Annotated in this window: 103 protein-coding genes and 3 riboswitches (1 of these 106 only partly in view); of the genes, 46 read left to right on the forward strand and 57 right to left on the reverse strand. The window is 70.3% G+C overall.

Annotation, left to right across the window (positions count from 1 at the left end; genetic code table 11):
- Positions 1-1,033, reverse strand: the 5' portion of a protein-coding gene (locus tag OG219_RS45415) for an ROK family protein (RefSeq protein ID WP_266837218.1). The gene continues 101 nt to the left of window position 1, outside the view; the window shows 1,033 of its 1,134 coding nt (coding positions 1-1,033); its start codon is at positions 1,031-1,033; its stop codon lies beyond the left edge, outside the window.
- Positions 1,034-1,337: 304 nt separating this feature from the next.
- On the opposite strand from OG219_RS45415, the gene OG219_RS45420 reads away from it, so the two are divergent.
- The 6 genes from OG219_RS45420 to OG219_RS45445 all read left to right on the forward strand — a co-directional run bounded on the left by OG219_RS45420 (position 1,338) and on the right by OG219_RS45445 (position 7,968).
- On the forward strand, positions 1,338-2,237 hold the full coding sequence (locus tag OG219_RS45420) for an N-acetylglucosamine kinase (protein ID WP_266837220.1): 900 nt from the start codon (positions 1,338-1,340) through the stop codon (positions 2,235-2,237).
- Between the two features lie 171 nt (positions 2,238-2,408).
- The gene (locus tag OG219_RS45425) at positions 2,409-4,343 is read left to right on the forward strand and encodes a phosphatase PAP2 family protein (RefSeq protein WP_266837222.1); all 1,935 of its coding nucleotides are present in this window, start codon (positions 2,409-2,411) and stop codon (positions 4,341-4,343) included.
- A gap of 107 nt (positions 4,344-4,450) precedes the next feature.
- A complete protein-coding gene (locus tag OG219_RS45430) occupies positions 4,451-5,938 on the forward strand; it encodes an AlkA N-terminal domain-containing protein (protein ID WP_266837224.1) in 1,488 nt (495 codons plus the stop codon).
- 94 nt (positions 5,939-6,032) lie between these two features.
- Complete coding sequence (locus OG219_RS45435; protein WP_266837226.1) at positions 6,033-6,551, forward strand: methylated-DNA--[protein]-cysteine S-methyltransferase; 519 nt, start codon at positions 6,033-6,035, stop codon at positions 6,549-6,551.
- Positions 6,548-7,294 carry a 2OG-Fe(II) oxygenase gene (locus OG219_RS45440; protein WP_266837228.1) on the forward strand — a complete coding sequence of 249 codons (747 nt, stop codon included), beginning with the start codon at positions 6,548-6,550 and terminating at the stop codon, positions 7,292-7,294. The genes OG219_RS45435 and OG219_RS45440 overlap by 4 nt, the downstream gene beginning before the upstream one ends.
- Positions 7,295-7,413: 119 nt before the next feature.
- Positions 7,414-7,968 (forward strand): GNAT family N-acetyltransferase, encoded by a 555-nt coding sequence (locus tag OG219_RS45445; protein WP_266837230.1) that lies wholly within the window; start codon positions 7,414-7,416, stop codon positions 7,966-7,968.
- A 45-nt stretch (positions 7,969-8,013) separates the two neighbouring features.
- Here the strand turns inward: OG219_RS45445 and OG219_RS45450 are convergent, their stop codons facing one another.
- The 5 genes from OG219_RS45450 to OG219_RS48325 form a co-directional block, all read right to left on the reverse strand.
- On the reverse strand, positions 8,014-9,141 hold the full coding sequence (locus OG219_RS45450) for an LLM class flavin-dependent oxidoreductase (protein WP_266837232.1): 1,128 nt from the start codon (positions 9,139-9,141) through the stop codon (positions 8,014-8,016).
- Between the two features lie 15 nt (positions 9,142-9,156).
- On the reverse strand, positions 9,157-10,407 hold the full coding sequence (locus OG219_RS45455) for an LLM class flavin-dependent oxidoreductase (protein WP_266837234.1): 1,251 nt from the start codon (positions 10,405-10,407) through the stop codon (positions 9,157-9,159).
- A complete protein-coding gene (locus OG219_RS45460; protein ID WP_266837236.1) occupies positions 10,404-11,792 on the reverse strand; it encodes an NtaA/DmoA family FMN-dependent monooxygenase in 1,389 nt (462 codons plus the stop codon). Before OG219_RS45460 ends, OG219_RS45455 begins: the two co-directional genes overlap by 4 nt.
- A gap of 18 nt (positions 11,793-11,810) precedes the next feature.
- On the reverse strand, positions 11,811-13,067 hold the full coding sequence (locus OG219_RS45465) for an LLM class flavin-dependent oxidoreductase (protein ID WP_266837238.1): 1,257 nt from the start codon (positions 13,065-13,067) through the stop codon (positions 11,811-11,813).
- Between the two features lie 79 nt (positions 13,068-13,146).
- Positions 13,147-13,236, reverse strand: a complete 90-nt coding sequence (locus OG219_RS48325; protein ID WP_353962417.1) for a putative leader peptide — start codon at positions 13,234-13,236, stop codon at positions 13,147-13,149.
- 72 nt (positions 13,237-13,308) lie between these two features.
- Positions 13,309-13,422: riboswitch (SAM riboswitch) on the reverse strand.
- Positions 13,423-13,638: 216 nt separating this feature from the next.
- A riboswitch (SAM riboswitch) is annotated at positions 13,639-13,784 on the forward strand.
- Between the two features lie 36 nt (positions 13,785-13,820).
- Between OG219_RS48325 and OG219_RS48330 the strand changes: the two genes are divergently transcribed.
- On the forward strand, positions 13,821-13,886 hold the full coding sequence (locus OG219_RS48330; protein WP_353962418.1) for a putative leader peptide: 66 nt from the start codon (positions 13,821-13,823) through the stop codon (positions 13,884-13,886).
- Positions 13,887-13,978: 92 nt separating this feature from the next.
- Positions 13,979-14,761 (forward strand): glutathione S-transferase family protein, encoded by a 783-nt coding sequence (locus tag OG219_RS45470; RefSeq protein ID WP_266837240.1) that lies wholly within the window; start codon positions 13,979-13,981, stop codon positions 14,759-14,761.
- 22 nt (positions 14,762-14,783) lie between these two features.
- Here the strand turns inward: OG219_RS45470 and OG219_RS45475 are convergent, their stop codons facing one another.
- Positions 14,784-15,476, reverse strand: coding sequence for a peptidoglycan-binding protein (locus tag OG219_RS45475; protein WP_266837242.1), 693 nt, complete (start codon positions 15,474-15,476; stop codon positions 14,784-14,786).
- Positions 15,477-15,641: 165 nt separating this feature from the next.
- Here OG219_RS45475 and OG219_RS45480 point away from each other — a divergent pair, with 165 nt between their 5' ends.
- Positions 15,642-18,104, forward strand: a complete 2,463-nt coding sequence (locus OG219_RS45480; protein WP_266837244.1) for a polysaccharide lyase 8 family protein — start codon at positions 15,642-15,644, stop codon at positions 18,102-18,104.
- On the opposite strand, the gene OG219_RS45485 is transcribed toward OG219_RS45480, so the two are convergent.
- The 6 genes from OG219_RS45485 to OG219_RS45510 all read right to left on the reverse strand — a co-directional run bounded on the left by OG219_RS45485 (position 18,091) and on the right by OG219_RS45510 (position 24,563).
- Positions 18,091-18,933 (reverse strand): alkaline phosphatase family protein, encoded by an 843-nt coding sequence (locus tag OG219_RS45485; protein ID WP_266837246.1) that lies wholly within the window; start codon positions 18,931-18,933, stop codon positions 18,091-18,093. The genes OG219_RS45480 and OG219_RS45485 overlap by 14 nt on opposite strands.
- Positions 18,934-18,995: 62 nt before the next feature.
- Positions 18,996-19,973: a hydroxyacid dehydrogenase gene (locus OG219_RS45490; protein WP_323183376.1), complete on the reverse strand. Its 978-nt coding sequence runs from the start codon at positions 19,971-19,973 to the stop codon at positions 18,996-18,998.
- A 71-nt stretch (positions 19,974-20,044) separates the two neighbouring features.
- A complete protein-coding gene (locus tag OG219_RS45495) occupies positions 20,045-20,962 on the reverse strand; it encodes a carbohydrate ABC transporter permease (protein WP_266837250.1) in 918 nt (305 codons plus the stop codon).
- Positions 20,959-21,888 carry a carbohydrate ABC transporter permease gene (locus OG219_RS45500; RefSeq protein ID WP_266837972.1) on the reverse strand — a complete coding sequence of 310 codons (930 nt, stop codon included), beginning with the start codon at positions 21,886-21,888 and terminating at the stop codon, positions 20,959-20,961. Before OG219_RS45500 ends, OG219_RS45495 begins: the two co-directional genes overlap by 4 nt.
- A gap of 160 nt (positions 21,889-22,048) precedes the next feature.
- Positions 22,049-23,356, reverse strand: coding sequence for an ABC transporter substrate-binding protein (locus tag OG219_RS45505; protein WP_266837252.1), 1,308 nt, complete (start codon positions 23,354-23,356; stop codon positions 22,049-22,051).
- 115 nt (positions 23,357-23,471) lie between these two features.
- On the reverse strand, positions 23,472-24,563 hold the full coding sequence (locus OG219_RS45510; protein WP_266837254.1) for a substrate-binding domain-containing protein: 1,092 nt from the start codon (positions 24,561-24,563) through the stop codon (positions 23,472-23,474).
- Positions 24,564-24,872: 309 nt separating this feature from the next.
- On the opposite strand from OG219_RS45510, the gene OG219_RS45515 reads away from it, so the two are divergent.
- Positions 24,873-27,335, forward strand: coding sequence for a SpoIIE family protein phosphatase (locus OG219_RS45515; RefSeq protein ID WP_266837256.1), 2,463 nt, complete (start codon positions 24,873-24,875; stop codon positions 27,333-27,335).
- Between the two features lie 52 nt (positions 27,336-27,387).
- On the opposite strand, the gene OG219_RS45520 is transcribed toward OG219_RS45515, so the two are convergent.
- The 3 genes from OG219_RS45520 to rpmF form a co-directional block, all read right to left on the reverse strand.
- The gene (locus tag OG219_RS45520) at positions 27,388-27,780 is read right to left on the reverse strand and encodes an SCO5389 family protein (protein WP_266837258.1); all 393 of its coding nucleotides are present in this window, start codon (positions 27,778-27,780) and stop codon (positions 27,388-27,390) included.
- Between the two features lie 112 nt (positions 27,781-27,892).
- Positions 27,893-28,855, reverse strand: a complete 963-nt coding sequence (locus OG219_RS45525) for an ATP-binding protein (protein WP_266837260.1) — start codon at positions 28,853-28,855, stop codon at positions 27,893-27,895.
- Between the two features lies 1 nt (position 28,856).
- Positions 28,857-29,027 (reverse strand): 50S ribosomal protein L32, encoded by a 171-nt coding sequence (gene rpmF, locus OG219_RS45530; protein ID WP_266837262.1) that lies wholly within the window; start codon positions 29,025-29,027, stop codon positions 28,857-28,859.
- A gap of 191 nt (positions 29,028-29,218) precedes the next feature.
- On the opposite strand from rpmF, the gene OG219_RS45535 reads away from it, so the two are divergent.
- Positions 29,219-29,899: a DUF6445 family protein gene (locus OG219_RS45535; protein ID WP_266837264.1), complete on the forward strand. Its 681-nt coding sequence runs from the start codon at positions 29,219-29,221 to the stop codon at positions 29,897-29,899.
- Positions 29,900-29,988: 89 nt separating this feature from the next.
- Positions 29,989-30,372 carry a luciferase family protein gene (locus OG219_RS45540; protein ID WP_266837265.1) on the forward strand — a complete coding sequence of 128 codons (384 nt, stop codon included), beginning with the start codon at positions 29,989-29,991 and terminating at the stop codon, positions 30,370-30,372.
- 9 nt (positions 30,373-30,381) lie between these two features.
- On the opposite strand, the gene OG219_RS45545 is transcribed toward OG219_RS45540, so the two are convergent.
- Entirely contained in the window at positions 30,382-31,104 is a 723-nt protein-coding gene (locus tag OG219_RS45545; protein ID WP_266837267.1) for a transporter substrate-binding domain-containing protein, read from the reverse strand.
- Between the two features lie 150 nt (positions 31,105-31,254).
- A complete protein-coding gene (locus tag OG219_RS45550) occupies positions 31,255-32,211 on the reverse strand; it encodes an LAETG motif-containing sortase-dependent surface protein (protein WP_266837269.1) in 957 nt (318 codons plus the stop codon).
- A gap of 492 nt (positions 32,212-32,703) precedes the next feature.
- On the opposite strand from OG219_RS45550, the gene OG219_RS45555 reads away from it, so the two are divergent.
- Together OG219_RS45555 and OG219_RS45560 are read left to right on the forward strand one after the other, a co-directional pair.
- On the forward strand, positions 32,704-33,372 hold the full coding sequence (locus OG219_RS45555) for a TetR family transcriptional regulator (RefSeq protein ID WP_266837973.1): 669 nt from the start codon (positions 32,704-32,706) through the stop codon (positions 33,370-33,372).
- A 169-nt stretch (positions 33,373-33,541) separates the two neighbouring features.
- Entirely contained in the window at positions 33,542-33,925 is a 384-nt protein-coding gene (locus tag OG219_RS45560) for a Zn-ribbon domain-containing OB-fold protein (protein WP_266837974.1), read from the forward strand.
- Between the two features lie 87 nt (positions 33,926-34,012).
- Here the strand turns inward: OG219_RS45560 and OG219_RS45565 are convergent, their stop codons facing one another.
- The 3 genes from OG219_RS45565 to OG219_RS45575 form a co-directional block, all read right to left on the reverse strand.
- Entirely contained in the window at positions 34,013-34,819 is an 807-nt protein-coding gene (locus OG219_RS45565) for a pectate lyase (RefSeq protein WP_266837271.1), read from the reverse strand.
- Positions 34,820-34,852: 33 nt separating this feature from the next.
- The gene (locus OG219_RS45570; protein WP_266837273.1) at positions 34,853-35,833 is read right to left on the reverse strand and encodes a polysaccharide lyase family 1 protein; all 981 of its coding nucleotides are present in this window, start codon (positions 35,831-35,833) and stop codon (positions 34,853-34,855) included.
- 272 nt (positions 35,834-36,105) lie between these two features.
- Positions 36,106-37,656 carry a sigma-70 family RNA polymerase sigma factor gene (locus OG219_RS45575; RefSeq protein WP_266837275.1) on the reverse strand — a complete coding sequence of 517 codons (1,551 nt, stop codon included), beginning with the start codon at positions 37,654-37,656 and terminating at the stop codon, positions 36,106-36,108.
- 248 nt (positions 37,657-37,904) lie between these two features.
- On the opposite strand from OG219_RS45575, the gene OG219_RS45580 reads away from it, so the two are divergent.
- The gene (locus OG219_RS45580; RefSeq protein WP_266837277.1) at positions 37,905-38,594 is read left to right on the forward strand and encodes a hypothetical protein; all 690 of its coding nucleotides are present in this window, start codon (positions 37,905-37,907) and stop codon (positions 38,592-38,594) included.
- A 54-nt stretch (positions 38,595-38,648) separates the two neighbouring features.
- Here OG219_RS45580 and OG219_RS45585 read toward each other — a convergent pair whose 3' ends face one another.
- Positions 38,649-39,035: a PPOX class F420-dependent oxidoreductase gene (locus OG219_RS45585; RefSeq protein WP_266837279.1), complete on the reverse strand. Its 387-nt coding sequence runs from the start codon at positions 39,033-39,035 to the stop codon at positions 38,649-38,651.
- Between the two features lie 23 nt (positions 39,036-39,058).
- The gene (locus OG219_RS45590; RefSeq protein WP_266837281.1) at positions 39,059-39,697 is read right to left on the reverse strand and encodes an HAD family acid phosphatase; all 639 of its coding nucleotides are present in this window, start codon (positions 39,695-39,697) and stop codon (positions 39,059-39,061) included.
- A gap of 231 nt (positions 39,698-39,928) precedes the next feature.
- On the opposite strand from OG219_RS45590, the gene OG219_RS45595 reads away from it, so the two are divergent.
- Together OG219_RS45595 and OG219_RS45600 are read left to right on the forward strand one after the other, a co-directional pair.
- On the forward strand, positions 39,929-41,275 hold the full coding sequence (locus tag OG219_RS45595) for an NAD(P)/FAD-dependent oxidoreductase (RefSeq protein WP_266837283.1): 1,347 nt from the start codon (positions 39,929-39,931) through the stop codon (positions 41,273-41,275).
- Between the two features lie 128 nt (positions 41,276-41,403).
- On the forward strand, positions 41,404-42,780 hold the full coding sequence (locus tag OG219_RS45600) for a S1 family peptidase (protein ID WP_266837284.1): 1,377 nt from the start codon (positions 41,404-41,406) through the stop codon (positions 42,778-42,780).
- Positions 42,781-42,829: 49 nt separating this feature from the next.
- On the opposite strand, the gene OG219_RS45605 is transcribed toward OG219_RS45600, so the two are convergent.
- The 4 genes from OG219_RS45605 to OG219_RS45620 form a co-directional block, all read right to left on the reverse strand.
- On the reverse strand, positions 42,830-43,018 hold the full coding sequence (locus OG219_RS45605; RefSeq protein WP_266837286.1) for a hypothetical protein: 189 nt from the start codon (positions 43,016-43,018) through the stop codon (positions 42,830-42,832).
- A gap of 184 nt (positions 43,019-43,202) precedes the next feature.
- A complete protein-coding gene (locus tag OG219_RS45610; RefSeq protein ID WP_266837288.1) occupies positions 43,203-43,898 on the reverse strand; it encodes a L,D-transpeptidase family protein in 696 nt (231 codons plus the stop codon).
- Between the two features lie 188 nt (positions 43,899-44,086).
- A complete protein-coding gene (locus OG219_RS45615; RefSeq protein WP_266837290.1) occupies positions 44,087-44,884 on the reverse strand; it encodes an SDR family NAD(P)-dependent oxidoreductase in 798 nt (265 codons plus the stop codon).
- A 102-nt stretch (positions 44,885-44,986) separates the two neighbouring features.
- Entirely contained in the window at positions 44,987-46,081 is a 1,095-nt protein-coding gene (locus tag OG219_RS45620; RefSeq protein WP_266837976.1) for a serine hydrolase, read from the reverse strand.
- 197 nt (positions 46,082-46,278) lie between these two features.
- Between OG219_RS45620 and OG219_RS45625 the strand changes: the two genes are divergently transcribed.
- Positions 46,279-47,718: an alpha/beta hydrolase-fold protein gene (locus OG219_RS45625; RefSeq protein WP_266837292.1), complete on the forward strand. Its 1,440-nt coding sequence runs from the start codon at positions 46,279-46,281 to the stop codon at positions 47,716-47,718.
- Positions 47,719-47,767: 49 nt separating this feature from the next.
- Here the strand turns inward: OG219_RS45625 and OG219_RS45630 are convergent, their stop codons facing one another.
- From OG219_RS45630 to OG219_RS45680, 11 genes are all read right to left on the reverse strand, one after another.
- Positions 47,768-48,682 carry an SDR family oxidoreductase gene (locus tag OG219_RS45630; RefSeq protein ID WP_266837978.1) on the reverse strand — a complete coding sequence of 305 codons (915 nt, stop codon included), beginning with the start codon at positions 48,680-48,682 and terminating at the stop codon, positions 47,768-47,770.
- Positions 48,683-48,832: 150 nt separating this feature from the next.
- A complete protein-coding gene (locus tag OG219_RS45635; protein ID WP_266837294.1) occupies positions 48,833-49,462 on the reverse strand; it encodes an MBL fold metallo-hydrolase in 630 nt (209 codons plus the stop codon).
- A complete protein-coding gene (locus tag OG219_RS45640; RefSeq protein ID WP_266837296.1) occupies positions 49,462-50,547 on the reverse strand; it encodes an S-(hydroxymethyl)mycothiol dehydrogenase in 1,086 nt (361 codons plus the stop codon). Before OG219_RS45640 ends, OG219_RS45635 begins: the two co-directional genes overlap by 1 nt.
- A gap of 42 nt (positions 50,548-50,589) precedes the next feature.
- Positions 50,590-51,669 carry an MSMEG_0565 family glycosyltransferase gene (locus tag OG219_RS45645; protein WP_266837298.1) on the reverse strand — a complete coding sequence of 360 codons (1,080 nt, stop codon included), beginning with the start codon at positions 51,667-51,669 and terminating at the stop codon, positions 50,590-50,592.
- Positions 51,666-52,502: a carbon-nitrogen hydrolase family protein gene (locus OG219_RS45650; protein ID WP_266837300.1), complete on the reverse strand. Its 837-nt coding sequence runs from the start codon at positions 52,500-52,502 to the stop codon at positions 51,666-51,668. Before OG219_RS45650 ends, OG219_RS45645 begins: the two co-directional genes overlap by 4 nt.
- Positions 52,499-53,359: a carbon-nitrogen hydrolase family protein gene (locus tag OG219_RS45655; protein WP_266837302.1), complete on the reverse strand. Its 861-nt coding sequence runs from the start codon at positions 53,357-53,359 to the stop codon at positions 52,499-52,501. Before OG219_RS45655 ends, OG219_RS45650 begins: the two co-directional genes overlap by 4 nt.
- The gene (locus OG219_RS45660; protein ID WP_266837304.1) at positions 53,356-54,795 is read right to left on the reverse strand and encodes an MSMEG_0567/sll0787 family protein; all 1,440 of its coding nucleotides are present in this window, start codon (positions 54,793-54,795) and stop codon (positions 53,356-53,358) included. The genes OG219_RS45655 and OG219_RS45660 overlap by 4 nt, the downstream gene beginning before the upstream one ends.
- A gap of 3 nt (positions 54,796-54,798) precedes the next feature.
- On the reverse strand, positions 54,799-55,914 hold the full coding sequence (locus tag OG219_RS45665; protein WP_266837306.1) for an MSMEG_0568 family radical SAM protein: 1,116 nt from the start codon (positions 55,912-55,914) through the stop codon (positions 54,799-54,801).
- A 10-nt stretch (positions 55,915-55,924) separates the two neighbouring features.
- Complete coding sequence (locus OG219_RS45670) at positions 55,925-56,446, reverse strand: MSMEG_0572/Sll0783 family nitrogen starvation response protein (RefSeq protein ID WP_266837308.1); 522 nt, start codon at positions 56,444-56,446, stop codon at positions 55,925-55,927.
- A gap of 38 nt (positions 56,447-56,484) precedes the next feature.
- Complete coding sequence (locus OG219_RS45675) at positions 56,485-57,300, reverse strand: amidohydrolase family protein (RefSeq protein ID WP_266837310.1); 816 nt, start codon at positions 57,298-57,300, stop codon at positions 56,485-56,487.
- Between the two features lie 10 nt (positions 57,301-57,310).
- The gene (locus tag OG219_RS45680) at positions 57,311-58,618 is read right to left on the reverse strand and encodes an MSMEG_0569 family flavin-dependent oxidoreductase (protein WP_266837312.1); all 1,308 of its coding nucleotides are present in this window, start codon (positions 58,616-58,618) and stop codon (positions 57,311-57,313) included.
- A gap of 256 nt (positions 58,619-58,874) precedes the next feature.
- Here OG219_RS45680 and OG219_RS45685 point away from each other — a divergent pair, with 256 nt between their 5' ends.
- Positions 58,875-60,629, forward strand: a complete 1,755-nt coding sequence (locus OG219_RS45685) for an ABC transporter ATP-binding protein (protein WP_266837314.1) — start codon at positions 58,875-58,877, stop codon at positions 60,627-60,629.
- Between the two features lie 47 nt (positions 60,630-60,676).
- Here OG219_RS45685 and OG219_RS45690 read toward each other — a convergent pair whose 3' ends face one another.
- Both OG219_RS45690 and OG219_RS45695 read right to left on the reverse strand, forming a co-directional pair.
- Positions 60,677-62,137, reverse strand: coding sequence for an aldehyde dehydrogenase family protein (locus OG219_RS45690; RefSeq protein ID WP_266837316.1), 1,461 nt, complete (start codon positions 62,135-62,137; stop codon positions 60,677-60,679).
- Between the two features lie 206 nt (positions 62,138-62,343).
- On the reverse strand, positions 62,344-62,637 hold the full coding sequence (locus OG219_RS45695; protein ID WP_266837318.1) for a hypothetical protein: 294 nt from the start codon (positions 62,635-62,637) through the stop codon (positions 62,344-62,346).
- A gap of 171 nt (positions 62,638-62,808) precedes the next feature.
- On the opposite strand from OG219_RS45695, the gene OG219_RS45700 reads away from it, so the two are divergent.
- A complete protein-coding gene (locus OG219_RS45700; protein ID WP_266837320.1) occupies positions 62,809-63,174 on the forward strand; it encodes a nuclear transport factor 2 family protein in 366 nt (121 codons plus the stop codon).
- Between the two features lie 202 nt (positions 63,175-63,376).
- Here OG219_RS45700 and OG219_RS45705 read toward each other — a convergent pair whose 3' ends face one another.
- Positions 63,377-64,771 carry a hypothetical protein gene (locus OG219_RS45705; protein ID WP_266837322.1) on the reverse strand — a complete coding sequence of 465 codons (1,395 nt, stop codon included), beginning with the start codon at positions 64,769-64,771 and terminating at the stop codon, positions 63,377-63,379.
- Between the two features lie 51 nt (positions 64,772-64,822).
- Positions 64,823-64,909: riboswitch (ZMP/ZTP riboswitch) on the forward strand.
- 23 nt (positions 64,910-64,932) lie between these two features.
- Here OG219_RS45705 and OG219_RS45710 point away from each other — a divergent pair.
- Positions 64,933-65,781, forward strand: coding sequence for a bifunctional 5,10-methylenetetrahydrofolate dehydrogenase/5,10-methenyltetrahydrofolate cyclohydrolase (locus tag OG219_RS45710; protein WP_266837324.1), 849 nt, complete (start codon positions 64,933-64,935; stop codon positions 65,779-65,781).
- Positions 65,782-65,904: 123 nt separating this feature from the next.
- Here the strand turns inward: OG219_RS45710 and OG219_RS45715 are convergent, their stop codons facing one another.
- Positions 65,905-66,756, reverse strand: a complete 852-nt coding sequence (locus OG219_RS45715) for a helix-turn-helix transcriptional regulator (RefSeq protein WP_266837326.1) — start codon at positions 66,754-66,756, stop codon at positions 65,905-65,907.
- Between the two features lie 225 nt (positions 66,757-66,981).
- Here OG219_RS45715 and OG219_RS45720 point away from each other — a divergent pair, with 225 nt between their 5' ends.
- A complete protein-coding gene (locus OG219_RS45720) occupies positions 66,982-67,995 on the forward strand; it encodes a PHB depolymerase family esterase (protein WP_266837328.1) in 1,014 nt (337 codons plus the stop codon).
- Between the two features lie 13 nt (positions 67,996-68,008).
- Here the strand turns inward: OG219_RS45720 and OG219_RS45725 are convergent, their stop codons facing one another.
- A complete protein-coding gene (locus tag OG219_RS45725) occupies positions 68,009-68,935 on the reverse strand; it encodes a LysR family transcriptional regulator (protein WP_266837330.1) in 927 nt (308 codons plus the stop codon).
- A 106-nt stretch (positions 68,936-69,041) separates the two neighbouring features.
- On the opposite strand from OG219_RS45725, the gene OG219_RS45730 reads away from it, so the two are divergent.
- Complete coding sequence (locus tag OG219_RS45730) at positions 69,042-69,737, forward strand: type 1 glutamine amidotransferase domain-containing protein (protein ID WP_266837332.1); 696 nt, start codon at positions 69,042-69,044, stop codon at positions 69,735-69,737.
- A 27-nt stretch (positions 69,738-69,764) separates the two neighbouring features.
- Here the strand turns inward: OG219_RS45730 and OG219_RS45735 are convergent, their stop codons facing one another.
- Positions 69,765-70,226 carry a GNAT family N-acetyltransferase gene (locus tag OG219_RS45735; protein WP_266837334.1) on the reverse strand — a complete coding sequence of 154 codons (462 nt, stop codon included), beginning with the start codon at positions 70,224-70,226 and terminating at the stop codon, positions 69,765-69,767.
- Between the two features lie 81 nt (positions 70,227-70,307).
- Positions 70,308-71,204 carry an aminoglycoside phosphotransferase family protein gene (locus OG219_RS45740; protein ID WP_266837336.1) on the reverse strand — a complete coding sequence of 299 codons (897 nt, stop codon included), beginning with the start codon at positions 71,202-71,204 and terminating at the stop codon, positions 70,308-70,310.
- 249 nt (positions 71,205-71,453) lie between these two features.
- On the opposite strand from OG219_RS45740, the gene OG219_RS45745 reads away from it, so the two are divergent.
- Both OG219_RS45745 and OG219_RS45750 read left to right on the forward strand, forming a co-directional pair.
- Entirely contained in the window at positions 71,454-72,143 is a 690-nt protein-coding gene (locus OG219_RS45745; RefSeq protein ID WP_266837338.1) for a DJ-1/PfpI family protein, read from the forward strand.
- Positions 72,144-72,199: 56 nt separating this feature from the next.
- A complete protein-coding gene (locus OG219_RS45750; RefSeq protein WP_266837340.1) occupies positions 72,200-72,523 on the forward strand; it encodes a hypothetical protein in 324 nt (107 codons plus the stop codon).
- 48 nt (positions 72,524-72,571) lie between these two features.
- On the opposite strand, the gene OG219_RS45755 is transcribed toward OG219_RS45750, so the two are convergent.
- Complete coding sequence (locus OG219_RS45755) at positions 72,572-73,558, reverse strand: polyprenyl synthetase family protein (protein ID WP_266837342.1); 987 nt, start codon at positions 73,556-73,558, stop codon at positions 72,572-72,574.
- A 239-nt stretch (positions 73,559-73,797) separates the two neighbouring features.
- Between OG219_RS45755 and OG219_RS45760 the strand changes: the two genes are divergently transcribed.
- Together OG219_RS45760 and OG219_RS45765 are read left to right on the forward strand one after the other, a co-directional pair.
- A complete protein-coding gene (locus tag OG219_RS45760; protein ID WP_266837980.1) occupies positions 73,798-75,033 on the forward strand; it encodes a glycosyltransferase in 1,236 nt (411 codons plus the stop codon).
- Between the two features lie 121 nt (positions 75,034-75,154).
- Positions 75,155-75,286 carry a hypothetical protein gene (locus OG219_RS45765; protein WP_266837344.1) on the forward strand — a complete coding sequence of 44 codons (132 nt, stop codon included), beginning with the start codon at positions 75,155-75,157 and terminating at the stop codon, positions 75,284-75,286.
- 52 nt (positions 75,287-75,338) lie between these two features.
- Here OG219_RS45765 and OG219_RS45770 read toward each other — a convergent pair whose 3' ends face one another.
- Positions 75,339-76,022 (reverse strand): TetR/AcrR family transcriptional regulator, encoded by a 684-nt coding sequence (locus OG219_RS45770; protein ID WP_266837346.1) that lies wholly within the window; start codon positions 76,020-76,022, stop codon positions 75,339-75,341.
- Positions 76,023-76,222: 200 nt separating this feature from the next.
- Here OG219_RS45770 and OG219_RS45775 point away from each other — a divergent pair, with 200 nt between their 5' ends.
- A complete protein-coding gene (locus OG219_RS45775; protein ID WP_266837348.1) occupies positions 76,223-77,476 on the forward strand; it encodes a YncE family protein in 1,254 nt (417 codons plus the stop codon).
- On the opposite strand, the gene OG219_RS45780 is transcribed toward OG219_RS45775, so the two are convergent.
- Both OG219_RS45780 and OG219_RS45785 read right to left on the reverse strand, forming a co-directional pair.
- Positions 77,469-79,337: a cellulase family glycosylhydrolase gene (locus OG219_RS45780; RefSeq protein WP_266837350.1), complete on the reverse strand. Its 1,869-nt coding sequence runs from the start codon at positions 79,335-79,337 to the stop codon at positions 77,469-77,471. The two genes, OG219_RS45775 and OG219_RS45780, sit on opposite strands and share 8 nt — an antisense overlap.
- Positions 79,338-79,474: 137 nt before the next feature.
- Positions 79,475-81,454 carry a translation factor GTPase family protein gene (locus OG219_RS45785; protein WP_266837352.1) on the reverse strand — a complete coding sequence of 660 codons (1,980 nt, stop codon included), beginning with the start codon at positions 81,452-81,454 and terminating at the stop codon, positions 79,475-79,477.
- 255 nt (positions 81,455-81,709) lie between these two features.
- On the opposite strand from OG219_RS45785, the gene OG219_RS45790 reads away from it, so the two are divergent.
- From OG219_RS45790 to OG219_RS45815, 6 genes are read left to right on the forward strand one after another with little or no spacing between them, the layout of a single operon-like run.
- Positions 81,710-82,180 (forward strand): (2Fe-2S)-binding protein, encoded by a 471-nt coding sequence (locus OG219_RS45790; RefSeq protein ID WP_266837354.1) that lies wholly within the window; start codon positions 81,710-81,712, stop codon positions 82,178-82,180.
- Positions 82,177-84,537, forward strand: a complete 2,361-nt coding sequence (locus tag OG219_RS45795) for a xanthine dehydrogenase family protein molybdopterin-binding subunit (RefSeq protein WP_266837356.1) — start codon at positions 82,177-82,179, stop codon at positions 84,535-84,537. The genes OG219_RS45790 and OG219_RS45795 overlap by 4 nt, the downstream gene beginning before the upstream one ends.
- Entirely contained in the window at positions 84,534-85,382 is an 849-nt protein-coding gene (locus tag OG219_RS45800) for a xanthine dehydrogenase family protein subunit M (protein ID WP_266837358.1), read from the forward strand. The genes OG219_RS45795 and OG219_RS45800 overlap by 4 nt, the downstream gene beginning before the upstream one ends.
- A 5-nt stretch (positions 85,383-85,387) precedes the next feature.
- Entirely contained in the window at positions 85,388-86,272 is an 885-nt protein-coding gene (locus tag OG219_RS45805) for a MoxR family ATPase (RefSeq protein WP_266837360.1), read from the forward strand.
- A gap of 4 nt (positions 86,273-86,276) precedes the next feature.
- Entirely contained in the window at positions 86,277-87,398 is a 1,122-nt protein-coding gene (locus tag OG219_RS45810) for a VWA domain-containing protein (RefSeq protein WP_266837362.1), read from the forward strand.
- Between the two features lie 40 nt (positions 87,399-87,438).
- Positions 87,439-88,551, forward strand: coding sequence for an XdhC/CoxI family protein (locus OG219_RS45815; RefSeq protein ID WP_266837364.1), 1,113 nt, complete (start codon positions 87,439-87,441; stop codon positions 88,549-88,551).
- Between the two features lies 1 nt (position 88,552).
- Here the strand turns inward: OG219_RS45815 and OG219_RS45820 are convergent, their stop codons facing one another.
- Positions 88,553-89,056 (reverse strand): metallophosphoesterase, encoded by a 504-nt coding sequence (locus OG219_RS45820; RefSeq protein ID WP_266837366.1) that lies wholly within the window; start codon positions 89,054-89,056, stop codon positions 88,553-88,555.
- Between the two features lie 59 nt (positions 89,057-89,115).
- Complete coding sequence (locus OG219_RS45825; protein ID WP_266837368.1) at positions 89,116-91,548, reverse strand: SpoIIE family protein phosphatase; 2,433 nt, start codon at positions 91,546-91,548, stop codon at positions 89,116-89,118.
- Positions 91,549-91,829: 281 nt separating this feature from the next.
- Between OG219_RS45825 and OG219_RS45830 the strand changes: the two genes are divergently transcribed.
- Positions 91,830-93,887 carry a SpoIIE family protein phosphatase gene (locus OG219_RS45830; RefSeq protein WP_266837982.1) on the forward strand — a complete coding sequence of 686 codons (2,058 nt, stop codon included), beginning with the start codon at positions 91,830-91,832 and terminating at the stop codon, positions 93,885-93,887.
- 141 nt (positions 93,888-94,028) lie between these two features.
- Here the strand turns inward: OG219_RS45830 and OG219_RS45835 are convergent, their stop codons facing one another.
- Positions 94,029-95,351 carry a S1 family peptidase gene (locus OG219_RS45835; RefSeq protein WP_266837370.1) on the reverse strand — a complete coding sequence of 441 codons (1,323 nt, stop codon included), beginning with the start codon at positions 95,349-95,351 and terminating at the stop codon, positions 94,029-94,031.
- Between the two features lie 677 nt (positions 95,352-96,028).
- On the opposite strand from OG219_RS45835, the gene OG219_RS45840 reads away from it, so the two are divergent.
- From OG219_RS45840 to OG219_RS45855, 4 genes are all read left to right on the forward strand, one after another.
- Positions 96,029-96,244: a type A2 lantipeptide gene (locus tag OG219_RS45840; RefSeq protein WP_266837372.1), complete on the forward strand. Its 216-nt coding sequence runs from the start codon at positions 96,029-96,031 to the stop codon at positions 96,242-96,244.
- Positions 96,245-96,334: 90 nt separating this feature from the next.
- Positions 96,335-97,144: an HlyD family efflux transporter periplasmic adaptor subunit gene (locus OG219_RS45845; RefSeq protein WP_266837374.1), complete on the forward strand. Its 810-nt coding sequence runs from the start codon at positions 96,335-96,337 to the stop codon at positions 97,142-97,144.
- Entirely contained in the window at positions 97,141-99,363 is a 2,223-nt protein-coding gene (locus tag OG219_RS45850; protein ID WP_266837376.1) for an NHLP family bacteriocin export ABC transporter peptidase/permease/ATPase subunit, read from the forward strand. The genes OG219_RS45845 and OG219_RS45850 overlap by 4 nt, the downstream gene beginning before the upstream one ends.
- Position 99,364: 1 nt before the next feature.
- Positions 99,365-102,181 carry an NHLP bacteriocin export ABC transporter permease/ATPase subunit gene (locus tag OG219_RS45855; protein ID WP_266837377.1) on the forward strand — a complete coding sequence of 939 codons (2,817 nt, stop codon included), beginning with the start codon at positions 99,365-99,367 and terminating at the stop codon, positions 102,179-102,181.
- A 4-nt stretch (positions 102,182-102,185) separates the two neighbouring features.
- Here the strand turns inward: OG219_RS45855 and OG219_RS45860 are convergent, their stop codons facing one another.
- Entirely contained in the window at positions 102,186-102,722 is a 537-nt protein-coding gene (locus tag OG219_RS45860) for an SRPBCC family protein (RefSeq protein WP_266837379.1), read from the reverse strand.
- A gap of 6 nt (positions 102,723-102,728) precedes the next feature.
- The gene (locus OG219_RS45865; RefSeq protein WP_266837381.1) at positions 102,729-103,082 is read right to left on the reverse strand and encodes a helix-turn-helix transcriptional regulator; all 354 of its coding nucleotides are present in this window, start codon (positions 103,080-103,082) and stop codon (positions 102,729-102,731) included.
- A 180-nt stretch (positions 103,083-103,262) separates the two neighbouring features.
- Between OG219_RS45865 and OG219_RS45870 the strand changes: the two genes are divergently transcribed.
- The gene (locus OG219_RS45870) at positions 103,263-104,765 is read left to right on the forward strand and encodes an MFS transporter (protein WP_266837383.1); all 1,503 of its coding nucleotides are present in this window, start codon (positions 103,263-103,265) and stop codon (positions 104,763-104,765) included.
- A gap of 53 nt (positions 104,766-104,818) precedes the next feature.
- Here OG219_RS45870 and OG219_RS45875 read toward each other — a convergent pair whose 3' ends face one another.
- On the reverse strand, positions 104,819-106,384 hold the full coding sequence (locus OG219_RS45875) for a bifunctional phosphatase PAP2/diacylglycerol kinase family protein (protein ID WP_266837385.1): 1,566 nt from the start codon (positions 106,382-106,384) through the stop codon (positions 104,819-104,821).
- A 107-nt stretch (positions 106,385-106,491) separates the two neighbouring features.
- Here OG219_RS45875 and OG219_RS45880 point away from each other — a divergent pair, with 107 nt between their 5' ends.
- Positions 106,492-106,989, forward strand: coding sequence for an isoprenylcysteine carboxylmethyltransferase family protein (locus OG219_RS45880; RefSeq protein ID WP_266837387.1), 498 nt, complete (start codon positions 106,492-106,494; stop codon positions 106,987-106,989).
- Here OG219_RS45880 and OG219_RS45885 read toward each other — a convergent pair.
- Together OG219_RS45885 and OG219_RS45890 are read right to left on the reverse strand one after the other, a co-directional pair.
- On the reverse strand, positions 106,929-108,158 hold the full coding sequence (locus OG219_RS45885) for an MFS transporter (RefSeq protein ID WP_266837984.1): 1,230 nt from the start codon (positions 108,156-108,158) through the stop codon (positions 106,929-106,931). The two genes, OG219_RS45880 and OG219_RS45885, sit on opposite strands and share 61 nt — an antisense overlap.
- Before the next feature lie 232 nt (positions 108,159-108,390).
- Positions 108,391-108,825, reverse strand: coding sequence for a protease inhibitor (locus OG219_RS45890; protein WP_266837388.1), 435 nt, complete (start codon positions 108,823-108,825; stop codon positions 108,391-108,393).
- Positions 108,826-109,134: 309 nt separating this feature from the next.
- Here OG219_RS45890 and OG219_RS45895 point away from each other — a divergent pair, with 309 nt between their 5' ends.
- From OG219_RS45895 to OG219_RS45915, 5 genes are all read left to right on the forward strand, one after another.
- On the forward strand, positions 109,135-109,692 hold the full coding sequence (locus OG219_RS45895; protein ID WP_266837389.1) for a hypothetical protein: 558 nt from the start codon (positions 109,135-109,137) through the stop codon (positions 109,690-109,692).
- Between the two features lie 229 nt (positions 109,693-109,921).
- Complete coding sequence (locus OG219_RS45900; protein WP_266837391.1) at positions 109,922-111,505, forward strand: cytosine permease; 1,584 nt, start codon at positions 109,922-109,924, stop codon at positions 111,503-111,505.
- A 21-nt stretch (positions 111,506-111,526) separates the two neighbouring features.
- Entirely contained in the window at positions 111,527-112,195 is a 669-nt protein-coding gene (locus OG219_RS45905) for a cyclase family protein (protein WP_266837393.1), read from the forward strand.
- A 136-nt stretch (positions 112,196-112,331) separates the two neighbouring features.
- Entirely contained in the window at positions 112,332-113,501 is a 1,170-nt protein-coding gene (locus tag OG219_RS45910; protein ID WP_266837395.1) for a lactate 2-monooxygenase, read from the forward strand.
- Entirely contained in the window at positions 113,498-114,475 is a 978-nt protein-coding gene (locus OG219_RS45915) for a 2-hydroxyacid dehydrogenase (RefSeq protein ID WP_266837397.1), read from the forward strand. Before OG219_RS45910 ends, OG219_RS45915 begins: the two co-directional genes overlap by 4 nt.
- Positions 114,476-114,514 lie beyond the last annotated feature (39 nt).

Consider the following 114,514-nt stretch of genomic DNA (forward strand, 5'->3'; position numbering starts at 1 on the left):
TGATCACCTCGGTGGGCCAGCTGAGCCGGGCCAGCTCGGCGCGTACACCGGGCAGGAGCTGCGGATCCGCGCCCGTGCTGCCGCCGAGTACGAGCAGCCCCGGGTCCAGGACGGCGGTCACGGCGGCGGCGAGCCGGCCGACGTCGACGGCATGGCGGTCGACGACCGTGCGGGCCGCGGGTCTGCCCTCACCGGCGAGGGCGAAGAGCCGCTCGGCGGTTCGCGGGCACGGCCCGTCGGTGTCCTGCCAGGCCTCGGCTGCCCGGCGCAGCAGGGAGCGGGCGCCGATGTACTCCTCCAGGGCCTCGTGGCGCGGATCCAGGTCGTCGTCCCAGGGGTAGGGCAGCCGGGCGAGTTCGCCGGCGGCTCCGTTCGCGCCGCGCAGCACATGGCCCCCGATCACGACACCGAGACCGATACCGACGCCGACCCGCAGATAGCCGAAGGTGTCGCGGCCCCGGGCGGCGCCTTCGTGGAGTTCGGCGAGCGCGGCGCAGTTGACGTTGTTCTCCAGGTGCACGGGAACGCCGGGCGGCAGCGCCACGGCCACGGCGTCGAAGACGGGCCCGGCCTTGTCGGTCGCGGGCCGTGTCCCGTCGCCCTCCCGCTCCAGCGGGGTGACGTCGCCGACCGCGACGACGATGGTGCGCAGCGGCGCGCCCGCCTCGAGCACCGTGAGGGCCTCACAGACGACGTCCACGGCGTCCGCGCGTGAGCCGGTCGCCTCCGCTAGCAGGGTGCCATCCAGACCGCAGCCGCGGACCCGGGTGAGGGCGGGGCCGAGATCGACGGCGAGCACCGTGCCGGCGGCCGGCCCGATCCGGTACACAGCGGCGTTGCGACCGGTGCCGCTGGAGGACGTACCGGAATGCGCGGCGAGCCGGACGCCCTCCAGTTCCGCGACGGCGGAGGACACCGTCGGCTTGGACAGGCCCGCCAGGCTCGCGAGCTGCGGCCGGGTCGCGGTGCCCGCCTGGGCCAGCACGGCGAATACGGCGCTCGCGCTCTCGGTCAGACGGGGGGTCTTCGCCACATCGAGTTCCACAGTTCCCCCACAGATAACGGGCCGCGATACCGGGTCGATCGGCTCAGCCGGATGCGGCGATGGAAGGCGCCGGCATCACGCACCTTCCGCGCCGGGCGGTCGAGTGGGCGACACCTCTTGACGCACTGTACTTCGTTAGTTAACTTCCTAACGAACGTCACGGTACTCGCCTGCCGTGTTCCACCAGAGGCCCGTCCCGGGGCTTCCCTAGTTCCTCCCCTTTCCTTGGTTCCCTTCCTCCCGGCACGGTTCGCCCGCCGTCGCAGCACCATGCAACGACGAAAGAGGATCCGTGCAGGAATCCGCACCCCTGGTCGTCGGGATCGACGTGGGCGGCACCAAGACGCATCTCCGCGCGCTCTCTGGCGACACCCTCGTGGCCGACCGCGTCCGCGCGAGCGGCGGCTGGCGACCGCACGACCCCGTCGCAGCCGCCGGGTGGCTGGCCGCACTGCTCGCCGACACCCTTCCGGCGGGGGCGCGCCCCTCCGCGCTCGCCGTCGGCGGACACGACTGCGAGACCCCGCGCCAGTGCGCGCAGATACGCACCGCTCTCCAACTCCACTTCGACGCGCCCGCACTGGTCGTCGGCGATGCCCAACTCCTGATCCCCGCAGCGGGCCTGGACAAGGGTGTGGGGCTGGTCGCGGGCACCGGTTCGGTGGCGGTGGGCCTGCTTGCCGACGGCAGCCCGGTACAGGTCGGCGGCTGGGGCGCGGTGCTGGGTGACGAGGGCGGCGCGGCCGGCCTCGTCCGCGAGTCGGTCCGGGCCGTATGGGCGGCGCACGACCGCGGCGAGGAGCCCGACGCGCTCGCGCTCGGCCTGCTGTCCGCGTTCGACGTCCCCGAAGTCCCTTTGCTGTGCGGGGCCCTTGAGCGCGCCACGGACATCTCCGCCGAGTGGGGCCGCCACGCGCCGGTCGTGTTCGAGGCCGCCGAGGCCGGATCGTTCCTCGCCCGCACGGTGATCGCCGAGGGCGGGCGGGCACTTGCCGCGCTCGTCGCGCGGCTCGCCGCACGCGGCGTGACCGTCGACGACGTCGTGGTCGCGGGCAGCACCGTCCTCGCCCAACCGTCGCTGTACGAGGCGTTCGTGTCCTCCCTCGCGACCGCCGCCCCCACGGCCAGGCCGAGGCCCCTGCGGGCACCGCCGGTCGAGGGAGCCGTCGCGATGGCCCGTTCACTCGTCTGACATGGCCTGGTCGTCGGGTCTCCCCCGTTCCGACATTACTCAGCAGTAGTTCTTCGCTGGTGCGCCCCGGTAAGCGCATTCAGCACCATGTGTATCCCGGCGCCCCACGAGCCGGCACCGATCGCACCGACTCGCCGGCCGCACGGCCGAAGAACTCAAGAGAGGCAGCCCATGCCGTCCTCCGCCGGGAAGCAGTCCCCCGCATCGCTCGCCGAACGCTCCGTGAACCGACGCGGATTCCTCAAGACGTCCCTGGGCGCCACGGCCGGCGTAGTGGCCGCGCCCACCCTGGCCACCTGGCTCGCCGCCGCGGACGCGAAGGCCGCCACGGGCTCCGCGTTCGTCGACAGTTACACCACCAACGTCGTGGCCAACACGACGCCGGAGACCAACGCGGTCATCCGGATTCTCGGCGGCATGGGCAAGGTGTGGAAGACGGGCGACGCCTGGAACACGGGCACACCGCTGAAGCCCGAGGTACTGCGCGCGAACGTCCGCTACTGCGCCGAGGTCACCGCCGCCCGCACCGACGCGCAGGCGAAGGAGGCGTTCATCTACGACCGGCAGCACCAGAGTTACGCGATGATCGTCGGCCTCGGCCCGCTCGCCGAGCTCTACAAGTCGGGCGCCAAAGCGGTCACTTCGATCACCAGCGCACCCGACGGCACCCCGTCCGGCAAGATCAGCGATGCCGTGCCGGCCGACGCGCCCGCCGGGTCAGCCCAGGGCGCGGGCTCCTACGACTCCGCGCTCGGCACGGTCGCCAAGCTGGTCGACACGGTGCGCGGCCCGTTCGCCTCCGGCAACCCGGCCAAGTACTCCTACCAGTACCCGCGTCCGTGGCGCATGACGGAGGACAGCGAGGTCGTCGACACGGGCAAGGTCGACGCACTCGGCTACCCCGTGTACGACTCCGACGTGATCGTCGCCCCGCAGCTGCTGTGGCAGCGCAGCGCGACCACGGCCGACGACGGCGGCTTCCCCAGCGGGCACACCAACGCCTTCTACCTGGCGGCCCTGGCGTTCGCGTACGCCGTGCCCGAGCGGTTCCAGGAACTGGTGGCACGTGCCTCCGAGCTCAGCCACACCCGGATCATGTCGGGCATGCACTCCCCCGTCGACGTCATCGGCGGCCGGACCATGGCCACGGCGCTGGCCGCCGCCACGCTGGCCGATCCGCAGTACGCGGGCCTCAAGGCCGCGGCGCGCGCCCAGGCCGCCGCGTACTTCCAGCAGCAGACCGGCACGACGGCGGACACCCTGTACGCCTACGCCCACTCGGCGGGCGTCGAGACCGACAAGTACGCCGACCGGGACGCCAACTCCCGCGCGCTCACCCCGCGTCTGACGTACATCCTGACCCGGCACGGCCGCTCCGAGGACATCACCGTGCCCAAGGGCGCCGAGGTCCTCCTGGAGACACGGCTCCCCTACCTCGACGCGGCCCAGCGCCGCGAGGTGCTCCGTACGACCGCGCTGCCGTCCGGGTATGTCCTGCTCGACGGCGACGAGCAGTGGGGGCGCCTCAACCTCTTCGCCGCCGCCGACGGGTACGGGGCCTTCGACTCCGACGTGACCGTCACCCTGAACGCGGCCGAGGGGGGCTTCGGCGCCGCCGACTCCTGGCGCAACGACATCTCCGGCTGCGGGGGTCTCGTCAAGCGCGGCAGCGGCTCACTGACCCTGACGGGAGCCAACCGTCACACGGGCGGCACGGTGCTGGAGGAGGGCACGCTGACCGCCGGTTCCGCGGGAGCGCTGGGACACGGTGACGTCCGGGTGCAGGGCGGCACGCTGCGGGCGGCCACGGCCGCCCGCGTGCGCGGCTCCTACACGCAGGCATCCGGCGCGACCCTCGACGTGACGCTCCGCGCCGGGCGCGTGCCCGCGCTCACGGTGGACCGGCGGGTCCTGCTCGCCGGGGACAGTGTCCTGTCGCTCCGGCTGGACGCTTCCCGTCCGCCGGCCACGAGGACCACGGTTCCGGTGATCGCGGCACCCTCCCTGCGGGGCCAGTTCGGGCGTATCGAAGTGCAGGCGGACGGGTACCGGGCGGTGCCCGTGTACACGGCCGCGGGCCTGTCCGTACGGCTGACCAGGCGCTGACCTTCTGCCCGGGGAGGTGAGCGGCGCCCACCTCCCCGGGCGGTCGCGGCAAACGTGATGTCCGATTTCCGCCAGCGCGGTGCCGGGTCCTGGCACACAGTGGAAGGGTGACGAGCGACGACAGCAGGTACGAGGCGGTGTGCAGCCGCGATGGCCGGTTCGACGGCGAGTTCTTCTTCGCCGTGTCGACGACCGGGATCTACTGCCGCCCCAGTTGCCCGGCGACCACACCCAGGCGGCAGAACGTGCGCTTCTTCCCGACCGCGGCCGCCGCGCAGGGGTCCGGGTTCCGGGCCTGCCGCCGCTGCCGCCCCGACGCGGTGCCCGGCTCGGCCGAGTGGAACGCCCGCGCCGATGTGGTCGGCCGCGCGATGCGGCTGATCGGTGACGGTGTCGTGGACCGCGAGGGCGTGGCCGGGCTCGCCCAACACCTGGGCTACAGCGCCCGGCAGGTACAGCGGCAGCTGAACGCCGAAGTGGGTGCGGGACCGATCGCGCTTGCGCGGGCGCAGCGGGCCCACACCGCGCGGATCCTGCTCCAGACCACCACTTTGCAGGCCGCCGAGATCGCCTTCGCGGCCGGCTTCGCCAGCGTCCGGCAGTTCAACGACACCGTCCGGGAGATCTACGCCGTCACCCCCAGCGGGCTCCGCGCGGCGAAACCGGGGCGGTCCGCACGCTATGGATCGGTCGGCACGGCGAACGGAGCGGGCGGGGTGCCACTGCGGCTCGCCCACCGCGGCCCGTACGCGGCCACCGAGCTGTTCGACTACCTGGGCGAGCGGGCCCTCACGGGCGTCGAGGAAATCACCGGCGAGCGCGGCGCGCGGACGTACCGGCGGGCCCTGCAGCTGCCCCATGGCACGGGTGTCGTGGAGGTCGGCGAGGTGCTCGGCTCCGGCTGGCTCAGCTGCCATCTGCACCTCGGCGATCTGCGCGACCTGACGACGGCGACCCAGCGGGTCCGGCGGCTGTTCGACCTGGACGCCGACCCGTACGCGGTCGGCGAGCGCCTTGGCGCCGATGCCGCGCTCGCACCGCTGGTCGCGCTGCGGCCGGGGCTGCGGGCCCCGGGCTCCGCCGATCCGCACGAGCTCGCCGTCCGCGCGGTGCTGGGCCAGCAGGTCTCGGTCGCCGCCGGGCGCAAGCTCGGCAGCGCCTTGGTCGCCGCCTACGGGCAGCCCCTCCCCGTGCCCAGCGGCGGGCTCACGCATGTCTTCCCCGCCGCCGACGCCCTGGCCGAGGCCTCGCTCGACGAGCTCGGCATGCCCGACGCGCGCCGCGACACCTTGCGTACGGTCGCCGGTGCGCTCGCCGACGGCACCGTGAGCCTCGACGCGGGCGCCGACCGCGACGAGGCCGAGAAGGCTCTGCTCGGCCTGCACGGTGTGGGCCCCTGGACCGCCGGCTACATCCGGATGCGCGCCCTGGGCGACCCGGACGTACTGCTCACCGGAGACGTGGCGATCCAGGCCGGCATGCGCCAGGCGGGTGCCGAGGCGGTCGACGCAGAAGCCTGGCGGCCCTGGCGGACGTACGCCATGCACTACTTCTGGCGCGCCGCCGCCGACCGGCGCCGATCCGCCGGGGCGTGACGTGACGCGACGTCCGAATCCCGCCAGCATCGGTGCTCGCGACACCTCATTGTTGGAGGTGGAAGAGATGGAAATGCAAGAGAGGACATGCCTGATGACGGTCTACACGACGATCGACAGCCCGCTGGGTGAACTCCTGCTCGTGGGCGAGGAGTCGGCCACGGCGAAGGGCGGCACGGCGCTCGCCTCGCTGTCGATGCCCGGCCAGAAATCCGGTGCGGTCGTCCAGGAGGGCTGGGTCGAGGACGCGGACGCGTTCGTGGAGATCGTCTCCCAACTGCGCTCCTACTTCGAGGGGGGCCTGACTCACTTCGACATCGAATACGTCGGCGGTGGCAGCGAGTTCCAGCAGCGGGTGTGGAAGGCCCTCGAAGTCATCCCGTACGGGACCACCCTCAGCTACGGCGAGATCGCCGCGCAGATCGGCGCTTCGAGGGCCGCGGTGCGTGCCGTGGGTACAGCGATCGGCGCGAATCCGCTCCTTGTCGTGCGCCCCTGCCACCGCGTGATCGGCGCGAACGGGGCACTCACCGGCTACGCGGGCGGGCTGGAGCGCAAGCAGCGGCTCCTGGAGCTGGAGAACGTGCTTCCGGCCGGGGCCCCGTCGTCATGACCGGCACACGGCGGGCGGCAGTCATGCACCCGGTCGGCCCCGTCGCAGACCGCGTCGGGGCCGGTGACTGGGACGCTCTGGCCGCCGAGCTCGACGAACACGGCAGCGCGCTCACCGGTCCGTTGCTATCGCCCGACGAGTGCCACGAGATCGCCGCCCTGTACGACGACACCGACCGCTTCCGTACGACGGTGGACATGGCCCGTCACCGCTTCGGCTCCGGCCAGTACCGCTACTTCACCCACGAACTGCCCGCTGTCGTGCGGGAGTTGCGCGCGGCGTTCTACCCGCGCCTGCTGCCGATCGCCCGCGACTGGGCCGGCAGACTTGGGCAACCGGCGCCCTGGCCCGACAGCCTGGAGGAGTGGGTGGCGATGTGCCATGCGGCCGGGCAGGCCAAGTCCGCGCAGATCCTGCTGCGTTACGGGCCCGGCGACTGGAACGCCCTGCACCGCGACGTGTTCGGCGAGATGCTCTTCCCGCTCCAGGTCGTCATCGGCCTCGACGCCCCCGGAGTGGACTTCACCGGCGGCGAGTTCATCATGACCGAGCAACGTCCGCGTGCGCAGTCGCGCGGCTCCTCCTCGACCCTGCCGCAGGGTCACGGCCTGGTCTTCACGACCCGCGACCGTCCGGTGGCCTCCAAGCGCGGCTGGTCGACCGGCCCGATGCGGCACGGCGTGAGCACCGTCCGCTCCGGGCGCCGTCACACGCTGGGCCTCGTCTTCCACGACGCCGCCTGACCTCACCTTTCGGCTCGTCCGCGACTCCCGCTCGCGGCTTGCGAACGCGGTGTTTCCGTTCTGCGAACAGCCGGCCGCAGCCGAAGACATGGGCCGACCGCCGGTGTGAGCATGTGCGCATGCTCCAGGGAAAAGATCACGCGGCCGGGCTCTCGCCCCACACCCATTCGCAAGGAACCGTCACACCCCTGCCGCCCACCACCACCGTCCGCTGGGTGACCGAGGACTGGGACGCCCCGGCTCCGGCCCTGCTCCGCGAACAGATGTCCGCCGAGCTGGCACCGCGCTACGCACCGGTCGCCCACCGCCGCGTACGCCCGCCCCAGCCGACGGCCGAGGAGATCGTCGTCACCTGGGTCGCGTACGCGGACGAGGTCCCCGTGGCCACCGCCTCGCTGCGCAGGCTGCCCGACCGGTACGAGGTGAAGCGGGTGTTCGTCCATCCCGGTCACCGCGGCCGGGGTCTCGCCCAAGCGTCGCTCCAGGCGGTGGAGTCGTCCGCGCTCGGACTCGGTGTCGAGCGGTTGTGGCTGCAGACAGGCGAGTTCCAGCCGGAGGCGCAGGCGCTGTACGCGCGGGAGGGCTGGCAGCGGGTGCGGCCGTACGCTCCGTACGACCGCAATCCGTTCAGCGTCTGCTTCACCAAGGCGCTTCGGCTCGACCGGCCGGAGTGACGTCGGCCCGCCCGGCGGACGGGCCGCCGCCCAGTGCAAGCCACGTCACCTGCGTTGCCACTCCTTGGCCAACAGCTCGTAGGAGCGCACCCGGTCGGCATGGCCGTGGGTGATGGTGGTGATCAGCAACTCGTCGGCGCCGGTGGCTTCCTGGAGTTGTTCCAGCTGGTCGGCGACCCGGCCCGGGGAGCCGACGAACTGGGTGTCGAGGCGGTCCTGGACCAGCGCCCGGTCCGATTCGGTCCAGACGTGGGCGCGGGCCTCTGCGGGCGTGGGGAACTCGATCGCGCCCTCCGCCGTGCGGATGCTGCGGACCCAGGGGCCGTAGCCGGCGGCGAGTTCGCGGGCGGTGTCGTCGTCCTCGGCGACGACAACATCCGCGGAGACGCTGACGCAGGGCTTGTCGAGTACGTCGGAGGGCTGGAACGCGGCGCGGTAGCCCTCCGCCGCTTCCAGGACCGTCGCCGGGCTGACGTGGTAGTTCGCCGCGAACCGTAGGCCGTTCCGGCCCGCCACCTCGGCGCTCTGGCCGCCGCTGCTGCCCAGGATCCACACCTGTACGTCGGCGCCCTCGCCCGGGACGACATGCGCCTCGATGCCCTCCGCGGAGCGGTAGGTGCCCGCCAGCAGGGCGAGGATGTCGTCGATCTGCTCGGCGTACTCCTGCGACTCGGCGTTCGGCTGCTGGAGCAGCTTGCGCTGGAGCGCGACGCGGGGTGAGCCGAGCAGGTACTCGAAGGAGAACCGCGGTGGGATCCGCAGCCCGTTCGGGGTACGGCCGTCGACGACCGGTGTGGCGGTCGGCAGCGGCGTGGCCGGCCCGCCCGGCGGGCGACCGCCGGAGCGGCCGAGCCCCAGATCCAGGCGCCCGGGGTGCAGCGCGTCGATCAGCCCGAACTCCTCGACCGTGGAGAGGGCGGTGCGGTGACCGAGCTGCACGGCCCCGGAGCCGAGCCGGATCGTCGAGGTCGCGGAGGCGGTCAGGGCGAGGACGACCGCCGGTGAGGTGCCGGCCACGCCCGGGTTGAGATGGTGCTCGGCGAACCAGTAGCGGGCGTACCCGAATTGCTCGGTCCGCCGGGCCAGGTCGATGGAGTTGCGCAGCGCGTCGGCGGCGGTGGAGCCGGATGGGATCGGGATGAGGTCGAGTACGCCGAGGGGGATGTCGGACATGGGTATCGGTCCTCCTCAGCGGTCGACGGGCTCGGGGGCGGAAGCGGGCTCGGGCTCGGAAGCGGGCTCGGGCTCGGGCTCGGAAGCGGGCTCGGGCTCGGGCTCGGAAGCGGGCTCGGTTGCGGACGCCGTTGCGGACGCACGCTCGGACGTGGACGCACGCTCCGGTGCGTTCGTGACCGGCGGGCCGGCCGTGGCCGCCGACGGGTCCCCGAACACCGGCCCCCACGTGAACGGCGGGTCCGGGATCTCCCGCCGCAGCACGGGCGCGATGTCGGACTGGAAGAGTTCGAGGGAGGCCCGGTGCTGGACTCCGGTCAGCCCGCTCGCGTCCGCGTGCAGGTGCAGCACGGTGTGCCCGAACTGCTCGTGGTAGCGGTGCACCTTCTCTATCACCTGCTGGGGGCTGCCGATCAGCGCCGAACTGCGTTCCACGAAGTCCTCCAGGGTCGGGAACACCGGCTCGAGGCCCAGCCTCTTCTGGAATGCCAACTGCCCCTCGAAGACCGGCCGGTATGCGGCGATCGCCTCCTGCGACGTACGGGCTGCGTAGTAGCCCGCCGTCCCGGCGCCGACCGCGATCCTCGCCGGATCGTGGCCGTGGAACTCCCAGCGCTCACGGTAGTAGCGGATCAACTCGGCATACGGCTCGATGGGGTTGGTGACGTTCGCCGAGAACAGCGGGTCGCCGTAGCGGGCGGCGAGGTCCACCGACTCCTTGCTGGTCGCGCTGCCGTGCCAGACCCGGACGGGCTGCTGGAACGGCCGGGGCCACACCTCCGCCTCGCTGAGTTCGGGGCGGAAGCGGGTCGCGGCGGTCACCTTGTCCTGCCGCCAGAGCTGCCGGAACACCTCGTAGCTCTCGGCGTTGCGGTCCCACTGGTCCTCGGGCGTGACGTGGAACAGCTCCCGCTGGGCGGTGCCGTTTCCCTTGCCGATGATCAACTCCAGCCGTCCGCCGGACAGATGGTCCAGGGTCGCGTAGTCCTCGTACGCGCGCACCGGGTCGAGGAGGCTGAGCGTCGTGACCGCCGTGAACAGGCGGATCCGGGAGGTGAGCGCGGCGATGTGGCTGAGCACGACGGGCGGCGAGGAGGAGATGAACGGCCGCTCGTGCCGCTCCCCCACGCCGAAGCCGTCGAAGCCCAACTCCTCGGCCAGCAGGGCGTTGTCGACGACCTCACGGAAACGCTCGTTGGTCGGCTTCTTCAGGCCGGTCACCGGGTCCGGCGCGTGCACGATCAGGGTGATGGCGAGGAACTTCATGACGCGGCTCGTTCGGCCGGCGCCTCGGAGTCGGGGTGCGCCAGGCCGAGGTGGTCGCGCAGGGTGGTGCCCTCGTACTCCGTGCGGTAGACACCGCGCTCCTGGAGCAGCGGGACAACGGTGTCGGCGAAGCCGTCGAGGCCGCCCGGAGTGATGTGCGGGACGAGGATGAAGCCGTCGCTCGCGTCCGCCTGGACGAAGTCGTTGATGGTCTCGGCCACGGTGGCCGGGGAGCCGATGAACGCCTGCCGGTTGCCCGTCTCGATGACGAGATCGCGGATGGACCACTTGTTGGCGGCAGCGCGCTCCCGCCACTCGCGGGCGGTGGCCAGCGGGTCGCGGTACATCCGCACCTGGGCGCGCCCCCGGGCGATGGTGTGCTCGCCGAGGTCCGGATCGATGTCGGGAAGCGGGCCGTCCGGATCGTACGCGGACAGGTCACGGTTCCAGACGAACTCGAGGTGCTTGATGGCGGTGGCGCCGCTCACCTGAAGGCGCCGCACCTCGCGGGAGATCTCCTCCGCCTCGGCGTCCGTGTCACCGAGGACGAAGGTAGCGGCGGGCAGGATCAGCAGCTGGTCGTGGGTGCGTCCGTGCCGGGCCAGGCGCCCCTTGACGTCCGTGTAGAACGCCTGTCCTTCCTTGAGGGTGCTGTACCGGCTGAAGATCGCGTCCGCGCCCGCGGCGGCGAACTCGCGTCCCTCCTCGGAGTCTCCGGCCTGGAAGACGACCGGGCGGCCCTGCGGGCTGCGCGGCACGTTGAACTGCCCTTCGATGTCGAAGTGCTGTCCCTTGTGCACGAACGCTCCGGCCTGCGCGTCCCGCAGGAAGGTGCCGCTCTCCTGGTCGGCGACGATCTCGTCCCCGTGCCAGGAGTCGAACAGTTCGTTGGTGGTGGCCAGGAACTCCTTGGCCCTGGAGTACCGCTCCTCCTGCGGGAGGAAGCCGCCACGGCGGAAGTTCTCGCCGGTGAAAGCGTCCCAGGAGGTGACGACATTCCAGGCGGCGCGCCCGCCGGAGAGGTGGTCGAGGCTCGCGAACTGGCGGGCCACCTCGTAGGGCTCGTTGAACGTGGAGTTGATGGTGCCGGTCAGGCCGAGGTGTTCGGTGACGGCGGCGAGCGCGGTGAGGACGGTGAAGGTGTCGGGCCGTCCGACGACGTCCAAGTCGTAGATCTTGCCGCCCTGTTCGCGCAGTCGGAGGCCTTCGGCGAGGAACAGGAAGTCGAACTTGGCGCGTTCGGCGGTCCGCGCGAAGTGTGCGAAGGAGCTGAACTCGATGTGGCTGCCGGCCTCGGGGTCGCTCCACACGGTGGTGTTGTTGACGCCGGGGAAGTGCGCCGCGAGGTGGATCCGCTTGAGCGGCTTGTCCGTTGACTTGCTCATGAGTTGGGTCCCTCCGGCTCAGGCGTGGGCGGCGGCGTAGCGGTTGGCGGGGCGGGCGAGGCCCAGCAGACCGCGCAGGGTGTCGGCCTCGTAGGAGTGCCGGAAGGCGTCGCGGCGCTGGAGTTCGGGGACCAGGCCCCGGGTGATCGCCGGGAGGTCATGGCCGACGACGGCGGGACGCAGTCGGAAGCCGGTCAGTCCGGCCTGCTGCAACTCCTGGAGCAGGTCGGCCAGTTGCACAGGGGTACCCGTGAACACCTTCGCGTCACTGGTGTACGGGTAGCCCGCGAGGGCGTCGAGACGCTCCCTGCGGGCGACGGCCGCGGCGGGGTTGTTGTCCAGGAACACCACCAGGTCACCGAAGAGGTGCAATGGCTCCTCGGCGCGTCCGGCCGCCTCCTGTTCGGTGCGAACCGCGGCGACGATGGCACGTGCCTGCCCGGCGTCGTGCGGAGTGACGTATCCGATGTCGGCGCTGCGGCCCAGCAGCCGGAAGGGTGCGCCCGTTCCGGATTCATGGGCCAGTGCGGTGACCAGGGGCTGGCCCTGTGGCGGACGGGGCGTGATCGAGGGGCCCTTGACGCTGAAGTGCTTGCCCTCGAAGTCGATGTAGTGCAGTTTGTCGCGGTCGACGAAGCGGCCGGTGGCAACGTCCCGGATCTCCGCGTCGTCCTCCCAGCTGTCCCACAGCCGGCGCACCGCCTCGACGTAGTCGGCGGTCTCGTCGAAGAGATCGACGATCAACTCCTGCAGGGCCGGGGTCTCCAGGTCTTCGATGCGGAGCTTCGGGAACGAACGGCGTCCGAAGTGCGCGGCCTCGTTCCGCCGCGCGGACGCCTGCACCCGCAGGCCCGCGCGGCCGGAGCTCACATAGTCGAGGGTGGCGATGGCCTTGGAGATGTGGAACGGCTCCGTGTGTGTGGCCACCACGGTCGGCACGAGTCCTATATGGCTGGTCAACGGCGCGACGCGGGCGGCGATGAGGACGGCGTCGAGTCGGCCGCGTACCTGGTCGGTGCGTCCGTCCGGTTCGCTTAGGCGCGCGGACTGGGGACCGAGCCCGTCCTCGATGGTCACGAAGTCCAGCAGGCCGCGTTCGGCCTCGGTGACCAGATCGGTCCAGTACGCGGCGGTGAACAGCTCACCGGGACGGGCCACCGGCTCGCGCCAGGCGGCAGGGTGCCAGCCCGCGCCGTCGAGGGCCACAGCGAGGTGCACCGCAGAGGCGGTAGGAGAGGAGGGAGGGGAAGAGGGCAGCGAGGATGACAAGGACACGACTGGGGTGCCTTCCTGATCGACCGTACGAGATCACCGGGCCCTCGGTTCGGAGAGGGTGCGGCGGCGAGGTGACAGGTCAGGGACGACAGAGCGCGCCGGCCACGCGCTGAAGGTCGATGTGCGGCCGGGAGTACAGGTGCACGCGGCGGCGCGGGGCGAGAACCATGACACGGAGGCGGGGCAGGGCCTGCACGTCCGTCACCTCCGCCCTTCCGGCTCGGCGGGCTGGAGGCCGCCGGCGTCGCGCTTGCGGAACCCGGGACGGGCACCGCCTGGTCGTCACCTGGAGCACCCCGCCGCGAAGGAGGGTTGCCGGTCAGCAAGCCAGGGCTTGACGCTGACGCTCATAACCTGCTGGGGACGTTACGGGAGGCCACAGCGGTGCGCAATGCCCGGAGATCATGGTCGTTCTCACAGCGCCGTGCCTCCCCGGAAGGGACAACCACCCTGCCGCGCAATCTGTTCCACCCCGCGCATCCGGCTTGAGCCGCGCCGGATGACCACCTGGTGAGACTCCGCCGGAGGCCTTCTTGACGGCCTCACGGAGCGCACCGACACTGACGAGGACGGTCACGATTGTCAGCGCCCCTCGGGCAGGTTTCCTCTGCTCGTACGGTTATCGGCCCCGGCCCGCTGGCAGGCAACCCTTCCACCGCGACGGGGTGCCCCGGGTGACGACCGGGTTCCGCCGGTGCGGCGGGACAAGCGTGGTCTCGCGTCTGGCGAGCCCCGAGTGTGGGACCGGTGGGAATGACCAAGAGCGGTTTGACGAGGCGCCTGCACATCGATTTGTTGCGGGTCTCCAGCGCCTACTAGTCCGAGCGGTCCGGACCGGTACGAAGCGCAGTCACTCCGTTCCGCCGCGGTACCCACAAGGCGACCGTGGCCTCCTCGTCCCAGGGAGAGTCATGTCCGAGACCCTGTCCTCGCACGTCCCGAACACCGGAACCTCCCGCGCGTGTACCCCAACCACGTGCGCCCCCAGCTCACTTGACGCGATCCCTCGCCCCCGGATCACCGCTACACCCGCCACGCGCCCGCACCGTTTCCGCAGCCGCATCGGCGTCGGTCTGGCCGGCGGCTTCTACCCGGCACCGCACCGCTACGAGCTGTATCTGTCGGCGCGCTGTCCCCTCTCGCTGCGCGTCTCCATCACGCTCGACCTGCTGGGCCTCAAGGACTCCGTCGCCACCACGCTCCTGGCACGCCCCGCCGACACTCCCTGCGCTTTCGCCTCACTGCGCAGCGCGTACGAGGCGACCTGGCACCACTACGACGGTCCGCTGACCGCGCCCGCGCTGTGCGACCGGTGGAGCGGACGCGTCGTCAGCAATCACACGCCCGACATCCTGCGCGACCTCGCCGACCTCCTCACCGACCGCGCCGGATCCTGCCACTCCCCGCTCCGCCCGTCGGCCCTCGCCGCGGACATCGACGCCCTTCGCGACCTCCTCGACCGGGATGTCACCCCCGGCGCGCAGCCGGAAAGGCGGTCGGCGGCTCTCGACCTGCTGAACCGTCGACTCGCCTCCGGGCTTTACGCGTTGGGCGAGGAACTGACCGCCGCGGATGTGGACCTCTGGGTCGCCCTCGCTCCTCTCGAAGCGGCCGGCGACCTGTCCTCGTACGCACTCCTCCAGGACTATGTGCGACGCCTCGACGCCCAACCGGCTTTCCGACGGCACCTGTGACCGACCCCTGGCCAGGGGACCTTCACGTGCGGGATTCCAGGGCCGCCCGGGTGTCGTTGCCGTAGACGCCCGTCTCATCGCCCCGGATCCCGTACCAGAGCTGGAAGCGGGCCACGGCCTCGGTGAGCGTGGGGTCGTAGGTGCCGCTCGTGGCGCCGTCGGCGTACACGTCCGGGATGTCGAGGAGCCGTTCCTGGAGCTCCGTCACCTCCGCGCCGCTGTCTCCCTCCCGGAGGGTGCCCGCGCCGTCCGGGTCGGCGGCCCCGGAAGGAGCCTGGGCGACGGGTGCCGTAGCGGACGGGACAGCGCCGGCCTGTGCGCCGGCGTCCCCGTCGCCGCCGGGCAGCAGGAGTGCCAGGGCGAATCCGGTCAGGGCGGCTGCCGCCACCCCGACGACGACCGCGGCTCGGCGCAGGCCCGGGTCGTGCCCTTGGCCATGCCTCAACTCACGCCCAAGCGGTGCGGCGCGCTTCGCCTCCCCACCGCCGGCGTAGTCCTCCCCGACCAGGACGGGCGGCAGCTCCTCCGTCTCACTTTCCTGCACCCGGGGTAAGACGATCGACTCGTATCTCTCCTCCGCGTCCGCGCTCTGCTGGTCCTCGCGGAACTCCCTCAGCAGTTCGGCGAGGGCCTCCGTCCGGCGGCGGCGCTGGACATACGTGGGTTCGAGCGCCGGGCGGCGCACAGGCTGCCCGTGTTCGGGCGGTGTCGACACACTGCTCTCCTTCCGTGCGCGCGGTCTCCCGCCATCCCCGTGGAGAGATACGGAGTTACCGGCTCGGGAGTTCAGCCGAACGCCATACCACCGCAAGCGATCGATACGCTCAATTCATCAACATGTATTGAGCGTTTGAGCGATGTCGTGCTAGAAACCGCCGTCATGACGACTCGTTGGTCACGACGTGGTTTCCTCGCCGCCGGCAGCGGTACCGCCCTCGCGCTGGGGGTGCACGCCACCGCCGGCGCCGCTCCCCTCACCTCCACCGAGATCACCTCCGCCGAGATCTCCGCCGCCGCGGACGAGTTCGCGACCCTGCGCGCGAAATGGCGCACCCTGATCCTCGGCGAGCGCTTCAGCCCCACAGCCGAACCCTTCAAGACCCGGCTCAGCGAACTGGGCGCCACCGCAGGCCAGTTGCAGGCCACGATGGCGCCCACGTCCGGCTCACTGTGGCCGGACCTCGGCTACGCCGATCCCGAGCCGGACACCGATCAGGAGTCGTACGGCTACTCCGGCAACCTCAACTCCAGTTACAACCGGCTCAACACGCTCGCCCAGGCGTACACGCAGCAGGGCACCGGGCTCACCGGCGACACCGGTCTCAGGGACGACATCCTCACCGGGCTCGACCACCTCCACTCCGAGGTCTACAACGAGAACCAGGTCCGCTACGGCAACTGGTACAGCTGGCAGATCGGCGCGCCGCAGGCACTGCTCGACGTGTGCGTCCTGATGTACGACCAGTTGTCGGCCGCGCAGCTCAGCAACTACCTCAACGCGGTGGACCACTTCGTACCGGACTCGGCGGTCTCCTCCTACACCGGCACGAGCACCGGCGCCAACAGAGTGGACCTGTGCCGGGTCCTTGCGCTTCGGGGCGTCGTCGGCGCGAGTTCCGCGAAGGTCGCGCTGGCCCGGGACGCGCTCTCCCCCGTCTTCCCGTACGTGAGCGGCGGAGACGGGCTCTACACCGACGGCTCGTTCATCCAGCACACCACCGTGCCGTACACCGGCTCCTACGGTTCGGTGATGCTGGGCGGGCTCGGCATGCTTTTCGCGCTGCTCACCGGATCCACCTGGGAAGTCACCGACTCCAACCGGCAGATCGTCTTCGACGCGGTGGAGAACGCCTGGGCGCCCTTCCTCTACAACGGGCTCGTCATGGACGGCGTCTCCGGGCGGGCGGTCAGCCGCGGCCTGTCCGCGTCCGACGCCAAGCAGATCCAGCAGGACGACCATCTGCGCGGCCATCCGATCCTCGCCGCGATCGTGCTGCTCGGACAGGGCGCGAGCAGCACGGAGAACGCCCGCTGGCGCGGCCTGGTGAAGGGCTGGATGCAGCGCGACTACTACAGCCCGCCCATGAGCAACCCCTCCATCGGGCTCACAAGTCTCGCCCGCCTCAAGGGAGTTCAGGACGACACCACGGTCTCCGCCGTCGCCGAGCCCACCGGGCACCGGCTGTTCACCAACATGTCCCGGGCCACCCACCGCCGCCCCGGCTGGGCCGCGTCGATCAGCATGGCCGACCGCCGGATCACGTACTACGAGACCGGCAACGGCGAGAACCTGCACGGCTGGCACACCGGTTCCGGAATGCTCTACTGGTGGGGCGACACGTTCGGCAACGGCCAGTACAGCGATGCCTTCTGGCCCACCGTCGACGCCTATCGGCTGCCCGGCACCACCGCCTCGCGCAAGGTGCTCGCGGATGCGGCGGGCGGCGACTGGGGCGCCTCCCTGCCGGACGTCAACTGGGTCGGCGGCGCCACGGACGGTCAGCGGGCCGCGATCGGCCAGTACCTCAAGGGCCTGCAGAGCACGCTGTTGGCGAAGAAGTCGTGGTTCTGTCTGGACGACTCGATCGTCTGCCTCGGCGCCGGCATCAAATGCACGGACGGCACGGCGGTGGAGTCGACGATCGAGAACCGCAACCTCGGGCCCACCGGCAGCACCCCCTTCCAGGTCGACGGCGTCACCAAGCCGGCCGGCTACCCGTGGTCGGAGACGCTCACCGGCGCGAAGTGGGCACACATCGGCGGGCACGGAGGGTACGTCTTCCCCGGCGGAGCAACCTTCACGGCGCTGCGCGACGCCCGCGACGGTCAGTGGAGCGCCATCAACAAGGGCGGCGCCACCACCGTCCTGAACCGCAAGTACCTGACGATGTACGTCGACCACGGCACCAACCCGACCGGCGGCTCGTACGCCTATCTGCTCATGCCGGGCGCGACCGCCGCCCAGACGCAGACGCGTGCCGCCGCCACGGGCTGGCTGACCGTCCTCGCCAACACGGACAGCCAGCAGGGCGTCAGCGTCCCCTCACTCGGCTTCACCGGGGTCAACTTCTGGTTCGGCGGTACGGTCGGCGCTCTCACCGCGAGCAATCCGTGCGCCGTGACGATCAGCGAGAAGAGTGACGGCACGGCGGTCATCTGCGTCAGCGACCCGATGCGCATGCAGACCGGCCTCACCCTCACCTGGAACAGGGCCGTCGCCTCGGTGACCGCCAAGCCGTCGACCGTCACCTCGGCGACCACGGGCTCAGCCCTGACGCTCACCTTCGGCAACCTCAGCACCACCGCGGGCGTCACCCAGAAGATCACCGTCAAACTCGGCTGAAAGGCCGCCCGTCGAGAGTCCAGTGCCGGTCGGCCGAGCAGCCCAGGGACGCGAACACCTGGGCTGCGACGTCGACATGGCGCACCTGTGGGGGCGCGGAGGTGATGCCGGGGCCGTTGGCGACGAGCCAGGCCGTGCGTTCCTCCAGGGAGCGGCCGCCGTGCCCGCCCGCGTCGACATGGCCGTGATCGGTCACGACGAGCACCGTCCACCTTTCGCCGTCGTACGCGGGCCGGGAGCGAACGGCGTCCAGCAGGCGCCCCACGCGTTCGTCGGCGCGCAGCACCGCCTCCTCGTACGCGGCGCCGCAGCCGAGGACGTGCGCGGTCTCGTCGGGAGCGCCGAGGTAGACGAAAGACGCGTCGATGTCCTCGCCCGCGAGGACTCCTGCCGCCTCCTCCGTGATCCGTTCGTCGCAGGTCTCCCACGCCTCCGGGGCGTCCTCGGCCGGGGCGATGTACGCGGACCTGGACGGGGCCCGGAACAGCGGCCCTCCGTCGCGGACCTGCATGAGCGGCTGCCAGCCGGCGGCGACGAAGGTGCGGCGGCCGTCCTGCCGGGCGAGGCGGGTGGCGAAGTCGGGGAAGACGTCGAGACGGTGGCCGGTGAAGTCGTTGCTCCACACGCCGTGCTTGTCGACGCCCACTCCGGTGACGACGGTCGCCCAGCAGGGGCCGGACATCGTGGGCGTGCGCGCGTCGACCTCGACCGGAGTGCGGAAGCCGTCGGCCGCGAGGGCGTCCAGGTGCGGGGTGGGCAGGCGGCGCAGCACGTCGAGACGTACGCCGTCGATGCCGACGACGAGGACGCGGTCAGCCGGGGTCGGCATGGGTGGTTCCTTCCGGGGTGGTGCGCGGGACGGTGTCCAAGTCGGCCATGTGGTGCTGTTGTTCAGGCCGAGCGGGTCAGCTCGTCCGGGCCGACTCCATAGGTGAACGGGAGGCCTTGGGCGTAGCGCCGCACCTCGTCGACGGCCCAGTGGGTCATACGGCCGAGTTCGTTGCCGAGGGAGCCCGCGATGTGCGGGGTGAGCAGCACGTTGGGGAGCGTGTAGAGCGGGGATTCGGCGGGGGGTACGTCCGGTTCGGTGACGTCCAGAACGGCGTGAACGCGCCCGGAGACGAGGCGCTCGATGAGCGCGTCGGTGTCGACCAGGGAGCCGCGTGCCGTGTTGATGAGCGTCGCGCCGTCCTGGAGGAGGGCGAGTCGGCGCGCGTCGAACATGTGCCGTGTTTCGGGGAGTTGGGGTGCGTGGATGGTCACCACGTGGCTGCGCCGGACGAGTTCGTCGAGGCCGACGAGGTCGGCGCCGAGGGCTCGGGCCTCGTTCCGGTCCAGGTAGGGGTCGTAGAGGAGGACGTCGAGGTCGAGCGGGCGGAGCAGTTCGGCGACGCGGCGTCCGATGCGGGAGGCGCCGACGATGCCGACGGTGCGGTGGTAGTTGCCGTATCCGGTGAAGTACGGGAGGAGCGCGGGCTGTTCGCGTGCCCGGGTGTAGGCGCGGGCGGCGTCCAGGACCCGTTTGTTCGCGAAGAGGATGGCGGCGAGGGTGAACTCCGCGACGGGGAGGGCGTTGGCGGCGGCTGCGGAGGAGACGGCGATTCCGCGCTCCCAGACGGATTCGGTGACGTGGTGCTTGATGGAACCTGCCGCGTGGATGACGGCCCGCAGCCGGGGCATACGGCGCAGCGCTTCCTCGGTGAGCAGCGGGGCGCCCCAGTGGGTGAAGAGGACCTCCGTGTCGGCCAGGACGGCGGGGTCCGCGCGGGTGAAGTCCGTGATGTGCAGCGAGGTGTCCACCGAGGCGACATGTCGCAGCCGGTCGAAGGCGGCGTCGGCGAGCAGGGAACCGTGGATCTCGCTGCCCATGGCAAGGAGGGTTCGCGGAGACGGTACGACGTGCGGGCCGTTCAAGAGGGTGCCTTCCGGTACGGGCATGGTCACTTCACCGCGCCGGCGGTCAGGCCCGAGCGCCAGAAGCGCTGGAGGCAGACGAAGGCGACGATCAGCGGGACGACGGCGACGAGTGAGCCGGTGATGACGAGCGAGTAGTACTCGGGCTGCTGCTGCGTGACGCTGTTCCACATGAACAGGCCGAGGTTGACCGGGTAGAGCTTCTCGTCGTTGAGCATCACGAGGGCGCCGAAGAAGTTGTTCCAGCTGGCGGTGAACGAGAACAGGAAGATGGTCATGAAGCCGGGCGCGAGCATGGGCAGGGCGATCCCGGCGAAGGTGCGCAGTTCGCCCGCGCCGTCGACGCGGGCGGCCTCCAGGACCTCGTTCGGGACGTATCCCTCGGAGAAGACCCGGGCGAGGTAGACGCCGAACGGGTTGACCAGGGCGGGCAGCAGCAGCGCCCAGTAGGTGTTGACGACGCCGGCCTTGGTGGCGAGGAGGTACATCGGGAGCTGGATCACCGTGGTGGGGACGAGCACTCCGCCGAGGACCAGGCCGAACAGCTTCTCCTTGCCCCGGAAGTCGTACTTGTCGAAGGCGTAGCCGGTGGCGACGCACAGGAACGTCGAGGCGGCTGAGCCGACGACCGAGTACAGGATGCTGTTGCCGAACCAGCGCAGGTAGATGCCCTCGTTGAAGGTGAACACGTGGTGCAGGTTGACGAAGAGGTTGAAGTCCCCGAAGGAGAAGCCCGCTGTGGCGAAGAGGTCGCCGTGGTTCTTGGTGGCGGCGAAGAGCAGCCAGGTGACCGGCATCAGGGTGTACAGGGCCGCGACGATCAGCAGGCCGTTGACGATGCCCCTGGAGAGCAGGGCGTTGGACGAGCGGCGGCGGGCGGCCGGGACCGGCTTGCGCTCGGTGGGTGCCGCGGCCGGGTCGACTGTCTGGGTGAGGGTGCTCATGACGCCGCCTTCCACCGGTTGCCGAGCTGGGTGACGACGTAGGAGAGGACGACGCCGAGGAGCGCGAGGATCAGGGACGCGGCGGCGGCGAGACCGTAGTCGTGCTGCACGAAGCCCGCCTTCCAGATGAACAAGGTGGGCGACCACTCGGTGTCGATGGTGGGCGCACCCCGCTGATTGAGGAGCTTGGGCTCGGTGAAGATCTGGATCGCGCCGACACAGGTGAACAGAACGGTCATGACGACCGCCGAGGCGATCATCGGGACCTTGATCCGCAGGGCGGTGCGGATGGCGCCCGCTCCGTCGACGACGGCCGCCTCGATCACTTCGCGCGGTACGGCCTGCAGGGCGGCGTAGAAGATGACCGTGTTGTAGCCGATCCACTGCCAGGCGCAGAGGTTGACCATCGACGAGAGCACATGGTCGTTGCTGTAGAAGTTCCAGGAGCCGCCGAGGGCGCCGATCCAGTCGAGCACGGGGCTCAGGCCCGGGGTGTACAGGTAGATCCAGATGATCGAGGCGATCAGCCCGGGGATCGCGTGCGGCACGAAGAGCGCGAGCTGGAAGAACCGCTTGGCGCGGGCCAGTGCGGAGTCGACCAGCAGCGCGAGAAGGAGCGATCCGCCGATCATCACCGGGATGTAGAGCGCGCAGTACTGCGCGATGTGTAGGAAGGAGTCCCGGAAGCCCGCGTCCGACAGGGCCTTGGTGTAGTTGCCGAATCCGGAGAACACCCGCTCCGTACCGCCGAAGCCAAGGCCCGAGGAGTGCTCCTGGAAGAGGCTCATCCACACGGCGTAGCCGATGGGCGCGGCCATGACCACGGCGAAGAGGACGAAGAACGGGGTGATGAGGAGGGCGACGGCGCGGCGCTGACTGCGGCGGAGATTCGAGCTGTCCCGGGGTTTCCCCCGGGGTCTGTTCACGGCCTTCGCGGTTCGGGCGAGGGGTACTGCCACGGTGGGCTCCTTGGCGGCTGGACGCTTCAGGGAGGCTTGGGCGGGAGAGAGCCGTTGGCGGGGGCCGGCGACGGCACGTGTCCGAGCCCCGTGCGGACACGGGCCGTCGACGACCGGACCCGCCACGTCACTCGGCGAGCTTCAGCCCGCGCTCCTTGATGCCCGACTCGGCCTTCTCCTGACCGGCGTCGACGCCGCCGGTGAAGCCGGACTTGGCCGCCGCGTCCTGGACCGCGGTGTAGACGTCCACCTGGTTGGGGCCCCACGTCCAGCCGGGGACGATGGTGTCGACCTGCTCGGAGGCGAGCGTGTAGAGGTCCTGCCCGTTCAGGTACGAGGTGTCGAACTTGGCGGCGGCGACCGCACGCATCTCCGGGTTGGCCGGCAGGGCGCTGCTCGGCGACTCCAGGTCCGCGAGGCGGGCCTCGACGCCCGCCTTGTTCGTGGTGAGCCACTCGATGAACTCGGCGGCGGCCTCGGCGTGTTCGCTGCCCTTCAGGACTCCGTAGGAGCTGCCGCCGTAGCTGCCGCTGGCCGCTGTGCCCCAGTTCGGCATGGGAGCGACAGCCCACTTGCCCGAGAGGTCCGGCATCGCGGTCTTCATACCTCCCGCGGACCAGGAGGCGCCGAGGAAGGAGAGCGTGTCGCCGGAGGTGCGGGCCTTGGTCTCCTCGGGGCTGTAGCCGGTGAACGACTGGACGAGGTCGTCCTCGATGAGGCCGTCCCAGTAGGCGGCGACCTTCTTGGTGGCGGCGTCGTTCACGGCGGGCTTCCAGGCGTTGCCCTCGGTGGCGAACCACTTGCCGCCCGCCTGCCAGGACAGGGCGGCGAGCAGCGCCGGGTCGGACTTCGGCATGGAGGCGAGGCGGGCGTTCTTGTCCTGCTTCTTGACCTTCGCGGCGGCCGTCCTGAACTCGTCCCAGGTCTTGGGGACTTCGATGCCGTACTTCTTGAACAGGTCGGTGCGGTAGTAGTAGAGCTGCGGTGCGACGTCGTAGGGGACGGTCCAGGTCTTGCCGCCGAAGGTCACCAGGCTCTGGACGGACTCGGGGAACTTCGACTTGACCGTTTCACCGGCGTACTCGGTCAGATCGACCAGGTTTCCCTGGCTCGCGAACTCCGGGACCATCTGGTACTCGATGGTCGCCACGTCGGGTGCGTTGCCCGCCTTCACCGCGTTGGCCAGCTTGCTGTAGCCCTCGGTCCCGCTGGGGATCTCGCTGAACTCGACCTGGATGTCCTTGTGCGTCCTGTTGAACGCCTCGGCCGTCGACTCTGCCCCGAGAGTCCAGGTCCAGTACTCGATGGTCACCGGTTTGCCGTCCGACTCGGTGTCGGTCGAGCCGCCGTCGCCACCGCATGCGGTGGCGAACAGGCCCAGGGCGGCGACGGTGGCGGTGGCGGCTATGCGGAACGAGCGTGAAGTGCGCGGCATGACACGTCTCCTACAAGACCTCGTACGGGAAGAGGCGGATGCAGGACATCTTTTGTGCGCGCACGATCAGAGTCAAGAGCGTTCGACCAAGACAATCAGAACGATCGAAAAACGCTCATGAATCGAGCGCTTCACCACCGCAGGACGCACGGATCCTCAACTCGGGAAGAAGTTCGAGGTGTTGACGGGGCGCCGGGTGCTGTCCGCTCCGGCGTTCCGCGAGGCGCTGGAGCAGCAGTTTCGCGGCAAGCTCCCCCACCGAGCGCTTGGGCGGGGCGATGGCCGTCAGGGGCACGTCCGAGAGGCCGGCGACCTCGTCGTCGTACGCGATCAGCGCGAGGTCCCCGGGCACGCTGATGCCGCGCGCCTGGAGCTTCGGCACCAGCACGATGGCGTCCTCGTCGCTGTGTACGAGGGCCGCCGTCACTCCCCGTTTCTCCACGGCCCCGGCCAGATAGTCGAGGGAGGCTTCGTAGTCGCCGTGCTCGCGGACGGTCGGCGCGCCCTCGTCGACATCCAGGCCCAGCGACCGCACCGCCGCGAGATAGCCCGCCGAGATCTGCGCGGCGTGCGGCCCCTCCTGCAGCACGGCGGTGATGCGGCGGTGCCCCAGGGACGCGAAGTGACCGACGGCGACCGCCGCCCCGTGCGCCCGGTCCGTCCGCACCCGGTCCAGAGCCGCCGCGGGGTTCCCGGCCGGCGCGGAGCGCTCGACCAGGACGGTCGGCACCTCGCACTCCAGGAGCCATTTCTCCTGGCCGCCGGCGGGGACGCCGCCGAACCAGCTGGGCGCGACGAGCAGTCCCTGCGCGCCCCCCGCGATCAGGTGCTCCGCCTGCATCGGGTCCTCGGTGTCGACATAGCCGGACATGCCGAGCACGAGGCGGCCCCCCTGCGCCCCGACGGCCTCGCGGGCGCCTCGCACGATGTCCGCGAAGATGTAGTTCGTGGTCGGCACGATCATTCCGATCACGGCACCGTCGGCGCTCTGCTGCCGGGGTTCCGCCGCGGCGGTGGTGTCGCCCGGCCAGACCACCGCGCCGTGCAGCCGCTGCACCCGGCCCTGCGCGGCGAGTGTCTCCACGTCACGCCTCAAGGTCACCGCCGAGACACCGAGTTCGGCCGCGAGGTCGGCGACCCGGAGGCTGCCGCGCTCCCGGACGAGTTCGAGTACGCGCTCGTGACGCTGGTCGACGTGCAGTCGCATGGGCTCCCCCTGAGGCAAGGCCGGACGGACGAACTACGGGCGAACGCGGAGCGTGATCCCGTGTGGTCACTGTACGCCCACAAGCGTATCGATCACTTTCGTTCAATACGATCGCTCGGGCTCGGGTCGCCTGCGACCCGGCACACCGGGGGCTCTTCGAGTACACCGAGCCGAGGGGCGCCTCGGAATCCGCATCCGGCTCCGGCCCGGCCCGCCGTGCGGCTCGCCAAAGCCCGCGGGACAGTCGTACAACGTGAAGAATGGGCAACGAGGGGGTAAGACCACCTTCGGGGAGCGGAGAGGGTCGCGGTGGGTTCGAGCAAGGAACGGGACGTGCCGGCCCGGCAGCGCTTCGACATGGCTGACGCCGTGCCACTGCTCCTCGATGCCCGTATGGCGGTGACCAGCTGGACCGCGGACGCCGAACGGCTGCTGGGGTATCCGGCGGGCGAGGTGCTCGGACGGCGCGCGGCCGACCTGCTGATTCCCGAGGACGCCGCGCGCATCCCCGATCTGGCCGATCGGTGCCACGGAGACGGCGGCTGGGCCGGACTGCTGTCCGCGCGACACCGGGACGGGCACCCGCTCAAGCTGATGGTGCGGGTGGTCCCCCTGCGGGCTGCCGGCGGCCCCGTCCGCTGGGTGGTACTGCTCGCGGAGCTGGCCGACAGCCCCGGGTGGCACATGAGCCGGTCGGTGCTCGAGCGGATCACCTCGCGCTCCCCGGTGGGCATCGCGATCGTGGACCCGGACTTGCGGTACGTGTGGTCGAACGCCGCGCTGGAGCAGTTCGGCGGGGGCCCGCCCGAGCAGCGGCTGGGACGCAGGCTCGCCGATATCCAGCCCGGCCTCGACGCCGAGCGGATCGAGGCGCAGATGCTCCGGGTGCTGGAGACCGGCGACCCGGTGGTCGCGTACGAGCACGTGGGCCGCGTACGCTCCGCGCCGCACCGCGAGACGTCCCACGCCATGTCGTTCATCCGTCTGGAGGACGACCACGGCGATCCGATCGGCGTGTACTACACGGTCGTCGACATCGGCGAGAGCTACCGCGCACGGCGGCGGCTCGCCCTGCTCGACCGGGCCGGCGAGCACATCGGCCGCAGCCTGGACGTCATGCAGACCGCACAGGAACTGGCCGATGTCGCCGTGCCGGGGCTGGCCGACTTCGTCACCGTGGACCTGCTGGAATCCGTGCTCAAGGGAGGCGAGCCGGCGCCCGGTCCACGGAGCGACGCGGACGCGGTGCCGCTGCGTCGCGCCGGGCACCAGTCGGTACAGGGCGGGGTCCCCGAAACCGCCGTCGGCATCGGCGACGTGGCGTCCTACGTGGCCGGATCTCCCCCGATCAGATCCCTTACCGACGGCGAGTCCTGGCGCGAGGAACGGCTGGACCCGCTGGCCAAGGAGTGGACCACGGGTACCCCCGGGAGCCGGGCCGCCTCCTTCCTCGATCTCGGGCTGCACAGCGTGATGATCGTGCCCGTCCGGGCCCGCGGCGTCACCATGGGCATCACCACGTTCTTCCGGCGCAGCCGCCAGGACCCCTTCGACGAGGACGATCTGGCCCTGGCCGAGGAGTTCGTCGGCCGGGCCGCCCTCTGCGTCGACAACGCCCGCCGGTACACCCGCGAACGCGATGCGGCCCTGATCCTCCAGCGCAACCTCCTCCCCCACCGCTTCCCCGACCAGGACGCGGTGGAGGTCGCCGCCGTCTACCGGCCCGCCGACGAACTCACCGGTCTCGCCGGGGACTGGTACGACGTGATTCCCCTGTCCGGAGCCCGGGTGGCCCTGGTGGTGGGCGAGGTCGCCGGTCACGGCATCGACGGCGCCGCGGCCATGGGGCGGCTGCGGTCCGCCGTGCAGACCCTCGCCGACCTGGACCTGACTCCGGAGGAGGTGCTCGCCCACCTCGACGACGTGGTCAGCCGCGCCGCCCGGGAGGAGGGCACCGGAGCGGACGACCGGACGAGCGGAATGCAGGCGGTCGGCGCCAGTTGTCTGTACGTGGTGTACGACCCGGTGAGCGGGCAGTGTTCCATGGCGGGCGCGGGCCATCCCGCACCCGCGGTCGTCGCCCCCGACGGCACCGTCACGTTCGCCGACCTCCCGCACGGTCCCGCGCTGGGGGTGGGCGGCCTGCCCTTCGAGTCGCTCGAGTTGAACCTCGCGGAGGGCAGTGTGCTGGCGCTGCACACCGACGGTCTCATCGCCACACCCCGTACGGGACGGGACCCGGAGGCGGGCAGGGAGCGCCTGCGCCGCGCGCTGGAGGCACACGGGCAGCCGCTGGACGGACTGTGCCGCCGCATCGTGGACGATCTCGTGCCGACGCGGCCCTACGACGACGTGGCACTGCTGCTGGCCCGTACCCGTCGGCTGGGTGCCCAGCAGGTCGCGACCTGGGACCTGCCCATCGACCCGGCCGTCGTCGCCGAGGCGCGCAAGTCGACCTCGCAGCAGTTGCACACCTGGGGCCTGGACGAGCTGGCCTTCACCACCGAGCTGGTCGTCAGCGAACTCGTCACCAACGCCATCCGGCACGCCTCCGGTCCCATCCGGTTGCGGCTGATCACCGATCAGGCCCTGATCTGCGAGGTCTTCGACGGCGGCGCGACCGCCCCGCACCTGCGCCATCCCAAGACGACCGACGAGGGGGGCCGCGGGCTGTTCCTGATCTCCCAGTTCACCCAGCGCTGGGGCACCCGCTACACCGCCGAGGGGAAGATCATCTGGGCCGAGCAGTCCCTCACGGATCCGGCGGTCTGACGTAAGCGGGGTGGGGCCGTTCCGCCGTACGGCCCCACCGCCATCTGTCGGCTCAGCAGTCGCGGAACTCGGGTGACTGGTTGAGGATCTGCGAGCGCAGCGAGGTGAACCGGGTGTGGGTCTCGCCGCCCTGTGCCTCGGGGCGGAAGACGGCGACACGGTGGCAGTTCATGAAGGCGAGGGTGACGCCGAAGTGCCTCTCCAGGCTGGAGCGGATCGCGTCGCTGGCCAGCGCCCGCAGCAGCTGGCCACGCTCCTTCTCCGAGGGCGGCGGGGTGTGGTTGTCGGCGAACTCCCTTGCGCCGTCCCGTAGTTCGCCGACCAGGCCGGCGATGAGGTCGTAGGCGTACGGCAGGGAGGTTCGGACGGTTTCCACGAAGTCCTGTTCGCGGACCTGACCGCGTTCGGCTTCGGCGAGCAGCTTCGGGGAGACGTCGAGTGACATGAAAGGGCAGTCCTGTCGCTAGCTGGTTCGGGTGGTGCGCGGTGGTGCGTCGGCCGTGTACGGCCGCGTCGACGGCAGGCCACGCCGTCCTGTCGGCCGTGGTCGTAGCCGCTCAGGCCGGCTTCGACGCGAGTGCGGCCGGGCCGTGCCGGAATCCGGGGTCGATCTGCGCGGAGAGGTCACTGCCGGTGGCCCGGTCGGCCCAGGCGGCAGCGTTGCGGAGGTGGAAGTCGACGGCGTATGCCTGGAAGGCCGTCCAGTCCTTGGTACGGGCGTCCAGTGCGGTCCGCAGCTGGCTCAGTGCGTGGCGGTTGTGCGGTTCCAAGTCGCCCTGCGGGCGGCCCTGTTCACGTGCCCGTACCCAGGAGGAGTGCTGAAAGTACGTCAGAAGGTCGTCGCCGACGTGTTCTTTGAGGAAGAGAACGTCGTCCTCGCAGGTGACCTTGTTGCCGATCACCGCTATCGGGACACCGAACTCCTCGGCGTGGTCACGGTATTGGCGGTACACCGAGACGCCCTTGCGGGTGGGCTCGGCGACCAGGAAGGTCATGTCGAACCGGGTGAACAGGCCGGAGGCGAAGGCGTCCGCACCGGCGGTCATGTCGACGACGACGTACTCACCGGGCCCGTCGACGAGGTGGTTGAGGTACAGCTCGACGGCCCCGAGCTTGGAGTGGTAGCAGGCGACTCCGAGATCGCTCTCGTCGAACTCGCCGGTGACCATGAGGGGTACGCCGTCCACGTCCTGGATGTGGTGGGAGTGCACGGCGTCGTCGCCGAGGAGCCTCAGCAGCCGTGAACCCCGTCCCGGCGGAGTGGTCTTGATCATGGCCTCGCGTGAGGTGATGCGCGGGTTGTCACCGCGCAAGAAGTCCTTGATCTCGCCCAGTCGTGCGCTGAGGGGCGCGGCGGTGAGGGGTTCGTCGTCGCCGAGACCGAGGGCCTGGGCCAGATGCTGGTTGATGTCGCCGTCGATGGCGACGAGGGGCGCTCCGGAGTGCGCGAGGTGGCGGGAGAAGAGGGCCGACAACGTGGTCTTGCCGCTGCCGCCCTTCCCGACGAAGGCGGCGCGCACGTCAGCCCTCCGGGCGCAGCAGCCCGCGCTCGTACGCCTTGGCGAGTCGCTGCGGTACGAGGTGGGACGAGCCGTCCACGGTGACGGGGACGAGTTGAGCCGGGGTCGCTTTCCACTGTGCGCGGCGGTGGCGGGCGTTGCTGCGGGACATCTTCCGCTTGGGGACGGCCATGTCGGTCTCCTGTGGTGGGTGGGCTGGCGAAGCTCACGCTATATGAAAATGGATCCCATTACCAAGCTGGCGTCGCACGGCATGTCACCGCCGGCCACCGAGGGCCGACTCCCCTACAGGTAGGCCGAGTTGGCAGAAGATTGACCAAATCCCGGGAGATCACTGAAGCATGCATCTATATGTTCTGCCGCATGCCCCCACAGCCTCAGAGATCGTCGGCCCTCCCGGTTCTCCCCTACCGCAAACCCACCCGCGACCGGGACTACTGGGTGTTCGACGACGTACTGCCCGACGTGGACGCCGTCCGGGCCCGGTGCCTCACCAAGGACGACTGGGTCAAGGGCCATCCCTACACCTCGGAGAGCTGGCCCGGCCTTCGCACGATGCCCGGGCTCGAACCGGCGGAACTGTCCCGTGTGGAACGGCTGGTGAAGAAGGCCACCGGGGCGCGGGAGCTGTGGCTGCAGAGCACGCCCTCCGGGGGCACCCTCAATCACAACTGCATCCAGGTGGTGGGCCAGGGCGAGGGACAGCCGCGCCCGCACACCGATTCCCGCTCGCTGTGCCGTTATGCCGCAGTGCTCTATCTCAATCCTGCGGCTCCCAAGGACTGCGGCACCAGTTTCTACCGGCAGAATCTGCCCGGCGGCAGGCTGGGCGGCAACATGGTGGCCGCCCCGCACAACAACCTCGTCGACGCGCTGGGGACACGCTTCGTCCCGCCGGACTCCTTCATCGAGGACATACGCGTACCCCACCGGTACAACCGTCTGCTCCTCTACAACGCCAACCTGATGCACAGCGCCACCGGTTACTGCGGCACCACCATCGACGACAAACGGATGACCGCGGTCTTCTTCTGGATGGCGTGAGTCCCTACTGGATGGCGTGAGTCCCTACCTGCCAGTGACGAGTTGCCCAAATCCTGGTGGCCGGACGGTAAGCGGGTCATGATGTCGTCATGACGTTGGCCCTGCGCGCCATGACGCGACTGGCGAATTGGCCGGACCTGGCCGAGGCCCTGCCGAGCTGCGGCACGGGGCGGGCACTGTGCTCGGAGCAGGGTGAGATCGTCCACTTCCATTCGGAACAGGACGTCGACCTGCATCTCACGGTCCCTGCCATCCTGCGTTTCGAGGACCATTTGAAGAACGCGACCGCGGTCCGTATGGTGCCCGGTTCGCGCTGGGTGACGATGCGTCTTGAGTTCGACTCGGACATCGATCTTCTTCTGACCTTGGTGAGTGTCGCTCTCCACGCCCACCAGTCGTGGCCGGTGCCGGACGATTCGCCATCGCCGGAGTGCAATGATCGCCGCGGCATGGCACTTCCGCGTCGACCGTAGGCTCTCCACCTATCCGGGCGGGGCGACCAGAGCGTCCGACTGGTGCGCGCGACGCAGGGCGTCGGCGATGAATCCGTCGGCCTTCAGCTCCTCGACGAGGTCCCGCAGGAACTGGACGCTCTCGGGCCGTCGGGTCACCGTCGTGCCCACCGCTTGGCGGATCTGCATGAACCGGCCCTCGATCAGCCTGAGTTCGGGATGTGCCGCGACGTACTGGGTCAGCGGCTGACGGATACCGGCCGCGACCTCCAGGTCCTCGGCGCGGAACGCGTCGACCCCCTCCTCACCGCGCACGACACTCGCGTGCTCCAGCGTGCGGGAGAGGAAGAGGTCGTAGGCGGACCCGCGTTTCACGCCGATGCGTACGCCCGCCCGGTCGACGTCGGCGACCGTGGTGAGGTCCGAGCGAAGGGGCACGGCGTACACGCCCTCGATCACGACGTACGGCGCGGTGAAGGCGACTTCGGCCTCCCGTGCGGGCTCGATGGCCAGGAAGCACAGGTCGGCCCGGCCCGTCGTCAGCGCCTCGTACGACTTCCGTGCCGCGTCGAAGCAGACGAGCTCCACCGGAACGTCCAGCCGGGCACCGACCTCGCGCGCGATGTCGACGGTCACGCCGGCCGGCGCGGTAGGGGTGCCCTGGGCCAGTACCGGATTGCCCAGGTTGATCGACGCCCGCAGCACGCCCTGGGGCACCAGGTCTTCGATGAGGGCGGCTGTCGGGATCGTCATGGGCGGAGTTTAGGACACGCCTCCTGGCGGATCGGGAACGCGAGCGGCCCCGGCACTCACGTACTGAATGAGTGCCGGGGCCTTTCACACTCACGTACTGAATGAGTGCCAGGGCCTTCCAGAGCCGTCGAGGCCCGTGGACGCCGTGTGTCAGGCGCGGGTGCCCGTGACGCGTCGGCGGCGGGTGACGACGGTGATCGCGGCGCCCGCCGCGAGGAGGGCCGCGGCGCCGGCGGCGATCGGCAGGGTGTTGCCGCCGCCCGTCTCCGCGAGGTCGCCGGGCGCGGTGGACCCGCCGCCGTTGGGCGACGGGGCGGCAGGCGTGGTCGACTCGGACTCCGACGGAGTCGCAGGCGTGGTCGACCCGGCGGGCTCCGACGGAGTCGGGGTGGCGGGCGTCGACGCGGGCGGAGTCGAGGCGGGCGGAGTCGAGGCGGGCGGAGTCGACGCCGGGGGCGAGGAGGCCGGGGGCGTCTCGGGAGTGGTCGGCGGCTGCGCCGTGCAGTCCTTGGTGCCGCCGTTCCACGCCGCGATCAGCTTGTCCTTGATGACCGGGCGGTCCGGGCCCTTGGGCAGGTCACCGTGCTCGAAGCCGTCGTTGGCGTCGAAACGGCCGTCGAACTTGACGGCGCCACGGTAGAGGTCGATCTGCGCGAAGCAGCCGACGTCGGGCACCGAGATGTCCAGGGAGTCCGTGCCGCCCGGCTTGACCGTGACCGTGTCGAAGTCGTGGAAGACCTGCTCGCCGGAGGTGTTGAAGGTGGCACCGTGCGCGCGGTACGAGGCGAGCGAGGCGGTGCAGGTGCTGGCGTCACCGGCGGTACGGACCTTGATGTGGATCTTGCCGTCGTCGGTGGGCTTGAGGTTCTGGTCGTCGACACGGACCGAGTCGTAGAAGTTCGTCCCGTCCAGGGAGAACTGGCAGCGATCTGTCTCGGTCTTCGTGCCCGCGCCCTTCCCGGGCGTGTAATCGCTGCCGGTCTTGTCCCAGCCGTCGCCACCGGGGGTGCCGGTGGCCCAGGCGCCGGTCGTCGACGCCGAGAGGGCGAGCGCCACCGCGCCCGTCCCCAGCAGGCAGCGGAGGGTGACACGTCTCGCTATGGACATGCAGATCCCATCTTGATGTTGCGGGACCCGGTCGACGGCAGCACGGCATGGCGAAGCAGCCGGGGGCCGCACCGGGGGTAAGTGGTCGAAGAATCACTGGGCGCATTGGTCAAATGGGCCACAGCTCGACCACATAGTCGATCAGTGCGTCGAGGGCTGTCAACCTCGCTCCATACACAAGAACTTCACGGGGCGTCACATTTCACCCGCATGAGGAATCAAAGGGTCCGACGCGTGGCCTGTGCGGCTTCCGCGCCATCACCACCCCAGTACGGCGAGCCCCTCGCGGAGCGCCGCATGGCCTGCCGGGGACAGGTCGGGGATTCCGTCCGCGAGACCACGACACGACTGCGCGCCGCACACCAGAGGCACTCAGTTCCCTTTCGAATGCGCACTGAGTGCTATCCCTCCGGTTTCGATGCTAGTTTCCCGTCCATGAACCATGGACCCCCGCACCGCGAGACCGCAGCGGCGGCGACCGCGAAACCGCCCATGCGGGACGCCCTGGTCGCGGCGGCGTTCCAGCTCTTTCTGGAGCACGGTTACGAGCAGACCACGGTCGACGACATCGTGACGCTCGCCGGGGCGGGCCGACGGTCGTTCTTCCGCTACTTCCCGTCCAAGGAGGACGTGGTCTTCCCCGACCACGAACGCTGCCTGGCCGACATGACGGCCTTCCTGGGCGCGGGCACCGACGCGGACGACCCGGTAGGGCGGGTGTGCGACGCGGTACGGATCGTGCTGCGCATGTACGCCGAGAACCCCACGTTCTCCGTTCAGCGCTACCGCCTCACCAAGAAGGTCCCGGGCCTGCGCGCGTACGAGCTGTCGGTCGTCTGGCGCTACGAACGGGCCATGGCCGGATATCTCCACGAGCGCTTCACCGGCAGGCACGACGGCGCCCTACGAGCCGACGTCGTCGCCGCTGCCGTGGCCGCCGCGCACAACAACGCCCTGCGTTCCTGGCTGCGTTCGGACGGACAGGGAGACGCGACCGCGGCGGTGGACCACGCGCTCGGGTACCTACGCGCCACGTTCGGCGACGCGCCGGACGACGCGGCCGCCGAGGAGCAGGAGGACGTGGTTGTCGTCATCTCTCGACGCGGAGCACCGATGTGGCGCGTCGTGCGGGAGATCGAGTCCACACTCGGGCAGGACTGACCGCGCCCCTCTTCCCGCCGCCTTTCAAGGCACACCTTTCAAGACACTGAGGGTACCGAGTGCCTTCACAATTGACACTCAGTGCCATACCCTGTGGCTCGTGCACGGTGATCCGAGCACCTCAGATTCCGGCGGAACGCAGGGAGATGACATCGTGTACCACCCAGGAATCGCCCTTCATCCGGGTGTCGGCCCCGCTACGGACGGACCCTCGACCCCGGACACCCTTCTCTTCCAGCGCTGTCAGTGGTGCGGCACCGCGATGTATCAGCGGCTCCTCTGCCCGGTCTGCGCGGGCAGCGACCTGCGGACCGAAGCGAGCGCGGGCACGGGCATCGTGCGCCACTCGACCGTGATCCATCGCAACACCCCGGCGGCACGCAACGTCTCCCTCGTCGAGATGGCTGAGGGATTCACCGTCCGGGGCAGGGTCATGGGCCCGCTCGTCGGTATCCACAGCGGAGACCGGGTCCGACTCGCCACCGCACAGGATCCAGTGCGCCGCGAGCCGGTGTTCCAGATCGTCGACGAGCCGTTCCGCAGCTGGAGTTGACACCCCGGCGGCTCTTGGCTGTTCGCGGCGCCGGAGTCTCCCCCGGCACCGCGAACAGCGGTGGATCAGCGACGGTTCAGCCGTGGATCAGCTGTAGGTGATGTCGGACGTGGCGTACTTGCAGTACGTGCTGTCGGGGCCGGTGCCGTTGGTGGTCGGCTCCGCACCCGTGTTGTTGCCGATGTACTTCTGGCAGGGGATGATCTTCTTGCTGGTGTCCCCGACGATCTTGATGCCCCTCAGGGTCGCGCTGTCGCCGTAGTTGGTGTTGATACCGACGAGCCGGCTGCCCTTCCAGGTCACCTCGATGGTGTTGAGGTTGATCGTCCGCTTGTACTGCGTGGAGCAGTTGCCGCACGAGCGGATGAAGGTGCCGAAGTTCTTCACCGCGAAGTTCGAGACGTTGAGGGTTCCGGCGCCGTTGAACTGGAACACCTTGTCGCTGGCTTCCTTCGCGCCACCGCCGGAGACGGTGTACACGTTGGACGAGGAGGAGCCCCGGAACGTCGCCGCGTCCTCGCCGACGTCCTCCCACCAGACGTTCTGCAGCGTGCAGCTGCCCAGGCAGTGGATGCCGTCCGCGGCGGGGGCGCCGATGATGACGTTCTTGAGAACGGTGCCGGCGGCCAGCTGCAGGATCGGCCCCTGATCCTCGTCCTGGCTGCCGCTGCCCAGGTCACCGGTGCCGTACAGGCGCAGCATCCCGTAGTCCTTGGTGCCGGACAGCGAGATGGTGGCGGAGACCGCCTGGCTGCCGCTCGCGGTCGGCCAGGTGGCGGCGCTCGCCGGCGACAGGGCGCCATCAGTCATGATCATGCCAACCGAGAGCCCGAGTGCGGCCAGGGCGCCGGTCAGTGCGCGCCGGGTGGCGCGGGTACGTAACGAAGAAGTCATGTCCCGATTCCTTCTTCCTGCTGGTGGGGGTGGTCAGAGCTTTCCGGCACCCGCGCCGGACGTCACCGAGGCGACGACGGTCGAGGCGGGCTCGGCGGTGTAGCTGTAGGGCGGGGCGGTGAAGGTGCCCACCTGCGAGATCTCGGTGACGGCATCGCCGAGGTCGTTGCCGCGCAGGTTGGCGTAGCCGTCCACGTCGCTGCTGCGGTTCGTCGTCACCGCGATCTTCGTCGTGCGGAAGACGTTGTTCTCGACGAGCATCTGGGCGCCCATGCGCGAGTGCACGGCGGTGTCGGCGCCCTCGACGTAGTTGTCGTAGAAGTGGCCGGTGCCGAAGCGCAGGCTGGGGATGCGCGAGTAGACGTTGCTGAAGTGGTTGTGGTGGTACGTCACCCGCAGATGGCCGGTGTCCTCGGAGGCGTTGTTGTCGCTGTGGCCGACGAGCGAGCCCTTGAAGTGGTCCTTGAAGGTGTTCCAGGACACGGTGACGTGGTCCGAGCCGTGATTGATGTCCAGCAGACCGTCGTAGTAGTCCTTGTCGTGGTCCCGGTCCGCCGAGAAGGAGTTGTGGTCGATCCAGACCTTCGTGGACTCCTGGACGGTGATCCCGTCGGCGGGCGCCAGCGGCTTGCTGATGTTCAGGTTGCGGACGACGACGTTGGTCTCCTCCTTGATGCGCAGTCCGCCGCCGGTGAACCCGGACGACGAACCGACGCCCAGGACCGTGGTGTTGGAGCCGATGTCGACCTGACCGCCCAGCGTGATCAGGCCGTTGACCCGGACCACCTTGGCCGTGTCGCCGGTGACGGACGCCTTGAAGGCGTCGAGCGTGGTGACGGTGACGGCGGTCGCGCTTCCGCCGCCGGTGGTTCCGGCGCCGAAACCGACCGGTGCCGTTTCGGCGGCTGATGCGGACTGCGGCAGGACGAGAGCACCTGTGAAGGCCAGGGCAGCCGTCGTGGCCACCGTCAGGGGCAGTCTGCGAGAACGTGGTCGTGGGGGGCGGGTACGCATGCGGGTGTGTCCCTTCGAGAGTGCTCGTGGGTCATGTACGTGCACGATGTTCGCCATGTTGAATAGCGCGCGGCACGCGACGACATCCGTATGAGGATTCACAAGGGCCCGGGAGGCTCACTTGCCCAGGTTGTGCGGCTCGGAGATCTGATGTCTCGTATACGAGATGTCACGCGCGGGTCATGTCACTGAACGGGAAACGTAAGGGGTAAGCGCTTTCTAGTCAACGCTTCACGCAGAACACATCCGGCCGACTCCCCTGCCGGGCAAGGTCAGTTCCAGGGCGCGGCCACGACGAACGAGCTGTTGGCACGGTACGCCGCGGTCTTCTCGTCGGGGTCGAGCCAGAGCTCGAGGTTCTCGCGGTGGCGGAGGTAGCGGCCGGGGTAGTTGTACGACTCCAAGGAGACCGACCCGTCGGCCGAGCCGGAACGGGCGCAGAAGGTCGCGTCCTTCTGGAAGATCGCGGACCCGTCGTCGGCGTCCAGTCGGATACGGAACGCGTAGTGCCGCAGGTACCTGCCCGTGGCGTCCATGAGCGAGTAGCAGTCGGCGTCGGCGAGCCCGGCGACGAAGGTGAACGTGGCGTCCTGTCGGGTGGGCGCGGAGCTCGCGGAGCCGACCGGTTCGAGGACGCCGAGGTCGCCGGACTGGCTCACATAACGGCCGGGGGCGTCGACGGACCGCAGGGCGTGGGGCCCCGAGAGCCGTGTGGCGGCGGTCCGTGACGGGGTTGGAGTCGGGGTGGGCGACGGCGTCGCAGACACCGACGGTGCCGGTGTGGCGGACTGGGCGGCAGGGGGTGCCGGGGCCACGGCCGCGGGCTCTCGCCCGGGTGTCTCGGAGTGAGTGGCGGCGTACCAGGCGACTCCGCCGCCCGCGAGCACCACCGCTCCCGCGGTCACCGCCGCCACCGGCTTGGCCGCCAACCGGCCGAGCAGCCGGGCCACTTGTCCCGTTCCGCCCGACCCCTGTGCGGCACCGCCCGCGCCGGCCCCGGCTGCCGAGCCCGCGGGAAGCAACTTGGTCAGCACCAGGCCGGCCAGGCCGATCGGTACCGGCACCAGCGCGAATCCGCCCAGCAGCCCTTCGGCCGGAATCAGGTCGGAAGTGCTGAACAGGCACTGCGGGCACTCGCGGACGTGGCGGGTCAGCCGCTTGCGCCACTGCCCGGTCGGCCGGCCGTCCCACGAGGGCAGCAGAGCCGACAGCTCCGTGCAGCGCGGCGAGGCGGCAAGGGCCCGTACGACGGCGCGCGCGGACTCCAGCCGCTCTTTGACCCGCTGCACCCGCACCGCGGCGTGCTGCGGCGTGAGGTCGCAGGCCGCCGCCAGATCGGCGCGGCTCAGTTCGCCGGCGGCCTCCATCCACCACAGCGACAGCACCTCGCGCTCCTCGTCCTCCAGCCAGCGCGTCGCCTCCGCCGCCTCACGGCGCTGCCCCGACAGCGCAAGCCGGAGGATCGCCAGATCGGCGAAGTCGGCCTGCGGATCCGCCTCCTGGGCCAGGTCCTCGGGCAGGCTCGGCTGCGGACGGGACTGTCCGCCACGCCACCGGTCACGGACCTGCCGTACGGCGATGGCGACGAGCCAGGACCGGAACCGCTCGGGTTCCTCCAGGCCAGGCAGCCCGTCCAGGGCCCGCAGCATGGTCTCCTGGACCACGTCGTCGACATCGCTGTGGCCGTCAAGGGCTCGCCCGACGATGTTGTAGACCAAGGGCAGCCAGCCCCGCACGAGCTGCTCAAGCGCCTGCGGGTCACCGGCCCGCGCCGCCACGACCACCGCGACGTCCGGCCGCTCCTGCACGTCCTGCGAGCGCACCCGCCCCACCGCCCGATGTTGAAGTACGAACAGGTGGCAGTGTGCCAGGGGCTGTCCGGCGGGGGCGCGACCGGGGCTGGTGCCGCGCATCACGGGCACGGCCTCGACGGCCGTCCTGGGGGAACGACCAACGCACGCTCCGTTTGTGAGTGTTGGGGCGATTGCCGGATGAGGGACTCAGCCGTCGATAGCGTGTACCTGCCACTATTCATGTGTGTGCACCACCTGCACGAGGGGGGATTTTCCACATGAGGAGCAAGCGTGCGCCCGGAGTGCTGGGCAGACTGGCCCTCGCGTTACTCGCGGGGGCCGTTCTCGTCCTGGCCGGGCCGGGCTCCGCCCAGGCCGACACCAGTGCCGAGATCCCGGCGCCCACCGACGGGGGCATCTCGGCGACCGTCAGATTCCACGGGGCTGTGGTGCCGCAGCCCTACAATCCCGACCCGAACGCGGCCTTCGGCCCCCGCAAGTGCCAGCTCATCTACCACGACTTCAACCCGACGCCCGGCTGCGGCGGCTTCAGTCTCGGCGTCACCCTGCACAATGTGCGCAACCAGCCCGGCTATCTGGCCGGACTCCCCAGCACCGGGGGCTACTTCAGCGCGTCCGCGGACACGGCGCGCACCTTCGGCTGTCTGCGGCCCGACGGCACGTTCGACCACGGCACGAGTTTCGTCGTACGCACGGAGCAGATGCCGCTGTCGGGGGTGTATTACGAGCCGGACAGCAACTGGCTGCTCGGCCAGTTGGCGCGGTACCCCGACCAGGACTACGGTCCGCCGTTCTTCGTCAACTTCCCGGCCGTGCAGGTGAATTGCCCCGAGGGCATGACCGCAACCCAGTACGGCCTCAAGGTCACCAATGTGAACATCTTCATCGATGACGCGAACGTCTTCGGTACGACGACCTGGAGCGCTCCGGGGCCGTTCTACGCGTAGCCGCGGTGCGTACGGGGGCCTGGTGCTCGCCGGGTCCCCGTAAGCGCGTATGTGTCAGGGTGCCAGGGTGATACGGATGCCCACGGTCCCGGACTCCCCGCGTCGCAGGCGGCTGCCGAAGAGGGTGAGGCGCCCCAGGATGCCGTACTTGCGGGCGATCAGCTGACGATAGTGGGCGGTCCCGGCCGCGTCGAGGACCTCGGCCGTGGCCGGGGTCTGGTCGCCGGTCGGGTTCCCTCGCGCGTCGCAGGGCCCCACCAGGACGTCGGCGCGGTTGCGGATCCGCTTCACCTTCCAGCTGTCCGCGGGCGTCCACGCGCCGAGCGCCTCGCCGTCCCTCACCACCCACACGGGCGTCGCGACACCTGTGCCGTTCTTGCGGTAGCTGGTGATGAGCAGGAATTTGCCCGAACCGAGCTTGTCCAGCGAGGCCTCGTCCATGACGGAAGTCTAAGCAGCCGGACTCAGGACAGCTGACCGTCGTAGTCGGGCAGTTTGAAGGTGCGCTCGGCGTGGCCGCCGACGAGGTCGGTGTCGTTGTTGCCGACGTTGGCGATGATCGTGTAGCCCTGGGCCTCGATCTCCGCGCGCTTGCCGGTCTTGTACGCGCTGACCTCGTCGAACAGGTCCGGCAGATCACGGACGTAGAGGCCGTCGACCGGGTAGCCCACGGACGTCAGGTTCCACTGCGTCAGGCTGTAGATGATGCCCGGGCGCGCGGTGACGAAGAAGATGTCGACGCCACGCGACTTCGCGTACTTCGCGAGCGCCAGGGAGGGCCTGAGCGCCGGGGTGGGGAGCTCGTACCAGGGGTGGAAGTCCGTCTCCAGCGTGGTGTTGTCGATGTCGAAGACGAGGGCGAGCTGCTGCCCGTCGGCGTGCGCGGTGCGCTGCTCGACGTAGGGCGTGGCCTGGTCGATGACCGCCTGGACGTCCTTCTGCCAGGTGGCGTAGTCGACGTCGGCCTGCGCGGCCGTCACGCTCGCCACCGCCTGGACCGGTGCCGCGGCGGCGGTCCCCGCGGCGGTGACCGTCCCCCCGATCCCCAGCGCCACGACCGCCGACACCGCGCCTATCCGGCGCCCCACACCGCGTCCTGTCATATCCGTCCCCTTCTCGCATCGGAACGGCGAGGGAGCCTCGCCCCTCGCCGTTCCTGTCATGGTCACGCCCCATGATGTACGGAAGTGGAAGCAAAAGTTACTCCCCGGTAGACAAATCCGCGGCAACGATCTCCCTGCTCCGGTGCGGGGTGGCAGGCGCGCTCGTCCCGTGTGAGCCTGGGCTCGCGGTCGGCGGGCCGCGCTGTCGGCACAGGGAGAGAGGTTGCTCGGATGGACGCACCGCACATAGTGATCGTCGGCGGCGGATTCGCCGGAGTCGAGACCGCGCGGGGGCTCGAGCGTGCGCTCGCCCCGGCCGACGCCCGGATCACCCTGGTCAGCCCGAACAACTACCAGCTCTACCTGCCGCTGCTGCCGCACGTCGCCGCCGGTGTCGTCACCCCGCAGTCGGTGGCACCCTCACTGCGCCGGATCCTGCGCCGCACCGAGCTGGTGCCGGGCGGGGTGATCGGCGTGGATCCGGCGGCGAAGATATGCGTCGTGCGCAAGATCACCGGTGAGCTCGTCGACCTGTCGTACGACTACCTGGTGCTCACGCCAGGCAGCGTGACCCGCACCTTCGACATCCCCGGCCTGGTCGAAGAGGCGCGCGGCATGAAGACGCTGTCCCAGGCCGTATACCTGCGTGACCATGTGATCGCCCAACTCGATCTGGCGGCGGCCACGTCGGACGAGGAGGAGCGGGCGGCGCGACTGCAGTTCGTGGTGGTCGGCGGTGGCTACGCGGGCACCGAGACGGCGGCCTGTCTGCAGCGACTCACCACCGCGGCGGCCAAGCAGTACCACCCGCGTCTCGACCCCGCCCTGATCAAGTGGCACTTGGTCGACGTCGCCCCCAAGCTGCTGCCGGAGCTCGGTGACAAGCTGGGCACGAGCGCGTTGCGCATGCTGAGCAGGCGTGGCGTGCGGATCTCCCTGGGGACGTCCGTCGCCTCCGTCACCCACGACAAGGTCACCCTCACCGACGGCCGGGTGCTGGCGTCGCGGACGCTGGTGTGGACGGCCGGTGTGGCGGCGAGCCCGCTGGTCGACTCACTCGGCGCCGAGACGGTACGCGGCCGGATCGTCGCCGAGGCCGACTTCCGGGTGCCGGGCCTGGACGGGGTGTTCGCCCTGGGGGACGCGGCCGCCGTGCCCGACCTGGTCAAGGGCGACGGCTCGTACTGCGTGCCGACGGCCCAGCACGCCGCCCGGCAGGGCCGGCACGCCGCGAAGACCCTCACCGCGCTGCTGCGCGGGCTGCCCGCCACCCCGTACAAGCACAAGGACCTCGGTCTCGTCGTCGACCTCGGTGGCCACGACGCGGTGTCCAAGCCGCTCGGCATCGGCCTCAAGGGCGTGCCCGCGCAGGTCGTGGCGCGCGGATACCACCTGCTCGCGCTGCGCACCGGCGCGGCCCGCTTCCGCACCGGCGCCAACTGGTTCCTCAACTCGGTCGCGGGCGACGACTTCGTCCGCACCGGTTTCCTCGCCGGCCGTGCGGGAACGCTGCGGGACTTCGAGCACACCGACGCCTATCTGACTCCTGAAGAGGTCGCTGCCCGAACTCGCGCCTGACAGAGGGTTCTTGACGGGCGGGCGAGCCCGTGAACGCCCGGACGCGGACACACGTATGAAAGGAGGGCTCTCGACCGGAGCCTCCGGCGGTGGTAAACGCCGTGGTGTTCGGCTTCGGGAGCCCATGGATGAGGCACGCACGACGACGGATCGTCCAACGGGGGGCGCGTATCGCGGCCGTCGGCGGGGTGCTCTGCGGAGGGCTGATGGTGACGCACGCGATGGCGAGCGAACCGTCCGACACGTCGCGTGCCACGGAGAGTTCGGCCCAGGCCGCCGCTGACAGAGGGTCCCAGTTGGTCTCCACCCTGGGCGCCTCCCGTACGGCCGGCAGCTGGATCGCCGCCGACGGGCAACCGGTCGTCGCGGTGACCGACACGGGCGCGGCCGCCGAGGTGAAGCAGGCGGGCGCCCGCCCCAAGGTCGTCGACCACAGCATGCAGGACCTCAAGTCCGCGACGGAGACCCTGAGTTCGGCGCCCCGGGTGACCGGCACCGCCTGGGCCGTGGACTACAAGAACAACGAGGTGGTGGTGCGGGCCGACAGCACGGTCTCCGCCTCCGACTGGTCACGCATGACGACGCTGGCCGAGGGCATCGGGGACTCCGTACGCATGGAGCGGACCGAGGGCACGTTCACCACACGGCTGAACGGCGCCGATCCTCTTCTCTCGACCGGCGGACGCTGTTCGGCGGGCTTCAATGTGACCGGCCCACAGGGCCAGTTCATCCTCACCGCCGGGCACTGCGGGCCGGCCGGCTCCGTATGGTTCGCCGACGAGCAGGGCACACAGCAGGTGGGCCGGACGATCACCACGTCGTTCCCCGGTGACGACTACTCCCTCGTGCAGTACGACAACGGCCAGGCCCCGGGGGACAACATCGTGGCCATCGGCGGCGGACAGGGCGTACGGATCACGGGCGTCGCCGATCCGACCGTGGGCCAGCGAGTCTTCCGCAGCGGCAGCACCAGCGGGCTCCGCGACGGTCAGGTGACCGCGTTGAACGCGACGGTGAACTACCCGGAGGGCACCGTCTCCGGGCTCATCGAGACCACCGTGTGCGCCGAACCGGGCGACAGCGGCGGCCCGTTGTTCTCCGAAGGCATCGCTCTCGGAGTGACCTCCGGCGGCAACGGCGACTGCACCTCGGGCGGCACGACGTTCTTCCAGCCGGTCACCACCGCCCTCACGGAGCTCGGCGTGACCATGGTGGGACAGCCTCAGGCCTCCACCAGTCCCACGGCCCAGGCCTCCGCGCCGTCCGCGTCGGCCTCCCAGGGCGCGGCGGTCGCGCCGGGCTCCGCCGCGCCGGGTGCGGTCGAGTCGGTGGACATCCCGGGCACCGCCGGGACGCTCATCGCACGGCTCACGGATCCCAGGAACGTGGGCCCGGGGCTCCTGGTCATCGCGGGAAGCATCATCGCGCTGGTGGCGACGCGCTACATCCGCACGGAGCAGGACCGGAACCGCTATCGGCGGCAGTACTCACAGAGTTGGGGGTGACCCGGCTCACAGCGGGCGGGTCGGGGGGAGAAGGGCCGGGACCGACCCGTCACGCGGCCCGGGTGGGCGAGTGCGGGGCGGCTTCCGCCCACTCCAGGACGAGTCGCTGGTACTCGCGCCGCTCGTCCATGCTCAGCGTCCCGCCGGTGCGGAACCAGAGGGCCCGGATCTCCTCGTTGACCTCGGCGGCGGACCGCTCGGAGGCGGATTCAGGAGTGGTGGACATGGTGTGAAGCATACGGACCTTGACGTGAAGGCGATGTGAGTAAAGGTACGTCGGGCGACATTACGGACCGTGAAGCTCATCACTCGCGCCTCCGAACAACTGCTGGGGAATTCACGGACGGACTCGCCCGTCTTCTCCCCCAGCAGGTCGGCGACTTGATCCGGCTCGTGCGAGGTGAGCGGTCGGCCAGGTGCGGTCAGGTGCCCGGCTTGCGGCCGTACACGTAGACGTCGTCGCCGTTCTTCAGCAGCGACCAGTACTTCTTGGCGGTGGTGGTGGTCATGTTGACGCAGCCGTGCGAGCCGGGCGGGTTCCACATGCTCAGCCCGACCGAGTGGAAGGCCTGGCCTCCGTCGAAGAACTGGCTGTAGGGCATCGGCACGTTGTAGATGCTCGAGACGTGGTCGATGTCCCGCCAGTAGATCTTCTTCAGTCCGGTGCGGGTCTCATAATTGTTGCGGCCCGTGCGGACCGGCACCGGCCCGTAGACGAGCCTGCTGCCGTCCTGGATCCAGCTGATCTGGAGCGTGAGGTTGACGCAGGCGATGCGGCCCTTGTCGACCGGGCACTTGCCGTCCTTGTTCGGCTTGTTGCCGACGGCCTTCTGCTTGTTCATCAGGTCCATCACGCCCCAGGTCACGGGTCCCGCGTACCCGATGTTGGGGGTGATGCCGTGCTTGTTCTGGAAGGCCTGGATCGCCTTGCAGTCGGCGGTGGACTGCCGTCCGTCGACCGGGCGGCCGAGGAACTTCTCCACCTGCTTCTGATACGGGCCTGCCTGCGTCGTGCAGCTCGCGGCCTGCGCGGGCGCCGCGCCCAGCGCGAGCGTCAGCGGCGCGACCAGTCCGGTGATCCCGAGCGCGACCGCTCCGCGTCTGCGTATGTCCCCCATGACGGACCTTTCCCTTGCGTTCTTCTCGCATGTCTCGCGATGTCTGACTGGCTAGACCCGCGTCGGGGGCCGTGCGTTGTACGGCTGGTCAGGCTGCGACGAAACGGTGACATAGCTCGCCGCGGCGCCCTTGGGTCGGGCAGAGCGGTTCGGCTTCCGGCTGCACGCGGATGCCCCGTTCGACGAGCTCAGGCTCCGTCCCGCCGCCGGACGGCCTGCCGGAAACCGGTGTTGACCGCCAGCAGCCCTCCATCCACGCACAGTGTCGTCCCGGTGATCCAGGCCGCGTCCGGGGAGGCGAGGAAGGCGACGGCGGCGGCGATGTCCTCCGGCTCGCCGACCCGTCCCAGCGGATACAACTCACTGACCAGTTCGAGATCGACGTCGCGGCCTTCCCATGCCGTGGTGCGGACCGTTCCCGGCACCACCAGGTTGACGCGCACGCCGCGCGGGGCGGCATGCCCGGCCAGGGTGCGGGTGAGTGACACGAGCCCCGCCTTAGCGGCGCTGTAGGCGTGGTTGCCGAAGTCCTGGAGGCCGTTGACCGAGCCGATGCCGACGATGGCGCCGCGGCCCGAGGCCACCAGGTGCGGGAGTGCCGCGCGGGAACAGCGGTAGGCGCCGGTCAGGGTGAGGTCGAGGTCGCGGGCCCACACCTCGTCGGGCTCGTCCTCGAAGAGCGGGGCGTCGGGGGTGCACCCGTACGCGTTGTTGACCAGCACGTCGAGTGAGCCGAAGGTGTCCACGGCGTGCGCCACGGCCGCCTCCACCGACGCCCGCTCCCCCACGTCGCACACGAACGCCTCGGCCCGTGCGCCCAGTTCGCGGATGGACGCCGCCGTCCTCTCCGCCTCGCCCAGGTCCACGTCCGTGACGAGCACCTGGGCGCCTTCCTCGGCAAGCCTGCGGGCGGTGGCCGCACCGATGCCGCGGGCCGCGCCCGTGATCAGAACCCCGCAGGCCTCGAAACGCCTCAGCTCAGTCATGGCACGGACGTTAGTGCCGTGATCGTCACGGCGACAGACTCCGTGCCCTGACCTCCCTGCCCTGACCTCCGCGTCGTGGCTGCCCCGCATCCGACGGCCGGGCTACCTTCCGCAGAACTCCGCCTCGATGACCTTCACGGGGTCGCCCGCCCAGTCGCCGTTGAAGTTGAAGGCGAGGGAGTGCTTGCCGTTCGTCGTCGTGAAGGCCACGGAGCTGGAGCCGTGAATACCGCCGCTGTGGCCCCAGATCCGCACTCCGCAGCTCAGCTCGCTCTCGATGAGACCGAGCCCGTAGCGACCGCCCACCACCTCGGCAGGCACGGTCTTCTTCATCTCGGCGAGCTGCTTCGCGGGCAGCACCCGGCCGGACAGCAGCGCCGAGTAGAAGCGGTTCAGATCACCGGAGCCGGCCAGGATCTCGCCCGCGGCGTTGGCAGCCGAGGGGTTGAACTCGGTGACGTCGTAGATCTTTCCGGTGGTGTTCTCGGCGAGCTGCGAGTACGCCCGGCTGCTCGATTGCGGCACGGTGGGACTGGTGCCGGGCATGGACGTGCCGTGCAGCCCGAGCGGCTCGATGATGCGCCGGCGGACCTCGTCGCCGTACGAATTGCCGGTCACCTTGTCGATCAGCATCCCGGCGAGCACGTAATTGGTGTTGGAGTAGCCCCAGGAGGTGCCCGGAGCGAATTCGGGCTTGTGGCTCATGGCGATCTTCGTGAGCTCTTGTGGTGTCCAGGTGCGGTACTGGTTCTTGAAGAAGTTCTCGGGCAGGAAGATTTCGTTCGCGAAGTCCTCGTCGTCCGTGTAGCTGTAGATGCCGCTGGTGTGGTTGAGGAGCTGGCGGACGGTGATCTTGCGGCCGTCGTGTCCGTTGCCCCGGACCAGGCCCGGGAGCCACTTGTCGACCTTGTCGTCGAACGAGAGCCTGTGCTCGGCTTCGAGCTGGAGCAGCACCGTCGCGATGAAGGTCTTGGTGATGCTGCCTGCGCGGTAGCGGTCGTGGGCGTTGCGCGGCTCCCCCGTCTTCAGGTTGCCGACACCCGAAGTGGCTTTCCAGATCCCGTTCTTGTCCTTGACCTGCAAGGCGACTCCGGGGACACCTTCCTCGACGACGGCGTCCATCGCCCGCCGGGTCGCGTCGTGGTGGGCGGCTGCCGCTCGCGGCTCCGCGGACGCGGGTACGGCGGTGAAGGCCATGGCCGCCACCGCCACCGCCGCGGTCGCCCCTGCGAACCCCTTGCGTACGTATCCCGTCTGCACTGACATGCGTCTCCCCCATCTGGCCGTTGCGTTCGGTCGGGGAGAGGGACCCAGCAGGTGGGCGCGAGGTTGCAGGGCTTGGGATGGTTGGGCCTCTTTCAGCCGCATTTTTTATAAGGTTGCAACCGCAATGCTTGCTGTCGTTAAAAGGAGTCTTCGTGATTGACAGGCGCCTGTTCGTCGCCGCATCCGCTGGGGCAGGAGCCATGGCTTTGGCGGGCTGCTCGTCCCAGAGCTCGGCATCGGATCCCGGCTCGGACTCGGAAAGCGGTCACATTCGGAGCATCACCGCCATCACGCAGGTCTACGGGGTCGGACAGAAGCTGATCGCGGTGGCGGTCGAGTACGACACCGCGATCGACACATCGAAACTCACGAAATCGACGTTCAAGGTCAGCGGGCGCACCGTGACGAAGGTGTACGCGAACCGGGCGGCGGCTCTCGCCGATTCCGGCAGCGACGGCCGTTATGTCATCGTCGAAATGTCTCCCGACGACACGGCGGCGGCGTTGTGGGTGACGCAGCAGGGATCCGGTTCGGCCTCGGGTTCGCCGACGCAGTCGCAGTCGTCAACGGCGTCGCCTTCGGCTTCCTCCAGTGCGTCGGGCGGTTCCGGTGACGCGCCGGGAGGCGGCGGCCCGGGTGTCGGCGACAGTACCCCGGGCGGCACCATCAAGGCGGCGAAGGCGACGCTGGTCCAGAAGGCCGACGTCACCACCACGTCCGGTGTCAGCTATCCGGCGGGCAGCACCGAGCTGACAACCACCGCGGTGAAGAATCTGATCGTCGATGATTTCGAACAGTTCACGTACAAGGACTCCGCGACCGGGGAGACCCTGAAGTACAACCTCTTCACTCCGAAGAACTACGACTCGGGAAAAAGTTATCCGCTGGTGTTGTTCATGCACGATGCCAGCGTCGTCAATGTGGCCACGGTGGGGCCTTTGGTGCAGGGGCTGGGCGCGGTCTGCTGGGCGAGTCCGGAGGACCAGGCAAAGCACGAGGCTTTCGTGCTGGCTCCCGAATACGGTTCCGTCGTCGTCGACGACGAATACAAGCCGTCGCCGCTTTTCGACGCCACGGCCGACCTCGTCCTCGCCGTGACGAAGAAGTACAGCGTCGACCCCAAACGGCGCTATGCGACCGGGCAGTCGATGGGCGCCATGATGTCGCTGGGTCTGAACATCAAGTATCCGGACCTGTTCGCCGCCTCTTTCATCGTCGCGGGCCAGTGGGCGTCCGACGAGTCCGCCCCGCTGGCCGACACCAAGCTGTGGGTGGTCGTCTCCCAGGACGACACCAAGGCCTACCCCGGTGAGAACGCCATCATGAAGGTCATCAAGGCCGAGGGCACCAAAGTCGCCACCGACGTGCTGGACGCCCAGGCCACCCAGGCGCAGTCCGCCACGGTCGTCCGCGGCGTGGTCGCGCAGAAGGCGCCGGTCAACTACACGCCGTACCAGGCCGGCACCGTGGTCACTTCCGGTTCGGGTGTCAGCGCTCATATGGCGACCTGGCATCACGCGTACACCATCCCCGGCATCCGTGACTGGATCATGCAGCAGTCGCTGTGACGCCGCCCGCCGCGAACCCGGCATCACCAGGTGCTCGGCCTGATCCCGCTCAGCGGTACCCGGTCGCGTCCGCCGCCTTGCCGACGTCCTGGACCTCGACCATGTAGCGCCAGGCGTCGGGGCGGCTGCCGTCGCGGTCGGTGAAGCCGTACACCTGGGCGAGTTGTCCGCTGGAGAGCGAGTCGCCGTTCCAGCGGGGGACGTCCGGATCGGCGGCGAGCGCGGCGACGGCACGGCCCACGTAGAAGGGTGTCTCGGAGATGCCGAAGTGCGGGACGCGCTCCAGGGCGTCGCGCCAGTTCTCTTCCGTCACGCCGAAGTTCTCGAGCATCATCTCCGAGCGCAGCCATCCGGGGGTGAGCGCGACGGCGGTGGCTCCGCGCGGGCCCAGTTCGTGTCCGAGCGCGAACGCCATGCGCAGAACGGACGACTTGGCGAGGTCGTAGAAGAACGAGACGCGGTAGGTGTTCCGGTTGTACTCGGCGGTGCCGTCGGTCATCTCGACGACCAGGCCACCGGGGTTGCGCAGCAGCAGGGGCAGCGCGTGGTGGTTGGTGATCGCGTGCGTCTCGACGGCGAGACGCAGCAGGTGCAGGCCGTTGTCGAGGTCGTGCTCCCAGACCGGGGTGTCCCACTCGAAGTGGCGTTCACCGCCCCAGATGTCGTTGACCAGCACGTCGAGGCGGCCCTGTTCGGCCGAGATGCGGGCGACGAGGGCCTCGACCTCGGACGGGACCAGGTGATCGGTGGGGACGGCGATGCCCCGTCCTCCGGCGGCTGTGACCAGCTCCGCGGTGTCCTCGATGGTCTCGGGGCGGTCGTACTCCGACCGCTTCTCGCGCGTGCTGCGGCCGGTCACGTAGACGGTGGCACCGGCCGCGCCCAGCTCCACGGCGATCCCGCGGCCCGCGCCGCGGGTCGCCCCGGCGACCAGCGCGACCTTGCCTTCCAGAGTGCTGTCCAGCTTGCCTTCCAGCGGCCCCGACATGTCCGACCTCCGTACTCGTAGAGCTCACGCGATGCCTTCACGCATGCGTCCCTACGAGGGTCCCGCGGAAGCCGGACATCTCCTGTCGTCTTTCTTCGGCGCGTCCGGGGCATTGCCGCGCCGGGGTCAGTGACCGCGCGCGATCCACTCCTCCAGGTGGGGGGCCTCGGCGCCGATGGTGGTGGAGTCGCCGTGTCCCGTACGAACGGTCGTGTCGGCCGGAAGAGTGAGCAAACGGTCGCGGATCGAGTCCACGATCGTCGGGAAGTGGGAGTAGGAGCGTCCGGTGGCTCCCGGGCCGCCCTGGAAGAGCGTGTCGCCGGTGAAGACGGTGCCCAGGCCCGGGTCGTACAGGCAGACCGCGCCCGGGGCGTGTCCCGGAGTGTGCAGGACTCTCAGGTCGGCGCCGGCCGCCTCGATCACCTGGCCGTCCTGGAGCCAGGCGTCGGGAAGGCGGTCGGGGTGGGTCTGCTTCCACAGCGGCAAGTCGTCGGGGTGGAGCCAGATGGTGGCGCCGGTGCGCTCCGCGAGGGCGGGGGCGGCATCGATGTGATCGTTGTGAGCGTGTGTGCACACGATGGCCAGAAGGCGCCGGTCGCCCACCGCCTCGGCGATGGCGTCCGCGTCGTGGGCGGCGTCGATCACGATCGCCTCGTGATCGTTTCCGACGATCCACACGTTGTTGTCGACGTCCCAGGTGCCGCCGTCGAGCGAGAACGTGCCGGAGGTGACGAGGTGCTCGATACGCGCCGTCATCAGAGCACCACCACCGAGCGCAGCACGTCGCCGTGGTGCATCCGCTCGAAGGCGGGCTCCACCGCGTCCAGGGCGATCGTCTCGGTCACGAACGCGCCCAGGTCCAGGCGCCCTTGCAGATGCAGGTCGATCAGCATCGGGAAGTCGCGGGAGGGCAGGCAGTCGCCGTACCAGGACGACTTGAGCGCTCCGCCGCGTCCGAAGACGTCGAGCAGCGGCAGTTCGAGCTTCATTTCGGGGGTCGGTACGCCGACGAGGACGACCGTGCCCGCGAGGTCACGGGCGTAGAAGGCCTGCTTGTACGTCTCCGGGCGGCCCACCGCCTCGATGACGACGTCGGCGCCGAAGCCGCCCGTGAGTTCGCGGATCGCCTCCACGGGGTCGGTCTGGGCGGAGTTGACGGTGTGCGTGGCGCCGATCTTCGACGCGGTGGTCAGCTTCCGGTCGTCGATGTCGACGGCGATGATCTTCGCGGCTCCGGCGAGGCGGGACCCGGCGATCGCCGCGTTGCCGACGCCTCCGCAGCCGATGACGGCGACGGTGTCACCCCGGCCGACGTTCCCGGTGTTGATCGCCGCGCCGATACCGGCCATCACGCCGCAGCCGAGGAGCCCGGCGACCGCGGGTGACACGGCCGGATCGACCTTGGTGCACTGACCGGCGGCGACCAGGGTCTTCTCGGCGAAGGCGCCGATGCCCAGAGCCGGGGACAGTTCGGTGCCGTCCGTCAGCGTCATCTTCTGCTTCGCGTTGTGCGTGTTGAAGCAGTACCAGGGCCGCCCGCGCAGACACGCCCGGCAATTCCCGCACACAGCACGCCAGTTGAGGATGACGAAGTCGCCGGGCGCGACGTCCGTGACGCCGGCGCCGACCGACTCGACGACGCCCGCCGCCTCGTGGCCGAGCAGGAACGGGAAGTCGTCGCTGATGCCGCCCTGTTTGTAGTGCAGGTCGGTGTGACAGACCCCGCATGCCTGGATCTGCACAACGGCCTCGCCCGGCCCCGGATCCGGCACCACGATGGTCTCGACACGCACCGGCTCGTTCTTGCCCGGTGCGATCACGCCCCGTACTTCCTGCGCCATGTTGGTGAACCCTTCGGTAGGTCGACGTTCCGTCAACCGACCCTACGGCGTGAGGGACCGGTAGAAGGCCAGGTGGTGCGCGGCGGCCTCGGTCCAGGTGTGGCGGGCTGCCAGCTTCCGGCCGGCCGCCGCGCGAACCGGGTCGTACGAGCCGAGCGCGCGGCCCAGTTCGGCGGCGAGGGACTGCGGTGAATCCGCGAAACGGGCGGCCGGGCCGAACACCTCGCGCAGCACGGGAAGATCCCGGACGACCAACGGGACCCCGGCAGCGAGCGCCTCCATGGCGGCCAGTCCGAAGCCCTCCTTCAGGGACGGAAACGCGAAGGCGTCGGCGGTCGCGACCAGTGACGGCAGTTCGTCGTCGGCGACGGCGCCCAGCACGACGGGTTCCACGCCCAGCTCCACTGCCCGGGCCTCCCACCGTGCACGGTAGTCCCGGTAGTCGAAGAGGGTCTCGCCGCCCGCGATCACCAACCGTACGCCGGGGTGTCCGGTACGCAGCAACGCGTACGCCTCCAACAGATCGAGCGAGCCCTTCCGCGGCTCGATGCCGCCGACGGTGAGGACGTAGGGGCCGAGCCGGGTTCGCCACGCGGCGCGCGCAGCCCGGTCCGTGGCGGCGAAACGCTCATACGCCACGCCGTTCGGAATGACCGCGGGCTTCAGTCCCCACCCGACGGCGAGCTCGTCGGCGACCGACCGCGAGACGCAGATGTGCGCGTACGGCTCGACGATGGCCCGTTCGTGGCAGGCGGCCAGCTCGGGGGTGGTGAAGTGGTCGAGGTGGTGGACGGTGCGGATGCAGCGGCCCACCGCGTTGGCGCTGATGCAGTCCTGGGCGTGGACGATGTCGTACGGGCCGGCGTCGAAGGCCTCGCGGAGGGTGGCGATGGAGCGCAGGATGCGTGCGCCGACGGTCTCGTCCGGCGGGCCGTCGGGGAACGGCACGATGTGGACGCGCACGGCGGGGTCCACGGGCCGGAAGAAGCCGGAGTCGCCGCCCCGGCCGAGCGTCCAGACCGTGACGTCCTCACCGGCCGCGGCCAGCGCCTCGGCCAGGGCGAGGGTGTGGACGACGCCGCCGCGCGGCTTGGTGGAGTAGCTGAGCAGGGCGATCTTCACGACGGAAGCTCCCGGTAGGCGGCCGGGCGGCGCTCGTCGAGGTGGCGCAGGACGCGGCGGGCGCGGTCCATCTCGGCGGCGACGTCGACCTCGGCGACGGCGAGGCCCGCCTTGGCCCAGGTGCGGGCGAGGATGTCGCCGCCGGGGCCGACGACCTTGGACTGGCCGAGGAAGCGCATGCCTCCCATGGCACCGGTCTGGTTGGAGGAGGCGAGGACGACCTGGTTCTCGGCGGCGCGGGCCTGGTCGTACAGGTCGAAGAGTTTGGCCTGCCGGTCCTGGGCCATGCGCGGGGCCCGGTTGGTGATGCTGGTGGGCCAGGCGGACAGGCAGGCGAGGATCTCGGCGCCGTCCAGGGCCAGGGAGCGGGCGGACTCGGGGAAGGTCTTGTCGTAGTCGATGAGCATGCCTATGCGGCCCACGGGGGTGTCGAAGGCGTCGAAGCGGTCGCCCGGTGCGTACGCGGCGACCTCTCCGGCGGGGAGATGGACCTTGCGGTGGCGGCCGAGGACTCCGTCGCCGCTGACGCACACGGCGGCGTTGTAGTGCTCGGTCCCGCCGTCCTCGCAGTAGCCGACGCAGACGACCATCTCGGCGGCGAGGCGGGCGACTTGGAGGATCAGCGGGTCGTCCGGCTTGAGCGCGGGCGGCAGGGCATCGGGGTCGGGGTGGCGCAGGTCGGCGAGGTAGCCGCCGAGCGCGGCGTCGGGCAGGACGAGCAGTCCGGCGCCCGAGCCCCGCGCGTCCTCGATGATCTTGGCGATGCGTGCGAGGTCGAACTCCAGGTCGCGGCCGAAGTGGGCGGCGGCGGCCGCGATCCGGATGGTGCTCATGGGCTGACTGCTCCTGCGTGCGTGTAGGTTTCCGGGCGCCGGTCGCGCAGGTGCCCCATCGAGCGGCGGGCGGTCTCCAGGGCCTGGGCGACATCGAGTTCGGCGATCGCCAGACCGGCTGCGACCCCGGTGTCGGCGAGGATCTCACCGCCGGGGTCGACGACCTTGGCGCTGCCGACGAAGCGTAGCGACCCGAAGGTACCTGCCTGGTTGGCGGAGATCCACACGATCTGGTTCTCCAGGGCGCGGGCCCGGTCGAAGAGGTCGAAGCGGCGTTTCCACCGGTCGTTGACCAGGTCCGTGGTGGCATGGGTCCTGGCGCCCGGCCAGGCCGAGACGCAGACTCCGATCTGGGCACCGTCCAGCGCGAGCGCCCGTGCGGACTCCGGGAACGCCTTGTCGTAGCAGATCATCATGCCGATCCGGCCGACCGGGGTGTCGAAGGCGTGGAAGCGGTCGCCGGACGCGTAACTGGCGTCCTCGCTGAGCGGCTGGTGGACCTTGCGGTGATTGCCGAGGACGCCGTCGCCGTTGACGCAGACCACGCTGTTGTAGCGGGCGTCGCCGTCGGCCTCGCAATAGCCCGCTACGACCGTCAACTCCCCTGCCAGGGCGGCCAGTCGGCGGATCTCGGGGCCGTCGAGTGCGAGCGCGGGCGGACCCTCGTCGGACGCGGAGTCGTCGAGGCTGAGCAGATAGCCGCCCAGGCAGGCCTCCGGGAGCACGAGAAGTCGTACGCCCTCGGCCCGGGCCTCCTTGATCAGCCGTTCCACGACGGCGAAGTCCTCTTCGAGATCACGGCCGAACTCGGCGGCGACGGCGGCCATCCGAAGGGGGCTCGTGCGGTGGGTGCTCATGCGGTCCCCATTCCGGTCACCGGTCCGGTGACGGCTTCGGTGATCTCTCCGTCGGGCCAGCGCAGCCCGACTCCATGCCCCGCGGTCAGCTCTCCGCAGACGGCACCCGCGGCCGGGCCGGCCGGGAGAGCCGGGGCGTCCGGCGCGTCGGCGGTGAGCATCGCGAAGCCCGGGAAGCAGGTGAGCCAGTCGCCCACGGTCGCGGCTGCGGGCCGCGGCACGGCGGCCACGTCGAGCACGGCTCCGCATCCGCTCGCCTCGGCGAGCATGCCGATGGTCCCGGCGATCCCGGCCATCGACACGTCCTTCGCGGCGGCGGGCCGGGCCGCGGCCACCGCCCCGGTCATCGTGCGGAGTTCGTCGGTACGACGGTGGCTCGACGAGTCCCACTGACGCCCCCGGTAACCCTGGCGCCAGCCGCCCCCGAGGTCGGCGGTGAGCCGCACCGCGTGCCCTGGACGTCCGCCGCCGCCCGGCACCGGGTGGTCCGTGCGGCCGAGCGCGGTCACCGACAGGGCCGCCGGCACGCCGAGTTGGGTGTGGCCGCCGAGTACCGGAACACCGTACGCCCGGGCGGCGCTGCCGAGTCCGGCAAGGATCCGCGCGGCATGCGCGGCGTCCTTCGCACCCACCGCGTCGAGCAGCCCGACAGGTGAAGCTCCCATCGCCGCCAGGTCGTTGACGTTGACGAGGACCGAGCACCAGCCCGCCCAGTCGGGGTCCCGCTCGACCATGGACGGCACGATCGCGTCGCAGGCGGCGATGACGTCCGTACCGGGGACGGGTGCGCCGTCGTCACCGGCGTAGCCGCGCGGCGCCGGCGTCAGCGAGCCGAGCAGGGGGCCGAGCGGGGCCTTGGTGGCCGCGGCCTGTGCGGCGATCCGTCCGATGGGCCACCGCATGAGGACATGCGGGCTGTCCGCGACCATGATTTCCCGCACGGACCGCCAGCCAAGTCGCTTGAACAGCGGCCGATTTCGGATCTGGACGGTGGCGTCGAAGCGCAGGACGCCCTCGGTCTCCGCCCGCGCGCAGGCGGCCCGTACCAGGGCGGCGCCGATCCCGCGCGGGCCTCGGGCGCCGGGCGCGACGACCAGGCGCCCGCCCGCCCACCAGCCGAGGTCGGGGCCGTCGTCGACGGGACCGAGCCGGACGCCTCCGACGACCGTGCCTGCCCTGTCCCTGGCCACCAGGACCCGGGTGCGGGGGTCGTCGTCGCGGTCGTCGAGGTCGTGGCCTCGGAAGAGCCCCTGCTCGTGGACGAAAGCGTCCCGGCGCAACCGCGCATAGGCACTCAACTCCCCCTTGCCTACAGCCTCTTCGATGTGGAAGTCGGGCTGCCGGGCGAGTGTGCTGCGGTCGCCGAGCAGCGCGAGAATGTCCTCCGCGTGTTCCGCCGTCGGCACCGGCACGGTCGTCGATCCGTCGAGGTACACGGCTCAACCACCCGCCGTGCCGAGCACACTGCACGCCCCGCAGGCCGCACAGCCGGCCTGCTGATCCGCGCCGGTCATACCCGCCGCACGCAACTTCGCCGCGACGCCCTCGGTGACGTACCGCAGCAGCGTGGCGCTCGGGGCCCCGACGCCGTCGCGGGCCGCGAGCGTACCGACCATCGGACGGAAGGGGACGACGAAGGGATAGACACCCCGGTCGATCAACTTCCCCGCACCCGCGATGAGTTCGTCGGGATCCTCACCCAGACCGACCAGCAGGTACGTGGAGACACGGTTGGGTCCGAACACCCGGACCGCCTCGTCCCACGCGGCCTCGTAATCCGCCGACGGCACCGTCGACTTCCCGGGCATCCAGCGCCGCCGCACCGCGTCGTCGAGGGACTCGATGTGGATGCCGATGGCCGTGGCCCCGGCCTCGTGCAACTCATGGATCCAGGCCAGGTCGGCGGGCGGTTCGCACTGCACCTGGACGGGGAGTCCCGGCACGGCTTCGAGGACGGCGCGCACGGACCGTACGAGATTGCGGGCGCCCCGGTCCGGGCCGGTCGTGGTGCCGGTGGTCATCACCATCTGCCGTACGCCGTCCAACCGGACGGCCGCTTCGGCGACTTCGGCGAGTTGCGCCGGGGTCTTGGCGGCGACCGTCGCGCCGGAGCGCAGGGACTCCTCGATGGTGCAGAAGCGGCAGCGGTCGGACTCGGCGTAGCGGATACAGGTCTGCACGACGGTCGTGGCCAGGACGTCGGAGCCGTGGAGGCGGGCGATGTGCTCGTACGGGATGCCGTCGGCGGTGGTCAGGTCGTAGAACCTGGGGCGCTGTACGGCGGTCAGGGTCAGGCCGGTGTCGTCCTCACCGAGCCATACCCGGCCGTCCCGGACCGAGTACGGGCTGTCGGCGTTGCGGGGCAGCGCCGCGTTGGCACCGTCGACAAGACTGCGCCCGATGACGAAATGCCCGTCGTCGCTGGGTCCCGCGCCGTCGGGCCGCCGTACGGGAGCCTCCAACCGGACTCCGTGGAGGGCGAGTTCGGCACGGGTCGTGATCCGGACGTCGACCGGACCCGTCCCCTTCGTCTGTGTGTCGGTGCCAACGCTCACGGCTTGCCCCTCAGAGCTGGTAGGTCGAGTTGATGATGGCGCCCTTGCGCGCGTAGTGGATCAGCGCGTCCTGGACGTCGAGCGGGTGGGTCGGGATGACGCCCTCGATGAGGTCCTCCTCGCGGGCGCCGTGCAGGGACAGTCCGAAGCGGCAGCAGTAGACCTTGCCGCCCTCGGCGAGGAACGTCTTGAGCTGGTTGTTGATGTTGTGCTCGCCAGGGAATGCCGAGTTGCCGACGGTCGGAAAGCCGCGCGTGGCAAGGCAGTTGAGCGAGCCGGGTCCATAGAAGTAGATGGCGGTCTCGAAGCCCTTGCGCAGGGCGCGGGTCGCCTGCAGTACGGCGACGAAGGAGACCGAGGACTCGTGGGCGATGCCGTGGACGAGGGTGAAGTACGTCTCGCCGTCCTCGGCCTTGTAGTCGGGGAAGACCTTGGTGTCGCCGTAGATGCTGGTGCCCTCGGGGAGGGACGGGTGCGGGATCTCGGTGAGGGACTTCTGCTCGATCTCGGTGAGTTCGACGGTTTCGGACATGGCTGTCTCCTTGGACGTGTGTGTCGGGGAGGGACGGGTCAGTCGTAGAGCGTGGCGAAGGTGTCCCGGAAGACCCGCTCGCCGAGTTCGCCGCCGCCGGCCGCGGCGGTCATCCGGGCGTACTCGCCGGCGAAGTCGCCCCAGGGCTGGTCGCTGGCGAAGAGCACCCGGTCGTGGCCGATTCCGCGGTGCTCGATCTCCCGGGCCAGCCAGTACGGGGCGAAGCCGATGGCCCAGGAGAGGTCGGTGTATACGTGCTTGCCGGACTCGATCCAGTCGAAGAAGCGGGAGCCGACGAGCTTGATGTGGCCGCTCATCCCGCCGCCGAAGTGGACGAGATGGACGGGGACTTGATCGGCGTACCAGTCGACGAGGTGGCCGACCTCGTCGATGTCGGAGGCGGCGCCGGGTGAGGTGTGCACATGGACCACGAGGTCCAGGCGCCCGGCCTCGTGGAAGATCCGGTCGAGCAGTGGGCGGCAGGCGGGGTCGGATGGGCGCCCGCCCAGGAGGAAGCTGAGCTTGAGGGCGCGTACGCCGTCCTCGCGGGCCAGGGCGAGAGCGTGCGCGGTGCGGTGCTCGTCCTCGGGGCGCGGGGAGACCCACAGGCCCGCCCTGATGCGGTCGTCGGTCTGGGCGGCTTCGATGGCCAACTCGTTGAAGGAGAAGGCGATGTCGGGGTCGGGGACGCCGTAGTTGGGGAGGACGAGGGCGCGTTCGGTGCCCTCGGCGTCGAGGTCGGCGAGGAGTTGCTTGACGGTGGCGCGGGCTGTGGTGTCCGGGTTGACGGGCGGGCCGCCGTAGAAGGGGTACGCGGGGAGGACACCGATGTGGCGGTGCGCGTCGAAGACCATGTCCGTGCTTTCAGCCGACGGGGAGTGCGGAGGCGAGCTCGGTGGGGGCGCCGGTGAGGGTGCCGCAGACATCGGCGAGGCGGCGTGAGGCGTCGATGTGGTCGGCGAGGAACTCGGCGTCCCTGCCGACGGCTTCGAAGCGGCCGGAGCCCCACGAGTACTGCCAGGGCAGGCCCAGGAAGTACAGGCCGGGGGTGCTGGTGACGCCTCGCCAGTGCATGGGATAACCGCGGCCGTCGAAGACGGGTATCTCGATCCACCGGTGGTCGCGGGTGAAGCCGGTGGACCAGATGACGGAGGTGATGCGGGCCTCGGCCAGGTCGAGCGCGTCCGGCTGTTCGTCCGGCTCCCAGACGGGGATGTAGCGGGCCTCGTCCGGCGCCGCTACGCCCTGCGCGGCGATGTGCGCGTCTATGGCGTCCTTGATGCCCTCGGCGACCGCGTCGGCCCGGTCGAGGTTGACCTTCAGGTCGTCGGCGAACTCCAGGATTCCGCCGTCGATGCCGGTCAGCCGCCCGTACAGGCGCATTCCGTCGCGGGCGAAGGCGCGGAGGTCGATGTCCCGGCCGCCGTCGCGCCCGGTGACGTAGTGGTTGACGCGCATCCGGACGGCGGAGGCGTCGTCGAAGCTCTCGATGCCCTTGGCGTAGTGGCCCATCTCGTCGAGCCAGGCGACGCAGTCCCGGCCGCGGTAGAAGCGGGCCACCCGGGGTGCGCTGCCGACGGCCAGATGGACCTGGCGCCCCGCGAGGTGCAGGTCCTCGGCGATCTGGCAGCCGGACTGTCCGGTGCCGACCACCAGGACCGCCCCGTCGGGGAGTTGAGAGGGGTTGCGGTAGCGGGAGGAGTGGATCTGTTCGACGCCGCCGGGCAGCCGCTCGGCCATCCGCGGGACGGAGGGGGTGTGGTACGGGCCGGTGGCGACCACCACCTGATCGGCGGTGAACTCCCCTGCACTGGTGGTCAGTTCGAAGACTCCGCCCGGGGAGCGGCGCAGCCCGGTGACGGACACGCCCTCGGCCAGGGGTGGTTGGAAGCGGGCGACGTACTCCTCCAGGTAGCGCACGATCTCCGCGCGAACCATGAACCCGTCCGGATCGGGTCCCGTGTAGGGGTGGCCGGGCAGTCTGCACTGCCAGTTGGGGGTGACCAGGCAGAAGGAGTCCCAGCGCCGCTCCCGCCACTCGTGGCCGACGCGGTTCGCCTCGACCACCAGGTGTGCGATCCCACGCTCGCGCAGACAGTGGCTGACGGAGAGTCCCGCCTGACCACCACCGACGACAGCTACCGGATAATGGGCTCCGTACAGCTCAGGCATGAAGTCCTCCATGCATGGGGCGAGTTGTCGGGGGCGACCGTCTCGGGTCTCGCGCCTCGCCGCTGCTTGTGGAACCACTTCAGCCATGCCCGATTACCGGATCGCTTCATCCGGAACAAAGCGGGGTTACCAAACCCTCACTCGTTGCCCCGCAGACAAATTTCCTCATAGCCGCCATCGGGATCTCGTGCGCGACGTCGACCCCTCGCGCCGACGTAGCCTGAATGCTCCGCACAGATCCCTCACAAGGAGCGCCGTGAGCATCACCGCAGCCAAGCCCGAGGCACCCGCGTGGCGCCTGCTGATCGGGTACGTACGACCGCATCGATGGGCGCTCCTTGCGGGCGGGCTGTTGGCGCTCGCGACCGGGGCCACCGGCCTTGTGCTGCCGCTGGTGGCGCGGGGACTCATCGACGACCTGTCGCACGACCGGCCCATCGCGGGGGCCCTGTTCGGCATGGCGGCGCTGGTGGTGACCAACGCGGCGGTGGGTGCTACGGGTTCGTACGTGCTGCGGCGTACCGCCGAGTCGGTGGTGCTCGGGGCACGGCGCGCCCTGTCGTCGTATCTGCTGCGGCTGCGCATACCGGCCGTGGACCGCAGCGAGCCGGGCGATCTGATGGCCCGGATCACCGCCGACACGACACTGCTGCGGGAGGTCACGACCGATTCGCTGGTCGGCTTCGGGACCGGGGGTCTCACCCTGGTCGCGACGGTGGTGATGATGGGCCTGGTCGACCCCGTGCTCCTCGGTGTCACGCTGGCCGTGATCCTGTGTGCGGGCACCGTGCTCGGTGTGATCGTGCCGCGCATCAACCGGGCGAGCAAACGCGCGCAGGACGCCGTCGGCGTGATGGGCGCCTCGCTGGAACGGATCCTCGGCGCGCTCCGCACGATCAAGGCGTCCGGTGCCGAGCACCGCGAGGAGCAGGTCATCCACGCGGCCGCCGAGGAGTCGTGGCGGCAGAGCGTGCACGCCGCCAAGTGGTCGGCGGCGGCGGGCAATACGGCCGGTCTTGCGATGCAGATCGCGTTCATCACGGTGCTCGCGGTGGGCGGCGCGCGCGTCGCGACCGGCGCCATCGACGTCGGCACGCTCGTGGCGTTCCTGCTCTACGTCTTCTATCTGATGTCGCCGATCCAGCAGGTCGTCGGCGCGATCACGCAGTACCAGACCGGCGCCGCCGCCCTCGCCCGCATCCAGGAGGCGCTGCGGCTCCCCGCCGAGCCCGCGGCCCTGCCCGCGCCGCTGCCGACCCCGGGTGCCGAGCCCGCCGCGCTCGCCTTCGACGACGTCCGCTTTCGGTACGCCGACGATCTGCCGTACGTCCACCACGGCGTGACGTTCGCCGTCCCGGCCCGCGGCATGACGGCGTTCGTCGGCCCCTCCGGCGCGGGCAAGACGACCGTCTTCTCACTCATCGAGCGGTTCTACGACCCCGAGGCGGGAGTCATCACCTTCGACGGGCGCCGGTTGGAGGACTGGGATCTGCCCCAGCTCCGTTCCTCGATCGGTTACGTGGAGCAGGACGCGCCGGTCCTGTCGGGCTCCCTCCTCGACAACCTGCGGCTCGGGAACCCGGACGCCGACGACACCGAGGTTACGCGCGTCCTTAAGACGACCCGCCTCGACGGCCTCGTCGCCCGGCTGCCGCGCGGTCTGGACACGCTGGTCGGCCACCGCGGCACCAAGCTGTCCGGCGGCGAGCGGCAGCGCGTCGCCATCGCCCGCGCCCTGCTGCGCCGGCCCCGACTGCTGCTGCTCGACGAGGCGACGTCGCAGCTCGATGCCGTGAACGAGGCCGCGCTGCGCGACACGGTCGCCGATGTCTCCCGTACGACGACGGTCCTGGTGGTCGCGCACCGGCTGTCCACCGTCACGATGGCCGACCGGATCGTCGTCATGGACGCGGGCCGCGTCCGCGCGGTGGGCACCCACCGCGAACTCGTGGCCGGCGACCCGCTCTACGCGGAACTCGCGGCCACGCAGTTCCTCGCCACCGCCGGCTGATCGGTCCGCCCCCGGACGGACCTCCCGGGGGCTTCCCGCACGTCCGGTCAGAACGGGTAGTGCGCCTGCTGCGTGGCGATGGTCACCCAGCGGGTGTTGGAGAACGCCTCCAGGCCCCAGCGACCGCCGAAGCGCCCGTAGCCGGAGGCCTTGACGCCGCCGAAGGGCGCGTGCGGCTCGTCGGCGACGGACTGGTCGTTGATGTGCACGATGCCGGTGCGGATCCGGCGGGCGACCGCCAGTCCGTGCGTGGCGTTCTCGGTGATGACACCGCAGGTCAGGCCGTTGTCGGTGTCGTTGGCCACGTCGATGGCGGTGGCGTCGTCGGCGAAGGTCTCGATCACGCAGACCGGGCCGAACGCCTCCGCGTAGTAGATGTCCGCGTCCTTCGGGACACCGGTGAGGACGGTCGCCGGGTGCACCGCGCCCTCCGGCTCCTCGCCACCGGTGAGCACCGTGGCGCCCTTGGCCACCGCGTCCTTGATGAGCGCGGCGACACGCTGCGCGGCGGAGGCGCTGACCAGCGGGCCGACCACCGTGTGCGGGTGGGCCGGGTCCCCGGCCTGGAGCTGGGCGACCTTCGCGGCGAACTTCTGCGTGAACTCCTCGGCGAGCGACTCGTGTACGAGGATGCGGTCGCCGGACATGCAGATCTGGCCGGAGTTCATGAACACACTGAAGGTGACGGCGTCGACCGCGTAGTCCACGTCGGCGTCGTCGAGCACGACGACCGCGTTCTTGCCGCCCAACTCCAGTACGGCGGGCTTGAGATGCGCGGCGGCGTGCGTGCCGATGATCCGGCCGACTCCGGTGGAGCCGGTGAAGTTGACGGCGCGGACACGCGGGTCGGCGATGAGCACCTCGGCGATCTCGGCCGCGTCCTCACGGGCGTTGGTGACCACGTTCAGCACACCGTCGGGCAGTCCGGCCTCGCGCAGTACGTCGGCGACGAGCAGCGCGCACGCGATCGGCGCGTCCTCGCTGGGCTTCACGACGACGGTGTTGCCCGCCGCGAGCGGCGCCGCGACGGCCCGTACGCCGAGGATGACGGGCGCGTTCCAGGGGGCGAAGGCGGCGACGACACCCAGCGGTTCACGGATGGCGAGGCCCAGCGCGCCCGCCTCCTGGGCGCTGAGCACCTCACCGCGCGGCGCGGTGATCGCGGCGGCTGCCTCACGCAGGATGTTCGCGGCAAGCCCCACGTTGAAGTACGCCCACGGACGGGTGCCGCCCGCCTCGTGCGCCATCAGCTCGGCCACCTCCTCCCCCTTGGCGTCGAGGAGGTCGGCGGCCTTGAGGAAGATCGCGCGGCGGGCGAAGGGGGCGAGTGCGGCCCAGTCGGCGAAGGCCGCGTCGGCGGCGCCCACGGCGAGGGCCACGTCCTCGGGACCTGCCGCGGCGACGGTCGCGTACACCTCGCCGGTGTAGGGGTTGATGTCCTCGGCGGTGCGGCCGGAGGCGGCGGGCACGTCCTTGCCGCCGATGAACAGTTCACGGGTGATGGCCATGGCGGGTTCCTTCGGTACGTAACGACGTCGGTACGCGGTGCTTCACGACAACAATAGGGAGTTCACGACGGCAAGTTGTTCGCCACGTGAAATTTCATTCACTAACCTACTAGGATGCTCCGACCGGACCACGCGAAAGTCAAGGGCATACGCGTCTGCCCCCGGCACCGAAGTGCCGGGGGCAGACGAACCTGTCGGGCGCCGGACTACGGCTGAATGGCGGGGAGCACACCGGTGACGGGCGCGACCAGGTCGGTCAGCTGGTGCATCTCGTTCAGGCCCTCGTTCAGACCGTTGAGCCCGGCCAGCTGCTGTGAGACCTTCGGCAGTGCGGCCTGGTGCTCCGCGGGAATGTCGCTGACAGCGAGCCGGTCGAGCTCGGCGATGGGGTTCAGCGGCTTCGGCGCCTCGGAGACCGCGGCGCTCGCCATCGGCGCGGCAAGGCCGGTGACACCGACGGCGAGACCAACGGCGGCGACAATACGTCGTGTTGAGATCATGCTTTCAGCAACGGCTCCGGGGCCCGGGCGGACACGGCCCGCCCCCGCCGCTCACCCGAGAGGCTCACAGGTCCTGCTGCGCTTGCCGTGCGCCCCGCGGCGGAGGAGTCTCGAAGGAGAGGCCCTTCGCGGCCCCCTCCTCGCTGGGCCGCGGCCTTCAAGGAGGACGCTATGGGCACTGCGGCAGGCCCCGCCTTCGACACCGAAGCGCTACGCCGGGGCATTGAAGGACACAGCGCGGCAGATCTGCTGGCGCTCTACGCCGACGACGCGGAAGTCCGTGTCGTCGACCACAACACCCAACCCAGTCACCCGATGATCAAACACGGTCGCGGCGAGATCGCCGACATGCTCAACGACGTCTACAGCCGGGACATGACCCACAAGCTGGAGCAGTGCGTCGTCGACGGCAACCACGTCGCCTTCACCGAGTCCTGTCAGTACCCGGACGGTGTGAAGGTGCTGGCCAGCTCGATGATGTCGCTGCGCGACGGCAAGATCGTCGAACACACGCTGCTGCAGGCATGGGACGAGTAGGAAGGAACTGGCCGAAGGTCCGGATCAGAACGCACCTGACCTGGACCTTCTCGGCGAGCGCGGGCATGGGCCGGTCACGGGCGCACCGGAATCGCCTGCCACGGCCACTGTCCGCCGCAGCGGTACGGGTGTCCGCATCCGTGCTGCGCTCAGCGCTGCGGGGAACGCGTGCGCCCTCTCCCCGAACGCGCCGGATCCGGCCTCACTGAGGCCTGGGAACCGTCTCGTCCAGCAGTCGGTGCATGACCGCCACCGGAAGCGCGGGATTACCGGCGGCGGCCTGAGCCGTGTCGGACTCGGTGAGCAGTTCCTCGATGCGGGCGAGCGTGAGACGGGGGTCGCCGGCGGCCGTGTACCTGACGCCGGTGGACTCGTCGCGGCTGAGGCGCTCGATCAACTCCGGTGAGGCGCCCGGGTCGTACACGGCCAGCATGCGTACGGCCGGATCCTCGTCGTCGGCGTACCCGGCGAGACCCTGCCTGGGGAACTGCGGCCGGGCCAGCATGTCGGCACGGGTGTAACCGGACCACTCCAAGACCATGCGCAGGAGCGCGTCCGCCGGCGCGGAAGGCTGATACTCGCAGGTCAGGAGCCGGACCGCGAAGTCCTCGTCGTGCGCCAGAGGCCCGACGAGGTCGACTGGCAGGTGGCGGTTGGCGGCGGCGGACCGGCGCAGCAGGACATGGCCGGAGGTCGCGCATCGGCGGAGTACGTCGATGTCGTGGGCGCCGAGGTTCCAGACCCAGCGGACCGGGCCGCTCCGGTCCTTCGGATCGACCCGGTAGTCGACGGCGGCTCGCTTGTCCTCCGTGAGGCCGGGTCTGAGCGATATCGCCAGACGGACGTGGTGTTCGGGGTCCGAGGCGAGACCCGTGACCAGGTCCGGCGGCAGCGACGGGTTCGAGGCGACGGCGTACCGCTCCCCCGAGTCCTCACTCGCCACGAGGCGTTCGGCCGTGGCGCGGGTCAGCCGGCCTTTCATGAGCACGTCTGCGCGCGGCCATTTGTCGAGAGTGTCAAGGAGTTCGTCGGTCAGGGCTCCGTCGTCGACGCAGGCACGCAGCGCGGCGGCCCGGCGCACTTCGGTGTCGGGATCGGCGAGGAGAGCTTCGCGGGTGGCCGGGGCCAGCCCGTCCCACACCCGGCAGACCGCGACGCGTACGGCAGGGTCCGCGTGGTCGGCGTACCCGGCCAGGATCCGCGCAGGGATGCTCCGGGAACGCACCGCCCAGTAGCGCACTTCCTTGTCCGGATCGGACAGGAGTCGCTGGTAGGCGGCGTCGGGCAGTGGCGCGACCTCCATCCGGAAGGGCTCCGGTCCGGATGCCAGCGCCATACGGACTTTCGGCTCGGGGTCGTCGACCAGCCGGGCGCGGTCGGCCGGGTCCGCGTTCCAGCTCTCGGCGATGCTGCCGCGTACACGGAAGTCCGGGTGGTTGATCATCGCGTCGACGACCTCGGCGGGCGGATCGGGCCGGAGGCACAGCCAGAACCAGGCCGACGAGGCCTCCGGGCTCAAGAGGCGCAGCAGCACGCCGTTCGGCGCGGCAGGATTCCACGCCAGTCCTTTGAGGATGTCGTGCCGTACGTCCGTCACTGGTGCCCTCTCCCCCTGCCGCCCGGCCGATCATCGTACGGGCTACGCTGGTCGGCGGGCCGTGACTGGCGCTGAGGTGGAGTACCACCGGGGAGCGGTCTGACGAACGGGTCTTTGCCGCGCGCCTGGGCGATTGTGTCGATGACGCTCAGGAGCAGCTCATGTCCCAGGCCCAGCTCATGGACGGCGCCGGTCTCGCGCGCCGCATCGTCGAGGAGACCGCGAAGCGTGCGGCCGGCCTCAAGGACCGCACCGGTGTGTCGCCGTGTCTGGCGACGGTGCTGGTCGGCGAGGATCCCGCCTCGGTCACCTACGTCCGGATGAAGCAGAACCGCAGCCGCAGGGCCGGTATCGAGTCTCGGCACGTCACCCTGCCCGCCGAGACCACCACGGCCGAACTGGTCGGCACGCTCAACGCGCTGTCCGCCGACCCCACCGTGCACGGCATCCTGCTCCAGCACCCCGTCGGTCCGCACATCGACGAACGGGCCGCGTTCGAGGCCATCGCGCCGGAGAAGGACGTCGACGGGGTGACGCTGAGCTCGTACTCGGCGATGAGCTTCGGGCTGCCCGGCTTCGTGTCCTGCACGCCTGGCGGCATCATCCGCCTCCTCGACGAGTACGACGTCGACCCGGCCGGCAAGCGCGCCGTTGTCGTGGGCCGCAGCGCGATCCTCGGCAAGCCGGTCGGCATGCTGCTGCTCGGCCGCGACGCGACGGTGACGTACTGCCACTCCCGTACGACGGATCTGTCCTCGGTCGTACGGGAGGCGGACATCGTGGTGGCCGCCGTGGGGCGGCCCCGGCTGATCCGCGGCGAGGACATCAAGCCGGGAGCCGTCGTCATCGACGCGGGCTACAACGCCGGGAACGTGGGCGACGTCGACTTCGACACCGCCGCCGCCCGGGCCGGTCTGATCACGCCCGTACCGGGTGGCGTCGGCCCGATGACGATTGCGGTCCTGCTGGAGCAGACGGTGACCGGAGCCGAGCGCCAACTCGGGGTCTGATCAGCGCAGCCACGCGCTGTACGACATCACGTCCCAGGCCTTGACCCTTCCTGCTCGGTGCCGCTCTCGTCCTGGCCACGGTGGTCGTGATGACCGTGTCGAACGGCTGAGTCACCAGGTGGATCAGGTGGCGACATCCATGCGCTGGGTGCCGATGACTTTGAGCAGTTGCAGGGTCCGGTAGGCACGGAAGTCGGGTTCAGCGGTGAAGATGATCAGCTGGTGATCCTGGCCCGGTACGGTCAGGACGTCGAAGTCCAGGTCGATCGGCCCGACTTGGGGGTGCTGGATCTCCTGGTGGTTGTGGTGTTCGATGCGCAGCTCGTGGGAGTTCCACAGTCGGGCGAAGTCCTCGCTGCCGGCGAGCAGTTCGTCGACGAGGCCCCGGAGTTCGGCGTTGTCCGGGTAGCGGGCGGTGGCGACGCGCAGATAGCTGACGGCGGCCGTCACGAAGCGGTGGGGCTGGGTCATGCCGTAGCCGCGGTGCCCGGGGTCGGGGTGCAGGAAGTAGCGGCGGATGACGTTGCGGTCCGAGCCGTTCAGGGCGGAGAAGTCCTCGAAGAGCGCTGCCGCCAGGGGGTTCCAGGCCAGCACCCGGCAAGTGTTGTCGAGCACGAGCGCACCGGCGTCGGTCAGCCGCTCCAGCAGCTTCAGTGTGCCGGGGTCCACGTCCTGGGAGGGCCCCTGGGCAGGCTCGGGTGCCGCCTCTCCGGCCAGGCGGAAGAGGTGGGTGCGCTCCTGGTCGGACAGGCGCAACGCTCGGGCGATGCCGGTCAGGACGGCGTGCGAGGGATGGCGCCCTCGGGCCTGTTCCAGGCGGCTGTAGTGGTCCACGGAAATGTGCGCGAGCTGGGCGACCTCCTCGCGGCGCAGCCCGGGAGTACGACGCCTGGGCCCGTGCGGCAGACCGACGTCCTCGGGTCGTACGCGTTCCCGCTTGCCGCGCAGGAACTCCGCGAGAGCGTGCTTGTCCATGGTCACCACGGTACGGCGGTGCACGTCGGCCAGCCACGGACTCCTGGTCCCTGGATACCGCCGGGCCACCACCGCAGGGTGAAGGCACAGGCAGAACGACGTGGAACGAAGTGAGGGCAAGACCATGCGGGTATTCATGACGGGCGCGGCTGACCATACGGGCGGTGTGGTGGCCGAGCAGACGGTGACCGTCCGTTCCTGCGCGATGGACCACAGGTCGGGCCGGTGAGCGCGTCGGTGACGGCACTGGTCGTGGTCGGCGCGGTGGCACTCGTGTGCGCCGCCGCGTACGGATACCTCCTGCACAGCCCCAGGCCCGCTGAGCCGCGACTCGGCGCCCCGGTGACGGTGGACACGATCACCGTGGACGACCGGTCGCGTGCGTATCGGGCCTTCGTGCCCGCCGATCTGCCACCCGGCGCGCCCCTGCTGTTCGTCCTGCACGGCTCGCAGCAGGACGGGAAGACCATTCGTACGGCCACCGGGTACGGCTTCGACAAGCTGGCCGAGCGGCACGGGTTCGCGGTGGTCTATCCGGACGGCTACAAGCGCGGCTGGAACGACGGCCGCACCGCCGCGGTCACCCCGGCCCGCAAGGAGGACGTCGACGACGAAGGGCTGATCGCCGCGCTGGTCGAGCGGTTCCGGCAGCGTCACGGCATCGACCCCGCCCGGGTGTTCGTCACCGGCTTCTCCAACGGCGGGCAGATGGCCTTCCGTCTCGCCGCCCGGACGCCGGAGAGGATCGCCGCCATCGCGGTGATCGGGGCGGGCCTGCCCACGCCGGACCAGTGGGCCGTCACGGAGCCGAGGCGTCCGCTGCCCGTGCTGCTCATCGCCGGCACGCGCGACCCGATCATGCCGTACGAGGGCGGCGAGGCCAGCATCTTCGGCTTCCAGAAGCGCGGCACGGTCCTGTCCGCCGAGGCCACCGCCCATGCGTTCGCCGAGGTCAATGGCATCACCGAGCCTCCGATCAGCTGGCCACCCGCAACGCTGCCCCTGAACGGGTCCGGTGCGGAAGGCCCGTTGGTCACCGAGACCCGCTACTCCCAGCCCGGCAAGGCCCCCGTCGTGGCGTTCACGATCTTCGGCGGCGGCCACACGATCCCCAATCCCGACCACCGCTTCCCCCGGCTCATGGGCAGGACGGACCACACCCTCAATGCCCCGGCCGCCATCTGGGACTTCTTCAGCGAGGCCATGCGGGCGGACGCTCCTCGACGCCCACGGCAATAGCCTCCCCTCCGGCCTACCAGGACCGGGCGGCGTCGACGAGGGTGTCCCGGACCCGGGCGGCGTCGTGGCCGAGCACGGATCCGGTGCGCTGGGCGAGGAAGCCCGTGTTGATGGGCGGGTCCTCGGGCTCGACGAGGGCGACGAGGGCACCGCTCCGCAGTTCGTCGGCGCACAGGTAGCCGGGAAGGACGGTGAATCCCGCTCCTGCGGCGACGGCGGCCAGTACGCCCCGCAGGTCGGGCATCACCAGGGCGGGTCGCAGCGTCAGCCGGGTGCGGAAGACGTGGCGCCAGTAGCGGCGGGCGATCGGCATGTCCTCGGCGTACGTGACCAGGGGGACGGCGTGCAGAGGGCGGGGGTCGTCGCTGGTGAGCGGGCCGATGCGGGCGGCCCAGGACGGCGCGCTCACCAGGACGAACTCCTCGTCCATCAGCGGTGTCGCCAGGACCGTGCGCCCGCGCGGACGCACGGCGGACAGGACCAGGTCGAAGCGCCCGGCGCGCAGACCGTCGAGCAGGTCGTCGGCCAGTCCGGGGGTGACGCGTAGTTGCAGCCCCTGCGCCACCAACGGCGCGAGGGCCGGCAGCGCCCGGACGGACAGCAACTCGGCGGGCCCTCCCAGGTGTACCGGCTCGGTGACGCCCGACGTGTCGCGGTCGGCCACCGTGGCGAGCTGATCCATGGGGGCCGCGATCCGGGCGGCCAGGTCATCGGCCACAGCGGTGGGGGCGACGCCACGGGGCAGCCGCTCGAAGAGCTGGCGGTCGAGCTGCTGCTCCAGGGAGCGGATCTGGCTGGTGACGGTGGGCTGGGCGAGCTTCAGACGGCGGGCCGCCTCGGTGAGGGAGCCGGCCCGGTACACGGCGAGGAACGTGCGCAGCTGGGTCAGATCCAACGCCTTGTCGCCGGTCCGCATTCCATCGGGATTTCTATCGGGCATGGGGAAGAGCCTATTGGTTTTCCGATCGCACGGCGATCTACCGTCGGGACCGTCAACCGGCGCGCGGGTCTGCCGCCGCCGGATCAGCACCGAAGGAGTACGCGCTGTGGGCAAGATCCTCTTCGTCATGACGAAGGCCGACCATCTCACGCTGAACGACGGCACCCGGCATCCCACGGGGTTCTGGGCCGAGGAGTTCGCGGCTCCCTACCGCGAGGTCACCGAGGCCGGGCACGAGGTGGTCGTCGCGACCCCGGGCGGTACAGCGCCCACGGTCGATCCGGCGAGCCTCGCACCGGACTTCAACGGCGGCGAGGAGGGCACCGAGGCGGTCACCGCGTTGCTGGACCAGGCTGCCGAGCTGCGCCGGCCGATCGCCCTGGCCGATGCAGACCCCGCCGAATACCTGGCGGTCTTCTACCCCGGCGGTCACGGCCCGATGGAGGACTTGTCGACGGACGCCGACTCGGCCCGGCTGATCACCGCCACCCTGGACGCCGGCCGGCCCCTGGCTCTGGTCTGCCACGGCGTGGCCGCCCTGCTCGCGACCGAGCGGCCGGACGGCACCTCGCCGCTCGGCGGCTACCGTGTCACCGGGTTCACCAACGCCGAGGAAGCCCAGACCGGACTCGGTGACAAGGTCAAGTGGCGGTTGCAGGACCGCCTCGTCGCGCTCGGCGTGCAGTACACCGAGGGCGAGCCGTGGGCCTCGTATGTGGTCTCCGACCGGAACCTGATCACGGGCCAGAACCCGGGCTCCTCAGCCGAGTTGGCCACCGCCCTCCTCAAGACACTCGCCTGAGCCGACCACCGGTCGAACAGAACTGCTTCAGCGCTGGATGGTGACGACCAGCTGCGGCAGCACCCTGCCGGCGATGGAACCCGAGGGGACGTCTCCTGTGCGTACCGCTCCCATCCCACGGTAGAAGGGCTCGGCATTCGGGTCCGCGTCGATCGTGACCTGGGTGAATCCCAGGTCACGTCCAGCGGCGATGGTGTGCTCGAAGAGAAGACGGCCGATCCCCCGGCCGATGGACTGCGGCTCGACGAACATCATGCCCAGGACGCCTATGGGCGGCTTCCCCTCCAGCGTCGTGAAGCCCAGGATGTGGCCGTCTTCGTCGGCCACCGTGGCTCGCCGGCGTGCCACTTCACTTGCGCCAACGGTGAGTTCGTCCCGGCACGCGTCCAGGAAGTCGGCGTCATAGCCCCAATGTGCCTTGGATCGCAGTGCCAAGTCGCTGAGAATCTCGGCTTCCGTCGCCCGCGCGGGCCTGATCAGTACGCTCATCCACGCCCCCGGTCGGATGTGAGTCTCTCGATCTTCGCACCCTGCAGTCGTACGTGAGAAGCTCCGCCAAAGACGCGCGCATCAAACGCCCTTCAGAACACGATCAAGTGCCACCCGGCCCACAGGTCCCCAGTTCGGCTTGCCTCCGGGAAGACCCCGATCGCCGTTCTGCCCCATGAGCATCAGGAAGAGGCACTTCATCGCGGCCAGCCCGCGGGCACGCCGGATCGCCGCCTCGTCCGCATGCACGTACGCGTCGAAGAACCGTGAGGCCATGCCCGCGGGTAGCAGTACCCATGCGGCGGCGAGGTCCCACGCCGGATCGCCGGCGAACATGTCACCGAAGTCGACGATGCCCGAGAGCGTTCCGTCCGAGACGACGACGTTCGCGGGATGGAGGTCGCCATGCACCCACACCGGCGGGCCCTCCCACGCCTGGGCCGCAACCGCGTCGTCCCAGACGGCCCGCACGTCGGCAGCGACGTCGTCGGGGGCAACGGCCTGGAAGAAGTTCTCGAAGCCGTCCGTGCAGTTCCTGGGATGGGCACCGCGGTCCGTGGCGATCGGCGCCTCGGCGGGCGCCTCCACATGGAGCGCCCGGAGGAAACCCGCCAGCGTGTCGGCCGCGTGGGCGCCGCGGCTGATCGAGCCGTGGTCCAGCGGCTCGCCGGGAACCCACGTCATCACGGTCCAGTGCTTGGGGAAACGCTCGGACGGTTCGCCGAACCGCACCGGAGTCGGCACCGGGAGCGGAAGGCGCGGAGCAAGCACGGGTAGCCACCGCCGCTCCTTGAGCTGGAGCTCCGGGGTGGGGTCCATTCGCTGCATGCGCACGGCCAACTCGTCCCCGAGACGCCACATTTGGTTGCCCCAGCCGCCCGCCACCTCGCGGATGGCCAGCCCTGCAAGGTCTGGATGCTGCTCCTGCAGCAGGTCGCGGACCAGGTCTGCGGTGATCTCGATTTCGGTGTCGGTCATGCGAAGTCACAGTACTGAGGCGGCAGGCGGAGCGGCTCTCGCTCTCCGGAACATCTCGCTTTGACGCCTCTGGCATCACCAATTCGGTTTCAATCAGCGATTTCCCCAGCTCACAGCCTCTCTCCGAACGATGGCGATATTCCGTTGGAGGCTGTCCCTAATGCCACTGGGAGACGGTTCGGTGGCCGGTTTAGCGTCGAGATGTCCGGCGCAGAGACCGGCCTCCGCTCAGCGTCCGAAGGAATTCGCATGCACGCCCAGATCGTCTTGTTCGACGGCTTCGATCCGCTCGATGTCATCGCCCCCTATGAGGTGTTGTACGCAGGCGGTACCGCCTCCGACGGCGCGGTGATCGTGGAACTGGTTTCCGCCGAGGGGGCGCGCGAGGTGGTCAGCGGTACCGGTGGCCTCGCGTTGCGGGCCACTGCCGCTCTCGACCCCGGGCGGGCGGGCCTGATCCTGGTTCCTGGTGCCTCGGGCCGGGTCGGAGAGCCCGGTGAGGTGCCCGACCAGGACGCGGGGGACGCGGAGTGGAGGCAGGACGAGTTCATCCCCGTGCTGCTGGGCCGCACGCTGGCCACCGAACTGCCCACGCTGATGAAGGAGGCGATGGGGAATCCGGAGGTGACGACCGCCGCGGTGTGCGGTGGTTCGCTCGTCCTGGCCATGGCCGGCCTGCTGCAGGACCGCCACGCCACCACCCATCACCTGGGCCTGGACATGCTCGACGCCACCGGCGTCCACGTGGTCCGCGCCCGCGTCGTGGACGACGGCGACCTCGTCACCGGCGCCGGCGTCACCTCCGGACTCGACCTGGCCCTGTATCTGCTGGAGCGCGAGGTGGGCCCCCGGATCGCCCACGCGGTCGAGGAGTTGTTCGCCCACGAGCGCCGCGGCACGGTCTGGCGCCACCAGGGCCCTGCGCCCGTCGGCCTCTGACCGGCCACGGGCTCTCCCGTACGTCCTGCCCGCACCGCACCGTGAGGAAGAACAGCATGTCCGTCGAAGGCACCTGGGACCTGTCCGTCTCCACCCCCATCGGCAAGATCAAGGCCGTGGTCGAACTCCGACGGCAGGACGGTGTCCTGACCGGGACCGCCCACGGGGCCGGGGAGGAAGTCCCGCTCGGCGACGTCGCCCTCGACGGCGACCGCCTCACCTGGACGCAGGCCGTCACCAAGCCCCTGCGCCTGAACCTGGCCTTCGCCGTGACGGTCGACGGTGACACCCTCACCGGTACCTCCAAGGCCGGACGTCTGCCGCCCTCCAAGGTCACCGGCCGTCGTCGCACCGTCCGAGCAGAGGCCGCGGTCCAGTAGCCGAAGAAGCTCCCACGACCAGGACCGGCTCCGTCCTCGCTCGCTTCCCTACCGCGAAGCCGCCCCCGCGCCGACGAGGCCGGGCTGGAGAAGCATCCGGGAGGAGTCGTCCACGAGCTGCCGCAGCACCGGTACATGGGCTTCGTGGCCGCCCAGTTCGTCAAGAATGCCGTGCGCCTCATGGCGGAACTTGTCGATGTCCTCCTCGTACCGCCGCAGGACGTCCGGTGCGAGGAGCACTTCGGTGAGTTCCGCTCTGGCGTGATGAGAATTCCGGGCGTCGGCGTGCAGGCCCAGGAAACGCTCTCTGGAGTGAGGAGCCGCATCCTCGACGGCACACGCGAAAAGGTACGTCACCGTGCCGTTCAGCAGGTCTTCGTTGCGGCCGGACAGGATGTCTTCCTGATCGTTGAATATCTGCCACAAGATGCCGAAGACATTTCCGAACTCGCGCCAGAGTTCCACCCTCGCCTTCTCGACACCCGCCAATTCCGCCGCCATTGCCGTGATCATGCTGAAGGGCGCACCGGATTTCCCTCGGTACGCCGTGACCACCGAGTCCCTTGCGACGGTACCGACGTCTCCGCGCAGGTCGCTCAGCTGCCCTTCGGCCGCGACGATCCAGCAGTTCACGACCTCCGCCGTCAGAGCTCCGCGCACCGACTCCGGAATCCGTGGCGAGTGGACGACGAGAACGGGAAGCTGATTTCCGCTGATGACCGTGGCGAGCAGCGCCTCGCTCTCGCTGAGGTCACCGGCGACAAAAGCTCCCTGACCGTCGGCCAGGTCGTCCAGATAGCACGCCGAGGTCCACCACAGCTCATGCACGACGGCCAGCGGAACAGCCGGTTGGAGCGCACCGGTCTCAACACCATGGACGATCATCGGCAGCACTGACAATGGGTACTTGAACTTGCGGTGGCGCAGGAGTTCAGCGACCGCCCCCTTGACCGCTCTCGCCGATCGGCCAAGCCGTTCAAGAGTTTCTTCTCTCTCCGCCTCGATATCCGCGGACACTTCACGGTACAGATCCACGTACGACCTGGAATGCACGCCGAAACTCCCACCATTGAGATTGAATCAAGAACCGATTCGATCATTCCGGTTGGAGGGGAGCTAGAGCAATTCTCCGCCATGGCCGGTTCCATGCATGCGTCCCCGTACGTATCAGCCCAGCTCTACCGCCAGGCGGTCACCGATTTCGTCGCGGTGGGCCAATCTGCGGACCACTGAGCTTGGCCCCCGCCATACTGACGATCGTGCGAGTAGCGATCATGACCGCGGGGTCGCGGGGCGACGTGGCACCGTACACCGGTCTCGGGCACGGCCTGGCCTGTGCCGGGCATGAGGTCACCCTGGTGACGCACGGGTGTTTCGAGCGGCTGGTCGCCGGTTCGGGCGTGGGGTTTCACGCGCTGCCGGTGGATCCCCGGGCGGAGCTGGAGTCGGAGCGGGGGAAGGGGCTGCATCGCAGCACCACCGGCGCCGGGAAACTGATCCGGGTCGTCGAGATGGCGCGGGCGCTCGTCGGGCAGCTGACCGACCATCTGATCGATGCCGCCCGCGCAAGCGACGTACTCCTCCTGTCCAGCTCCCTGGCGCCGATCGGGCACACCGTCGCCGAAGGACTCGCACTGCCCAGCATGGGCGTCTATCTCCAACCACTCGCTCCCACACGGGAGTTCGCGCCTCCGGTGACCGGGGTTCGCTCCTGGGGCCCCGTAGTGAACCGCGCGGCCGGGTACGGCGTGAACGTGGCCGTGGAGCGGGTCTTCGCCGAGGCCGTCCGAACACTGCGGTCCCGGCTCGGCCTGCCTCACACCGGCTCCGGTGCCGCGCGGCGTGCCCGCGAGCGTCAACGGTGGCCCGTACAGCACGGTTTCAGTCCGCTGGTCGTGCGACGGCCGCGCGACTGGCGCCCCGGCCTCGACGTGGCCGGATACTGGTGGCCGTACGACGACGAGGCCGCCCAACTGCCGTCGCCCCTGCGGGATTTCCTCGAAGCCGGGCCGCCCCCGGTCTTCGTGGGCCTGGGCAGCGCCACCGTGCCCGATCCCGCGAGGCTCAGCGCCGAAGTCGTACGCGCCCTGCGATCGGGCGGGTGGCGCGGGGTGATCCAGCGGGGCTGGGGCGGGTTGCATGCCACCGGCGACGACATGTTCGCGGTCGATGAGGTGCCGCACTCCGTGCTCTTCCCGCGGATGGCTGCGGTGGTTCATCACGCGGGAGCGGGCACGACGGTGGCCGGGCTGCGGGCCGGGGTCCCGGCCGTGCCGGTGCCGATCCAGTTCGACGAGGGGTTCTGGGCGGCCCGGCTGGTCACTCTCGGCGTGGCGCCCCAGGCGATTCCGCTGCGCAGGCTCACCTCCGACCGTCTTGGCGCGGCTCTCGCACGGGCCACCGCAGAACCGTCGTACCGGCAACGAGCCCATGGCCTGGCCGCCCACATCCGTGCAGAGGACGGGGTAAGTCCCGTCCTCGATGCGGTGAACCGGCTCGCTGGGCAATGACCCTCGCTCCACGGTCCTCGAAGGTCAGGCTCTGGGACGGTGACGCCGCAGTGACGCCTCAGTGGCGTCGGGGGCGCAGGGTGGACGCCACTCGTGGCAGGAGCGCGGAGAAGGGTGGCCCGTGACCGAGCATGAGCAACCGACGGTGGTCCGCCGTCCCGTCCTGCCGCGAGCCGGCGCTCCGACGTCTGCCGAGGCCTCACCGCCCGGAAAGACCGTCACCGTGACCTACAGCGAACTCAGGATCCCCTGACCGGCAGCTCCGCCCCGGAACGCCCCTCTTCACACCGATCCGCGCCATGACGTCACTGCCCGCCGTCACAGCGCGGGATCCCGTCCGGAGCCCACCCCGCCGGCCGCAGGATCCCCAGCAGCAGCCGCACGAGTTCCTCGACCACCTCGTCGAGGGTCGCGTCCACCCACCCGGCGTTCCAGTCGTGGAGCAGCCCGTTCACACTGCCGATGAACGCCGTCGCGGCGAGGCGGTAGTCGCGCGGTGCCGCCTCGCCGCGGACTGCGGCCGAGGCCGCCTCCGCGCAGATGAACTCCACCCAGCGGGAACGGCGGGCGAGCCGCTGCTCCTCCAACCGCGGGCTCACGCCGATGATTTCGACGAAGGTGATGCGGATCCGGCGCCGATCGCTCGTCACGTTCGCGGCGTAGGCACGGAAGATCGCGGTGGCGCGCTCGGGAAGCGGCAGGTCCTGTGCGTCGGCGAGGGCGGAAAGTGCGGCCCCCTCGGCCCAGTCGTTGACCTGGAGGTGCAGGGCGGCCAGGACGTCTTCGAGGGTGCGGAACTCCTCGTAGAACTGTCGGGTCGACAGGCCCGCCGCCTCGCTCAGCGCGGCGACCGTCGTGGACCGGAAGCCCGGGCTGTCGCCGAACAGCTGGAGACCGGCTTCCAGGAAACGGCGGCGTCGTTCGGCCTGCCGCTCCTCGGCGGTTCTGCCCCCGTAACGGCCTGTCGGCTGTTTGAGCCTGCCCGCCACACGTCCCCCCTTCGTCCATCCGGTGAACCGTTCACGCTCCGGCAATTTTGTCGTGTACGGACCCTTGTGGTTGGGCCGCCCCCTTCCTTACTTTCCAGTAAGTCAACTCTGAACGCGCCCGTGTTCAGATTTCCTCCCTTGTCATGCGCTTGCCATAGGCAACTTTCCACCCGCACTCCCCACCTACGACAGGGACCCACATGTCTGTCCTCAGACCCGGACGCCTATGCTCCATCGCCGTCGCGCTCGCACTCACCCTGGGCGCTACGGCGACCGCTGCCACCGCGCAGAGCTCCGCAGCCGCCGAACTGCGCGAGGTGATGTTCGTGGGCAACAACTGGGACGGCACCGCCGATGTCATCAAGTCCACGGGTGACTTCGCGAAGATCGGCCGGATCAACGTAGTGCCGGACAAGGAAGCCCGGCTGGCCGAGATCAACGCCGATCCGATCAAGTGGATCTACTTCATGGCCATTCGAAACGGTGTCGGGGAGGGCCACGACCAGTTCGTCGACGACATGTACTCCACGCCCGACGGCAAGTCGATGGTCGTCTCCCGCCCGAGCTTCGCCGACGTCGTCTCCATCGACCTCGCCACCGGGAACATCAACTGGCGCTTCCCCGTGTCCGGTTACCGCTCCGACCACATGGCGGTGTCTCCGGACGGCACCCGTGTCGCGGTCTCCGCCTCGACCGGGAACACCGTGCACGTCCTCGACATCAACTCCGGCAAGCAGCTCGGCTCCTTCGCCACCGGTGACAAGCCGCACGAGAACATCTTCACCAGCGACGGCAAGTACATCTGGAACATGGCCATCGGTGACGTCAACACCGCGCTCGACGATCCGTGGGTGGACTGGACGAAGGGCAACCGGTACATCACCGTCGTCGACGCGGCCACCTTCCAGCAGGTCAAGGTGATCGACATGCGTCAGCGGCTGGACGCGATCGGTCTCACGGACTACTCCGACGCGGTACGGCCCGCCGCGTTCAGCGCCGACGAGTCCAAGCTGTACTTCCAGGTGTCGTTCTTCAACGGCTTCCTGGAGTACGACATCGCCTCCGACAGGATCACCCGGGTGAAGACCCTGCCGAAGAACCCGGCGACCAGCACGGACCGCACCACCTGGGTCAACGACTCCCGCCACCACGGCATTTCGATCAACCCTGCGGGCACCAAGCTGTGCATCGCGGGCACGATGGACGACTACGCGACCGTCGTGGACCGGGCGACCCTCCAGGAGGGCCCGCTCGTCACCGCCTCCAAGCCGTACTGGGCGACCGTCAGCGGTGACGGCAAGTCCTGTGTCATCTCCGAGAGCGGCGCCGACCAGGTCACCGCCATCGACTTCGCCACTGGGCAGAAGACGGTGTCGGTGCCGGTCGGCGACCACCCCCAGCGCGTTCGCCTCGGCCATGTGGAGGCGAACTGGACGGCTCCGTCGGCTAGTTGATCTCTGAGGCGACCCAGGACGCCAGCTCGGTCCTGGCCGCGTTCAGCAGAGTGGCGGACGGAGCGGTCGCCCCGTTCGTGACCAGCGCGTAGTGCAGAGTCCCCGAGCCGGCAGCGGTGAGCAGGAGGCGGCGGCTTCCGGTGCCGCCCGGCTCGGGGGCCACGGCGATCGGGGTTGTCCGGGTGTACGAGGGCGGAGTGGCGGTCGTACCGAGGTCGGAGACGACCGTGGTGGACGACGTCGGGAAGGACGCCGGGAGATGGAGTTCCGTGGGAACGCTCGTGCCGTCGGAACGCCAGATGAGAAGGCTGTACTGACCTGATCCCACGAGCTGGGAGACATTGGGCAGCGAGCTCGGGACCGGGTTCCAGGTCAGGGCCGTGGAGCCGTCGCGGGAACGGTCCTCGTAGGTGAAGGCGACCGCCGTGCCCGCCGTGGCGCTGGGGTAGACGCGGTCCAGCAGGCGGGCGTCCTGGCGCAGTACGACCGTACCCGAGTCGTTGAGGCGTACGGCGGAGAGGTCCTCGTCGTTCCAGGCGTCACCGGTGGTCAGGACCTTGTCCGGGTTGTCGTTCATCAGCTCGTGATGGCGGCCGTTGTAGATGTCCCACTGCCACTGGGTGGCGGAGAGGACCGGGCCGGAGGCGGACGGATTGGACCACCAACTCGCGCCCGGCTGACGGGAGTCGAAGGCCTGGTACATCGCCTTGAGGACGGTGGGCGCCTTGTCCGAGACCGACCCGGCCAGCGGATGGCCGAACTCGCTGATGATCGCCGTGGTGCCGGCGGCCGACGCCCGGTCGCGCACCGTCCCGAAGTCGGTGGCGTACTGGCCGTCCCCCGCCTTGCCCCACATCAGGATGCCGGAGATCGCCTTCTGGTCGTAGAAGTGGGTGTTGAACACATAGCGCGGGCCGATCGTGCCCGCATCCAGCAGCCCGCCCTCCTGCTTCTGGGAGCTGATGTTGGCGTTCCAGAAGAGGTTCGGCTCCACGAAGGCGGGCTTGGCCTGCCAGCCGGCCGCGTCCATCCGGGCCCGGAACTTCACATAGAAGGGCCAGAGCACATCGCGTTCCCAAGTACGGCTCGTCTGACCGGAGTCGTACGTGCCGGCGTGCGGCTCGTTGAACGGGTCGAAGCCGACGAGGTTCGCGAACTGGGTGGTGGTGAGGTGCTGTTTGACGTAGGCCATGGTCGCCTGGGCCGTGGTGAGGAAGGCGTCCTGGAGTCCGTACGTGTTGTGCCAGAAGTCGTACGACGCCTTTGTCACGGCCTGGTTCTGGGTGATGTTCTGGCCCCAGAAGAGGCAGATCCCGCACGACTCCTGGGGGTAGTTCCCGGCTTCCACGGCCCATTTGGGGGCACCGTCGCCGGTGTACCAGCTGCCCGAGTTGAACAGGTAGCGGGAGTAGAGGTCCTGATGGAAGTCGGGATAGACGCGGATTCCCGCGTCGAGAAACGCGCCGATCTGAGCGGTGGCCGCCGCGAGATAGGTGGTGTCGACCTGGCCGCGCACGGGTTCGGCCTGCGCCCAGGAGAGCAGGAAGCGCACGGCGTTGCCGCCGCCGAGGGCGCGCAGTGCCGTGGCCGACTTCTTGGCGTCGGCGACCGACGCGAAGGGAAGTCCGCTGTTCTCCTCCAGCTTTGTTTCGCCGGAGACGTTGTAGCCGCGCAGCACGACCTCGCGGCCGAGCCCGTCGGTGAAGCGGCCGTCCTCGACAGTGAGGGTGGCAGCCGCGGATTCGTCGAACCAGAGGGAGTCGGGGAGGGGGGCCGCGGCGGCGGGCTGGATGCCCGCCGCCGTGAGGAAGCCGGTGAGGAGCACGAGGACGCCGAGCAGACGCGCACGTAACTTCGACATGTTCACTACAGTCGCGGCCGCACCAGAGGCCGTCAACACCCCTGACTCATGAGTAAGTTTCTCGTTTCACCAGGCGCCTGTGCGGCCCCTGGGGCAGACCCGGCGCGCGTCCGGTTCAAACCCCGTACGGGTCATTTTCAGACCCGGCGCGTCACGTTCAGCAGGTACTCCTTGCGGTCGAGCGGGTTGAGATCGGTCCTCGGCCGGTCCGCGACCGTGCCGTGGACGACCGGTGCGTAGTGGTCGAAGGCGCACTCCAGCTCGCCTTCACCGCGCGTCAACCCCGGTAGCTGCTGCTCCAGTTGATGTACCTGCGCGACCGGGACACGGCCTTCCAGCACGCTCGTCGCGCCGTGCGTCTGCGTGCTCTGCGGGACGGCGCGCTGTTTCGCGAGCACGGGCAGCACCGCGCCGAGCGTGTCCGCCGGCGCCTCCAGGCGGAAGCGGTGCATCGGCTCGTACACCCGCGTGCCCGCCTCCCGGAGCGCGCTCATCACCACGAGCGGTGTCAGCCCGCGGAAGTCGGCACCCGTGCTGGACATGCTCTTGTCGAAGCCCTGGTGGGCGTGGCTCTGCCGTGGTGAGTAGCCGGAATGAGTCATGGTGACCGTGCAGTCGGTGACCTGCCATCCGTGGATTCCCTGTGCCAGCGTCTCCTTGACGGTGTCCTCGACCGCCTTGAAGAACGCGTACGGCATCGCCCCGAGTTCGACCTCCAGGCGGAATTCCACACCCGAATCGACGGGCGCCGGATCGATGCGCAGCCCGACGGTCGCGAGAAAGGGATTGGGGTCCTTGCCGTTGAACTCGACCGCCCTACCCGTACCGGTCGGCCTTTCGATGCACAGGGGTGTCGTCTCGCGGAACACGACGTCAATGCCGAATTCATCGGCAAGCGTTGCCTGGATGACCTCCTTCTGGACCTCGCCGTAGAGCGATACGGAGGTTTCCTTGCGCACTTCGTCCTGGCGGAGATTGATCAGCGGGTCCTGCTCGGCGAGTTGGGTGAGCGCGAGGTGCAGGGCCCCTTTGTCGCCCGGACGGCAGGAGGTGACGACCGTTTCGAGCGTGGGCGGTGAGAAATAGTGCTCGTCCGCCGACGATTTCCGCGGCAGGCCGAGGGTGTCGCCGATCCGGATGTCTCCGAGGCCCCAGAGCTTGCCGATCCGTCCCGCCGCCACGGAGGTCTCCCGGACGGCCGAACCGCTGTCGAAGACACTGATCGCAGTGACCTTCCCCTCCTCTACGTCACGGAACACCAGCCGGTCACGCGTCCGCAGGGTCCCGGAGAACAGCCGCGCGTACGCGATCTTCTCCCCCGCGGGACCCCGCTCGACCTTGAAGACCGTCCCCGACACCGGGCCGTCCGCATCGCCCTCTCCGGAGGGCAGCAGCTCCTTGATCCCGCCCATCAGTTCCGTGATGCCCGCGCCCGTCGTCGCCGAGCCGAAGTACACCGGGTGCACCAGGGCCTGCCCGGTCTGCTGAGCCAGTGCGGCGCGGAGCCGGGCGTCCGAGACGCGGCCCTCGACATACGCGGCCAGCAGCTCGTCGTCGTTCTCGGCGAGCAGGTCGAGCAGCGGCGCCCTGAGCCGGGCGTCGTCGAAGGGGGTGAAGTGGGCGTCCCTCGTTCCCCGTTCGCCGACCGCGCCCATCGGGACGATCGCGGGAGTGAGCCGCGCAGAGATCTTCTCCAGCACGCGCTCGTGCTGCGCGCCACCCCGGTCGATCTTGTTCACGAAGACGAGCGTCGGAATCCGCAGCCGCTGGAGCGTCCGCATCAGCACACGGGTCTGCGCCTGTACGCCCTCCACGGCCGAGACGACGAGCACGGCGCCGTCGAGCACGCTCAGCACCCGCTCCACCTCGGCGATGAAGTCGGGGTGACCGGGTGTGTCGATCAGATTGACCGTGACGTCGTCGATCGCGAAGGAGACGACGGCGGATTTGATCGTGATGCCTCGCTGCCGTTCCAGCGCGAGGGAATCGGTCTGGGTGGATCCGTCGTCGACGCTACCGATCTCGTCGATGACCCCGACGGCGTGCAGCAGCCGCTCGGTGAGGCTTGTCTTACCGGCGTCTACGTGCGCCAGAATTCCCAGGTTGAGCATATGCACCGGGCGTCATGTCCTTTGGAGTGTGGGTGATTCCTTCCTGGGTGGACATGAACGGTGTGCGCATTGCTGCTCCTTGATCCCGGTGAACTCGTCCCGAGCAGTGCAGCAGGTCGCCGTACTCCACGGCAACGGATTAACGCTCAACAAATGCCTGCCGCGGCACTCGCCCCTGTCAGGGGGCCGTCCTAGAGTGACGCCCATCACGTCCGGTGGCTGATTTCCTACCACCCCTCGCACGGTTCCCTGGGAGGGCACATGACCCGTATCTCGGTGAAGGTGGACGGCACGACGTACGAGGACGAGGTGGAACCCCGTCTCCTGCTGATCCACTATCTGCGTGACCGGCTGGGTCTGACCGGCACCCCGATCGGCTGCGACACCTCCAACTGCGGGGCGTGCACGGTCGATCTGGACGGGGTGACCGTCAAGAGCTGCTCGGTGCTCGCCGTCCAGGCGGACGGGAGCGAAGTGACGACGGTCCAGGGGCTGGCCCGTGACGGGGAGTGGCATCCGCTGCAGAAGGCGTTCCACGAGCGGCACGCGCTGCAGTGCGGCTACTGCACGCCGGGCATGATCATGGCGGCGCGTGATCTGCTCCGCGAGAACCCGGACCCGGGTGCGGGGGACGTACGGGAAGCCCTGGAAGGCAACCTCTGCCGGTGCACCGGCTACCAGAACATCGTGCGCGCGGTCCTCGCCGCCTCCGGACAGGGGGCCTCGACATGAGTGGGACGACGGAGCGGGAGGTCGGGCGTTCCCGGCCCCGCAAGGAGGACGCCCGGCTCGTCACGGGCCAGACCAACTGGACGGACAACATCAGCGTCAACGGTCTGCTGCACCTGGCGATCCTGCGCAGCCCCATGGCGCACGCCCGCATCGACCGGATCGACGTCACTCCGGCACGCGAACAGCCGGGCGTGGTGGCCGCGTTCAGCGGCAGCGATCTCGCCGAAGGCCTCGGCTCGCTGCCGTGCGCCTGGCCGGTCACCGAGGACATCGTCCACCCCGACCACCCGCCGATCGCCGTCGACGAGGTCCGCTACGCGGGCGATCCGGTGGCCGTCGTCGTGGCCCGCGACCGGTACGCGGCCGCCGACGCCCTGGAGTTCATCGAGGTCGACTACGCGCCGCTGCCCCCGGTCCTCGATCTGGAGGCCGCCCTCGCCGAGGACGCCCCGCTGGTCCACGCCGACAAGGGCACCAACCGCTGCTACGACTGGCCGCTCGCCACGGGTGAGGACTACGCGTCCGTCCGCGAGCGCGCCGAGGTCGTACTGCGCAGGCGCTACGTTCAGCAGCGGCTCATCCCCAACGCCATGGAGCCTCGCGCCGTCGTCGTCACCCCACTCGCGGCGTCCGGCGAGTACACCGTCCACTCCTCCACCCAGATCCCGCACATCCTGCGGATCATGCTCTCCGTCGTCACCGGCATCCCCGAGCACAAGCTGCGCGTGATCGCCCCCGACGTCGGCGGCGGCTTCGGCTCCAAGCTCCAGGTGTACGGCGAGGAAGCACTCGCCCTCGCCGTCGCGCGCAGGCTGGGACGCCCGGTGAAGTGGACCGAGTCGCGTTCCGAGGGCTACCTCGCGACCCACCACGGCCGCGGCATGATCCAGGACATCGAGATCGCCGCCACCCGCGAGGGCAGGCTGCTCGGCCTCAAGGTCGATCTCCTCGCCGACATGGGCGCGTACCTGATGCTCGTCACGCCCGGCATCCCGATCCTGGGTGCCTTCATGTATCCGGCGATCTACAAGATGGACGCGTACGACTTCACCTGCACCGGAGTCTTCACGACCAGGACGCCGACGGACGCCTACCGTGGCGCCGGGCGCCCGGAGGCGACGTACGCCATCGAACGGATCATGGACGAGCTGGCCGTCGAACTCGACCTGGATCCCATCGAGTTGAGGCGCCTCAACTGGATCGGCCACGAGGAGTTCCCGTACACGTCCGTCGCGGGTCTGACGTACGACAGCGGCAACTACGAGGCCGCCACGGACAAGGCGCTCGCGCTCTTCGGATACGACGACCTGCGCGCGGAGCAGCAGAAGCGGAACGAGCGCGGTGACCTCGTGCGCCTGGGCATCGGGGTGTCCACGTACACCGAGATGTGCGGGCTCGCGCCGAGCCGGGTGCTGCGCGATCTGCGGTACTCGGCCGGGGGCTGGGAGGCGGCGAGCATCCGGATGCTGCCCACCGGCAAGGTCGAGGTGGTCACGGGCACCAGTCCGCACGGGCAAGGGCATGTGACCTGCTGGAGTCAGATCGCCGCCGATGTGCTCGGGGTGCCCTTCGAGGACATCGAGGTGCTGCACGGCGACACCAAGACGACACCGCAGGGCATGGACACCTACGGTTCGCGCTCACTCGTCGTCGGCGGGGCGGCGGTGCACCACGCCGGTCAGAAGGTGGTGGAGAAGGCGCGGAAGGTGGCCGCGCATCTGCTCGAAGCCAATGAGCACGACCTGGAGTTCACCCACGGCGTGTTCTCCGTGAAGGGCTCGCCCGAGGCACGCAAGACCATCCAGGAGATCGCCTTCGAGACCTTCTCCTCGCACGACCTGCCCGACGGCATGGAACCCACCATCAACGCCGAGCACCTGGTCGATCCGGAGAACTTCTCCTACCCGCACGGCACCCACCTGTGCGCGGTCGAGGTGGACACCGAGACCGGGCGGACGACCATCCGCAGTTACGTCTGTGTCGACGACGTCGGCCGGGTCATCAACCCGATGATCGTCGAGGGTCAGGTGCACGGCGGGATCGCGCAGGGCATCGCGCAGGCCCTGTACGAGGAGGCCGTGTACGACGACGACGGCAACCTGGTCTCCGGGACGATGGCCGACTATCTCGTGCCCTCGGCTGCCGACCTGCCCGAGTTCGTGACCGGCAGGACCGAGACGCCCGCCACGTCGAATCCCCTTGGCTCCAAGGGAGTCGGCGAGGCGGGGACCATCGCTTCGACGCCCGCGGTCGTCAACGCGATCATGGACGCGCTGCGCCCGCTGGGCGTGACCGAGGTGGCGATGCCCTGTACGCCGCAACGGGTGTGGCAAGCGATCGAGGAGGCGTCGGCATGATTCCCCCGGCATTCGAGTACGCGAGGCCCACGAGCGTCGACGAGGCCCTGCGCACGCTCGCGGACGCGGGCGAGGACGCGAAGGTGCTGGCCGGCGGGCAGAGCCTGCTGCCGCTGCTCCGGCTGCGGCTCACCTTCCCGGAACTCGTCGTCGACGTCGGCCGGATCCCGGAGCTGCGCGGGGTCCGCGAGAGCGAGGGCAAGCTGATCATCGGCGCACTGACCTCGCACCACGACGTCATCCGCGACCCGCTGGTACGCCGTCACGCCGGGCTGCTCGCCGCGGCCACGGCCACGGTCGCCGATCCCGCGATACGCCATCGCGGCACCCTCGGGGGTGCGCTCGCGCACGCCGATCCGGCCGGTGACCTGCCCGCCGTGATCCTCGCGCTCGACGCGACCCTGATCGCGGAGGGACCGGCGGGGCGGCGGGCCATCCCGGCCCGCGAGTTCTTCGTCGACTACCTGCAGACCGCGCTTCGGCCGGACGAACTGCTGGTGGAGGTGGAGATCCCGACGACCGACGGCTGGGGCTTCCACTACGAGAAGTTCCAGCGGGTCGCGCAGGCCTGGGCGGTGGTCGGCGTCGCGGCGCTGGTACGGCGCGAGAACGGGCAGATCGCCGAGTCGCGGATCGGGCTGACGAACATGGGCTCGACACCGCTGCGGGCCGCCGCGACCGAGGAGGCTCTTGTCGGCGCCTCCGTGGAGGGCGCGGTGCGGCGGGCCGCCCAGGTGGTGGCGGACGGCACGCATCCCACGTCCGATCCGTCGGCCTCGCCCGAGTACCGCGCGCACCTCGCCCGGGTGCTCACGCGGCGCGCGGTGCTTGCCGCCATGGAGTAGCGCGGATGCACGAGGTGAGCGGGCCGGAAGAGGTGCGGGCCCGGCTGGAGAAGACCGGGTATCTCGTCGACGACGGGCTGGCCGTGGCCTGCTTCCTGGCGCTGCGGCTGCACCGGCCGATCTTCTGCGAGGGCGACGCGGGCGTGGGCAAGACCGCGCTCGCGTCCGCCCTCGCGGAGGCGACCGGCGCCCCGTTGATCCGGCTCCAGTGCCACGAGGGAATCGACGCGTCCCAGGCACTGTACGACTGGGACTTCCCGCGTCAGCTCCTCCATCTGCGGGCCGCCGAAGCGGCGGGCGTCAAGGATGCCGACCGGCTCGAAGGAGAGCTGTACGACCGGCGGTTCCTCATCGCGCGGCCCCTCCTCCAGGCCCTGGAGACCCAGCCGTCAGTGCTGCTCGTCGACGAAGTCGACCGCGCGGACGACGAGTTCGAGGCCTTTCTCCTTGAGCTGCTGTCGGAGTACGCGGTCACCATCCCCGAACTGGGCACGCTGCGGGCCGAGTCGCCGCCGGTCGTGGTGCTCACCTCGAACCGCACTCGCGAGGTGCACGACGCGCTGAAACGCCGGTGTCTCTACCACTGGTTCGACCATCCGGGCTTCGCCCGTGAACTCGCCATCGTGAGGCGGAGGTTGCCGGGTGTGACCGCCCGGCTGACCGAGCAGGTGACCGCGCTGGTCCAGGCCCTGCGGTCCGAGGATCTCCTCAAGCCGCCCGGAGTGGCCGAGACCATCGACTGGGCCCAGGCCCTGGACGCGCTGGGCGCGACCGAGGTGGACGCCGAGCTGGCGGTGACGACGCTGGGCTCGGTCCTGAAGTACCGGGAGGACGTGGAGCGGGCGCGCGGCCTCGATCTGTCGGCGATCCTCGCGGCGCGAGGGGCGTGAGGCCGTGCCGCATCCCCAGGCGGTCGACGCGTCCGCCGTCCTCGTCGGGTTCGCTCGTGCGTTGCGCGCCGCGGGTGTCGACGCGGGGCCCGACCGGGTGCAGGCCTTTCTCGGCGCGCTCGAACTCCTCGATCCCGGCAGTCGCGCCGACGTGTACTGGGCCGGACGCCTCACCCTGTGCGGGAGCCGGGACGATCTGGAGCGCTACGAGCGGGTCTTCGCGGGGTACTTCGACGCGAGCGCCGACGTGGCGCAGACCCGGTTCACTCCCCCGCCGCGGCTACGGATGGCCGTACGCGACGCCGGTCCCGCTCCCCGGGCCGCGACACGGGCCGAGGACACCATTCCCGCGCCCGCGCTGGCCAGCTCCACCGACGTACTGCGGCACCGCGACCTCGCCGGGCTGACCGCCGCCGAGAAGGAGCAACTGCGGCGGCTCCTTGCCGCGTTCACGCTGCGCGGCGAGGTGCGCCGTACCGCGCGGCGGCATCCGGCCCGGCGTGGGAGCGTCGATCCGCGTCGCACCGTACGGGAGTTGCTGAAGCGGGGCGGTGAACCGGCGCGGCTGCTGCGGCACGAACGGGCCGAACGCCCGCGCAGGGTCGTGCTGCTCGTGGATGTGAGCGGCTCGATGGCGGCGTACGCGAACGCGCTGCTGCGTTTCGCGCACGCGGCCACCCACGGCACCGCCCGTACGGAGGTGTTCACCATCGGCACACGGCTGACCCGGGTGACACGCGAGCTGGCGCACCGTGATCCCGACGCGGCCATGGCGGCGCTCGCGGCGGCGGTCCCGGACTGGAGCGGCGGCACCCGGCTCGGTGAGATGCTGCGCGGGTACCTCGATCGGTGGGGACAGCGGGGCATGGCGCGCGGCGCGGTCGTGGTGCTGCTGTCGGACGGCTGGGAGCGTGGCGATCCTGCCCTGCTCGCGGGCCAGATGCGACGCTTGCACCGGCTCGCACACCGGGTGATCTGGGCCAATCCGCGCAAGGCCCGCCCCGGTTACGCGCCTCTGGCCGCCGGGATGGCGGCGGCGTTGCCGAGCGTGGACGCGTTCGTCGAGGGGCACAGCCTGGCCGCGCTGGAGCGTCTGGCGGCGGTGGTGAGAGGAGCGGATCCTTGAGAGAGACGCGGTCGGCAGTGGGCAAGGAAGGGAGCGAGCGATGCGTGAGATCCTCCCGGCGCTGAACCGGTGGTACACGGCGGGGTCCCCGTTCGGGCTCGCCACAGTGGTCGCCGTCAGCCGCAGCGCGCCGCGCGATCCGGGCGCGGCCATGGGCGTGGGCCCCGGCGACGAGGCCGTGGGCAGCGTGTCCGGCGGCTGCGTCGAGGGCGCTGTGTTCGAGCTGGCCCAGGAGGTGGTGGAGTCCGGCGAGGCACGCCTGGCGACCTTCGGGTACAGCGACGAGGACGCCTTCGCCGTGGGCCTGACCTGCGGCGGCGAGATCACACTGCTCGTACGCCGGGTGTCGCGCGAGGAGGATCCCACCTTCGGGGCGGTTGCCGAGTCGGTGGCCGCGGGCCGCCCGGTGACCGTGGCGACGGTGATCGACGGCCCGGCGCCGCGCGGGGCCACCCTCTCCGTGTGGCCGGACGAGGTGTCCGGCTCGCTCGGGTCGACCGGCCTGGACGTGGCCGTCACGGCCGACGCACGAGGCGAACTGGCCCAGGGCGCCACCGGACAACGGCACTACGGCCCGCACGGCGAACGCCGCGAGGACGACGTCACCGTCTTCCTCCACTCCTTCGCACCGCCACCCCGCATGCTCGTCTTCGGCGCGATCGACTACGCCGCCGCCGTCGCCCGCATCGGCGACTTCCTCGGCTACCGGGTCACGGTGTGCGACGCCCGCCCGGTCTTCGCCACGCCGAAACGGTTCCCGGCGGGCGTGGAGGTCGTCGTCGACTGGCCGCACCGCTACCTGAAGGGCACGACCACCGACGACCGCACGGTGATCTGCGTCCTCACCCACGACCCGAAGTTCGACGTACCGCTCCTTGAGGAGGCACTGCGCCGCCCGGCCGCGTACATCGGCGCGATGGGCAGCCGGCGAACCCACGACGACCGGATGAAGCGGCTGGTGGACGCCGGGTTCGGCGAGAGCGAACTGTCCCGGCTGCGCTCGCCGGTCGGGCTCGACCTCGGAGCCCGCACACCGGAGGAGGTGGCCGTGTCCGTCGCCGCGGAGATCGTCGCCCTGCGGTGGGGCGGCAGCGGCGCTCCGCTCACGGCTACGGGCGGGGCGATTCATCCGGGTCGGTGGGCGACAACCTGAATCAGGTGCGCGGGGGCAGCCGGTGGAGATGTACGTCCGTCAGCCGGCCGTCCGTCACCTGTGCCGTCATGTACGTGCAGTGGGGCTGGCGGCGACGGTCGGTCGGGGAGCCGGGGTTGAGGAGCCGCAGGCCGTTGTCCGTGGTGGTGTCCCACGGGATGTGGCTGTGGCCGAAGACCAGGACGTCGAGGTCGGGAAAGCGGACCGCGCAGCGACGCTCGCGCCCCTCGGCGGCGCCGGTCTCATGGACGACTCCGAAGTGCAGGCCACCCAGCTCGGCACGGGCGACTTCGGGGAGGCGGGCGCGCAGTTCGGGGCCGTCGTTGTTGCCGTGGACGCCGATCAGCCTGGTCGACCGGCTCTCCAGGAGGTCGAGGGTCGCGGTGTCCACCCAGTCGCCTGCGTGGATCACGGCGTCGGCGAGCGGGAGTTCGGCCAGCAGCGGCGCGGGGAGCTCTCGCGCACGCTTGGGGAGGTGGGTGTCGGACATCAGGAGCAGACGCACGCGGTCCACGCTAGTGGCACGTCAGCCCAGGTGAATTCCGCCAGTCCAGGTGAATCCCGCTAGTCCAGCAGGATTTCGCTCCACACCTGCTTCCCCCCGCTGACCGGCACCGTCCCCCAAGCCGCCGACATCGCCTCGACAAGGAGAATCCCGCGTCCGCCGGTGGCCTCCCAGCCGATGCTGGTGGGCTTGATCGGTGTACGGGGTGAGTTGTCGGCGACCGCGATTCTGAAGCGGTTGTTGATGAGGGTGAGGTCGAGCCTGACCTGTCCGTCGGTGTGGACGAGGGCGTTGGTGACGAGTTCGGAGACGACGAGGAGCGCGGCGTCCGCCTCGCCGGGCACGCCCCAGGCGCGCAGGGTGCGTCTGGTGAAGCGGCGGGCGTGCCGGACCGCCTCGGGGACGCGCCAGACCGTCCAGCTCTCGCGGAGCGGGCGCAGCGCCATGCCGTCGTAGCGCATGAGGAGGAGGGCGACGTCGTCGCTGCGGTTGGCGCCCGCGAGGAGTCGGTCTGCCACGAGTCCGAGGTGGGCCGGGTCGGAGGCTGCCAGCTCTCCGGCGAGCCGGGCCAGGCCGTCCTCGATGTCGACCACGGCGGACTCGACAAGGCCGTCGGTGGTCAGGGCGACGATGGTGCCGGGCGGCAGGCGCAGCGGGCTCATGGGGAAGTCGGCCTGGGTGAGGACGCCGAGCGGCGGTCCGCCCTCGGACCAGGCGATGTGCGTTCCGCCGTCCGGGTGACGCAGCACCGGGGGCAGATGCCCGGCGCGTACGCACCAGGCGGAGCCCTCCTCCATGTCCACGTCGACGTAGCAGCAGGTCGCGAAGAGGTCGGTCTCCAGGTCCATGAGGAGGCGGTTGGCGTGCGAGACCACGACGTCCGGGGGGTGTCCCTCGACGGCGTACGCGCGCAGGGCCGTCCGCATCTGGCCCATGAGGGTCGCGGCCGAGGCGTTGTGGCCCTGGACGTCGCCGATGACGAGGGCGACGTGGTTGTCGGGGAGCGGGATCACGTCGTACCAGTCGCCGCCGACCTCCAGGCCCGACGTGGTGGGCAGATAGCGGGCGACGGCGACCGCGCCGGGCAGCTTGGGCAGGCGGCGCGGGAGCAGGGTGCGCTGGAGCATGCCGATCAGTTCGTGTTCGGCGTCGAAGGCGTGGGCGCGCATCAGGGCCTGGCCGGTGAGGCCCGCGGCGGCGGTGAGCAGGGCGCGTTCGTCGGGGCCGAAGTCGTGCGGGGTGTCCCAGCCGATCAGGCAGGCGCCGGCGATGCGTCCGGCGGCGGGCAGCGGCAGGACGGCGAGGCCTCCGGGGCCCACGTCGGCGAGGGCGGGCTCCAGGTCCGTCCCGGCGGGCCAGATCGCGGCGCGCCCCTCACTCAGGGCCGCGGCGAGGGTCGGCATGGCGCGCACGGGTGCGTCGGGCCACTCCGAGCGCCACTCGGTCCGCCACATCTCGGGCCAGGCCTCCGGCTCGGGCGGGTCAAGGACGGTGACGATGAGGCGGTCCCCCTCCAGTTCCGCGACGGCGATCCGGTCGGCCTGGAGGGGCTTGCGCAGGGCGGCGACCACGGCCCGGCCGACGTCGCGGACGGTGCCGGCGGTGGCCAGAGCGGCGGCGAGCCGCTGGACGCGGGCCACTTCGTTACCGCCGGAGCGCAGCTTGGAGGCGTCGGAGACCGTGCCCACGAGGCGTGCCGGGCGGCCCTCGCCGCCGGGCAGGAGATGTCCGCGCAGTCGCAGCCACTTCTGCTCTCCGGACGGCTGGAGGATCCGGAACTCCAGCTCGCGGTCACCGACGGACATGTGGTCCGCCTCCACCACGGACATCAGCGAGGGCAGGTCCTCCGGAACCGTCAGTGACAGCAGTGTCTCCACCTTGCCGTCGAAGTCGGCCGGACTCAGTCCGAACAGTTCCAGCATCTCCTCGTCGACCTCGACACGTCCGCTGTCCAAGGCGAGGCTGAACGAGCTGGCGGGCAGCTCGTCGGTGCCCGTCTCGGGGGCGGGCGGCGGGCAGACGACGGCCTCGGCGATCAGGCCCAGGCACTCCCGGTCCTCGGGGTCGAAGCCGTCCGGGTGCTCGCTGACGGCGAGCAGGCAGCCGTCGTCGCGCAGGGGCAGGGCGGCCAGCCAGAAGTCCTGGGAGGGCCCTCGCCGGGCGTCGGCCTGGCGGCCGACTTCCTCGGGGCGGAGCCAGAGCGCCCTGCCGGAGCGGTGCGCTTCCGCCGCCGGGGATCCGCCGGTGACGGGGTAGCTGTCGCGCAGCCCGTAGAGGGTTCTCGGCACGCCCGCCGATTCGGCGAGGCGCAGTTCGCCGCCGATCGGGGTCGGCGCGTACACCGCGACGACGGTCGCGCCGGTGAAGACGAGGGCCTGTTCGAGGACTCGCCGCAGGCGCTCACGAGGGTTCAGGTCGGTCGTGAGCGTCTTGAGGGCAAGTTCGGCACGCGGCGTTCGCGTCCTGCGTCCCGCAGCGTCCTCACTGACCACGTCCGTAATTACAGCGCTTCCGGGGCTCCGGCGCAGCCCCTGTGACCGTTCCCGGCACGTCAGGCCCCCGGCGGAACCCGCCGTCGGGCCGTGTGGCGGCTTGGACGGCCCCCGCTCGCCGTGCGCGAAGAGCCGCCAGGAGAGAGCCTTGACCTCTGGGACCTGATCACGCGGCCTGCGAGGAGGTGGTCGGCGTGTCCGTCTCGCAGGGTTTCGGGCAGGCGCCGGCCACTCGACCGGCGCCGGTCGGACAGCCGCTGCTGTCCCTGGCGCTGGCCTCGATGATGGACGAGGTCCACGCGCACTCCGGCGCGGTATATCTGCTGGCGCCGGGCGAACCGGTCCTGGAGATGGCGGTGATGGCGGGGCTGCCCAGGGCCTTCGCCGCCCCTTGGGAGCGGGTGGGGCTCAGCGCGCCCATCCCGGTCGCCGAGGCGGTACGGGAGCGGCGGCTGATCTGGGTGAGCGGCGAGGAGCAGATGGCCGGCCGCTATCCACGGGTCGCCGTGGTGCTCCCCTATCCCTTCGCGCTGGCCGCTCTCCCGGTGGCCACGGGGAACACGGTGTACGGCGCCGTCTTCGTGACCTGGCCCGGATCGCATCCGCCCGAGCTGTCCGACCGGGAACGCGGTCAGCTCACCGCGGCCTGCGACCGGCTCGCGCTGCGCCTGGAGCGGGCCGCCGCGGCGCACCACCCGGTGCATCCCGAGCCGGATCTGCTCGCGCCGGCCGCCGGGGCGAGCGCGTCCGGCATGCTCGGCACGGTGGAGGCGGCGCGGATGGTGGCACGGCTGCCGTACGGACTGTGCGCGCTGGATCTGCACGGGCGCGTCAGCTACGCCAACGAGGCGACGGCCGAGTTGCTCGACGTCCCGGTCAGCGGCCTGCTGGGCACCCAGCTGTGGGCGTCCGTGCCCTGGCTCAACGACCCCGTCTACGAGGACCGCTACCGGGCCGCGCTGCTCAGCCAGCACGTCACGTCCTTCGTGGCGCTGCGGCCGCCCGGCGACTGGCTGTCGTTCCGCCTGTATCCCAGTACGAACGGGCTGAGCGTGCGGATCTCCCGGGCCCGGGCGGTGTCCGAGATGAGGCGCTCCGAACCGGGGCACGACGACGACAGCCGTCCCGGCCTGGTGACCATCTCGCATGTGCTGAGCCTGGCCAGCGCGCTGACGGAGGCGGCTAGCGTGCAGGACGTGGTGCAGCTGGTCGCCGACGAGATCGCGCCCGCCGTCGGCAGTCAGGCCCTGGTGGTCCTCGGCACGCAGGCCGGCCGCCTGCACGTGCTCGGGCACCGGGGATACCCGGACGCCCACGTCGTGGAGCGCTTCGACGGGCTGCCGCTCGACGCGCAGACCCCCGGCGCCCAGGCGCTGAACAGCGGTGTTCCCGCCTTCTTCAACTCCCTTGAGCAGTTGGAGCGCCTCTATCCGTCCCGGCACACGACACCCGACGGTATGGAGGCGTGGGCCTATCTGCCGCTCATCGCGTCCGGGCGTCCGGTGGGCGTCTGCGTCCTCGCGTACCCGGAACGGCATTCCTTCCCGGCGGACGAGCGTGCCGTGCTGACGAGCCTGGGCGGTCTGATCGCGCAGGCGCTGGCGCGGGCCCTTCTCTACGACGCCAAGCTCCGGCTCGCCCACGGTCTGCAGGCCGCGCTGCTGCCGCACTCGCTGCCGTCGGTGCCCTCGATCGAGGCTGCCGCGCGCTATCTCCCGGCCACCCAGGGCATGGACATCGGCGGGGATTTCTACGACCTGGTGCTCTCGCAGGGCCGGGCCGCGGCCGTGATCGGTGACGTACAGGGGCACAACGTCACGGCGGCGGGCCTGATGGGGCAGATCCGTACGGCCGTCCGTGCGTACACGACCGTCGGCCAGCCGCCCGAGGAGGTCATGCGCAGCACCAACCGGCTACTCATCGACCTGGGCAGCGAACTGTTCGCCAGCTGTCTCTATCTGCGGCTGGAACCCGCGCGCGGGGTGGCCGTCATGGCGCGTGCGGGCCACCCGCCTCCGCTGCTGCGGCGGCCGGACGGCAAGGTCCGCGTGCTCGACCTGGCCGGGGGGCCGCTGCTCGGGATCGACGCGGGGGCGACGTATCCGACGACCGAGGTCCCGCTCGGCCCCGGTTCCGTGCTCGCCCTCTACACCGACGGGCTGATCGAGTCGCCCGGCGTCGACATCGAGGAGGCCATCGCCCGCCTCGGGCGACGGCTCGCGGAGTACGGCGACCAGCCGCTCGACGTGCTGGCCGACCGCCTCGTGCAGAGCGAGGACGCGGAGCCGCAGGAGCGGCCCGACGACGTCGCGCTGCTGCTCCTGCGGGCACGCGGCTGAAGGGCGAGCACCCGTACGGCGTGTCCGGAACGAGGAGCGGTCCGGCCCTCCCGCCGGAGGGCCGGACCTTTCCACCTGCCGACCGGGACCGCTGTGTTCCGCGGCCGGATCAGTGGCTGTGGGTCACCGGTGCGAGGGGTGTCAGGGGTTGATGTTCACGAGCCCCGAGCCGTCGTCCAGGCCGGTGCCGGTGTCGTCACCCGTGTCGCCCGTGTCGCCCGCTTCTTCGCCTGCGCCGGCCTGCTCGTCGCCTGCCGCCGGGTCACTGGCGCTCGCGCTGGGGTCCACGGCGCCGGGGTCTTCTGCACCCGGGTCTTCCGCACCGGCCCCGGCGTCTCCGGCCGCGTCGCCCGCGCCGAGCGTCGCGCCGACCGCTTCCAGGGCGGTGGTGACGGGCTGGAAGAAGGTCTCGCCGCCGACGGTGCAGTCGCCGCTGCCGCCGGAGGTCAGTCCGATCGCGCTGCCGTCCTGGGTGAACAGGGAGCCGCCGCTGTCGCCGGGTTCGGCGCAGACGTCGGTCTGGATGAGCCCGGTGACCGTGCCCTCCGGGTAGTTGACGGTGGCGTCGAGACCGAGGACGGTGCCGTCGAAGAGTCCCGTGGTGCTGCCCATCCGGAAGACCTGCTGGCCCACGGCGGCTTCGGCGGCCTGGGCGATCTCGACGGTCTGGCCGTCGCCGATGTTGACCACGCTGTTGGCGACCGTGGCCGGGTCGTCGTACTTGACGAGGGCGAAGTCGCCGTCACCGGGGAAGGTGGCCTGGTCGACCGTGGCGATCGGGGCGCCGCCCTGCGCGTCCGACCACTCGGCGGCCGCGACACCGCAGTGGCCCGCGGTGAGGAAGGCGGGGGCGCCGTCGCCCGCGGTGACGTTGAAGCCGAGGGAGCAGCGGGCGCCGCCGCCGAAGATGGCGTCGCCGCCGTCGACGTAGGTCTTGAAGGTGCCCGCGGACTTCGTGATGGTCGCCACGCCCGAGCCGAGGCCCTCGACGGTGGACTCCAGCGTGTCCCAGCTGGTGCCCGTGACCGTGGAGTCGGCGGTGACGCGGATCTCGTTGGTCTTCGGGTCGACGGACCAAGCCGTGCCCGGGATCGTCGCGTCGGCCTTCAGCGTCGCGGCGGCGGTCTCGAGCGCGTCGGTGCTGTTCTGCACCTGGTTCGGGACCGCGCCGGCAGCCTTGATCTCGTTGATCACATTGCTGTTGTTACCGACGACGTTGATGATGATCTGCTGGTTGCCCGCGTCGTAGTACGACCCGGCGAAGGCATCACCCAGCTGGGAGGCGAGCTGCGAGGCGAGGTCCGAGACATCGGCCGCCTTGAACGTCTTGGCGCTGGCCGTGGCGTCGTCCGAGTCCGTCTGGGACGCCATCGCGTTGGGCAGCAGAAGTGCCGCTGCTCCGAGCGCCGCCACGCTTCCTGCCGCTATTACGGCCTTGCGCTTGGGTATGCGTTTGTGACTCAACTTCTGACCTCCTGGGGACGGGGTCCGTTGCCGCCGTCTTGCAGCTGAACTGGGGGGCGCCTGGATGCCTGTTGATACGCACGCGTCACATGGGGTGTTCAACTGCCTTTACAAATGGCAGGAGTTAGGCAGGCCAAAGGCGTGGATTGCGAGGCAATCGCACCTTTCCGTACGCACATCTCGGCCGAGGGGCTCTTTCGACGAGCCGCACTGCACACTCCGCGAGTACTCAGTCACACCCCGTCGACAACACCGACCGGAATCCTGGCTTCAGCGAATCTGCACACCGAATACGCAACGAAGTCACCGCGTGCGAAGGATCTCCACAGAGGGCAGAGGCGCGCGGGGCCATTGGGGCGGGAGTGTCCCGTTCGAGAAGCGGGTGGCAACCGCATGCACGCGACGTTGACGCGCGGCATGTGAAGAAGTCGCCATCGAACAGTGCGCGCTCCTGCACGGATGACCGGATCTGGCGCTCAATTGCCCTGGTGAGAGCGTCGGTTGATTGGATGCGTGCCACGGCAGCGTGCTTTGATCCGTTGCACCGCGGGGGTCACGGGTCACTCCAGCGGCTCCCGGAAACGGGTGCCTGACGCCTGCGGTGGCGGCCGACCATCTGTCCCCAGAGGGGGCCGCTCTCCCCCCTTATGAATACGCATACGAAGGGAAGTTCCATCATGAACTCCACCCCCCAGGTTGCCACCGCCGAGATCTCGGACGCCGACCTCGACGCCGTCTCGGGCGGTCTGTCCCTGAACGCCGTTGGCACCGTCACGGGCCTCGTTGACTCGGTTGCCCCGGTCTCCGCCCTCCTGGGCACGGTCGTCGGCACGGTCGAGGGTGTGACCGGCCTGAACACCGCCCCGGTCACCGGCCTGGTTGCCGGTCTCTGATCGCATTTCATGCCGCTGAGTCCCGGAACCGATCCATGGTTCCGGGACTCTCGGGTGCCGTAAATCTCTCGAACAGGTGAGGGAAGTCCCGTGCAGTTCCGCCAACAGGCCCTCGCCAAGCTCCAATCGCCGGAAGAACTCGACCTTCCGGTGCGTTTCGCCCGCCCCCAGGGCTGGCTCGTCCTGTCCGTGACGGTCCTCGTCATGGCGGCGGCCTCCGTCTGGGCCGTGACGGGCACCGTGGCGTCCACGGTCAGCGCACCCGCCATCCTCACGCACGGGGAGGGCAGCTACGTGTTGCAGAGTCCCGTCGCCGGGCAGGTCACCGCGGTCCTCGCCGAGGAGGGCGTACGGCTCGCCGCGAACGCCCCCGTGCTGCAGGTCCGTACGGCGGAGGGCCAGACGGCGGTCGTCCGCACCGTGGCCGCGGGACGCATCACCGCGCTCGCCGCCACCATCGGCGCGATCATCTCGACCGGCGCGAACGTCGCGGCCGTGGAGAAGGTCGCCCACGCCGGCGATCCGCTGTACGCGACGGTGTACGTCCCCGCGGAGAACGCCGCCACGATCCCCGAGAACGCCTCCGTCGATCTGACCGTCCAGTCGGCGCCGACCCAGCAGTACGGGGTGCTGCGCGGCCATGTGAAGGCGGTCGACCGGACCGTGCAGACCCAGCAGCAGATCGCCGCGTTCCTCGGTGACAGCCAGCTGGGCGAGCAGTTCACCAAGGACGGCAGGCCGGTGGCCGTCCTGGTCCGTCTCGACACCAAGTCCAGTACGAAGAGCGGCCTCAAGTGGTCCTCGGCGGACGGGCCGCCGTTCGAGCTGACCTCCATGACCCTGGCCACGGGTTCGATCCGGCTGGCCGATCAGCGCCCCGTGGATTGGCTCCTCCCGTGACCGCCGCACAGGACACCCGTGGCAGACGCCGCGCCAACGCGCAAAAGCGCCCGGTCCCCAAGGGCAAGGGCAAGACCGTCCGTACCCCCACCGTGCTCCAGATGGAGGCCGTGGAGTGCGGAGCGGCCTCCCTCGCCATGGTGCTCGGCCACTACGGGCGGCACATCCCCCTCGAAGAGCTGCGCATCGCCTGCGGTGTCTCCCGCGACGGGTCGCGCGCCAGCAACCTGCTCAAAGCAGCCCGCAGTTACGGCCTGACGGCCAAGGGCATGCAGATGGACACAGCCGCGCTCGCCGAGGTGCGGGCGCCCGCGATCCTGTTCTGGGAGTTCAACCACTACGTCGTCTACGACGGCACGGGGCGCCGCTTCGGGCGGCGCGGCGTACACATCAACGACCCCGGCAAGGGCCGCCGGTTCGTGCCCATGGAGGACTTCGACACCAGCTTCACCGGCGTCGCCCTGGTCATGGAGCCGGGCCCCGACTTCCACCGGGGCGGCCGCAAGCCGGGCGTCCTGGGCGCCATGCCGGCCCGGCTGCGCGGGACCTCGGGCACGATGCCCGCGGCCGTCCTCGCGAGTCTGCTCCTTGTCGTGGTCGGTGCCGCGGTGCCCGCGCTCAGCCGGACGTACATCGACAGCTACCTCATCGGCGGGCAGTCCTCGCTGCTCGGCGTGCTGTTCGCGTCGATGGGCGCCTCGGTGGCACTGACGGTGGTGCTGACCTGGCTCCAGCAGGCGAACCTGCTGCGCGGCCGCATCATCTCCTCGACACTCTCCAGCGCCCGCTTCCTTCGGCATCTGCTGCGGCTGCCGGTCACCTTCTTCTCCCAGCGCAGCCCGGCCGACCTGGTGCAGCGGCTCCAGTCGAACGACGCGGTGGCCGAGACACTGTCCCGCGACCTCGCGGCTGCCGGTGTGGACGCGGTCGTGGTCGTGCTCTACGCGGTGCTCCTCTATACGTACGACCCGCAGCTCACGGCCGTGGGCATCGGCGTCGCACTGCTCAACGTGGTCGCGATGCGGGTGGTGATCCGGCTGCGCTCGACCCGCACGGCGAAGCTGCGCGCCGACAGCGCACGCCTCACCAACACGGCATACAGCGGGCTCCAGTTGATCGAGACGATGAAGGCCACCGGCGGCGAGGACGGCTACTTCCGCAAATGGGCCGGGCAGCACGCGACCACCCTGGAGGAGGAGCAGCGTCTCGGCGTGCCGAGCGCCTGGCTGGGCGTGGTCGCGCCGATGCTCGCGACGCTCAACAGCGCGCTGATCCTGTGGATCGGCGGTATGCGGGCCATCGAGGGAGGCATCTCGGTCGGTCTGCTCGTCGCCTTCCAGGCCCTGGTGACCCGCTTCACCGCGCCGATCACCCGCCTCAACGGCGTCGCGGGCCGCATCCAGGACTTCGCGGCCGACGTCGCCCGCCTCAAGGACGTCGAGAACTTCCAGGCGGACCCGCTGTACGACCGCCACGGCACCGGCGATTCCACCCGCCGCCTGCACGGCCATGTCGAGCTGGAGAACATCACGTTCGGCTACAGCCCGCTCGACAAGCCGCTGCTCACCGGCTTCTCCCTGACTGTCGGGCCGGGCCAGCAGGTGGCACTGGTCGGCGGCTCGGGCAGCGGCAAGTCGACGGTGTCCCGGCTGATTTCGGGCCTCTACGCACCCTGGGAAGGAACGATCCGCATCGACGGCCAGCGCCTGGAGGACATCCCGCGCGGCGCCCTCGCATCCTCCGTCTCCTTCGTCGACCAGGACGTCTTCCTCTTCGAGGGGACGGTCCGCGACAACGTGGCGCTGTGGGACCCGTCGATCCCGGACGAAGCGGTCATCGCGGCGCTTGAGGACGCGGCGCTGTACGACGTGGTGACGCGCCGCCCCGGCGGTATCCAGAGCCGGGTCGAGCAGGACGGGCGGAACTTCTCCGGCGGCCAGCGTCAACGCCTGGAGATCGCACGGGCGTTGGTGCGCAGGCCCAGCATCCTGGTCCTCGACGAGGTGACCAGCGCACTGGACGCCGAGACCGAGCAGACCGTCATCGACAACCTGCGCAAGCGCGGCTGCGCCTGTGTGGTGATCGCGCACCGGCTCAGCACGGTGCGCGACAGCGACGAGATCGTCGTACTGCAGCACGGCACGATCGTGGAACGCGGGCGGCACGAGGCCCTGGTGGCGGCCGGCGGTCCGTACGCCGAGCTGGTCAAGGAGCGATGAGATGACCACGGTGAACGAGGGCGACCTCGTCCTCGGCGCGCTGGGCGGCATGGGCACGCCGATCGACTGCTCCATCCTCAACCGCCTCGATCTGGAAGGCCCGCAGGTCCTGTGGCTCGTCGCGGCGGGCGCCATGGACCTGTTCGCGGTGGACGCCGTGCAGCAGGGCCACTGGCACCATCTCGGCCGCCTCGAAGCGGGCTCCCTGCTGCTCGGACCGGTCGCGGGCCCTCAACACACGCTCGTCGGACGGCCGTTGCGCGACTGCGTGGTGCGCCGCATCGGGCTGCGCGAGCTGTACCAGCAGGCCGACACCCAGACCTGGTCGTACGACGAGTACGGCAACGCCCAGTACGTGCCCCCGACTTCGAGCCCGCTGGAGTACGCCCTCGCCCTCGGCGCGGGCCGGAGCCTGTCCATCCTCTTCCAGGCGCCGATGGCCCATGAGAACGCCGCCGCGCTCACGGACGACGACGTCTTCTGGATGCAGGTGCCGCCCGGCAGTGTGCAGTACGGCTCCCTGTACGGCGCGGAGGCGGCGGCCGACCTGCTGATGGACTCCGGTGTCTGGCAGCGCCTGGTCGACCAGCAGTACCGGCTCCTCACCACACTCGACCGCTGGATCGAGCGGCTCGAGTCACGCCACGAGGACCGTACGGCGGCGGGCATCAAGGCGGGCGAGGCCGTCCGCGCGCAGGCCGACCGGACGCTCCTCGCGTCGATCGGCAAGCAGTCGGCGAAGCGTCCGACGGCCGCCGACGCGGACGCCACGTACGCGGCCTGCAAACTGGTCGCGGGCGCGGCCGGGATCACCCTCGCGGAACCCGCGCAGAACGGCACGGAGAGCGACCGGCTCGACCCGGTCGAGCGGATCGCGATCGCCTCACGCCTGCGCATCCGTGCCGTACGTCTCGACGGGCGCTGGTGGCACGACAACATCGGCCCGCTGGTGGGCCACCGGGCGGTGTCGGGCTCACCGGTCGCGCTGCTGTGGCGGCGCGGCGGATACGTCGCCGTGCAGCCGTCCTCCGGGCGCGAGACTCCGGTCGAGAAGGCCAACGCCGGGGAGTACGAACCGCAGGCCACGATGTTCTACCGCCCGCTGCCCGAGCGGAAGTTGAGCCCGCTGCGGCTGATGAGGTTCTGCCTCCAGGGCACCGGCGGCGACATGCGCAACCTCGCCATCAGCGGTCTGGTGACCGTGGCGATCGGCGCGATCGTGCCGATCGCCACCGGCAAGGTGCTCGGCGAGTACGTGCCGAAGGCCCAGCACAGTCTCATCGTGCAGGTCTGTCTCGCCATCATGATCACCAGCGTGGTGTCGGCGGCGTTCATGCTGCTGCAGAACCTCACCATCCTGCGACTGGAGGGCCGGATCGAGGCGACGCTCCAGCCGGCCGTCTGGGACCGGCTGCTGCGCCTGCCCACGAAGTTCTTCACCTCCCGCTCCACCGGTGAACTGGCCAGCGCCGCCATGGGCATCAGCGCGATCCGCCGCCTCCTCGCGGGCGTCGGTCCGACACTCGCGCAGGCGGGCACGGTCGGCGCGATGAACCTGGGCCTGCTGCTCTGGTACAGCGTCCCCATGGCGCTGGCCGCGATCGGCATGCTCGTGGTCATCGCAGCCGGGTTCCTGGGGCTCGGCCTGTGGCAGGTGCGCTGGCAGCGGCGCCTGGTGGTCCTGAGCAACAAGCTCAACAACCAGGCCTTCCAGACCCTGCGCGGCCTGCCCAAGCTACGGGTCGCGGCGGCCGAGAACTACGCGTACGCCGCCTGGGCGGGCGAGTTCGCGCGCAGCCGTGAGCTCCAGCAGAAGGTCGGCCGGATCAAGAACCTGACCACGGTGATGGGGGCGGTGTATCTGCCGCTCTGCTCCCTGCTGATGTTCATGCTGCTCGCGGGCCCGGCACGCGACTCGCTGTCGGCCGCCGAGTTCCTCACCTTCAACACCTCCATGACCATGTTGCTCACCTCGGTCACCTCGATCACCGGCGCGTTCGTCTCGGCCGCGGCCGCGCTGCCGATGTTCGAGGAGATCAAGCCGGTGTTCGACGCGACGCCCGAGGTACGTGTGGCGAGCACCCGCCCCGGAGTCCTGTCCGGCGGGATCGAGGCCCGCAAGCTCTCCTTCCGTTACACCGACGACGGCCCGCTCGTCCTCGACGACGTGTCCTTCGACATCAGGCCGGGCGAGTTCGTGGCGATCGTCGGGCCCAGCGGTTGCGGCAAGTCCACACTGCTGCGGCTGCTCATCGGCTTCGACAAGCCCGTCTCGGGCAGCGTCCTGTATGACGGCCAGGACCTGGCGGCCCTCGACCAGTCCGCCGTACGCCGCCAGTGCGGTGTCGTGCTCCAGCACGCGCAGCCCTTCACCGGCTCGATCCTGGACTGCATCTGCGGCACCGAGCCGTACACGCCCGAGGAGGCGATGGCGGCGGCCGAGATGGCGGGCCTCGCCGAGGACATCAAGCGCATGCCGATGGGCCTGCACACCATCGTGTCCGGCAGCGGCGCGGTCTCCGGCGGCCAGCGCCAGCGGCTGATGATCGCCCAGGCACTGATACGCCGCCCCCGCATCCTCTTCTTCGACGAGGCGACCAGCGCCCTGGACAACGAGACGCAGCGCACGGTCATCGAGAGCACCCGGGCGCTCAACGCCACCCGCGTGGTGATCGCGCACCGCCTGTCCACCGTGATGGACGCGGACCGCGTCATCGTGATGGAGGACGGCAAGGTCGCCCAGCAGGGCCCGCCCGCGCAGCTCCTCGCGGACACCGGTGGCCGGCTGCACGAGCTGGTGCGGCGGCAGATGCGGTGAGGGGTCAGCCGAGCCCGGGGACCGGGGCTCCGGAAGGGATCCCGGCCTCGATGTACCGGCGGTAGATCTCCTGCCAGGGGGCGGCGCTCCCGGCGTGCGGTCCTTCGTGCTCCTCGCCGCGGGCATGTGCGTCGAGGGCGCCGAGGCACACCTCCCAGCCGGCGCCGTTGCGGGCGGCGGTGTTCTCGGCCTCCAGGACGTTGGTGAGCGTGAACCGGGTGCGCTTCTCGTCCAGGATCTCCAGGTCGAAGTGCAGTTCGTCGCCGCCCCACTCGAAGGAGAGGTGCCGGGGCGCGTCGACGGCGATGACCCGGCCCGTGGACTCGGGCATGTTCGGGTCGCCGCTGAAGGTGATGGTCCCGCCGGGGCGCAGATCGATCTCGGCGCGGGAGGGGAACCAGTGGACCAGTTCGGCGGGGTCGGTCACGAACTGCCAGACGCGGTCGACGGGGTGGTCGTAGGTCCGGGTGAAGCGGACGGCGGGGCGGCCGTCGTCGAGAGTCAGGTAGGTGCCGGTGGGAGCGGAGGATTCGGCGGACATGGTGGCTCAGTCCTTCGGGGAGGGCTCATCGGGCTGGTCCGACGACTCCCCCGCCGCCCCGTCCAGGCGACGGCCGAGGGCGTCGAGGCTCTCGTTCCACAGCTTCCGGTACGGGGACAGCCAGGCGTCGAGCTCGGCGATCGGGGCCGGGTCGAGCGCGTAGACCCGGCGTTGCGCGTCCTGTCGGACCCGCACCAGGCCGGCGTCTCGCAGTACCCGTAGATGCTTCGAGGTGCTCGGCTGACTGAGCCCGCACGCCTCGACGATCTCACCGACCGGCCGCGGACGCTCGAGGAGCAGCGCGACGATCGCGCGACGGTTCGGGTCGGCGAGCGCGGTCCAGGGAGAGGCATCGGACATGACTCCAATATGCCTCTGCGGTTATATGCCCGTCAAGGAATACTCGGATCTGTTCGTCGCCGAGATCCAGGTCACTCATCGAAACGTTGCAGTTTCGATAGAGGGGGTCTAGTCTCGACGTGTACGAAACCGTTTCGTTTACGTAAACGAAACCCAGAGCGACTTCCCTGGAGTTCCCTCATGCCTCAGACCGTGACTGAAGGTGCCCGTACGGGTGCGGTGGACGCCGCGCCGGCTCAATCGTCGAAGCGGCGGTGGTGGATCCTCGCGATCATCGGGATCGCGCAGCTGATGGTGGTCCTCGACGCCACCATCGTGAACATCGCCCTGCCGTCCGCCCAGGCGGACCTCGGCTTCTCCGACGGCAACCGGCAGTGGATCGTCACCGCCTACTCGCTGGCGTTCGCCTCCCTGCTTCTGCTCGGCGGACGTATCGCCGACCTCTTCGGGCGCAAGCCCGCCTTCCTCGTCGGTGTCGCCGGATTCGCCGCGGCCTCCATGCTGGGCGGCGCCTCGACCAGCTTCGGGATGCTGGTCACCGCACGTGCCCTCCAGGGCGTCTTCGGCGCACTGCTCGCACCGGCCGCGCTCTCGCTGCTGAACACGACGTTCACCGAGGCGAAGGACCGCGCCAAGGCGTTCAGCGTGTTCGGCGCGATCGCCGGCGCCGGTGGCGCGCTGGGGCTGCTGCTCGGCGGTGTGCTGACCGACGCGCTCGACTGGCGCTGGACTCTGTACGTCAACCTCATCTTCGCGATCATCGCCTTCGTCGGCGGTTGGATGCTGCTGAACAACCACCGCGACGCCGCGAACTCCAAGCTGGACCTGCCCGGCACCCTGCTGGTTTCCTCCGGACTCTTCGCCCTGGTCTACGGCTTCTCCAACGCCGAGACGCACGACTGGAGTTCGCCGGCCACCTGGGGCTTCCTGGCCGCGGGCGGGGTGCTGCTGACGGCGTTCGCCCGGTGGCAGACGCGAGCCAAGCACCCGCTGCTGCCGATGCGCGTGCTGCTCGACCGCAACCGTGCCGCTTCGTTCATCGCCATTCTGATCACCGGCGCGGGAATGTTCGGCGTCTTCCTCTTCCTGACCTACTACCTGCAGCTGAATCTGGGCTTCAGCCCGACCAAGACGGGCGTGTCGTTCCTGCCGATGATGGCGGCCCTGATGGTGATGGCCCAGGTCTCCACCACGATCCTGGTGCCGCGCGTCGGACCGAAGATCGTCATCCCGGCGGGCTTCGCGATCGCCGCGATCGCCATGGTCTGGCTGACCGGCATCGATGTCGGCTCATCCTTCTCGACCGCCGTGCTGCCGCAGCTGATTCTGATCGGCGTGGGCCTCGGCATCGTGATGCCGCCCGCGATGTCGCTGGCCACGATCGGGATCGCGGCCGAGGACGCGGGAGTTGCCTCCGCGACGGTCAACACCATGCAGCAGGTGGGCGGTTCGATCGGTACGGCGCTGCTCAACACGCTGGCCGCGAGCGCCGCGGCGAGCTACCTGGCCGGCAAGAACCCGGCCGACAAGCTGGTCCAGGCGCAGTCGACGATCGAGAGCTACACCACCGCCTTCTGGTGGTCGGCCGGCTTCTTCGCCGCGGGCGCCGTGATCGCCTTCCTGCTCTACCGCCCCGGCAAGCTGGAGCAGGACCCGGACGCGGCACAGGTCGTCCACATGTGATCGCGCCTGACCTCAGACCGAGGGGCCGCCGTCTGCAGGGAGACGGCGGCCCCTCATCCGTCCCCCTGCAGACGGCGACCCCTCACGCGTCTTCGGTAGCGGGCCGTCGCTGCGGCGAGGCGGGCCTGCTGCGCCAGCTCGTTCTGCGGTGCGGCCGGCCGGTACACGACGAGCCCCCGGTGCCGTTTCTCCAGCCTCAACTCATCCGGCGTGGGCGCGACTTCACCGTCGTACGCGAGCGTGTCCGTCCCGGTGAGACCCTCCAGCTCGACCCAGGAGACGCGTTCGGCGCTGTAGACCCGGGAGCGGCCGAGGGCGCCGGCGAGCGCAGAGGCGATGACCCTGGTGCGGGCGAACCGGTGGTCACCGTCGATCACGCGCAGGTCGAGCAGGCCGTCGTCCAGGCGCGGCCGGAAGGCAGGGGCGAAGCCGTCCGGGACGTACCGGCCGCTGCCCGCGAACAGCAGCCACAGGCGCCGGGGGCGGCCGTCGACGCGCAGTTCGATGGGCGTCGCGGTGCGCAGCACCCGGGTGAGGGCGACGGCCGCCGCGGGCCACTTGCCCCATCGCTCCTCCAAGTGCTCGCGGAGCCGGACGAGTTCGGGATACAGGCCGATGCTGAAGGTGTTGAGGAACCGCACCTCGTGCCCGGCCGCCGAGCGCGCCACGCCGATGTCCACGGCCACCGCTTCGCCCTTGGCGACCGCGACGGCCGTGTCCTCGAAGTCGGGTACGCCCACGTCCTGCGCGAAGTGGTTGAGCGTGCCGCCGGGGAACACCGCCAGTGCGAGCCCCCGTTCGGCCGCCGCGCGGGCCGCGGCGTTCACGCTCCCGTCTCCTCCGCACACGCCCAGCGCGCCGCCCGCCTCGGAGGCCCGCTCGACCGCCTTGGCGAGCAGCTCGGCGAAGTCGTCGTCCGGGGCGCGTTCGATCAGCTCGGCGTCGGGCAGCAGGTCGCGCAGCCGTTCGGCGGGCGGCAGTGGCGCGGTGGGTGCGCCGGTGCCGGCCCGGCTGTTGACGAAGACGACGAGTCCGCGGCCCCCGGGCAACGCGGGCGCCTGGGCCCCGGGCCGCTCCCGTTCCGGCCGTGCGGAGCGCGGCGGCCACCAGCGGCAGGTCAGCGCGGCGGCCCCGGCGCCGATCGCCATCCCGGCCAGTACGTCCCCGGGGTAGTGCACCCCTACGTAGACGCGCGAGAAGGCGACCGACGCCGCGAAGGGCGCGACCAGGGCCCCGTATCGGGTGGATTCCAGGGCGACTCCGGTCGCGAAGGCCGCGGCGGACGCGGAGTGTCCGGAGGGGAACGACGTGGTGTGCGGCTGCCGTCCGAGGTGCCTGATCCGCGGTACGTGGTCCAGCAGCGGGCGGGGGCGGCGAGCACTCCACTTGATCACCGTGTTGACGGTCAGTGAGGCGAGGACGAGCGAGCCCGTACCGCGCAGGGCCGCCCGCCGGGCGGTACTGCCTCCGACAAGGGCGAGGCCCGCCGCCGCGCCGAACCACAGCCGCCCGTGGTCGGCGGCACGGCTGAGCCGCCGCAGCGCCGGATCCGCGGCGGGGAACCGGGAGGCGGCCACCCGCCCGAACAGCCGCAGATCCAGTTCACCGAGTACGCCCATGTCCCCACTCCTACCGGGAGCGGCGGCGGACCGCATTCCGCCGCGACTCCAACCGGAGCAGCATCCTCACGGTTTACGGCACGGCGTACGGCGGCCATCGTGACCGTATGCGCAGACCCGCGGCAGCGTTCGGCAGCTCCCTCTTCCTGGCACTCGCCCCGGGCACCGTGGCCGTGCTCGTCCCCTGGTGGCTCACCGGGTGGCAGGCCGGTGACTGGTGGGTGCCCGTCCGTCTACTCGGCCTCGTCCCGCTGGCCGCGGGGGCGGTGGTGCTGGTCTCCGCCTTCGTACGGTTCGTCGCCGAGGGCCTCGGCACCCCGGCGCCCGTCGCGCCGACGGAGCATCTGGTGGTGGGCGGGCTGTACCGGCACGTACGCAATCCGATGTACCTGGCGGTCGTGGCCACCATCGCCGGGCAGGCCCTGCTGCTCGCCCGGCCGGTACTCCTGACGTACGCGGCGATCGCCGGGCTCGTGATGTGGGCCTTCGCGCGGTGGTACGAGGAGCCGGAGCTGTCCGGCAGATTCGGCGCGGAGTACGAGCGCTACCGGCGAGCGGTGCCCGGCTGGTGGCCGAGGGCGCGTCCCTGGCGCGGACCCTCGTGACGTGGCAGCAGCGCGATCGATGCCACGGGGATGACGGCGAGGGCCAGCCAGGGCACGGCGGGCGGGAGTCCGGTGTCGAGCAGCGAGCCGGTTCCCGCGCTGCCGACCAGGACGATCAGGCCGGAGACCGAGGACAGGGCGCCGGTGTAGAGGCCGAGCCTGCCGTCGTCGGCGAGGTCCGGCACCCAGGCGCGGGCGGCGGGTGCGACGAGCATCTGGCCGAGGGTGAGCAGGACGACGAAGCCCGCCGCGGGCCCCAGCCCCGCCGTTCCCGTCCACGCGGCGGGCCGGGTCAGCGCCACCACGCCGAACCCGGCGGCGATGAGGAGCAGTCCGGCGGCCATGCACCGGCGCAGGTCGAGCCGGTCCGCCGCCCAGCGGGTGACCGGCAGCTGGGCGGTCACGACGAGCAGCGAGGACAGTGCGAACAGCCAGGCCAGCGGCGCCTGCGAGCCCGTCGCGCGCTCGACCTCCGCGGGGAGGACGAGATAGAGCTGGTTGTACGCCAGCAGGTAGGCGCCGTACGCGCAGCACAGCGCCAGGAAGCGGCGGTTGCGCAGCAGCGCCCGGACGCCTCCCCCGCCCTTCGCCCGCGTCCGGCCGGGGATGTGCTGCGGCAGCAGCCACGCGTGACCCGCCAGGACGAACACGAAGACGGCGGCCCCGGCGAGGCAGACCGCGCGGAAGTCCACGGCCAGCAGCAGCGCGCCGATCAGCGGGCCGACGAACGCGCCGGCCTGTCCGGCCACGGTGAACAGCGCCAGCACGTGCGTACGGGATCCGCGCCCGGCTTCCTCCCAGCACACCGCCTGCCGCGCGACCTCGGACTCCACGGCGGGTGAGAACAGCGCGGCGGCGAAACCGATCAGCAGGACGGCGCCGACGACCGCCCAGGCCTCCCGCGCGTACCCCAGCCACCCGAAGCCGGCGATCCGCAGCGCACATCCGGCGAGTACCACCGGCCGCACCCCGTACCGGTCGGCCAGCGCGCCGCCCACCACGAACAGCCCCTGCTGACTGAACGTCCGCAGTCCGAGCACCAGGCCGACGAGCCAGCCCGCCATCCCGATCGCCGTACCGAGGTGCTCGGCGAGGAAGGGCAGCACGGCGAAGAAGCCGATGTTGAAGGCGAGTTGGGTCAGGATCAGCAGCCGCAGGAGGGGAGACAGCTGCCTCCAGGTGCGGCGGCGGGGGACGGTCTTCGGGCCGCTGGAAGCTGCGGCCTTATTTTCATGGTCGAGCACTTGCATACCCTATGCAGCAATGCCGGGGACCGGCCGACGGCCCCACTCCGTCGAGCCGACCCCCGGTACGAGATCGCGTGGCACTCGCGACGAGCCCCGCCTTCCCCAGTCACGGGCGCTCGTTCGACGCCCACGGGGACCACGCGATCCCGGTCCCTCAGAACGTGAAGACGTTCACCCCATAGGAGTTCTTCACGCACTCGTTCGCGAAGGTGCGCTCGTACGCGACACGCTTGCCCCGCCACACGCCGTCGACGGTGACGACGACGGGGTCGAACTCCTTCGTGCACATGACGCCGGCTCTCACCGAGAGGGCGTCGAAGTCGCCGCCGGTCTCACGGAGTTCGGCGCAGGCCGAGGGGGCGTCGGGGTGGGTGCCGGAGGCGGTCGGGGCGCAGTTCAGCGTGACCGCTCGTTCGGCGGTGACGGTGGCCGCGCTGTGGCCGTGGCCCACGGTGAGCACCAGGGCAGAGGGGGCGTAGAGCGCGGACGGGCCGGGGCCCGGAGCGGCGAGGGCGGATCCGCCCAGGGGCCCGAGGACGGCGGTGGCCGTCAGGGTGAGAGTCGCTGCCAGGCGCGCGGTGGTCGGCATTGTGTGCATCCTTCCGCTCGATCGAAGGCCGTACCGGCTCGGTTTGGTGCCGGTTCAGCGAGCGTGAGTCTGCCGAGTCCGGACCGGAAAGACACATCCGACCCACAGGTTTCAGTAACTTTGAGTATTGAATCAGTGGCGTGAAGTCACGGAATTCGACCGCTCAAGCCCGGAAGCGAGCGCTTACTGATCATCAGGGGAGCCTTCCTGGCCGGATTCCCCCCACTCAGCAATAGGCCTGAAACATTCCGGTTCAGCCCGTGGCGGACCTCCCTTGCACATCCGCGCATCCGGAGTAATCGTCATTACATGATTACAACAGAGCAGCACGAGAAGCTGCGCGGCTGGTTCGCCGGCCGCCTGCCCGACGATCTCTTCGAGAGCCTGGCGGAGGTGACGGTCGACCGCGAGGAGATCACGGTCGTCGGCCGCATCCCCGAGCCCCGGCTCGCCGAAGGCGCCTCGGACGCCGAGAAAGAGGCTGCCGTCCAGGCACGTGTCCAGGAATTCCGGGAGCGCACGCGCGAGGAGCGGATCGCGGTGGCGCGCGAGGCGGAGCACCGGTTCCGCAAGAAGGTCTCCTGGGGTGTGGAGTGCGGCGGCGAGCGCGCCCTGTTCACGCACATCGCGGCGCCGGTCATGACCCGGCTGCGGCAGCCCGAGCGCCAGGTCCTCGACACCCTCATCGCCGCCGGTGTGGCCCGCAGCCGCAGCGACGCCCTCGCCTGGTGCGTACGCCTGGTGCAGCGCCACACCGACGACTGGCTCGCGGAACTGCGGGACTCGCTGGAGCACGTGCAGCGGGTCCGGGCCCAGGGTCCGGACGCCGAGCCGCAGGACACCCCGGCCGCCGACGACGAGGAGTGACACCTGCCCCTGCCCCTCCATGGAGCAATCGTCCAGCGAAGACGCGAAAGATGGATGGTCCGTCCTCTGGTGCCGTGGTGACACGCCGCCTTAGCGTCGGCAGACCCCGCGAGGACGCCATCCGCTCACGCCGCGCACCCCAGCGGCGACAACCGGCCGTCCCTCTCCCCGCGCCACAACGCGCTCCACCGCCCTCAGGGGTACAGGCAGCACTTCGCTGGAGCACTCTTTGTCCGACAACTCCCCGACCACCGCTCCCCCGTCGCTCACCGAGGTCGAGACGTACGGCGTCGAGCGCATCCCCGACGCGGACCGCACCGCGTCCCCTCTCGACCTGTTCCGGGTCGCCTTCGGCGGTGCGAACACCTTCTCCACCTGCGTCCTCGGGGCTTTCCCCATCCTCTTCGGCCTCTCCTTCTGGCAGGGGCTCGCCGCGACACTCCTCGGAGTCGTCGTCGGCGCGCTGATCCTGTGCCCGATGGCGGTGTTCGGCCCGGTCAACGGCACGAACAACGCGGTCGCCTCCTCCGCGCACCTGGGCGTGCACGGCCGCATCGTCGGCTCGTTCCTCTCCCTGCTCACGGCCGTCGCGTTCTTCTCGATCTCGGTGTGGAGCTCCGGCGACGCCCTGGTCGGCGGCGCGCACCGGCTCTTCGGCCTGGAGCGCAGCGATCTGTCGTACGTCGTCGCCTACGCGCTGTTCGGCGCGCTGGTCCTCGCGGTGTGCGTGTACGGATTCCGGTTCATGCTGTTCGTCAACAAGATCGCGGTGACCTCCGCGACGGTCCTGTTCCTGCTCGGCGCGATCGCCTTCGCCGGTGACTTCGACCCCTCGTACGCGGGTGTCTTCACGTCCTCTGCCGACTCGGCGACGCAGGCGCTGTTCTGGCCCTCCTTCATCGGTTCGGCGCTGATCGTGCTGTCCAACCCGGTCTCCTTCGGCGCGTTCCTCGGCGACTGGTCGCGCTACATCCCGGCCGACGCGCCGCGCCGCAGGGTGGTCGGGGCCGCGTTCCTCTCCCAGATCGCGACCCTGCTGCCGTTCGTCTTCGGCCTGGCGACCGCGAGCATCATCGCGACGAAGGCCCCGGAGTACGTCGATCCGGCGGCCCCCGACTTCGTGGGCGGGCTCCTCGCCATCTCGCCGAGCTGGTTCTTCCTGCCGGTGTGTCTGCTCGCGCTGATCGGCGGCATGTCGACGGGCACGACGTCGTTGTACGGAACCGGGCTCGACTTCTCGTCCGTGTTCCCCCGGTTGTCGCGGGTCCAGGCGACGCTGCTGGTCGGCGTGCTGTCGATCGCGTTCATCTTCGTCGGGCGCTTCGGGTTCGACCTGGTGCAGTCCATCTCCACCTTCGCCACGATGATCATCACCTGCACCACGCCGTGGATGGTCGTGATGATCCTGGGCTTCTACACCCGGCGCGGCTGGTACGACCCGGACGCCCTCCAGGTCTTCAACCGCCGTCAGCGCGGCGGCCGTTACTGGTTCGCGCACGGCTGGAACTGGCGAGGCATGACCGCCTGGTGGGTGGCCGCGGTGATCGGTGTCCTGTTCACCAACATCCCCGGGCAGTTCGTCGGGCCACTGGGCGATCTGGCCAACGGCATCGACATCAGCCTGCCGCTGTCGCTGGCCGTCGCCGCCGTCCTCTTCCTCTCACTACTGCGGCTCTTTCCCGAACCCCGGGCCGTTTACGGGCCTGAGGGTGCACGGTTGGCGCGTACGGTCGATGTTCCGGTAGCGGCGATCACCGGACCGGGCGCGAAGGCCGAAGACCCGGCGCCCGCGCTCGCCGTCGAGGGCAACTGAGCAAGTCCTGGAGGGGAATTGATGGAGTCCTGGCTCGATCTGTCCGTCCCCCTGGTCGCCGGGATGCCCGTGTATCCCGGCGACCCGCAGGTAGATGTGGAAAGAGCGCTGCGGGTCGCGACGGACGGGGTCAACGTCCTGCGGCTGCACATGGGTTCGCAGTCCGGGACACATGTGGACGCGCCCTACCACGTGAACTCGGCCTGGCCCACGCTCGACCTGCTCCCCCTGGAACGCTTCGCGGGACCGGCGGTGCTGGCGGACGTCCGAGGTCTCCCACCCGGAACGCCGATCACGCCCGGCCTGCTCGCGCCCGCGCTGAGTCTCCTCCACCTCCAGCCCGGCGCGATCCTGCTGCTCGCCACCGGCTGGTCGGCGTACTGGGGCACGAACCAGTACTTCGCCCACCCCTGGCTCACGCCGGAGGCCTCGCAGATACTCGTCAACGCGGGTGTCCGCACGGTCGGAGTGGACGCGCTGAGCGTGGATCCCATGGGCAGCAGGGACCTCCTCGCGCACCGGGTCCTGTGCGGCGCGGGAGGGGTGATCGCCGAGAACCTGACCGGTCTCGACCTCGTGGCCGGCGCGCAGACCGCTGGGTACTCGATCGAGGTCTTCCTGTTCCCCTTGCGGCTGGCGGGGGCCGACGGGGCCCCGGTCAGGGCCACGGCGCGGATCCGCCGCAACTGAGTTCCGGTCCCGGTCCGCGGGCTGCCGACTCGCCGCCCCCGGAACACCGGAACCCGCCCAGTGGACGGACCTTGTCGCAGTCGCAAGGATCAACCTCGTACAGCGCGGTCTGAGGGACGAGAGGCGGGACGTACGGATGGCGAAGCACTGGGCCGACTTCCAGTACGAGATCTATCTCAACGGAATGACGGGGGCCGTACCTCGGCTGCCGACCGATCTGACCCGGCTGGAGGAGCTCACCGAGCAGCGGCTCGGGCCCGGTCCGGTCGGCTATGTGGCGGGCAGCGCGGGCAACGGAAGCACCGCGCGGGCCAACCGGGAGGCGCTGGAGCGGCGGCGGATCGTGCCGCGCATGCTGCGCGATGTGCATGAACGCGACCTGTCCGTGGAGGTGTTGGGGCGCCAGTTGCCGGCGCCACTCGCGCTCGCGCCCGTCGGCGTGCTGTCGATCATGCATCCGGACGCGGAGTCCGCCGCCGCGCGGGCCGCCGCGGCTCAGGGCGTCCCGTACATCCTGTCCTCGGCGTCCAGCACACCCATGGAGCAGGTCGCGGAGGCGATGGGCGACGCGGAGCGCTGGTTCCAGCTGTACTGGGCGAAGGACCGCGAGGTCACCCTCAGCTTCCTGAACCGGGCGAAGGCGGCCGGGTTCACCGCGCTGTTCGTCACCCTCGACACGCCCCTCCTCGCCTGGCGTCCGCGCGATCTCGACCAGGCGTATCTGCCGTTCCTGCACGGCGTGGGCACCGCCAACTACTTCTCCGACCCGGCGTTCCAGGCGGGCCTGGCCAAGCCGGTGCACGAGGACCCGAACGCTGCGGTGATGCACTTCGTGGGCATGTTCGCGGATCCGGGCAAGACATGGCCGGACCTGGAGTTCCTGCGGGAGAACTGGGAGGGGCCGATCGTCCTCAAGGGAGTCCTGCACCCGGACGACGCCCGTCGCGCGGCCAGTGCCGGAATGGACGGCGTGGTCGTCTCCAACCACGGCGGCCGCCAGGTGGCCGGTTCCGTCGCCGCGGCGGACGCGCTGCCGCGTGTGGTGGAGGCGGCGGGCGACCGGCTGACCGTTCTCTTCGACAGCGGGATCCGCACGGGCGACGACATCTTCAAGGCGCTCGCGCTCGGCGCGCAGGGCGTCCTCGTCGGACGTCCGTACGCGTACGGACTCGGGCTCGACGGTCAGGCGGGCGTCGAGCACGTGATCCGCTGCCTGCTCGCCGAGTTCGACCTCACGCTGGCCCTGTCCGGGCACGCCCGCCCCTCCACCATCGGTCCCGACGACCTGATCGAGGGCATCGCATGACCGAGACGAAGAACGTCCTCGCCGTCGTCTCACCGCATGTCGGCGGCCGCAGGGCGGGCGCGGCGCTCGCCGCCCTGTTCCCCGAGGGGGTCCGTGTCACCGTCGTCGCGGCCGCCGAGGAGGACCCGGTCGCGCTGCGGCAAGCCCACGTCGTCATCACAGCGCTCAGCCCGGTGACCGCCGAACACATCGCCGCCGCACCGGACCTGGAGCTGATCCAGTGCGCGAGTCACGGCTTCGACTACGTCGACCTGGAGGCCGCGCGGGCCAAGGGTGTACACGTGTGCAACATCGGCTCCAGCGGCGCCGAGAAGCAGAACGTGGCCGAGCAGACCTTCGCCCTGATGCTCGCCCTCGCCAAGCAGCTGGTCCCGGCGCACACCGCGCTCGTCGACGCCGACTGGGCGCTGCCGAGGCTTCAGCGGTCCATCACCGAGCTGTCCGGCAAGACGCTCGGCATCATCGGGCTCGGGCACATCGGCAAGGAAGTCGCCCGCCGCGCGGCCGCGTTCGACATGAGCATCGTGTACGCGAGCCGGCGGTCCACCGGCCCGGAGGAGGCGGCCCGGCTCGGCGGCGCCCGCCATGTCGAGCTCGACGAACTGCTGCGTACGTCGGACTACATCACGCTGCACCTACCGCTCACCGACGAGACGCGGCACCTGCTGGACGCGGAGCGGCTCGCGCTCCTCAAGCCCACCGCGTTCCTCGTCAACACCGCGCGGGGCGCCCTGATCGACCAGGACGCCTTGGCGGACGCGCTGGAGGCGGGCGCCCTGGCCGGAGCGGGCATCGACGTCTTCGACCCCGAACCGCCCACCTCGGCCCTGCGGTTGCTCAAGGCCCCGAACGTGGTGCTCTCCCCGCATGTCGCGGGGGTCACGCGCGAGACGGTCGTCCGGATCGCGCTGGCGGCCGTCCACAACGCCACCGAGTTCATGAACGGCAAGCCGCCGCGGGACGTCGTCTCGTGATCCCTCGTCCCGCGACCGCTCCTCTCGTAACCCCTGCAT

Origin of the sequence: Streptomyces sp. NBC_00038, from assembly GCF_026343635.1 — a bacterium.
Classification (GTDB): domain Bacteria; phylum Actinomycetota; class Actinomycetes; order Streptomycetales; family Streptomycetaceae; genus Streptomyces.

Coding starts and splice junctions, on each gene's coding strand:
- OG219_RS45615 (WP_266837290.1), bottom strand. CDS start 44,884: ATGACTGAGCTGAGGCGTTTCGAGGCCTGCGGGGTTCTGATCACGGGC.
- OG219_RS45775 (WP_266837348.1), top strand. CDS start 76,223: ATGTCTGTCCTCAGACCCGGACGCCTATGCTCCATCGCCGTCGCGCTC.
- OG219_RS45690 (WP_266837316.1), bottom strand. CDS start 62,137: ATGGCCATCACCCGTGAACTGTTCATCGGCGGCAAGGACGTGCCCGCC.
- OG219_RS45780 (WP_266837350.1), bottom strand. CDS start 79,337: ATGTCGAAGTTACGTGCGCGTCTGCTCGGCGTCCTCGTGCTCCTCACC.
- OG219_RS45605 (WP_266837286.1), bottom strand. CDS start 43,018: ATGCTTCACACCATGTCCACCACTCCTGAATCCGCCTCCGAGCGGTCC.
- OG219_RS45510 (WP_266837254.1), bottom strand. CDS start 24,563: ATGCGACTGCACGTCGACCAGCGTCACGAGCGCGTACTCGAACTCGTC.
- OG219_RS45860 (WP_266837379.1), bottom strand. CDS start 102,722: ATGTCCGCCGAATCCTCCGCTCCCACCGGCACCTACCTGACTCTCGAC.
- OG219_RS45655 (WP_266837302.1), bottom strand. CDS start 53,359: ATGAGCACCCACCGCACGAGCCCCCTTCGGATGGCCGCCGTCGCCGCC.
- OG219_RS45585 (WP_266837279.1), bottom strand. CDS start 39,035: ATGGACGAGGCCTCGCTGGACAAGCTCGGTTCGGGCAAATTCCTGCTC.
- OG219_RS45650 (WP_266837300.1), bottom strand. CDS start 52,502: ATGAGCACCATCCGGATCGCGGCCGCCGCCGCCCACTTCGGCCGCGAC.
- OG219_RS45875 (WP_266837385.1), bottom strand. CDS start 106,384: ATGGGCGTACTCGGTGAACTGGATCTGCGGCTGTTCGGGCGGGTGGCC.
- OG219_RS45640 (WP_266837296.1), bottom strand. CDS start 50,547: ATGGCGCAGGAAGTACGGGGCGTGATCGCACCGGGCAAGAACGAGCCG.
- OG219_RS45895 (WP_266837389.1), top strand. CDS start 109,135: ATGATTACAACAGAGCAGCACGAGAAGCTGCGCGGCTGGTTCGCCGGC.
- OG219_RS48325 (WP_353962417.1), bottom strand. CDS start 13,236: ATGGTTCTCGCCCCGCGCCGCCGCGTGCACCTGTACTCCCGGCCGCAC.
- rpmF (WP_266837262.1), bottom strand. CDS start 29,027: ATGGCCGTCCCCAAGCGGAAGATGTCCCGCAGCAACGCCCGCCACCGC.
- OG219_RS45610 (WP_266837288.1), bottom strand. CDS start 43,898: ATGGGGGACATACGCAGACGCGGAGCGGTCGCGCTCGGGATCACCGGA.
- OG219_RS45445 (WP_266837230.1), top strand. CDS start 7,414: ATGCTCCAGGGAAAAGATCACGCGGCCGGGCTCTCGCCCCACACCCAT.
- OG219_RS45570 (WP_266837273.1), bottom strand. CDS start 35,833: ATGCGTACCCGCCCCCCACGACCACGTTCTCGCAGACTGCCCCTGACG.
- OG219_RS45760 (WP_266837980.1), top strand. CDS start 73,798: ATGACCGCGGGGTCGCGGGGCGACGTGGCACCGTACACCGGTCTCGGG.
- OG219_RS45505 (WP_266837252.1), bottom strand. CDS start 23,356: ATGCCGCGCACTTCACGCTCGTTCCGCATAGCCGCCACCGCCACCGTC.
- OG219_RS45795 (WP_266837356.1), top strand. CDS start 82,177: ATGAGTGGGACGACGGAGCGGGAGGTCGGGCGTTCCCGGCCCCGCAAG.
- OG219_RS45435 (WP_266837226.1), top strand. CDS start 6,033: ATGACGGTCTACACGACGATCGACAGCCCGCTGGGTGAACTCCTGCTC.
- OG219_RS45620 (WP_266837976.1), bottom strand. CDS start 46,081: ATGGCCTTCACCGCCGTACCCGCGTCCGCGGAGCCGCGAGCGGCAGCC.
- OG219_RS45580 (WP_266837277.1), top strand. CDS start 37,905: ATGAGGAGCAAGCGTGCGCCCGGAGTGCTGGGCAGACTGGCCCTCGCG.
- OG219_RS45595 (WP_266837283.1), top strand. CDS start 39,929: ATGGACGCACCGCACATAGTGATCGTCGGCGGCGGATTCGCCGGAGTC.
- OG219_RS45815 (WP_266837364.1), top strand. CDS start 87,439: ATGCGTGAGATCCTCCCGGCGCTGAACCGGTGGTACACGGCGGGGTCC.
- OG219_RS45915 (WP_266837397.1), top strand. CDS start 113,498: ATGACCGAGACGAAGAACGTCCTCGCCGTCGTCTCACCGCATGTCGGC.
- OG219_RS45545 (WP_266837267.1), bottom strand. CDS start 31,104: ATGACGATCCCGACAGCCGCCCTCATCGAAGACCTGGTGCCCCAGGGC.
- OG219_RS45905 (WP_266837393.1), top strand. CDS start 111,527: ATGGAGTCCTGGCTCGATCTGTCCGTCCCCCTGGTCGCCGGGATGCCC.
- OG219_RS45790 (WP_266837354.1), top strand. CDS start 81,710: ATGACCCGTATCTCGGTGAAGGTGGACGGCACGACGTACGAGGACGAG.
- OG219_RS45495 (WP_266837250.1), bottom strand. CDS start 20,962: ATGAGCACCCTCACCCAGACAGTCGACCCGGCCGCGGCACCCACCGAG.
- OG219_RS45890 (WP_266837388.1), bottom strand. CDS start 108,825: ATGCCGACCACCGCGCGCCTGGCAGCGACTCTCACCCTGACGGCCACC.
- OG219_RS45565 (WP_266837271.1), bottom strand. CDS start 34,819: ATGACTTCTTCGTTACGTACCCGCGCCACCCGGCGCGCACTGACCGGC.
- OG219_RS45840 (WP_266837372.1), top strand. CDS start 96,029: ATGAACTCCACCCCCCAGGTTGCCACCGCCGAGATCTCGGACGCCGAC.
- OG219_RS45540 (WP_266837265.1), top strand. CDS start 29,989: ATGACGTTGGCCCTGCGCGCCATGACGCGACTGGCGAATTGGCCGGAC.
- OG219_RS45670 (WP_266837308.1), bottom strand. CDS start 56,446: ATGTCCGAAACCGTCGAACTCACCGAGATCGAGCAGAAGTCCCTCACC.
- OG219_RS45675 (WP_266837310.1), bottom strand. CDS start 57,300: ATGGTCTTCGACGCGCACCGCCACATCGGTGTCCTCCCCGCGTACCCC.
- OG219_RS45680 (WP_266837312.1), bottom strand. CDS start 58,618: ATGCCTGAGCTGTACGGAGCCCATTATCCGGTAGCTGTCGTCGGTGGT.
- OG219_RS45750 (WP_266837340.1), top strand. CDS start 72,200: ATGTCCGTCGAAGGCACCTGGGACCTGTCCGTCTCCACCCCCATCGGC.
- OG219_RS45880 (WP_266837387.1), top strand. CDS start 106,492: ATGCGCAGACCCGCGGCAGCGTTCGGCAGCTCCCTCTTCCTGGCACTC.
- OG219_RS45535 (WP_266837264.1), top strand. CDS start 29,219: ATGCCCCCACAGCCTCAGAGATCGTCGGCCCTCCCGGTTCTCCCCTAC.
- OG219_RS45865 (WP_266837381.1), bottom strand. CDS start 103,082: ATGTCCGATGCCTCTCCCTGGACCGCGCTCGCCGACCCGAACCGTCGC.
- OG219_RS45550 (WP_266837269.1), bottom strand. CDS start 32,211: ATGTCCATAGCGAGACGTGTCACCCTCCGCTGCCTGCTGGGGACGGGC.
- OG219_RS45480 (WP_266837244.1), top strand. CDS start 15,642: ATGACGACTCGTTGGTCACGACGTGGTTTCCTCGCCGCCGGCAGCGGT.
- OG219_RS45600 (WP_266837284.1), top strand. CDS start 41,404: ATGAGGCACGCACGACGACGGATCGTCCAACGGGGGGCGCGTATCGCG.
- OG219_RS45715 (WP_266837326.1), bottom strand. CDS start 66,756: ATGGACAAGCACGCTCTCGCGGAGTTCCTGCGCGGCAAGCGGGAACGC.
- OG219_RS45735 (WP_266837334.1), bottom strand. CDS start 70,226: ATGAGCGTACTGATCAGGCCCGCGCGGGCGACGGAAGCCGAGATTCTC.
- OG219_RS45830 (WP_266837982.1), top strand. CDS start 91,830: ATGATGGACGAGGTCCACGCGCACTCCGGCGCGGTATATCTGCTGGCG.
- OG219_RS45800 (WP_266837358.1), top strand. CDS start 84,534: ATGATTCCCCCGGCATTCGAGTACGCGAGGCCCACGAGCGTCGACGAG.
- OG219_RS45455 (WP_266837234.1), bottom strand. CDS start 10,407: ATGAAGTTCCTCGCCATCACCCTGATCGTGCACGCGCCGGACCCGGTG.
- OG219_RS45710 (WP_266837324.1), top strand. CDS start 64,933: ATGTCCCAGGCCCAGCTCATGGACGGCGCCGGTCTCGCGCGCCGCATC.
- OG219_RS45590 (WP_266837281.1), bottom strand. CDS start 39,697: ATGACAGGACGCGGTGTGGGGCGCCGGATAGGCGCGGTGTCGGCGGTC.
- OG219_RS45855 (WP_266837377.1), top strand. CDS start 99,365: ATGACCACGGTGAACGAGGGCGACCTCGTCCTCGGCGCGCTGGGCGGC.
- OG219_RS45485 (WP_266837246.1), bottom strand. CDS start 18,933: ATGCCGACCCCGGCTGACCGCGTCCTCGTCGTCGGCATCGACGGCGTA.
- OG219_RS45425 (WP_266837222.1), top strand. CDS start 2,409: ATGCCGTCCTCCGCCGGGAAGCAGTCCCCCGCATCGCTCGCCGAACGC.
- OG219_RS45470 (WP_266837240.1), top strand. CDS start 13,979: ATGTCCGAGACCCTGTCCTCGCACGTCCCGAACACCGGAACCTCCCGC.
- OG219_RS45700 (WP_266837320.1), top strand. CDS start 62,809: ATGGGCACTGCGGCAGGCCCCGCCTTCGACACCGAAGCGCTACGCCGG.
- OG219_RS45440 (WP_266837228.1), top strand. CDS start 6,548: ATGACCGGCACACGGCGGGCGGCAGTCATGCACCCGGTCGGCCCCGTC.
- OG219_RS45805 (WP_266837360.1), top strand. CDS start 85,388: ATGCACGAGGTGAGCGGGCCGGAAGAGGTGCGGGCCCGGCTGGAGAAG.
- OG219_RS45555 (WP_266837973.1), top strand. CDS start 32,704: ATGCGGGACGCCCTGGTCGCGGCGGCGTTCCAGCTCTTTCTGGAGCAC.
- OG219_RS45695 (WP_266837318.1), bottom strand. CDS start 62,637: ATGATCTCAACACGACGTATTGTCGCCGCCGTTGGTCTCGCCGTCGGT.
- OG219_RS45635 (WP_266837294.1), bottom strand. CDS start 49,462: ATGACGGCGCGTATCGAGCACCTCGTCACCTCCGGCACGTTCTCGCTC.
- OG219_RS45725 (WP_266837330.1), bottom strand. CDS start 68,935: ATGCCCGATAGAAATCCCGATGGAATGCGGACCGGCGACAAGGCGTTG.
- OG219_RS45870 (WP_266837383.1), top strand. CDS start 103,263: ATGCCTCAGACCGTGACTGAAGGTGCCCGTACGGGTGCGGTGGACGCC.
- OG219_RS45460 (WP_266837236.1), bottom strand. CDS start 11,792: ATGAGCAAGTCAACGGACAAGCCGCTCAAGCGGATCCACCTCGCGGCG.
- OG219_RS45745 (WP_266837338.1), top strand. CDS start 71,454: ATGCACGCCCAGATCGTCTTGTTCGACGGCTTCGATCCGCTCGATGTC.
- OG219_RS45740 (WP_266837336.1), bottom strand. CDS start 71,204: ATGACCGACACCGAAATCGAGATCACCGCAGACCTGGTCCGCGACCTG.
- OG219_RS45520 (WP_266837258.1), bottom strand. CDS start 27,780: ATGTCACTCGACGTCTCCCCGAAGCTGCTCGCCGAAGCCGAACGCGGT.
- OG219_RS45910 (WP_266837395.1), top strand. CDS start 112,332: ATGGCGAAGCACTGGGCCGACTTCCAGTACGAGATCTATCTCAACGGA.
- OG219_RS45450 (WP_266837232.1), bottom strand. CDS start 9,141: ATGTCCGACATCCCCCTCGGCGTACTCGACCTCATCCCGATCCCATCC.
- OG219_RS45490 (WP_323183376.1), bottom strand. CDS start 19,973: ATGGGCAGCGAGATCCACGGTTCCCTGCTCGCCGACGCCGCCTTCGAC.